Raw genomic sequence first — 115,343 nt, forward strand, 5'->3', positions numbered from 1 at the left:
GACCTAACAATGATTCTTAACGGCGCGTTAGCGGGCCTAGTAGCAATCACTGCAGACCCTCTATCACCATCACCTCTATTTGCTGTAGCGATTGGTTCGGTATCTGGTGCATTGGTTGTATTCAGCATCATCGCTCTAGACAAAGCTAAGATTGATGATCCAGTAGGTGCTATCTCTGTACACGGTGTATGTGGTTTCTTCGGTCTAATGGCTGTGCCACTAAGCAACGCTGATGCAACGTTTGGTGCTCAACTATTAGGTGCAGCAGTCATCTTTGCATGGGTATTCGGTGCTAGCTTAGCGGTATGGGCAGTGCTTAAAGCAACAATCGGTATCCGAGTAACGGAAGATGAAGAACTTGAAGGTATGGACATGCACGATTGTGGTGTCGGCGCTTACCCTGAGTTTGTATCAGTAAAATAATCAACAGTCGTCGCCTAATCTGAATGGGTTAGGTTGGACAAAGAAAGCCCCGTAACTCTTGTTGCGGGGCTTTGTTGTATTTACGGTTGCACAATATATAAACACGAGCGTTGAAGTTGGGCTCATTGTTTAAGGGGGATGACAAGACACAAAGTTGAAATGGTTTGTTACAAAAGTGAGAGTTTAAATGGTCTGAGTAGACGGATTTTTTGTTGGTCGTCATTGTAATTATGTTAATGATGAATATAATAACGCAACTGATAGACATTATCATTTCGATATAAAGGATTTTACAATGAAGAAACTGCTAACACTTTCAGCTCTAGCGTGTGGTGTAATTGCCCCGACAGCAATGGCTGCGGAAGAAGTAAACGTATACTCTTACCGTCAACCTTTCCTTGTTGAGCCAATGTTCAAAGAGTTCACAAAAGAGACTGGCATTAAAGTAAACGTTAAGTTTGCTAAAAAAGGTTTAGCAGAAAAGTTAGCTCAAGAGGGTGAATACAGCCCAGCTGACGTTGTCTTAACTGTAGATATCAGCCGTCTATCTGAACTAACTAAACAAGGTCTAGTTCAATCTGTAGAGAGCGATGTACTTGAAAAGAACATCCCTGCTCAATACCAAGATACAGATAACGAGTGGTTCGCTCTAACAACTCGTACACGTAGCGTTTATTCTTCACGTGACCGTGTTGGTCGTCTAGGTGAAGAGTTCACTTACGAAGATCTAACTAAGCCTGAGTTTAAAGGCAAAATCTGTACTCGTAGCGGTAAGCACCCATACAATGTTTCTCTAGTATCTTCGATGATTGCTCATAAAGGTGAAGCTGAAACGAAAGAATGGCTAGAAGGCGTAAAAGCAAACCTAGCACGTAAGCCTCAAGGTAACGACCGCGCGCAAGTTAAAGCGATTAAAGAAGGTCTATGTGATGTTGCTCTTGGTAACAGCTACTACCTAGGTAAGATGGTTAATGATAAAGAGCAAAAAGCTTGGGCTGACTCTGTTTACATTAACTTCCCTAACCAAGAGACTACAGGTACTCACGTAAACATCTCTGGTATGGCAATGGCTAAATACTCTCCAAATGAAGAGAATGCCGTTAAGCTGATGGAATTCCTATCTGGTAACACAGCACAAAGCATGTACGCAGAAGTGAACTACGAATACCCAGTGAAAGCAGACGTTAAACCTTCTGAGCTTGTTGCTTCATGGGGCGAGTTCAAAGCGGATACTATTTCTCTAGATGAAATTGCAAACCACCACGCGGCTGCAATCAAGCTATTAGACGAAGTTAAGTTCGATCTATAATTTATTACGGTAGGCTTCGGCCTAAGTAAAATGACAACCTCAAGTCGCCATTTTGGCTACTTGGGGTTGTTTGTTATTGGAAAATCACTTTTTGATACAAAGCACCCCGTTGATCCCTTGAGTTATTAGCATCTCACCTTGAAGTCATTAGAGTATATGGGTATAAATAACCCCACCATTAAAAGGATATGAGATGTATTTGCAAATGCATTTGTGTTTCATTAAGCCTCGTTGTAGTTAGGCGATGAAAGAAAAGAATTATTTATGGAACACCAGTAGCAGCATTATTGCTGTATTACTGGTTTTACCGATCTTAGCGATTTTTACGACGGCTGTTGGAGAAACGGATGAGCTATTTTCTCATCTGATGTCCACAGTGATGCCTACCTATGCCTACAATACGGTGGTTTTAGTCATAGGAACCATGTTCCTGTCTTTAGTTTTTGGTATTCCGTCGGCTTGGGTTATGGCAATGTGCCGTGTTCCGGGAGAGCGTGTTTTGCAGTGGGCACTCGTCCTGCCATTAGCAATGCCAGGCTATATCGTTGGCTATATCTTTACTGATTGGTTCGACTTTGCTGGCCCTGTTCAGGTTCTACTGCGAGATCTTACTGGGTGGGGACCCGGTGAGTATTGGTTCCCGGATATTAGAACCTTATCTGGCGCTATTATTGTTCTATCTCTCGTTCTCTATCCTTATGTTTATTTGCTGTGCCGCGCGGCATTTATGGAGCAAAACGTTTCCTTATTGCAATCCGCTCGTTTGCTTAAATGCTCACCTTGGGAAAGCTTCCGTCGTATCTCCTTACCACTTGTTCGTCCATCAATGGCGGTCGGTTTATCGCTTGTTGCTATGGAAACCATCGGTGACTTTGGTACCGTGAGTTACTTTGCAGTAAATACTTTAACGACTGCGGTTTATGATACTTGGCTTGGCTACTCAAGCTTAACGGCAGCAGCGAAAATATCGGCAATCATGCTGGTTATCGTGATCCTACTGTTGAGCTCAGAGCGATACAGTCGCCGTAAGCAGAAGCTATTCCAGAATCAGTTCAGTAGTCGCGAAGATTTTCGTTACGACCTTTCTGGTTGGAAAAAATGGCTGGCACTATTCTGGTGCTGGGGATTGGTTTGCGTTGCATTCCTGTTCCCTCTTGGCCAGCTCATCATTTACGCCTACAAATATTTTGCTCAAAGCTGGACCCCTGAATTCAGAGAATATGCCATCAACAGCCTTTACGTTTCGGTAGCTGCTGCGATTATTGGCGTGATTATCGCGATGATTGTTAACTTTAACCAACGCGTTAGTCCGAGTAAGAAAAATCAGGCTTATATGCGTCTCGCTTCGATGGGCTATGCCGTTCCAGGCACCGTGTTAGCGATTGGTGTAATGGTACCTGTTTTGTTCATGGATCACTTGGTCAATGACATTGCGAAGGTGATGGAGTGGGGGCGACCTGGTTTGATCTTCTCCGGTTCCATGTTCGCGCTAATTTTTGCCATGGTCGTACGTTTTTCAGCAGTGGCGATTGGCAGTATTGAAAGCAGCTTGAGTAAAGTATCCCCTTCATTGGATATGGCCTCGAAAACCATGGGTTGCAATACCAATCAGATGTTACGCCGTGTTCATTTACCTTTGATTAAACGTGGCGCATTGATCGCTGGTTTACTGGTGTTTATCGAATCAATGAAAGAGTTGAATGCGGCATTGCTGCTGCGTCCTTTCAACTTCGAAACATTGGCGACTTATGTTTATAACTATGCCTCAGATGAGCACCTAGAGTTGGCGGCGATGCCTGCTGTATTATTGGTGTTGGTGGGTTTAATTCCTCTGATCATCGTAAACCGTTCCTTGGAGCAGAAAAACTAATGAGTTGTGCATTATCAATTAAAGATCTGACCTGTAAGTATGAGTCGCAAACCATTTTGGAAGCGCTCTCGTTAGAAGTTGAGCATGGTGAAATTGTTTGTCTTCTTGGTGCGAGTGGCTGCGGTAAAACGACCTTACTTAAGGCGATTGCGGGCTTACTTCCATTAAGTAGCGGTGTGATGAGTTTGAACTGTCAAACCATTGATGATGGCGAGAATTGGTTGCCACCAGAGCAGCGTAACATTGGTATGATTTTCCAAGATTACGCCCTGTTTCCGCACCTGACGGTAAACCAGAATGTCGGCTTTGGCTTGAAAGACCTTTCTGAGCAGCAAAAGAAACAGAAGGTTCAAGAGATGCTGGAGCTGGTTCACTTAGATGAGTACGGTGACCGCTACCCACACCAACTTTCAGGTGGTCAACAGCAACGTGTCGCGATTGCTCGTTCTTTAGCTTACAAGCCAGACTTATTGTTATTGGATGAACCATTCTCAAACATCGATACTCAGGTTCGTCATGAGCTAATTTCTCAGATTCGTAAGATCTTTAAGAAGCAGGGTGTTACAGCTATCTTCGTAACTCACAGCCGTGAAGAAGCGTTCGCGTTTGCAGATAAGATGGCAGTAATGAACCATGGTGTGATTGAGCAGTATGGTTCGGCATCTGAGTTGTATTTCCATCCTTCGAGTAAGTTCGTTGCAGACTTCTTGGGCGGCGGTAGCTACCTTAATGCACAGCGTATTTCAGAGCATGAATTTGAAACCAGTTTGGGTATGGTTGAAGCCAAACCGCAAACGGAGATTGAGTTCGGTAATACGTGTGAACTTCTGTTAAGACCCCAGCATATACAAGCAAGTTACGAGCAAGATAGTGCTATTTCGGTGCTAGAACAGCAATTTATGGGTGATCATTGTCGTTATGTAATCGAAGCGCATGGTCAGAAGTTATTAGCAACCTCGTCAGAAGCACTTGAAGTGGGTATGCCGGTCAACGTAAAAGTGGATACCAAAGGTGTATTGGCTTTTTAAAGAGATATAACGCGATACTAATCGTACAATAATCGCGATAAAAAAGCCCAGCACTTTAATCAAAGTACTGGGCAAGAGTTCTTCACTTATAGGCTTTAACAAGGCAGTGATTTGTTAAGTCCCATACAAAACTGCTGCACTCTATAAGCCTATAGAGAGAGGAAGTCTTTCACTTTTTGAAGAACACGTTCTGCAGTGTCTTTATCTTCCATTTCTGCGAAGATTCGTAGTAACGGCTCTGTTCCTGAGAAGCGAGCAATGACCCAACCGCCATTCTTGAAGTACACCTTGGCACCATCTTCATAGCTGACTTTTTCAATTTCGTATTCAAATTCAGGCAGTTGCTTCTCGACGTAGATCTTAGTGTAGAGCGCTTCTTTCTCTGAAGGTTTAAACTTACAATCGCCTTCTGCGGTGTAGGCATAGCCGTATTTAGAGTAAATCTCATCAAGTAATTCAGACAGCTTCTTGCCTGTTACACTGATCATCTCAACCAGTAAGCTTGAAGCAAATACGCCATCCTTACCTTTGATGTGACCACGAATGGTTAAACCACCCGAACTTTCGCCGCCAATCAGAGAATCATCAGCTTCCATTTGCGAGCTGATATGCTTAAAGCCTACAGGAACCTCAAAGCTCTTCTCACCATGATCTGCCGCCACTTTATCCAGTAGATGTGTGGTTGCGATGTTACGAACGACAGAGCCCTTCCAGCCTTTGTATTCCAGCAAGTAGTAGTAAAGCAGGAGTAGTACTTCGTTAGGGTGAATGAAGTGACCTTTCTCATCGATGATTCCCAAACGGTCGGCATCGCCATCAGTACCAATACCAATGTCATAGCCTTCTGCTGCAACTAAGTGCTTCAAGCGATACAGCGTTGCAGCATTTGGAGATGGCATCAAACCACCAAAATCTGGGTTTTTGCCATCGTTGATGACGTCGACATCACAGCGACCGTTAATCAGCACGGTTTGCAGAGCATTTTTTGCCACGCCAAACATTGGATCAATCAGTACACGTAGGTTAGCTTTCTTGATTGACTCGATGTCGATGAAGTTGATGATCGAATCAACAAAGTCGTTCATAGGGTTGATGATCTCGATTTCTTTGTCGTTTAATGCTTGTTCGAAATCGACTCGGATAACATCTTCGTTAGTCAGTGTTGCGATTTGCTGTTCGATCTTCTCTGTGATGATCTCATCGGCATCGCGGCCGCCTTCAATGAACACCTTAATACCATTGTAATCAGCGGGGTTGTGAGAAGCGGTAATACACGCCGAGTAGGTGCATCCCATCTCTTTTGCTTGGAACATCACGATAGGTGTTGGAACGAACTTATCGATGAAGCTTACTTTGATGTTGTTCGCCGCAAGTACTTCTGCAAACCAACATGCGGCTTTATCTGAAAGGAAGCGGCGGTCATAGCCGATCACAAACCCATTCTTGGCTGCATCTTCGTTGTTAATGATGTTAGCGAGCGCTTGTGCTACTAAACGGACGTTTTCTCTAGTGAACTCTTCACCAATGAAAGCGCGCCAGCCACCTGTACCAAATTTAATCATTAGAAAATCCTTTTAGTCTCATTGTCTCAAGCCTGTAAAGACTTGAGACAAGAGCTGTTCGTTAAATTGCGTGACTAGCCTAGAACAACGACAACATCGTTCACGCTGCCTTCTGCTTGTACTGGGATTGCGCCTTCAACTGACTCACCATTGATAGTGATAGAGGCAACGCCTTTGCTTACTGCATTCGGGTTTTGCACTGTGATGTTGTAAGTCGCGCCACGCCATTGACGAGTAACCTCGAACTCTGGCCAATCAGTCGGGATACAAGGATCAACCGTTAAGCCTTCAAAGCCTGTACGAACACCAAGAATGAAGTTGGTTACCGCGAAGTAAGCCCAACCCGACGTACCCGTTAACCAAGGGTGGTTTGCACGGCCGTGGTCTTGGTGATCTTTACCCATGATGAACTGCACGTACGAGTATGGTTCTGCGTAACGTGTTTCAATCATGTCGTTTTGGTTGTACGGGTTCAGTGCGTCGTAGAACTTCATAGCACGGTCACCACGACCTAGTTTCGCTTCTGCTACCCAAGCCCATGGGTTAGGGTGAGAGAAGATTGCGCCGTTCTCTTTTACGCCTTGGTAAACGCGAGTTACGAAGCCGATGTCATCGTTTGGTGTTGCGAATGATGGAGAGTTTAGGTGTAGGCCGTATTCAGAGAAAAGGTTTTCATCAACAGCGTCCATCGCTTTCTCACCGCGTTCTTGAGATACCGCGCCAGATAGAACGGCTAGCGTGTTTGACTCAAGGTGTACACGACCTTCTGCTTGTTGAGCGGTACCGATCTTGTCGCCATTTTTAGTCAGACCACGGATGTACCAACCACCCTCGTCATCCCAAAGATGCGTTTCACATGCTTCGCGAACGTTAGCAGCCATTTCTGTGTATTTCGCAACGTCAGCATCGTTATTACGGAACTTAGCAAGATCTAGAAATTCTTGTAGCGCCCAGAAGTGTAGGAATGAAACCATTGAAGATTCACCGCCACCTAGATTCAAACAGTCATTCCAGTCAGCTCGAAGACCTTTACAGATACCCGTTTGACCCACGTATTCAGCAGAGAAGTTCAGTGCCGCTTTCATGTGTTCGTAAACTGTCGCCTCGCCACCGTCTGCGTATGGAATCACTTCATCAAAGAAGTCGTGCTCACCGGTTTCCATTACGTATTTGATGATGGTCGGAACGATCCATAGGTGATCATCAGAACATGTGTCTTCAATGCCGTGGATCTTGTCGTCATCTGACGGTGTGGGAACAACCGTTGGTGATTTTGATGGCTCAACGTCGGCTTTCTCTGGATCGAACCAGTCTGGATCGAACAAGTGTAGACCGTAGCCCGCCTTCACTTGGCCTCGTAGCAGGTCGATAATACGCTTCTTGGTCATTTGTGGGTTGGCATGAGGTACTGAGATAGCATCTTGCGCCGTATCACGGTAACCAAGACCAGTACGACCGCCAACTTCGATGAATGATGCAAAGCGAGACCAAACCACACAGGTTTCGGCTTGGTATAGCGTCCACGTGTTGATCATTGTGTCTAAGCCTTCGTTTGGCGACTTAACTTGGAATTTGTTGCAACGCTCATCCCAGTGATCTTTGATGCCTTGGAAAGCGGCGTCTACGTTTGCTGTGTCTTGGTACTTCTCACGTAGGCGTTCACCGTTGCCTTTACCGATACCGAGTACATACGCAAAGCGAACTTCTTCACCGGGTTGAATCGTAAATTGCTTGTGCAGAGAACCACAGTGGTTGTAACAAGTTTGAGCGCTGTTAGAACACTTACCGTTTTCAACCGCAATTGGATTTGCTTCATCACGGTACATACCAAGGAAGTTGTCACGTTGGCCATCGTAGCTGTCTGGTGAGAAAGTTGAAGCTAGGTAGTAGAAGCCTTCAAAGTCGTTAGTGTTGTAGTACAGGTCGTATTCCAGAACACCTTCTTGGTAAGACGTGCCCGCAGAGTACAAAGACATCTGATGGTTTTGATTGTCTGATTGAATATGGCTGAAAGAGAACTCAACAAACGAGAAAGTGCTGATAGTACGTGGCTTGTCAGTGTTGTTCTTTAATACAACGTCCCAAACTTCTGCATCTTCACCCTTAGGTACGAATAGCGTCTTTGTTGCGGTAATGCCGCTGTATTCACATTTGAATTTTGAGTATGACAGGCCGTGACGAACTTCGTAGTTCGCTTCATCTAGGCTCTTTGCCACTGGTTGCCAAGAGATAGACCAGTAATCACCCGTCTCATCATCACGCAGGTAAACATAGTGTCCTGGGCGGTCGAATGTGCCGTTTGGACGGAACTTAGTAACACGGTTGTATTCCGGAGAATTGTAGAACGAGTAACCGCCCGCATTGTGCGAAATCACGGTACAAAACTTTTCAGTACCTAGGTAGTTTGTCCAAGGTGCTGGTACATCAGGGCGAGTGATGACGTATTCGCGATTGTCGTTATCGAAATAGCCGTATTTCATTGTCATTTCCTTTTTAACAAACTGCATCTATGCAGCTAATTTTTAAATAGTGATGCTGAGTCGTATCTGACTGAGCACCTTAATTTGAGTCAGCAACCACTCGATATGAGTGTCGCTTTGGTTTGTTTTATTGAGCTTTCCAAGGGTTGCGATAATCAACATTGAGTCTGTCGAGTAATGGCAGATGCCCCTTTAGGCGAGATAGGTAATCTAGCCAGTTTCGGTTGTTTTTATGTGTCCAACATCCTTCAGCTAAAGCGCTAATTCTTGGGAATACCATGTAATCCATACGCTTTTGGTTGGTGACGATCTCACACCATAGAGCACACTGAATTCCGCGGATCCGCTTACGAATTGGGTCGGTGTCGGATATCTCAGCAAGTGCTTCGTAGGTGTAAGCTTGTTCTAATGGGATTACGGCAGCCCAATCTACGCCCGGTTCTTCCGGTGCATAATCTTGGGTCATGTCGAGATAGGTAAACTGTGCAGGTTGCAACACCACATCAAAGCCTTGGCGAGCGCAATTGACAGCCGCTTCTTCACTGAGCCATGAGTAGATGATGGTCTCTTTACTCACTTTGTCGCCGTGCTGTGCTTCTTCCCAGCCGACCATGCGTTTGCCGAGTTGCTTAAGCTTGTTTTCGGCATAGCGGAATAGGTGACCTTGCAAATCTTTGCTGTCTTGGTACTGGTGTTCTTTCATCAATGCTTGAGCAGCAGGGCTGTTGGTCCACACGCCTGGTGGCACTTCGTCTGCACCCATGTGAATTAATTCGCTAGGGAACAGCTCTGCGACTTCTTCAATAACTGCATCTAGAAATTGGTAAGTGCCGGGCAAGCCTGGGTTTAGTACATTGTCGTTGTAGTGCTGAATGCTCTTGTATTGAGTGGTATCCGCTTGCTCTACCAGCATCTCAGGCAGTGATTTGATTGCGGCGCGACAGTGTCCCGGAATATCGATCTCTGGGATCACCGTGATGCTGCGTTGCTCTGCGTATTCAATGACTTCACGAATCTGTTGTTGTGTGTAGAAGCCGCCATAGTTGTCCGCAATGTGGGTGTATTGCGGTTCTAGTGCATGATCAGGGCCACGCCAAGCGCCAATTTCTGTTAGCTGTGGTAGGCTCTTTATCTCAATTCTCCAGCCTTCATCATCGGTGAGGTGCCAGTGAAAAACGTTGAATTTGTACTGCGCCAATTGGTTGATTAAACGCTTCACTTGATCCACTGGGTGGAAGTGACGAGCGCAATCCAACATCATGCCGCGGTACTTAAAGCGCGGTTGGTCGGCTATCTTGCAACATGGTAGAGAGAAGTTCTCTGCGTCCAGTTGTTGTACTAATTGAATCAAGCTTGCCACAGCGTGTGTAAAGCCCGACTGGCTGCCTGATTCAGCAATAATCTGTTGTGCAGTGATGGTCAGCTTGTATTCGGCTTCATCTAACGTCGGGTTGCTGCGAAATAGAATGTCGCCGCTTTCGTTTTTTGAAAGTTCAGCTGAAAGCGCGTTCGAAAGAGACAACTCAAAGGTCGAGAGCAATTCTTGCTGGAACCAAGATACTGCCTTATCAGCAAGATGAGATTGAACTTCAATTCTGCAGTCGCTACTTAGTGCGAAGCTACCTTGCTGAAGTTCGATATGATTCGGTTGAGGAATCAATGCAATCTCAGCAGCGTTAACTTCAGGTATTTGATTGCGTTCACGGTATGGCGAAGCCAGTACAATGGGTGATACCGCGACAGGCAGTACCGATGTTTCTCCATCATGATGTGACTGGATAAAGGCATCGTTAAGGCCATCAGAATAGAAGCGGAATGGGGCGCTTTGAATACTGAATTCAAGGTAGTAATGGTTGTTCGCCTTTAACACGGTGGCACTTGGCTGGTAAGAACAAAAGCTTCCTACCTGAGTTAATTCACCTTGCGACAGACTCTCTGGAAGGATGAATCGATCAAATGCAAAATGCAGAGACCAATCTTTTACGTCGAGGTCACTTAAGTTATGTACCGTAAGGCCAAATCGGCAGTTATTTTTTTGTTCAGAAAGAACAGCTAAGTCGATGCGATAATTCATATAACTTCCCTGCTAAGCCTGTTGATACAAGTTGTGTTGTGGTTTTCCGGCAAACATCAATGCACCTTCGATAGCGTCAAATTGAGGTTTAACGATCCATTTTTGTACTGGTGGCGATAGCCAGTTGAGAATACGCTCAGCGATACTTCCCATTAAGCACACCTTGTCAGCGCCTTTTCGATGCAGCGCTAATACAAACATTTCGATATCAGCTGCGGTTTGCTTGAGCATATCGATAGCCAGTTCGTCACCTTCGTTAGCGAGTTGAAAAATAACTGGTGAGAATTGACCGTAATCCTTTGGAATAGCACCTTTTGACCATTCGACAATGGCATCCACATCATTATTAAAGTGATTCATCACATGTAGAGTCAGCGGGGTTTTGTTGCGAATACCGTCTTCTGCAAGCAAAACTTGTTGAATCAAACGTAAGCCCATAACCGCGCCGCCACCTTGATCTGAAATCGGAAATTCACGACCGCCAACCACATGTTGCTCACCGTCTTTTAGGTAGATACCGCAAGAACCCGTACCACCAATCATGATTGCGCCGTCTTGGCCATTGTGAGCACCAATGCAAGCGCCATAAGCGTCTGTATTTAGTGTCATGCTTGCGAAAGGGTGCGGTTGTGACATGAAGTCGAACCATGCTGATTTTTGCTCAGCGCCAGCCAGTGCTAGGCCAACATGCATATTTGAAAAATGGTCTGAGTTGAGTTGCCCTTGTTGTGCTGCTTTTGTGATGGCATCAATAATTGAGCTCATCGCCACATCCACACCCAAAAGGATGTTGGCACTGCCACTTTTCGCTTCACCAATCAGTTTGTCTTGATCGTCACGAATACGAGCTCGACAAGAAGTGCCTCCACCATCAATACCTACGTAGTAAAGAGTCATGACTATTGCTCCTTACGCTGAGCTAAGAAGTTGAACTGTGCAGCGGTGGCTAATAGGAACCACGCACCATGAGGGATCCATTGTTCACCCCAGCGCCAGTTTTGGAGCATGTCATCTTTTTGAGCGGGTGGATTGAACGCAATGTCTTGTTCATCTTCAAAACCAGCCGTGATGCCATTACAGATACCGCCTTTCGCATTGAAGAAACCAAGCTGAGGTAGGTAGTCTGGGTTGTTATGGCCATGACCATCGAGCATGCACATGTGATATGGGTTGAGGCCCAAGATCCAATCAAGGCTATTTTGTGAAAGCTGGATTAAGCGCTGCTGAAGGTCATTATCTTTAATGTGCGGTTGAACTAGGTAAGCCATCGTTGCGATCGAGCCAAGGCGTGCGTTCTCGCCTTGCCACCAGTAACCGGTTTCGTTCTGTTGAGCGACGAAGAAGGCATCACGTTTATCACCATCGACAGATTTAACGTATTGTCTTGGATAGCCAAATGGGTTGGTGACTTTGTCGGTGATGTTGATTTCGAACTGACAAGCTTGTTCAACAACTGTGCGAGCCTGTTCTTTTAGTTCAGCATCGGTTTCGTTGTTGATGTATTCGCATAGTGTAATCACCGGAAGGCCGGCTTCTGCTGCATGAAAATATGGGCGAGAGCCATCAGAGTTTGCAGACCAGAAGTGCTCAAATGAATCATCGGATTGCTGACGAGAGATTAAACGAGTCGCCCAAGTTCGGGCTTCTGTTAAGTATTGCTGATCTTGAGTTACGCGATACAGCTCATTGGCTGCGAGTAGGGCGCAATATTCATCGATGATGTTCTCTTCACCATCGTTTAGATACTGGAGGTTGTACTCTTTTAAGTGCCAGTAACCCTTAACCGCCGTTTCAAGGTAAGTGTGGCTCGAGTAGCTGCCAGAGATTTCAAGCTCAGAAGCTGCAGCTAATGCTGCGATAGCAACCCCTGCACCTTGTCGGTAGCCCGCTTGTAAGTCTGTTGACTTATGACCTTCTTGAGTCGCATAAGCGCAGATGTCGCGCTGGTTGATATCTTTGCTCCATTTATCGAATACCGTCATATAGAAGTATCCATCAGCGTCTTGCATACGCACTAAGAAGTCGGCACCGAACAGAGCCTCTTCCGTTAGACGAGTCATGGAGAATTTTGGGAAGTCTGGATTATGGTTAGTCAAGCGTACGCTTTTTAGCATGTTCCAAACGACCATTGGAATTTGTTGTGGGTTTAGGTAGTTACCATAAGACAGGTGGCTAAAATACTTACTGACATCACCTGATGCGTCATACCACCCACCGTGGACATCGACGTATCGGTCGGTACCTAGAATTTGTGCTTGTCGATCTTTTTTGTCGAAAATACCGCCACAGCGTTGTGACTTAAAGTAATGAAGCACATCAGAAAACGTGTGGTTCATTAATAGGTTGCTACCAATCTCAAACACTTCAGAGCGCAGATTGTCAAAGCGCAGATAGTAGCGACCAGATTCAGTGACTGAACCGAAATCGATAGTGAAGAATTGCCCTTGATGCCAATTTGCTACGCGGCCTTGTTTAACCACATCAAAACTTCCGACAGTCATATGGTTGTCTGCACAGACGAGCAGAGCCGTTGTGCTAGATAGGCGAGCTTTCTTCGTTTGTAGGATAGCTTGCTTCGGGCCTGTGGACTCATAGCCAATATGGTTGGTCAATAACAGCATCAATATTCTCCGACAGTCCTAGTTTCTATTGGCTAGGTACTTGAATGTTTTGGATATAAATAGTTAGGGCCCGCAGACCCTAACTTGGGTTTTATTGCTTAGCTTTCGTGTAGGTAACAGCGCACAAAGTGGTTATCAGCGAGCTGCGTAACCCCTGGTAGCTGCTCTTTACACTTATCCATTGCATGAGTACAACGACCTGCAAATGGGCAGCCTGCTGATACTGGTGTCCACAGAGGAATCTCCCCTTTATTGCCAGCAAGTTGTTCGTGGATCGATTTCTTAGGATCTGGAACAGCAGAAACAAGCAATTGCGTGTATGGGTGCTGAGGGTTAGCAATTACGTCATCGGTATCGCCCCATTCCACCATGTGTCCTACGTACATCACTGAAAGATCTTCAGCGATATAACGAGCGGTTGCGATATCGTGAGTGATGTAAAGCAGAGACATTTGCTTCTCAAACTTCATCTCTTCCATCAGGTTCAAAACGCCCGCACGAATCGATACATCAAGCATTGATGTTGGTTCATCGGCTAATACAACTTCTGCACCTACCGCGATGTTGCGCGCTAGGTTGACACGTTGACGCTGACCACCAGACAGTTGGTGAGGGTACTTTTTCGCCGTCTCTTTTGGCGGAATGAGACCGACTTGCTCTAAAAGATCGTAAACGCGTTCTTCTAGCTCTTTCTTGTTGCCCGGAGATACTTTCTTGTGGATCAACAGTGGTCGAGCAATGTGGTGGAAGATATTGTGCGTTGGGTTCAATGAACCAAACGGGTCTTGCCATACCATCTGCACGCCTTCACGGTAGTGCATAAGATCTTTTCTGCTTGAGATCTCTTGGATATCACGACCTTTGTATTCGATCGTGCCGCCTGAAGGTGCGTACATTTTGGCGATCATTTTTGCGGTTGTTGATTTGCCTGAACCAGACTCACCAACCACTGCTAGGCCGCGGCTTTTGTACATCTTGAATGACACGTCGTTAATCGCACGCATCATTGGGGTTTGAATGGTGGTACTGCTTATTGGGAAGTCTTTTACGACATTCTTGCCTTCTACCAATAATTGACCGAAATCTTTGCTCATAATTGTCTCCAGAATCCTTATTCGCTTTGCTTGTTTTTAGGCGGTCGAGCCGCCTTGTTCGTTATTCACGCTGAGTCAGCGTGCAAGCTATAGCTTCCTTTGTACTATTGGGTCACCGTACAGGTGACAGTTAGACAAATGTCCCGGGTCGATAGAACGCAGCTTGGTTGGCACCTTGGTACACGTTTCATGTACACGGTCACAACGAGCTTGGAAACGACACCCTTCAGGGATCTCTAACAGGTTCAGAGGGTTACCCGGAATACCTGCTAACTTTGTCTTTGGCCCTGTCAGTGGAGGGAAAGAACTTCCCAGCCCTTTGGTGTAAGGGTGGTAAGGGTTTTCTAGAATATCTTGAGAGTTAGCCACCTCGATTAGCTCACCTGAGTACATGATGCCGATGCGGTCAGAGAACTCGACCATCAATGACAAGTCATGGGTGATGAACAGAATCGAGAAGCCAAACTCTTCTTTCAGTGCATAGATCTTTTGTAGGATTTCGCGTTGCACAACCACATCAAGTGCGGTTGTCGGCTCATCCATAATGATCAGCTTTGGATTCAGTGCTAACGCGATAGCAATAACCAAGCGCTGACGCATGCCGCCAGAGAATTGGTGAGGGTAGTCACTCAATCGGCTCGGGTGAATATCGACGATTTCAAGTAGACCTTCAGCACGTTGTTTAGCTTGCTCACGAGTCATGTTGGTGTGACGCATAATTACGTCACAGAACTGCTCTTCCATCGGTAGTACTGGGTTGAGTGCGTTCATCGCGCTCTGGAATACCATCGACATCTCACTCCAACGGAACGACTGCATACGGTCATCACTGTATTCAAGGATGTTCTCACCGTTGAAGATAACCTCACCACCACTGATGTAAGCGGGCGGCTTATGAAGACGCATAAGGGAGAAAGCGACCGTTGATTTACCACAGCCAGATTCACCAGCTAGGCCGAATACTTCACCTGGAGCGATGTCGAAACTTACGTTGTTACACGCACGAACATCGCCTGACTCTGTGATGTAATCCACGCATAAGTTGCGGATAGAAATTAGTGGTTCAGACATGATTATTTATCTCCGCTCCAAAGTGCATTTTGTGGTGGTAGTTCTGGTTCACGTTCTTCTTTGTCTTGAGCTGCTAGTTTCTTCCAACGCTTCATGCCTTTGTGAGAACGCAGTTGCGGGTTAGCAATTTCATCGACAGCGAAGTTAAGTAGAGCAAGGCCAGTTACAAGTAGTGTCAGTGCGATACAAGGAGCCAACAGTTCCCACCAAGCGCCAATCAGCATTGATGAAGAGGTTTGAACGTTGTAAAGCATGATGCCCCAGCTGATTGTGTTCGGGTCACCAAGACCTAGGAACGAGATGGTTGCTTCCATCATGATTGCGTACATCACCGAACCGATGAAGCTTGCGCCAACGATAGAGATAAGGTTTGGCAGAATCTCTACGAAGATGATACGGAATGAAGATTCACCCAAAACTTCAGCGGCTTTTACAAACTCTTTTTCACGCAGTGCTAAGGTCTGGGAGCGAACAACACGGGCGCCCCAAGCCCAGGACATAAAGCCGATAACCAAGGTTATGGTGAGTGGCCCTGCCTCACCGATAAAGGCTGCTACTACGAACAGTAATGGGTATTGAGGGATTACCAGCATGATGTTCATTGCGGCTGTTAGTACGTCATCGACACGGCCACCGAAGTAACCTGCAGAAACACCAATAACAGTTGCGAGTAAACATACGGTTAAACCCGCACCAAAACCTACAGCAAGAGATACGCGTGCGCCGTATACCACTTGAGACCAAACGTCACGACCCATACGAGTTGTACCTAGTACGTGGTCTGCCTTTTTAGACATGATCAGTGTACGACGGTCGTCTGCTAGGTTTTGAGCAACCCAGCCATCAGGGTTAGTTTGTGCAGACTTCACTACGAAACCAGGGTATTCGTGTGGGTTACCTGTACGTTTGTCTGGTACATGTTTAGTGATCAATGGAGCTGCAATCGCGCCAAGAATAAAGATACTTAGGATGATGACGCCTGTTAGAGCCATCGGGTTACGCCAAATGAGTTTTAGAAAGTCTTTCATGATTATTTACCACCCTTACGAAGACGAGGGTCAAGAACAACGTAAAGCATGTCTGCAACTAGGTTAAAGAACAGCATGAATAGCGTCATGATAAGCAGCTGACCTTGCAGTACTTGGTAGTCACGAGCGTTAATTGCGTTGAAAAGTACGCTGCCAAGACCTGGGTAGTTAAAGATGATTTCGATAATTAACTGACCACCGATTGCCATACCTAGCGACATTGAAAGGGCTGTCACACTAGGTAGCATCGCGTTACGAGCTGCGTAGTTGAATACCACTCGGTTTTCGCTCAGGCCTTTGCCTTTCGCCATGGTGATGTAGTCTTCGGCTAGTAGGTTGATCATGTTGTTACGCATGTTTACTAGGAAGCCACCAATTTGAACAACAGAAGCACAGAACAGTGGTAAGAAGGCGTGGTAAGCGACATCTTTAATGAATGCCCAGCTTGTCCAGTCAGGCATAGTACCTGCGGTGTAGGCGTAACCTGTTGGGAACCACTTCAAGCCAATTGCAAAGGTAAATAGTGCAATCATTGCGATAACAACTTGAGGAACGGCTTGTAGAATCAGCATCCCTGGCGTTACGAAGGCATCGTACTTACTGCCGCGTTTCCACGCTGCGAAAATACCTAGGATTGAACCAATCGAGAAAGAAAGAATAACTGCGGTGCCGGCTAAGAAAAGCGACCAACCGAATGCTCCACCCAACAGTGTGTTTACAGAAAGTGGGTAGAATTGAATTGATGTACCAAGTTCCCAGCTAAGAATGTTCTTCATGTACGCTACGTATTGAACCAGTAGACCGCCATCAACGAAGCCTAATAGTTCTTTCATTGCAGCAATACGCTCTGGAGTAACTTGTACAGAAGCGTTCGCAAACATCATGGTAACTGGGTCACCAGGCATTGCTCTTGGAATAATAAAGTTTAACGTCGCAGCAACTAATAGCGCGACAAAATAAAATGACAAACGTCTTAAAAAATAACCCATAACTCACACCTTACTCACCCAGATTGTTTCCCTGTTTCTGGATTCAGGTCGCTCCTAGCGAAATTTGGAACGAAAAATCCCCTGACGACTAGCGCCATACTTTCAATTGAGAGTGTGGGGATTTTTATAAGCGGCGTAAGAGGTTACGCCGCAAGGATTGAACGATTACTTATTTAACTGGTTTTAGGTCCAGTACATGAAGTAGACGCTCTGGAATACCAGCCCAAATGTTTGGACGGCCTTTTGGATTTTCTTCGTTCCACCAACCAGTGAAGCGAGTTGTGTTGTATTGGTACATGTAAGCACCAGACATCACAGGGATTGTCACTTGGTCTGCAGCGATGATTTGCTGGATACCGTGTGCAATGTCTAGCTGCTCGTTCTTATCAGCTGTTTTGTAGAAGCTGTTTAGAAGACCATCTAGCTTGTCGTTTTTGTAGAAGTGCATTGCGAAACGAGGCATACCATCACCAGATTGTAGTGATGAGTTGTAAGCACTGTTCCAGTACGTGTATGGATCCGCACCGTGGAAGTAGTTTGTGTATGCTACGTCGTATGTACCTTCAAGCATTGCTTGGTTGTAAACAGAGAAGTCAGGTGTACGAGCTTTCGCTTTAATACCGATTTCGTTCAGCTGTTCTACCGCTAGTTGAACTGTGTTGTTGAAGTCAGTCCAGCCGTTTGGCGATTGAATCATTAGTTCGAAAGACTTGCCTGATGGAGTGTCAACAAAACCATCTTTGTTTACATCTTTGAAGCCAGCGTCAGCAAGAAGCTTCTTCGCGCCTTCAGCGTTGTAAGTGTTGAAGCCTTTGTACTTGTCGTGAGTTTTTTCATCAGACCAAGCTTCAAACGCGTAGCCAAGACCCGATGCGAAATCGTTCACAGTACCGCCACCGTAGAATGCGATGTCGATGATAGTTTGACGGTCAAGAGCCATAGAGAAAGCACGACGGAAGTCAACGTTGCTCAATGCTTCATGCTTCGCAGCATCAGGGTGCTTGAAGTTAACGATGAATGCCTGTGTACCTGCTGGCGGGTACCAGTAGTGGTGTTTAGGGCTAGCTGCTGCGTATGTACGATCGATATCTGGAACGAAAGAAGACGTCCAGTCCATTTCACTGTTTACAACTTTACCTAGGAATTGGTCGTTGTTCGCAATTTGTGGAACACGTAGACAGTCAACATCTAGGTTGTCTGCATCCCAGTAGTTCGGGTTTGCACACTGGATGTAAAGTTGCGCTGTAAACGTATCGATTTCTGTAAATGGACCAGAACCTACCGGGTTCTCATTGGTAAACGTTGATGGATCTTTAACGTCTTTCCAGATGTGCTTAGGTACTACAGGTACTTTAGCAATCTCGTAAGGTACGTTTGAGTTTGCTTCTGTTAGTGTGAACTTAACTTGGTTGTCGTTCAGTTTTTCTACAGAAGTTACCCAAGAGTTGATACCAGATTGGTCAAGCTCTGGCTTCTCTTTTACAAGGTTGAAAGAAAAAACAACATCATCAGCAGAGAAAGTTTCTCCGTCAGACCATTTAACACCCTTACGAATGTCGAAAACAACGCTCATCAGATCATCTGACATCTTGAAGTTTTCAGCTAGACGGAACACTGGAGTGTTACCGTGCATTTCGTTAAATACTACTAGCGGCTCATACATGAAGTCAGTTGTAGTATGTAGGTTAGTAGCACCAAGGTACGGGTTAAAGTTACGTACGAATGTAGTGTACTCTTTCGGGTGAACGGTCAGTTCACTGCGTTCTGCAGCGGTTGCTACTGATGCAAAACCTGTTGTAGCAGTTGCAATAATTGCTGTTGCTATTGCTGTTTTTTTTATATTGGCAAGCATAGCTGTTCCTTACTATTTGCTTTCATTTCACTAATGGATTGAATGTTATCTGTCGCTAAATTGTTTAGTAGATACACACTCTGGTTAAAGGCCTACCTCTTCTTCGTTGCTCCAGATTCGTCGTTGATTCTGAGAAGTGGTAAGAGTGGCCTGTAGGCCTTTGGCAGGAGTAAGAAAACACCTTATCGATGAATTAATCAAACTCGTTTCCCGTCAAAAACGTTAAAAACACACGGCCCCACGTCATTAACGTCAAAATAGGTTGCTTTGGTGGTTTTTTGTGCGCAATTGTTAAGGTGATGTGACTCGCATTTGGTTTTGTGGTTATTGTTGATCGTAAGTGGTCACTAACTTCAAAGGCTTTTTATTATAATGCTTTACCCTACTTTGGTATAATTGTAGATCTCGGTCACTTGCCAGTTTTACGTTAAATTTCCCTAGAAAATTAAATCTGCCGTTCTGTTGTGACTCGCTTCTCAAACTGCAACAAAGAGTCAGATAACGGTCAGATATGATTGAGAATAGAACGAAAAGTACTGACGGTTACGAGCACACACTGTGCGTAATTGGCGTGAACTCTTCCTTGTTTAAAGTCGTGAAAAAAGTGCGTTTCAAGCGTTGGGATTCTACTTTTTGTGATTATTAGGCGTACAAAAAAGCCCACGCTAGGTGGGCTAATAAGGTGATGTTGGTTCAGGGATTAACTGGTCAGTAGTTTCTGCAGTTTATCTCTTAGCATTTCAATATGGGTTCTTTCTGGCGTCTGTTCTTTACAGTGTTCCAGTATGAATTCGATTGAGCTCAGTACCGTTCGCCAGCGAGGCGTTTTCGGTAGGGTTTCGACGCGTAGGTATTTGTCTAGCGTTCGAGTTTGCAGCGTACTGCGGTCTAAGTAGACGCGCCACAAGCCACTCTTCTCGGCGAAAGCAAACTTGGTTTCCCCAGTAACCGATTCCCAGTAGATGATGGCATTCGTCATCGCATCGACCAGTACCTCACGCATCAACTCTTGTTTGTTTTTACCTTCACCGGTTGCCTTGTCAGCAAGACGAGTAAATTCTCCGCCAAGCTCTTTAAGCTGCTGTAACTTATCTTTGTCGCCTTCAAAGGCATAACTAGAAAGAGCCTCAACCGCCGTTTCAAGGTTATTGATTCGGTTTGAGTTAACACCACCACCTACATTAAAGATATACATGGTGTCGAGCCCTGAGCCTTCAGGTAGCTTAAGGATGTCACTCGGTATGCGCTGACGTGTGTCATCTATATAGATATCAATGTCACCGCAGTAGTGGGCTTGTTCCACTTTAAGGTATTTAGGCGCAATGATCTCGTCGGCCATTGAGCGTTTAAGTTGTTCTTGTCCGCGTCTGAATAGCTTCGCCGCAGCTTCGTTAGCAAAGCGAATACGTTGGTCATCACGAATACAGATGATGGCTTCAGGTGCCGATTCTAGTTGCTCTAATAAGCGCCCTTGAGTTTCTAACAAGTTAGCCTCAACCATCGCTCTATGTTTGAGCTCGAGTTGCAGTTGGTCGTTTTCAAGGCGTCTCTGTTCAGCTTTGCTTGCTGATAGATGCGCTGTTATTCGAGCCGCTAATTCTTGTTTGTTGAACGGTTTAGACAAATAGTCATTAGCGCCCGCTTCGAAACCTCGAACACGGTCTTCTGCTTGGTTGAGGGCTGTTAGCATGATGATTGGCAATTGAGCATGATCGTATTGCTTTCTCAGTGCTTCACAAACCTGATAGCCGCTCATTCCTGGCATCATGATGTCGAGTAGAAGCAGCTCTGGCTTCTCTTTTTCAATCAGTTCAATGGTTTCAGGGCCATCACATGCAGTACGTACTCGATAACCTTCTAATTTCAAGAAGCTGTCTAATACTCGCAGGTTAACCGGCTCATCATCGGCGATAACCAGTAACGGGCCATCTGGGTTTTCACTGATAACGCTGTTTTCTTGTTGGCTGTTATCAATTAAATCCGGCGCTTGGAAGTGCGAGTAATGACCTGATTCGTTGTAACTGTCCAGCTCATCTTGAGTCGCTAGGGGCAGGGTAAAGCTAAACGTAGTGCCAAGCATTGGCTGACTACTTACGTACAGTGAGCCGCCCATTAGCTCGATCAACTGACGACTGATCGATAATCCAAGTCCTGCACCTTGGCGGTAGTTACTCGCATCTTGGCCTGCTTGAATCAATGGCTCAAAGATGTGCTCAAGGTACTCGGCCGGTATACCTTGGCCAGTATCGACGACTTGTACACGAATGTTGTCATCGATAACGCTGGCAGAGATAACAATCTTGCCTTCTGAGGTGTACTTGATGGCATTGCCGACCAAGTTATACATCACTTGCTCAAGTCGTTGAGGATCCGATGAAACTAGCCCTAAATCACTTGGGACTTGGTTAATAATACGGATTGGCTTATTGCCCAATAGGTGATGAGACAACTCTAGGACCAAGCTGGTGGCAGCAGACAAATCAACGGCTGATTTCTTAATATCTAAGCTACCATAGCGCATCTTGTGATAATCAAGCAGGTCATCAACCAAGGTCGCCAATCGTTGGCCACTATTGATGATGATATCCAACTGATACTTCTGGTTAGCGGGAATAGGGCCGTTCGCTCCAGATATCAAGGCTTCAGCGATACCCACCATGCCATGCAGTGGTGTTCTCAACTCATGTGAAGTAGTCGCTAAGAACTCATCTTTGAGTTTGTTGGCCAGTTGCAACTCTTCGTTTTGCTTTTGAATAGTCTTAAGGTTGTCCTCAAGTTCATCGTTTTGGCTTTTGATGAGCTGCATTTTTTCACGAATAGAGCGCTGCATTCTTTCGAAGCTCACCGCGAGACGGCCGATCTCATCTTTTCGCTCGGTATTGATCATGGTTTCATCGAGATCACCCGCCGATACTTTTTCAGCTGCCCATGTCAGTTTAAGTAGTGGGGAGGTGATGAAGTTAGACAGATAGTGCGATGCAACGACTACGAGAATGATCGCCGTTAGCATAACGATCACGAAGATCTTTTCTAACTGATGAATACGGGCAAACGCCTCTTTTTCTGGCAGCTCTACGACAAGAGCCCATGTTGCGTATTTCAGCTCAATTGGCGTATATGCCGCGATGATCGCTTGGTCTAGGGTGTTGTCGAAGGTGCCAACCGCTGTTTCGCCAGCCAATGCTTTATCAACAACGTCTAAGCTCAAGTTGATAGATTCTTGTGAATGGGCAAGGCTACGCGGCAGGTGATCATCACCTACAAGCAGCGTTTGAATATTCGAACTCTTGTTGAGATCCGCAATCAGCTTAGTAATGCCGTTGATTGGCAGCCTAAACATCGCGTAGCTGTGTAGGTAGCCTTGTTGAACAATAGGTGCACCTAACCATGCGGTCTGTTTGCCATTCTCGTCTTTAAAGTCAGAAACGATAACCGGCGTGTAATCTTCGTTAGATTTGCGTCGGTCGGTTACGTCTTTGGCTAGTCGTTGAAAGGTAATACCTAGGTTGGAGTCCTTGTATTTTCCAGTCAGCAGATTGGTGCCGTAATCGTCATTTTTAAAGACGGAATAAGCAACGTTGCCGTTGATATCAACCAATAGAATATCGTCAAAATCAGAGCGTTTAAGCAGTTCTAGGTAAGCATTATGGTAGCGCTTGTGTAGTAGGCGATAACGTTCGCTGCCAATAAAGCTGCTGGACTCTGGAAGAATAGACGTTTTGATTTGATCGCCAGAGCCTTGAATATAGCGCTGCTGCGCATTACTGCGTGCCTCTTCAATATCTAACCCCAATCGTTGGAATGCATTGATCAAACCATAAAATCGCCCGCCACTGGCATTGGCCAATTCTGAGCGAACAAAGCCCATCACTTGGGATTCTTGAGCTTGTAGGTAATCGACAATTTGCTGCTGCTTAGTATCACGAACCGAAACAAGGTGTGAGGTGCTTTGTTCCTGGAGATCCTGACTGTGCGATTGGAGGAAAAATATCGCGATAAGTGTCACTGGGGTAATACTGAGGACAAGAAATGCCAGCATTAGGGTATTTTGAAGGCGCTTAAACTTCTGCTTACGATAGAATCTAAACATAAATTGGGTACTACTTTCCTTTGATGTACTGCTAAAAGGGGCGAAAACAAGTACAGAGAATAGAATTAACGGGTTCCAATTTAACGAAATTAACGAGTTTTTTTACTTTGACAAGTAAGTGGTATTTAAAGCGTGTGCAAAAGCTCATTTTTATAGAGTTTTGACAAAAATATGAACAGACAGCGCAGATAATGACCCTGCGCTGTGCTAGAGAGGTTATTTGTTTGCGTGATAGATCGCGAATTTGGTGGTCTTATTTAGAGTCGCGCATTTTCCAAACGCTTGTTCAATAATTGGAATGTATTTTAAGAAACTGTTCGCAACAATAATCATCTCACCAGAACGCTTCAAATGCTTAGGAGCCTGAGCAAGCAAGGTCTCAGTCGCGCTGTAGCTAGTGTCTAAACCTGAATGGAATGGCGGGTTACTGATGATGAACTGGTAGTCGTCTGCAGTATCAGAGTAGACATCGGATGCGAAGACTTTACCCGTTAAACCATTCGCTTCTAGCGTTGCTTGGCTTGATGCCACGGCAAATGCACTGATGTCGCACATTTCTAGCTCGATATCTGGGTTACGAGATGCCATTACCGCGCCTAAGACGCCTGCACCACAACCAAAATCCAGTACCTTGCCTTTTAGTTTTGGCAGGGTGTCCAACAGAAGTTGGCTACCAACATCGAATTGACCGTGACTGAAGACGCCAGGAAGGCTTTTTACCGTCAGAGGTTGTTCATCAATGTTAACCGTGTAGGTCTTAAACCAGTCTTGCAGGTTGAACGCTTGTGGTTGCTCGAAGCATTGACCCCAGTAGAAAGAGCAACGACGCGCTGAATCGTATTTAACAACTTTGCCGTAAGGAGCAAACATCTTCTCGATGCTTTTCACGCCTGAACGGTTTTCACCAACCACGACGATTTCGGTATCTTTGCCTAGTTTGGCAAATAGCATCGCCAACAAAAATTCCGCTTCCGCTTTGGCTTTTGGCCAGTACAGCATCACTAAGTCGGCTTTGGTCTCTTCGGTAAACTCAGCACCGTAAAAACGTTGGATGCTGCTATAACCTTCAAGCTGACGGTAGTAGCTGTAATTAGAGGTGAACACAGAGACAGATTCACAATGCTTGGCTAATTCAACAGGGAATAAGTCTTCAGCCTCACCGGCAACTAAAACATGTTTGCCTTCAAAGTAGGCAAGTTGGCGCTCAGCAATCTGGCTTGGGGCAATATAAGCTGACATAGGACACTCTATTGAATCGTTAGCAAAAAATGAGGGCGGATTTTCGCATAATCCGCCCAAAGCTTGAAGTGTTTAATACTCGTTCGGCAAGTAAGTGATTGAAGAGCGGTTTAACTCTTGTCTTGCTGGTTTAAAAAGTCCTTAAACTCTTCATCGTAGATGTTAAATAGAACAATGGTAATCGCAAAAATCAGTGGGCCGTAGATAAGACCAATTAGGCCAAACAGTTGAATACCACCCAATAGTGAGAAGAAGATCATCAGGGTATTCATGCCTGCACTGCCTTGCATCAGCAGCGGACGTAGCAGGTTATCAATTGAACCAACAATCGCTACACAGTAAACCGTTAGGAAAATCGCCCACGTGGTATCACCAGTTAGGAACAAGTAAGTTGCTGCTGGAATCCAGATTAATGCGGTACCCACAACTGGGATGAAAGAGGCAAAGCCCATCATGGTACCCCAGAATAGACCTGGGAAACCGGCAATCCACATACCTAAACCGCCGGCAAAACCTTGCGCGATGGCGGTTAAGAATGAGCCCATTACTGCTGATTTAGATACTTGTTCTATCTCTGTTAGAAGTTTGTCTTCTTGGCTACGAGACAGCGGAAGAATATGACGAACCACACTGATGATTTTGTCGTGATCTCTTAATAGGAAGAACAAAACGAACAGCATCAAGAAGAAATCCATCAAGAAATTGGTCGCGTCACCTAAGATTTTGGCACTGATACCAACTAGCTTAGAACCAAAGCTTGTCGCAAACTCACCGACTTTTTGTGCGATGGCTTGAGGCTCAATGTTGTCGAAAGGCAGGTAGTTATTCACAAATGACAACGCTTTGACCACTAACGGGTGAGCAAACAGAGTCTGAATGCCGCCGTGTGTCACCCATTGGTAAGTATTCTGAGAGAACAGAGAACCTTGCTGAACAATTGCTGCGAATACTGCCAATAAAGGGATAACAATAATGAAAGTCAGTATGATACAAGACAGCAGAGAGACGATGTTTTCTTTATTCGGGATCTTTTTTTCAAGCCACTCATGGATTGGGAACATCAATAGTGAAATGATAAAGGCCATCACGATAGAGTTAACGTATGGCTCGATAAGCAGGTAACAAGCATAAGCCGCCGCGAGTAGGGCAATGATGATCACCCAGTGGCTGGAATTGATTTTGAGTTTTTCTGACACGGTAATGGTCTCTATATTTGCGTTCTGAGTTTATAATGGCTGCAAAACAGAGAGTTAGCAATGAGGAGTTTTGATAATGGGATGCTGTAATAAAGATAAGAAATGCCAAGACGAAGAACAGCAAACAAAAAAAGAGATCCCTTGGTTCAGAATGTTCCTTGGTACCTTGATGCTGTTGGTTTTTCTTTTCTGGGAACGTTAATCGCTTTTGGTTCAGTTTTGGCCTTAATCGACGGCTAAATAAGCAGTCATATTTGTGGCTAATGAACGCGATATATAAAAAAGGGCTGCATTTAATGCAGCCCTAAATTCAATCGGTTAGCAACTTATAAAGTGCTTTCGATTATTTGCTTTCAGCAGCAATGATCGCAAGAGAGCGGTCAGCAGCTTCTAGTGTTGCATCAAGTTCTTTTGAACCATGAGCAAGAGAAGTAAAGCTTGCTTCGAATGCTGAAGGTGCAAGGTAAACACCGTGATCTAACATTAGGTGGAAGAAGCGCTTGAAGCGTTCTACATCACACTTAGTTACATCTTCGTAGCACGTCACAGTTTCTTGGTCAGTGAAGAAGAAACCAAACATACCGCCAACTTGGTGAACTAGCATTGGGATGCCGTGCTTGTCAGCAAGTTGCTTGAAGCCTTTTGCCAACTGCTTAGTTTTTGAAGCTAGACGCTTTTCGTTGCCTTCTTCTCGTAGAAGGTTCAAACATGCGTAGCCAGCAGCCATTGCAACAGGGTTACCTGAAAGTGTACCCGCTTGGTAAACAGGGCCAGTTGGTGCGATGTATTGCATCACGTCTTTACGACCACCGAAAGCGCCCACAGGCATGCCGCCGCCGATCACTTTACCAAGACACGTTAGGTCTGGCTTGATGTTGTAGTAAGCCTGAGCACAACCTTCAGCAACGCGGAAACCTGTCATTACTTCATCAAAGATTAGCAATGCACCTTCTTGGTCACAGATTTCACGTAGACCTTCGTGGAAGCCTTCTACAGGAGGGATACAGTTCATGTTGCCCGCTACTGGCTCAACGATGATACAAGCGATCTCGCCTTTGTTTGCTGCAAAGATTTCACGTACAGAATCTAGGTTGTTGAATGTTGCTGTTAGCGTTAGTTTCGCAAAATCAGCCGGTACGCCTGGAGAGCTTGGTTGACCCAAAGTCAGCGCGCCAGAACCTGCTTTTACAAGTAGGCTGTCTGCGTGGCCATGGTAGCAGCCTTCAAACTTAAGAATTTTGTCACGACCAGTGAAGCCACGAGCTAGACGAATCGCGCTCATTGTTGCTTCTGTACCTGAGCTCACCATACGTAGCTGTTCCATTGATGGAACCATCTCAGATACAAGTTCAGCCATTTTGATTTCAGTTTCGGTTGGAGCACCGAAGCTAAGGCCGCGTTGAGCTGCTGCAATAACAGCGTCACGAATAACCGCGTGGTTGTGACCAAGGATCATTGGACCCCAAGAGCCAACGTAATCGATATACGCTTTACCATCAGCATCAAAAATAAGTGGGCCATCAGCGCGTTCAACGAAGATTGGAGAACCACCTACGCCATTGAATGCACGAACTGGAGAGTTTACGCCACCAGGAATAGTTTGCTGTGCTTTTTCGTACAGCTCTGCTGATTTGGTCATTGATATATCCTCTTTTGACTGTCGGACCAATTGGCACGCATTGTACCTATCCCTAATCCAACTAGGAATGCTTTCGCCCAGATAATCACCCGAATCTGGTTGTTTTGTGTGGTTACACGTTTTAATTGTTAGATATTGGCGAGTTTATAGCAGTAAAAGGACCGATCCTGTGGTGAATACTTGAACGTTTCAGTCAGGTATTAGATAATCATCGGAATATAAGAAAATACTCAACAACTATGGTCTCGAATTAGATTTGTATCATGTTGTTTTTGACACAGGTAAGAGAGGTTGTCGTGAGCGAAGTAAATATACCATTGTCTTTTTCTGATGCAGCAGCTACCCGTGTACAAACGCTAATTGCTGAAGAAGAAAACCCAGAACTAAAACTACGTGTATACATTACAGGTGGTGGTTGTAGCGGTTTCCAATACGGCTTCACATTTGATGAAAAAGTAAATGATGGCGACACTACGATTGTAAACAGCGGTGTAACGCTGGTTGTTGACCCAATGAGCCTACAGTACTTAATGGGCGGCATGGTTGATTACACTGAAGGTCTAGAAGGCGCACGTTTCTTTGTGAACAACCCGAATGCGACAACAACATGTGGTTGTGGCGCATCATTTAGCGTCTAGCGTGAGCTGAAAAATAGCTTGAGCTCAAAGCTGTATTAGATACATTTCAAACGCCGAACTTATGTTCGGCGTTTTTGTTTTTACTTAGTAACTTATTACTTTTCAAGGCATTCCTCTCATTTTTAGTACACGGCATATTTTTTAAACTGTCGATAGCGTCCAACTTCGTTGAGGATTGGTCTGTTAAGGTTACCTTTGTGCATAAGGAAGTTGCACATCACGCTATTAAGCCAACTAGCGCGCCTGAATTACATCGGACAAAAGGATTTGTTATGCCCACTCTATTTTCTCATTCACCACTTTTTCAGAAATTGAAGCAGCCGTGGCTGGTTTCTCTGATTCTAGTCGTGTTGTTGTCGATTTGGCTTGGTTTAGGCGTAGGGCAAGCAGAAGAGTCACCTGAAAAAAAGGCGACAGAAATTCCGTTGGCTAAGGTTTCCTTTCAAACATTCACTTCATCACCGACCTTTAAAACGATTGATCTCTATGGAAGAACGGCGCCCGATAGGCATGCTCGTCTAGGTGCAGAAGTCGCGGGCAAGATTGTCAGATTGAATGTTGTTAAGGGGGATATGGTTAAAGCAGGACAAGCCATTGCCCAGATAGATAAGGGCGATTTAGAGATTCAACTAGAGAGAGCATCTGCGTTATATCGCTTGAAGCAGAAAGAGTTCAAAGCGGCGCAGTCACTGAAGAAAAGAGGGCTGCAAGGCGAAATCGCCTACACCACAGCAGAGGCTTCATTAACAGAAGCAAAAGCTATGATGCGCAATGCGGAATTGGCTTTAAAGAATACTGTCATTACTTCGCCTTTTTCGGGTGTGGTTCAAGACTTAATGGTTGAGCTTGGTGACTTTGTTGGGGTTGGCGATCCGGTCGCGGGCGTGATTGATCTCGATCCTCTGGTCATCGAAGCCGATGTCAGTGAACGTCATATCCAGCATTTGTTAGTCAATCAATCCGCTTTGGTTCGCTTGCTGGGAAGAGAAGAAGCGGAAGGCCGCTTGCGTTATGTTTCTCGAATCTCTTCGGCCTCTACCAATACTTTCCCAATCGAGATTGAAATCGATAACTCCAAAGGCCTATTACCTGCAGGTGTCAGTGCCGAAGTAAAACTCAACCTAGAAACAAGAGACGCAATCAAGATAACACCGGCGATGCTGGCATTGGATGACGCGGGTAACCTCGGGGTCAAAACCTTGGTCTCTGCTAGTGACTCACCAACGGTGAAGTTTGTAGGCATTCAGATAGTAAAGGCCGAACAAGATGGAGTGTGGCTCACTGGGCTAGGTCAACGCGTTGACATCATCACCGTAGGTCAAGGCTTTGTGCGTGATGGTGATTCCGTGATTGCTGTTGAGCAAGGTGCTGAACCCTCAAATGTAACCGCAGAGTAGGAGATTGCCGATGTATTCAATTATTGATGCAGCCTTGTCCCGTGCTCGAACAATGCTTTCTCTTTTGGCGCTTATCTTGGTCGCTGGTGTTGTCACCTATATCACGATCCCCAAAGAATCGAGCCCCGATATTACTATCCCGATTATTTACGTCTCTGTTGGGCACCAAGGTATTTCGCCAACCGATGCCGAACGCTTATTGGTTAGGCCGATTGAGCAAGAGCTGAGGTCGATTGAAGGCGTAAAAGAGATGACAGCAACCGCAGCAGAAGGCCACGCCTCTGTGGTGTTGGAGTTTAATGTTGGCGTCGATCTCACCAAAGCAATGGCCGATGTGCGTGACGCGGTTGATCTGGCTAAACCAAAACTGCCAGAAGACAGTGATGAACCGACCGTAAATGAGGTGACGCTGGCTTCTGAACAGCCTGTTCTGTCTGTTGTGCTATTCGGTACCGTTCCTGAGCGGACTATCGTACAAATAGCACGAGAAGTAGGAGACAAATTAGAAAGCTATCGCCAAATCCTTGAAGTGGATATTGCGGGCGATCGCGATGACATCGTTGAGATCATTGTCGATCCGTTATTAATGGAGAGCTACAGCTTAGATCAAGCGGATATCTATAATCTGATCGCTCTGAACAATCGAGTGGTTGCCGCTGGTTTTGTTGATACGGGGTATGGGCGTTTCTCTGTCAAAGTCCCTTCGGTGTTTAACTCTTTAAAAGACGTGCTCGAGTTGCCTATTAAAGTGGATGGCAAGCAGGTGGTCACTTTCGGCGATGTCGCTACGGTTCGTCGAGCGTTTCGAGATCCTGAAAGCTTTGCTCGTTTAGATGGCAAATCTGCGGTGGTGTTGGATATCAAGAAGCGTGCAGGTGAGAACATCATCGAAACGGTTGAGCTAGTCAAAGCGGTAATGGCTGGTGCTCAGCAGCAAGCTGAATGGCCAAATAACCTATTGGTCAAATACACCTGGGATGAATCTAAAGATGTGAAGATCATGCTTAATGATCTGCAAAACAATATCTTATCCGCCATTATTCTGGTGGTGATCGTTATCATCGCGATTCTTGGTGTGCGTACCGCTTTGTTAGTGGGTATTTCCATTCCAGGCTCATTCCTAACCGGGTTATTGGTTCTTTCTGTGTTTGGCTTAACCGTCAATATCGTAGTGTTGTTTTCTCTGATCATGGCGGTGGGTATGTTGGTTGACGGTGCGATTGTGGTGACCGAATTTGCAGACAGGCGAATGCAAGAGGGTGAAGGGCGCAAAGCCGCTTACCGAGATGCTGCGAAACGGATGGCGTGGCCGATAACCGCATCCACAGCCACAACCTTAGCCGCATTTGCTCCGTTACTGTTTTGGCCGGATGTGACTGGCGAATTCATGAAGTTCCTGCCATTAACACTGATCGCGACATTAACTGCCTCATTGATCATGGCGCTGTTGTTTGTCCCTGTATTAGGCGGTTTGATTGGCAAACCTCAATACGTATCTTCTCAGAGCCAAGCTCGAATGGTCGCACTGCACAACGGTGATTTCTCACAGGCGACAGGCTTAACCAAGGCGTATTACCACACACTTTCTTTAGCGATTAAACACCCCTTTAAGATTTTGTTCAGTGCGATACTGCTCGCGGTTGCAGTTGGTTTTACTTATTCAAAAGCGGGTCTAGGAGCAGAGTTCTTCCCAGAAGTTGATCCGCCATTCTTTAATGTCAAAGTTCGCTCGCATGGGGATCTGTCTATCCAAGAAAAGGATGACATCATGCGTGATATTGAACTGATGATGCTCAATCATGATGAGTTCGATACCGTTTACACGCGTACTGGTGGTGACGACCAGATTGGTTTGATCTCAATTACGCCTGTTGACTGGCAATATCGCCGCAGTGTTAAGGCGATTATTGATGAGTTGAAGGTACAGAGCGATCAATACGCTGGTGTTGAGATTGAATATAAGTTTCCTGATGCTGGGCCTCCGGTTGAGAATGACTTAGTGATTGAGTTGTCGGCAAGAACGCCAGAGCAACTTAATCAGGCTGCAAAAATCGTGAGAGGTTGGGCGGATGGCAATCAGGCACTGACCAATATCAGTGATACCGCGAGTAAAGACGGCATCGATTGGAAGGTGGATATTCGCCGCGATGATGCTGCGCGTTTTGCTGCTGATGCAACCTTGGTGGGTAATACCGTTCAATTCGTGACTAATGGTCTCAAGATTGGTGATTACCTGCCCGATGACTCTTCAGAAGAGGTCGATATCTTGGTGCGTTACCCGAATGATAAAAGGGATATTGGACGCTTCGACCAGCTGAGAGTCAAAACACCTGCAGGCTTGGTGCCGATCACCAACTTTGCTCAGATTGTTCCTGACCACAAGCAAGATACGATTAAACGCCTTGATGGCAAGCGTGTGGTGAACATCATGGCGGATATGGAAGAGGGTTATAACCTTGCGCTCGAGCTGCCAAAGATTGAGCAAGCGTTGAGTGAATTGGGGCTACCGAGTAGTGTCGAATTTCGTATCCGTGGTCAAAATGAAGAACAAGAAAACTCTTCCGCCTTCCTACAAAGTGCTTTCTTGGTTGCTTTGGCGGTAATGGCTTTGATTCTGATTACTCAGTTTAATAGCTTCTATCAAGCATTCCTGATTCTGAGTGCGGTGCTGTTCTCGACGGTTGGGGTCTTTGTTGGTCTGCTTATCTTCCAGCGCCCGTTTGGCATCGTGATGTCTGGTATCGGGGTGATCGCACTGGCAGGAATAGTGGTGAATAACAACATCGTGCTGATCGACACCTATAACCAGTTGATTAAAAGAGGCTTGGATAAGCGAGATGCGATTCTAAGAACCGGTGTGCAACGTTTAAGACCTGTAATGCTGACTACGGTCACCACCATTTTAGGCTTAATGCCGATGGTGTTAGAGATGAACATCGACCTGATTAATCAAAAGATAGAATTCGGCGCGCCGAGCACGCAATGGTGGTCGCAACTCGCTACGGCAATTGCGGGAGGTTTGGCGTTTGCAACGGTACTTACCCTGGTGCTGACGCCTTGTTTGCTGATGTTAGGGCGAGATAAGAAGCCCGATGTGATCCCAAGCAACGACGGTGAAAGATAAGTCCTAGTTCGACGGAAATAAAAAGAGCGCCTTAGTGGGCGCTCTTTTCGTTGGTTTATATGGCTCTTAATCTAATTGGTCGCCAGTAACTGGCCGTATCGCTCTAGGTTATTCAGTCGAATCTCTGAGTTGGCAATAAAGGTTGCTTTTGCTTTACCCGTTAACGACTTAGATTGAGGCAATTTCACGGTACGCGCATTCTTATGTACGCCATTAACCAAGAATTCATAGTGTAAGTGCGGGCCAGTTACACGACCTGTGCCACCCAAAGTACCAATGGTTTGGCCTTGTTTTACGCGCTGACCTGTTTTCACCATACGTCGCTTCATGTGCAGGTACTTGGTGATGTAGGTGTTGCTGTGGCGGATAAACACGTAGTTACCATTGAATTGGTTGTAACCCGACTTCTGAACAATACCGTCACCGGCTGCCCAGATAGGCGTGCCAACAGGAGCTGCGTAGTCAGTACCGCGGTGAGCTCGAACCTTACCGGTTACTGGGTGTCTCCTGGTAGGATTAAAGTTCGATGTTACGCGACGAAAATCAATCGGTGAGCGCAAGAACGCCTTCTTCATTGCTCGACCATTTTCATCGAAGTAGTTGCCGCTCTTATCATCCAATACCGCGGTAAATGAGTCGCCTTGGTTTTTGAATACGGCTGCCATGATCTTACCGCGACCAACCACTTCACCTTCAACCACTTTCTCTTGGTATAAGATTTTGAAGCTGTCGTTCTTACGAATATCTAACGCAAAGTCGATATCCCAACCGAAGATGCCCGCCAGTTCCATAATTTGATTTGCGGTTAAACCTGCGCTTACGCCAGCGTTCCAGAAATTAGAGGTGATGTTGGCTTCGGCATAATTGTATTGGTATGCCACTTCTTTTTTGTCGAAACTTGATGAGAAAGAATCGCCAGATTTAGTGATCTTGAAGCTTTCAAACGCACTAAGTTGTCGTTTTAACTGAATAAGGTCGTTGTTTTCATCAAAGCCGAACTGCAAGACATCACCAGGTCTTAGATTAGACAGCTGCTTCTTAATATCATTATTGGTATTGAGTAGCGTGATCAGCAGACGGTATGAGAGGCCAATACGTTCAAATAAAACAGAGGTGCTTTCGCCAGAGCGAACGGTGTATTTCTCCCAACTGAGCACTGCCGTCGGTGGAGCGTCACTTGAGCTAATAAGCGCATCGGCATTGATAGTCAGTGGGTAATGTTTTCCCACAACTAAAGCGCCCGAATCGTCACGCAAACTGTTGACGTCGGGGAGTAAGAAAATCGCGACGAAAATTATGGCACTAAAAAATGCGATAAAAGCCCGGTGCAAAATAGGAAGGCGTGCAAAAATAGACAACATGTTCCGGTTCGTTCTGTAAATATTATGAAAATCGACGACGGAATAGTGTAACTGGTTTCAAAATACATCGCTATTCAAGTAAGATGTCTAATTAATGTATTTTTGCCAAATCTGTGGGAGTGAACAAGAATGGCGAGTATTGAAGCTGCACTAGCCGAGATCAAACGTGGCGTAGAAGAACTGATTCCAGAAGACGAACTGATTGCAAAACTAAAAGAAGGTCGTCCTTTACGCATTAAGCTGGGTGCCGATCCAACAGCTCCAGATATCCACCTAGGCCATACGGTTATCTTTAACAAGCTTCGCGCTTTCCAAGAGCTTGGTCATGAAGTGACATTCCTTATCGGTGATTTCACTGCAATGGTTGGTGACCCATCAGGTAAAAACTCAACACGTCCACCGCTAAGCCGCGAAGACGTATTGAAGAATGCTGAAACTTACAAAGAACAAGTATTCAAAATTCTAGATCCTGCGAAAACGCAAATTCGCTTCAACTCTGAATGGCTATCTGAGCTTGGCGCTGAAGGCATGATTCGTCTTGCTTCTAACCAAACAGTTGCTCGTATGCTTGAGCGTGATGACTTCAAAAAGCGTTATGCTGGTGGTCAACCGATCGCAATCCACGAATTCATGTACCCACTTCTACAAGGTCACGACTCTGTTGCACTAGAGAGCGACGTTGAGCTTGGCGGTACTGACCAGAAGTTTAACCTTCTAATGGGTCGTGAACTGCAAAAAGCAGCAGGTCAAAAACCACAAGCGGTACTGATGATGCCACTACTTGTTGGTCTAGACGGCGTTAAGAAGATGTCTAAGTCTGCGCATAACTACATCGGTATTAGTGAAGCACCAAGCGAGATGTTTGGTAAGATCATGTCTATCTCTGACGATCTAATGTGGAGCTACTACGAGCTACTGTCTTTCCGTCCTCTTGAAGAAGTTGCGGAACTGAAAGCTGGCGTTGATGCAGGTAAGAACCCGCGTGACGTTAAAGTGCTTCTTGCTAAAGAGATCATTGCTCGTTTCCACAGTGAAGCTGATGCTGAAGTGGCTGAGCAAGAGTTCGTTAACCGTTTTGCTAAGAACCAAGTTCCTGATGAGATGCCTGAATTTGAATTCGAAGCTGGTCTGCCAATTGCGAATGTTCTAAAAGAAGCGGGTCTTGTAAACTCGACTTCTGATGCGATGCGTATGATCAAGCAAGGCGCGGCTAAGCTTGAAGGCGAGAAGATTGAAGACAGCAAATTCGTACCTGAAGCAGGTACTGCGGTTTACCAAGTAGGTAAGCGTAAGTTTGCTCGTATTACTATTAAGTAATAATGCACATCAATAATTGAACCAAAGGCATCCACGGATGCCTTTTTTATTGACTTAAAATTGACGAAACTTTGAAACGCCTATTGCTACACTATGCGCGCTGTCAAATTGACAGTAATTCTGGAGATTTTTATGAACAATACCGACCATCCTCCTAGTTTGAATGGAGAAGAATAACCTGTCTCGGTATTGATCTATTGTCCTGCCGTTCAGGTAGGGTATCTTTGTTTTTCCCCCTCATTCTTTTCCACACACTAGATTCTAACAAGTAGACACACCATTAGTTTTCAGCTCTTGGTGCGCATAAATCTATAAATCTATAAATCTATAAATCTATGCTATTTGTTTTGATGGTCGTTACCTTTGCCAATCGGGAGATTCGCCATGACGGTAATGAACAACACTTTTTTATCTATTGAAGCTCTGTACTCAGAGCAAGACATCCAAGCTGTATCGAATGCATTTCAACAGTACGGACGTGAACAACAAATTAACCTTTTGAACCGAATGCCGCTTGAAGATGCGGTGCTAGTGCTGGGGCAATGCTCTCTTAGTACGATTCAGACTTTACTTAGTGAGCTAGAAGAGCAGGGCTTTGAGAAGCGTTCTCGACACCTAGCTCACCAACTAGGGCTGATCTACTCAGAGGTAGAACCTCAGCAGGGCTACCTTTCTACTGGTGTCATGAGCCACGTTAGGCAGCGTATCGGTTGGATTATTGCGTTAGCACTATTGGGAATTGTCTCAGGGCTTATCATTGCTCAGTATGAAGACATTCTCAGTCAATTGGTACTTTTGGCTATCTACATGCCGGTAATTGCTGCTGCTGGTGGTAACACCGGAACACAAGCCGCGACTTTGGTTATCAGAGCCTTAGCCACAGGTGAGTTGAAAAAACGCCAATGGGCTAACGTTCTGTGGAAAGAGTTTAGAGTTGCTATTTGTTTAGCTCTAGCGATTGCCGTAGTGATGATTGGGCGTATTCTGCTATTCAGTGAAAACCAATCGACAGGTGGTTATGACATCAACATGATTGCGTTAGCGATTGCGGTAGCGCTGTTTATTCAGGTGACCATATCAACTGTACTCGGCGGAGGGTTACCGATAGTTGCTAGGCTATTTAAGCTTGATCCAGCGGTGTTAGTAAGCCCCGTGCTTGCTTCGATAGTGGATATCTCAGGAATGTGGATCTACTTCACTGTCGTGAATTCATTTCTAGGAATCGCTTAAAAGCTGATAAAAATAGCTAAATACATCTGAGAAATAAAAATGGCGCTGAAGATAGAAGGTCTTCAGCGCCATTTTTATTGTTTAAGTAAAAGCTTACACAGAACCAAGCATTACTTAGATTTGCTTTGTGTTTGACTGAACTCGACCACATCTTTGTAGAAAGCTCGCTCAAACTGGGTGATTGGTGCTTCCACTGGTTTATCTGGATCTTGTTCTTCAGGGAAGTAATCACGGACAAATTGCACAAACAGAGAGTTTGGTTTTCCCTCCTTATCTAATCCGTATCCCGCCATGTTGTAACTGCCGTATAGAGAACCACTTTTGGCGATAATGTTGCCTTGAATCGGTGCTTTTCTCATGCTTTGACGGTATTTGAGCGTTCCATCAGTGCCAGATGTAGGCATAGCCTCAATCAGGTTGAGCTGTTGATCGTTTTCCCAGATATAACGAAGCACCTGTGCCATGGTCTGCGACCTCATTCGGTTATTTCTGGATAGCCCTGAACCATCGACGAGCTGCGCTTTACTGAGGTCAATATTAGCCTTGGTCAGCAATACCTGCTTAATCGCTTCAGTACCGTTATTGAAGCTACCCGGTTGAACATAAAATGTCGCACCCAGCGTTTTGGTTAGGTTGTCTGCGATAAGGTTATCCGATTTCTTGAGCATGATATCGAGCAGTTCAGGAAGTTTCTCTGAGTTGTGACTAGCGACTAACGTGGTTTTGTCCGCTTTAGCTTTTTTACCAATAATCACATCACCTTTTACTTCGATTTTCAGTTCATTGAGAAGCGATGTAACGACTTGATAAGTGTAAAGCTCAGGATTTTGAATCGCGAACTTGAGTGGCAGTGGCTTTTTACGCTCAACCAAGCAACCAGAGAGCTTGTAAGTGTTATCTGGTGTCGTGATGAGCTCCAAGTCGCATTGTGTTGCCTTCTGCCCAGAGCGAGTTACCGTGGAAGCGGTGGTCGTCACATCTATCGGATAGTGAGCGGGAATATAAACGCGTGTCGCACCATTATCTTTTGTATAAATAGAGGCTTGTGCGCAGTTGCTGTCTAAAGTCATTGCGCTAGAAGGCGCGCTGTAACAAACCCCTAGAATGTCCCAAGGCCAACCAATAGCTCGCTGATAGCCCGTAAAAGTAGAGTTATCTAGGTATAAGTTGCCTTTGATGGTTCTGGATTGAGATTTTGCGTATTGAGTTAAAAGGCTTTTTAGCTGTTCTCGTTGTAGGGTCGGGTCGCCACTAAATGAAATGATTGAGTCATTCCCAGAACGGGCAATGCTGGTCGTGTAGTGAAAGTCATCCCCTAATTCCAACTTAGCCGCCAAAGCTGTCACCAGCTTTAAAGTACTGGCGGGTGGATAGAAGCCATCACTGTTGGAATTCATTTTATTTGAGACGCCACTCAGGGATTCCAAAATCACACTGGTGCTACTGCCATCAGGCAGTTTATCTAAAGGGGCGTAAGCGTTAACTGAGAAAGCGCTAATGGAAAAACTACATACAAGTAGTGTGGATAGAAGGCGCATAGAAGATTTCTTGGATGGCTGATGTTTTCAGTATACAGATATAAAAAACGCCCGCTAGATAGCGGGCGTTTTGATTCTCAATTAACTAATTAATCAATTAGATAATCAGAATTAGAAGTCGTAACGTAGACCTAGAGCGATTTCGTCTTCAGCTTGAGCAGAAGTTGCTTTGCCATTAGAAGCTAGGTTTGTTGTACCGATCGTATCATTTTCAGAGATTAGGTTGAAATTGTACGAGATGTAAGTACGGAAGTTAGGCTTGAAGTAGTAAGTTGCATCGATTGCAATGTTATCTGCAGAAGTTTCACCGTCAGTTTCTGCATTGTTGTACGTTAGCGTGAATGCAGTTTTATCTAGTGTGTACGCAGTTGCGAATTCGTAACCTGTGTAGTCTACAGAATCGTTCTTGATTACACCTGTAGTCTGTTTTTCGCCATCAGTGAATACACCAGCGAAGTAGAAATCGCTCATGCGGTAAGATGCAGAAAGCATGTATTCGTTAGATTGATCTTGGTCTGCGTAACCAGCACCTAGCTTAACGCCAGAATCGCCGATTGCGTAGATAGCAGATAGAGAGTAGCCATCTTTACCGTTGTCGCTGAACTCATCGTTAGCGTCAACATCACGGTCAGCGAAGCGGTAGCTTGCTTTTAAGCCTAGGTCTTGGAATTGACCTTTGTAAGAAAGCATGTTGTCTGAACGGTCAGCTACTGCGATTTTGTCTGCCGCTGAGTTACCGTGGTAAGACATGATATCGGTAAAGTCAGTGATAACGCCTAGCGCACCGTCGTTTTTACCGTATGTAACTTCACCGAATGTACCGCCAATACCAGCGTATGTGTAACGGTTTGTGATGCTGTCGCTGTTGCTGTCTGTAGCACCACCGTTTTCAGCAGTTGTGAATTCGCCTTCGTAGAAACCAACGCCGTATAGGCCGTCTTGGATTTCAACTTTACCTAGGAAGTTAAGACGTACACGTGTTTTGTCTTCAGCTTTGCCATCTTTTAGAGATAGACGAGCTTCCGCACGACCACCGATCTCTAGAGAAGTGCCGTTTGAGCTGTATACAGAAGTACCGTCAATACCACCAGCTTGTTTACCGTCCGCTGCCACTGCGTTAGTAGCAAGAGCTGCAGCAGATACAGCAAGCGCGATCATAGTCTTGTTCATGTTATTATTTCCTAATTACTGTCCATAGAAGTTTTATCAAGGATTTGAACCCTTTTGTGTATTGCCTGTATTAATCAGGCTTCATAATCATGATTAGAACAGAAGTCTGAAAAATGCCAGTGCAATCCATGGGTTACTTTTTACCTCTAAAGTTCCATGGTCAGTTAGTAAAATGATATAAAACTAAAAAATGAACACTGTTTTATTATATCTATTGTTGTTTAAGTATTTGTTTTAAGGTGATTTTTATAAAAGTGTGATCTGTGTTTATTTTGTTTGTTTTTTGTTTTTTTAGGTATTTAACTCTTCACTTATTGATGGGGGAGTTATTATTCATTTTTGTGATGTCTGTAATTTAGACCTAGATAAAGCTTTTATAACGCAAAGTGGAATAAAGGTGATTTAGCCATAAAGTTTGTTTACACTAAGCCAAATCGTTTTGTTTCTATCACCCAATAAATGCGTTGGGTGTATTTATGTTGGCCAAAGAAAGCTTTGGCATAGAGGTAAAAAATGGAAAAGGTTCCAATGACAGTACGTGGCGCTCAGCAGCTACGTGACGAATTAGATCGCCTACTTAAGCTACGCCCTGTTATCTCAGCAGCTATTGGTGAAGCACGTGAACTAGGTGACCTGAAAGAGAATGCTGAATACCACGCCGCTCGTGAAGAGCAGGGTATTTGTGAAGCTCAGATCCGTGATATTGAATATAAGCTATCACTGGCTCAGATCATCGATGTAACGCAAATGGATAATACGGGCAAGATTATCTTCGGCACGACAGTGACACTGATTGATGTGGATACCGATGATGAGTTCCGCTACCAAATCGTTTCAGAAGACGAAGCAGACATCAAAACGGGTCGCATTTCTGTGAAATCGCCAATTGCTCGTGGCCTTATCGGTAAAATGGAAGGCGACGAAGTCATGATCTCTACCCCTGGTGGTGACAAAGACTTCGAAATAGACAAAGTAGAATATATCTAATTGAATTTTCTTTGTTTCTGATAAGTAAAAAGGTCGCTAAATGCGACCTTTTTCGTTTCTCACGCTACACTAAAAGATAAGCGCTGTGGCTTCCCATTAGTGAAGTTAGCTTATATTAAGCTCGCTTATTTACGTGGAATCTCGATTTTACGTGCTTCTGACTGACGGAACAGTACTAGAACTTTACCGATAGTCTGTACTTTCTCAGCTTTAGTTTCACGTACAATTGCATCGATAATCAGTTGCTTAGTCTCACGGTCTTCTGATGCAACTTTAATCTTGATCAGTTCGTGGTGGTCTAGAGCTAATTCGATTTCCGCTAGAACAGCTTCAGTAAGTCCATTTGCGCCCATTAGCACAACAGGTTTTAAACTGTGAGCTAGGCCCTTTAGATGCTGCTTTTGTTTGGTACTTAGGTTCATTACGCGGCCAATTTTCTTTACTATTAGGGTTGAAAAAACCTATTTTAACGCCATCTAAAGCTGAAGACTATAATTTATTCAGCAATTAGTACTTTCCTCCAATTTAGGTATCCAATGAGCAAACAGAAACACTCGGCCAGTTCAGGCCGTTGGTTGAAGGAACACTTCGACGACAAGTACGCAAATGAAGCAAGAAAGAAAGGCTATCGTTCACGTGCTTATTTCAAAATGGAAGAGATTCAAACGAAAGATAAATTGCTGTCTCCTGGGATGACCATTGTGGATTTGGGTGCAGCACCTGGCGGTTGGTCTCAATATGCTGCTAAGATTGTTGGAGACAACGGACAAATCATTGCGTGTGACTTGTTACCAATGGATCCGATTGCTGGTGTTAGCTTTTTACAAGGCGATTTCCGCGAAGAAGCTGTGCTAGATGCCTTGTTGGAACGTATACAACCAAACATGGTTGATGTCGTGATGTCAGATATGGCACCTAATATAGCAGGCAACAATTCTGTGGATCAGCCAAGAGCTATGTATTTAGTTGAATTAGCTTTGGATATGTGTCGACAAGTTCTAGCTACCAATGGTAGTTTTGTTGTAAAAGTATTCCAAGGCGAAGGGTTTGACCAATACGTTAAGGACGTCCGCGAGATGTTTAAAACAGTAAAAGTTAGAAAACCCGACTCTTCTCGAGCTCGATCTCGTGAAGTGTTTATCGTAGCCACTGGTTACAAAGGTTAACGATTCTCTTCCAAGAGTGAGAGTTAACAACATGGCTACAGGTTACAAACTGTAGTACCCTACCTTTAATTACAATTAGTTATCGAGAGGCTTACACCTTGAGTGACATGGCAAAAAATTTAATTCTGTGGCTTGTTATCGCGGTAGTGTTGATGTCGGTATTCCAGAGCTTCGGCCCTGGGGAAAGTAACGGCAGAGCAGTAGATTACACCACGTTTGTACAGGAAGTTGGCCAAGGCCAGATTCAAGACGCACAGTTCAATAACAGCGAAATCACTTTCACACGTCGTGGTGGTGGTTCTAAGTATGTAACTTACATGCCTGTTTATGATCAAAAGCTACTTGATGACTTAATTAATCAAAACGTAAAAGTTCAGGGTACACCACCTGAAGAGCAGAGCCTGCTTGGCACTATCTTCATCTCATGGTTCCCAATGATCTTACTGATTGGTGTATGGATTTTCTTCATGCGTCAAATGCAAGGCGGCGGCGGCGGTAAAGGCGCGATGTCTTTCGGTAAGAGTAAAGCTCGAATGATGAGCGAAGAACAAATCAAAACGATGTTTGCTGATGTTGCTGGTTGTGACGAAGCAAAAGAAGACGTGAAAGAGCTTGTGGATTACCTTCGTGACCCAAGCCGCTTCCAAAAGCTAGGTGGTAAGATCCCGACAGGTATCCTGTTGGTTGGTCCTCCTGGTACGGGTAAAACATTGCTTGCAAAAGCGATTGCCGGTGAAGCGAAAGTACCGTTCTTTACTATCTCTGGTTCTGACTTCGTTGAAATGTTTGTTGGTGTTGGTGCATCTCGTGTGCGTGACATGTTCGAACAAGCGAAGAAAGCAGCACCTTGTATCATCTTTATCGATGAAATCGATGCTGTAGGTCGTCAACGTGGCGCTGGTGTTGGTGGTGGTCACGATGAACGTGAACAAACACTGAACCAAATGCTGGTTGAGATGGATGGTTTCGAAGGTAACGAAGGTATTATCGTTATCGCTGCGACTAACCGTCCAGACGTACTAGACCCTGCATTACTTCGTCCTGGTCGTTTTGACCGTCAAGTTGTGGTTGGTCTACCGGATGTACGTGGTCGTGAGCAGATTCTTAAAGTACACATGCGTAAAGTGCCACTATCTGGTGATGTTGAACCATCGCTGATTGCTCGTGGTACTCCAGGCTTCTCTGGTGCAGATCTTGCGAACCTTGTGAACGAAGCAGCGCTATTTGCTGCTCGTGGTAACAAGCGCAATGTATCTATGGTTGAGTTTGAACTTGCGAAAGACAAAATTATGATGGGTGCAGAGCGCCGTTCAATGGTTATGTCTGAAGAAGTGAAAGAGTCAACGGCTTACCACGAAGCGGGTCACGCAATTGTTGGTCGTTTGGTGCCTGAACACGATCCTGTGTACAAGGTGTCAATCATTCCACGTGGTCGTGCGCTTGGTGTAACTATGTACCTTCCAGAGCAAGATCGCGTAAGCATGTCTCGCCAACATCTAGAATCAATGATCTCTAGCTTGTACGGTGGTCGTCTTGCTGAAGAACTTATCTACGGTAAAGACAAAGTTTCGACTGGTGCGTCTAACGATATCGAACGTGCAACTGATATTGCTCGTAAGATGGTAACGCAGTGGGGCTTCTCTGAAAAACTGGGTCCTCTTCTATATGCTGAAGAAGAAGGCGAAGTTTTCCTAGGTCGCGGTATGAGCCAAGCGAAACATGTTTCTGACGATACGACTAAGCTGATCGATGAAGAAATTCGTATTCTAATCGACCGCAACTATGCTCGTGCGAAGCAAATTCTTGAAGAGAACATGGATATCATGCACTCGATGAAAGACGCGCTAATGAAGTTTGAAACGATTGATGCAGGTCAGATTGATGACTTGATGGAACGTAAAGACGACATTCGTGAGCCAGCTGGTTGGGGTGATCAGGCGAAAGCAGAACCTGCAAAGGAAGAAGCTAAACCTGAAGCGAAATCAGACGAAGCAACAGCTGAACCAAAAGCTGAAGAGTCGAAAGTTGAAGAAGTTAAATCTGAAACAGATGATGCTCAAAACAAAGATTCTTAATTGCTAAGCTTTAAATTAAAACCCTGAGTACGCTCAGGGTTTTTCTGTTTCTAGCCCAAGATGTTTTTACCTTTAAGACCCGCCTTCCATGATATTAAAAGCACATAATAAAACGCTCGTTTTAGACCGCCCACATGTGATGGGTATCCTCAATGTTACGCCTGACTCTTTCTCTGATGGCGGAAAATTCAATTCATTAGATAATGCTCTACTGCAAGCAGAGCGTATGATTCAAGCTGGTGTTAGCATTATTGACATAGGTGGTGAATCAACTCGCCCGGGAGCGCCTGACGTTCCTTTAGAAGAAGAGCTCGCTCGCGTTATTCCTGCCATAAAAGCAATTCGCGCCAAGTTTGATGTGTGGATCTCCATTGATACCAGTAAAGCGGAAGTGATGCGCCAAGCCGTTGAAGCGGGGGCTGATTTGATCAATGATGTGCGCGCACTGCAAGAGCCCGGAGCTTTAGAGGCGGCGGCCGATGCTAATGTGCCAGTTTGCCTGATGCACATGAAAGGTCAGCCAAGAACCATGCAAGCCAACCCTAGTTACGATGATGTCCTAACCGATGTTGAAGCGTTCTTAAAAGAAAGGGTGGAGGCTTGTGAGGCTGTTGGTATATCAAAAGATCAGCTGATCCTGGACCCAGGTTTTGGTTTTGGTAAAACCATTGAGCATAATTACCACCTATTAGCGCACCTTGAAAAATTTCACACGCTTGGGTTGCCCGTCTTAGCGGGGATGTCGAGAAAATCGATGATCTTTAAGCTACTAGACAAAGCCCCAGCAGATTGCATGGTCGCTAGCGTCACCTGCTCTACCATCGCTGCAATCAAAGGTGCACAAATTATTCGCGTTCACGATGTTGAAGATACGTTGGAAGCGATGAAGATAATCGAAGTGATGAATAACAATCACTAATCATAATTAAGGAAAATCAATATGTCTGATAAGAGACGTTACTTCGGCACAGATGGTGTACGTGGCAAAGTTGGCCAGTACCCAATTACACCTGATTTTGTTCTGAAGCTTGGCTGGGCTGCGGGTCGTGTTCTTGCGAAGCAAGGCACGAAGAAAGTCATTATTGGTAAAGATACTCGTATCTCTGGCTACATGCTTGAGTCTGCGCTAGAAGCTGGCCTTGCTGCTGCAGGTCTTCAGGCTACGTTTACTGGCCCAATGCCAACACCTGCTGTTGCTTACCTAACTCAAACCTTCCGCGCTGAAGCGGGTATTGTTATCTCGGCATCGCACAACCCATACTACGATAACGGTATCAAGTTCTTCTCTTCTGAGGGAACAAAACTGCCGGACGATATCGAGTTGGCAATTGAAGCTGAATTGGATAAAGACATCGAATGTGTTGACTCATTCGAACTTGGTAAAGCGGTACGTTTGAACGATGCGGCTGGCCGTTACATTGAATTCTGTAAGAGCACATTCCCAAATCATATGACGCTTGCAGGAATGAAGATTGTTGTCGATTGTGCACATGGTGCGACTTACCATATTGCTCCTGCTGTATTTAAAGAGCTGGGTGCAGAAGTTATTGCGATTGGTGTTGAGCCAAACGGTACTAACATTAACCACGAAGTAGGTGCGACGGATGTACGTGCTCTGCAAGCAAAAGTGCTTGAAGAGAAAGCGGCATTGGGCCTTGGCTTTGATGGTGATGGCGACCGTATCATCATGGTTGACGAGCTAGGCAACAAAGTGGATGGTGACCAAATTGCTTACATCATTGCTCGTGATGCACTGCGTCGCGGTGAGTTGAAAGGCGGCGTTGTTGGTACACTAATGACCAACCTTGGTATGGAAAACGGCCTTAAGCAGTTAGGTATTCCGTTTGTTCGTGCTGCTGTTGGTGACCGTTACGTGATGGAACAGCTTCTTGCTAAAGGCTGGAAGATCGGCGCTGAAAACTCGGGGCACGTTATCCTACTAGATAAAGTGACGACGGGTGATGCTATCGTTGCTGCTCTGCAAGTGTTGGCTTCAGTTGTTGATAGCGAAATGACACTGAATGAGCTGTCTCAGGGCATGACGTTATACCCTCAAGTTCTAGAAAACGTTCGTTTCAGCGGAGATTCAAACCCACTAGAAGCCGAAGCGGTAAAAGCGGCGGTTGTAGAAGTAGAAGCTGAGCTTGGCGAGAAAGGTCGTGTGCTATTACGTAAGTCTGGTACCGAGCCACTACTGCGTGTCATGGTTGAAGGCGAAGATGCAGAGCTTGTTCAAGCGTCTGCGCTTAAGATTGCAGATGCAGTAAAAGCAAACTGCTAATTTAACCTTTTACTTAACGGGCGCAACGAATAGCGCCTGTGATTAGAAGTGATTGACTTATATCACGGTCAAAAGAGACGTAAATGAGTTTTGTGTCGCTTTTGACCTTTTTTTAACCATTCGCTTGGTAAAGGCTTATTTTTTAGCAAATTCCCCTTGTCAGCCATCGTCGCATTCGCTAGTATTGCTCGGCCTTCAGTTAGGAGGTCGCTAGCCTTGTTCTTAAAAATAGTTTTTTGAACGGCGCTGGCTCAACAATTAGGAACATAGGTGGAAAAATGTTTACAGTTCTACTTGTGATTTACCTGTTGGCAGCGCTTGGTGTAATTGGCCTAGTGTTGATTCAACAAGGTAAAGGCGCAGATATGGGAGCCTCTTTCGGTGCTGGCGCTTCAAACACTGTGTTTGGTGCTGGTGGCTCAGGAAATTTCCTTACCCGAATGACTGCAATTTTTGCAACTACATTTTTTATCCTTAGCTTAGTGCTTGGTAATATGTCTACACATAAAACTGAGTCACAATGGATTGACCCGACCCAAGGTCAGGTAATTCAACAAGCTGATGATGCAGTGAGTGAAGTTCCGGCGCAAGGCGACGAAATTCCACAATAATCTGTAAAGATTTGATGCCGAGATGGTGAAATTGGTAGACACGCTAGCATGAGGTGCTAGTGCCTTAGGGTGTGAGGGTTCGAGTCCCTCTCTCGGCACCATGTTTACAAACTTGTAAAACATCTTGTTGGGCGTATAATGCTCGCAAGTCGGACGCGGGATGGAGCAGTTTGGTAGCTCGTCGGGCTCATAACCCGAAGGTCGTCGGTTCAAATCCGGCTCCCGCAACCAATTTCAATGCTATTATATAGCTTGTATTGGTAGCAAGTTTGCACAGTGTGAACCTCACTGTGAGTTAAGTGCGATATCGAATGTGATGGCACTTAACATATAAGGGTCCAGCAACAAAAACCCCGGCTTATACGGGGTTTTTTGTTATCTAAGCATTTGTAAATGTATTTAGATAATGTTTGCTTGGAATTTAAATTGGGCTTTGAGCCCTTTTTTTGTTTCTGGAGTGGTTAAATGACTGGTTTAGAAAGACAACTTACTGAAATGCTTGACGCTCCAGTAGCAGCATCAGGTTATGAGTTAGTTGGATTAGAATTTATTCGTGCTGGTGAGCACTCAACGCTACGTATTTACATCGATTCACCAAACGGTATCAATGTAGATGATTGCGCTGAAGTTAGTCACCAAGTAAGTGCCGTAATGGACGTTGAAGATCCAATTTCAGTGGCTTATAACCTTGAAGTGTCTTCACCAGGTTTAGAGAGACCACTGTTCAAAGCAGAGCATTACCAACAATTTATTGGTCACGAGGTAAGCATCGTTTTGAAAATGGCTGTCGGCAACCGTCGTAAATGGAAAGGTGATATCCAATCTATCGAAGGCGAGACAGTGAAAGTATTGGTTGAAGGACAAGAAGAAGAATTCGTCCTGAGCAATATTGCGAAAGCTAACCTGATCCCTAAATTTTAGTTCTCCTAGAGAGAAGAGCTTAAGAGGCTAGATTAATGAACAAAGAAATTTTGGCGGTAGTAGAAGCTGTTTCAAATGAGAAAGCAGTTCCTCGTGAGCGTATTTTTGAAGCGCTTGAAATCGCGCTTGCAACGGCAACAAAAAAGAAAAGCGAACTAGAAATTGAAGTTCGTGTTGAAATTGACCGTAAAACGGGTGATTTCGAAACTTTCCGTCGTTGGGAAGCTGTTGAGGAAGTTGAATTCCCAACAAAAGAAATCTCTATTGAAGCTGCAAAGTACGATGACCCAGAGATCGAACTTGGCGGTTTCATTGAAGATGATATCGAATCAGTAACGTTTGACCGTATTACGACTCAAACGGCTAAGCAAGTTATCGTACAGAAAGTACGTGAAGCTGAGCGCGCTCAAATCGTTGAGCAGTTCATCGATAACGAAGGCGAGCTAGTCACTGGCGCAGTTAAGAAAGTTAACCGTGACACTATTATCCTAGACCTAGGTAACAACGCTGAAGCGGTAATCCTTCGTGATGACCAACTTCCTCGTGAAAACTTCCGTCCAGGTGACCGTGTTCGTGGCCTTCTTTACGCAGTTAAACCAGAAGCTCGTGGTTTCCAGCTTTTCGTTACTCGTTCGAAGCCAGAAATGCTAGCTGAACTATTCCGTGTTGAAGTACCTGAGATTGGTGAAGAGCTAATTGAACTTAAAGGTGCTGCACGTGACGCTGGTTCTCGTGCTAAAATCGCTGTGAAAACAAACGACAAACGTATTGACCCAGTTGGTGCGTGTGTTGGTATGCGTGGCGCACGTGTACAAGCTGTTTCTAACGATCTTGGCGGTGAGCGTATTGATATCGTTCTTTGGGACGATAACCCGGCTCAATTCGTAATCAACGCAATGGCTCCTGCTGATGTTGCTTCAATCATCGTTGATGAAGACGCACACTCTATGGATATCGCTGTTGAAGCGGATAACCTAGCACAAGCGATTGGCCGTAGCGGTCAAAACGTACGTCTAGCTTCTCAACTTACTGGTTGGGAACTGAACGTAATGACTGTTGCTGATCTTGAGAAGAAGCACCAAGAAGAAGCAGTTGCTTCTATTGAAAACTTCATGAAGCACCTAGACATTGAAGAAGACTTTGCTCAAATGCTTGTTGAAGAAGGCTTCTCTACGCTTGAAGAAGTAGCATACGTTCCTGTGAACGAGCTTCTTGAAGTAGACGGTCTAGACGAAGGTATCGTTGAAGAACTACGTAACCGCGCAAAAGACGCACTGACTACTCTAGCGCTAGCGAAAGAAGAAACTTTCGACGGTGTTGAGCCTGCTGAAGACTTACTTGCACTTGAAGGTCTTGAGCGTGAAATGGCTTACAAGCTAGCAGCAAAAGGCGTTGCGACATTGGAAGACCTAGCTGACCAAGGCGTTGATGAACTAGAAGGCATCGAAGACCTAACTGCAGAACGTGCAGGCGAGCTAATTATGGCTGCGCGTAACATCTGTTGGTTCGGCGACGAAGAATAATTCAGCAAGGAGAGAAAGCGGTATGACACAATTAACAGTTAAAGCACTGAGTGAAGAGATTGGTACGCCAGTTGACCGCTTAATTGAACAACTTGCTGATGCAGGCATGAAGAAAGCAGGGTCGGATCAAGTGACTGATTCAGAGAAGCAAACATTGCTAACGCACCTTAAAAAGGAGCACGGCGATACTTCAGGCGAAACAGAACCGACTCGTTTAACTCTTCAACGCAAGACCCGCAGCACGCTAAGTGTTGCCGCTGGAGGCGGTAAGAGTAAGGATGTTCAAGTAGAGGTACGTAAAAAGCGTACTTACGTGAAGCGCAGCACTATTGAAGATGAAGCGAAACGTGAAGCTGAGGAAGTAGCTAATCGTGAAGCGGAAGAGAAAGCACAACGCGATGCTGAAGAGCAAGCGAAACGTGATGCTGCAGAGAAAGCACAGCGCGAAGCCGAAGAAAAAGTAACACGTGAAGCGGATGCAAAACGTGAAGCTGAAGAGAAGGCTCAACGCGCACAAGCTGAAAAGGCTAAAAAAGACATGAATTCAAAAAATGCAGACGCTAACGCACAAGCGAAAAAAGAAGCGGATGAACTTAAAGCTCGTCAAGAGCTAGAAGCAACTCGTAAAGCAGAAGCTGAAGCAGCTAAGCTTGTTGAAGAAGCTCGTAAGTTAGCAGAAGAGAACCAAGAACGTTGGTCTGAAGAAGAGAAGAAGAAGAAAGAGCAAGAGAAATCTGCGGATTACCATGTGACGACTTCTACTTACGCTCGTGAAGCTGAAGATGCGGCAGATAAGAAAGATGAGAAAGCACCTCGTCGTCGCAAGAAGAAAGCAGCTCCTGCTAACCAACCTGCAAACAACCGTGGTGGTCGTAACCAACGTGGTCGTGGCGGTAAAGGTAAGCTTGCTAAACCAACTTCAATGCAGCAAGGCTTCGATAAGTCAGCAACTGTTGCTAAATCTGACGTTGCTATCGGCGAAACTATCGTTGTTTCTGAACTGGCTAGCAAAATGTCAGTTAAAGCAACTGAAGTTATCAAAGTAATGATGAAGATGGGCGCTATGGCGACTATCAACCAAGTGATCGACCAAGAAACAGCACAACTTGTTGCTGAAGAAATGGGTCACAAGGTAATCCTACGTAAAGAAAACGAACTTGAAGAAGCAGTACTAGCTGACCGTGATAGCGATGCTATCGCTGAAGGTCGTGCTCCTGTTGTTACTATCATGGGTCACGTTGACCACGGTAAAACTTCAACACTTGATTACATTCGTAAAGCACACGTTGCTTCTGGCGAAGCTGGCGGTATCACGCAGCACATTGGTGCTTACCACGTAGATACTGACAACGGCATGATCACTTTCCTTGATACTCCTGGACACGCGGCGTTTACAGCTATGCGTGCTCGTGGTGCTCAAGCGACAGATATCGTTGTACTTGTAGTTGCAGCAGACGATGGCGTAATGCCACAAACAATCGAAGCAATCCAGCACGCGAAAGCGGCAGGCGTTCCTCTGATTGTTGCTGTGAACAAGATCGATAAAGAGGGTGCAAACCCAGACAACGTTAAGAATGAGCTAGCTCAATACGACGTTATCCCTGAAGAATGGGGCGGTGAGAACATCTTCGTTCACATCTCTGCTAAACAGGGTACAAACATCGATGGTCTTCTAGAAGCAATCCTTCTTCAGTCTGAAGTTCTTGAGCTTACAGCGGTTAAAGAAGGCATGGCGTCTGGTGTTGTTGTTGAATCTCGTCTTGATAAAGGTCGCGGTCCAGTTGCAACAGTACTAGTACAGTCTGGTACTCTAAACAAAGGCGACATCGTTCTTTGTGGTCAAGAGTACGGCCGTGTTCGTGCAATGCGCGATGAGAACGGCAGAGACATCGAAACTGCAGGTCCATCTATCCCTGTAGAAATTCTAGGTCTTTCTGGCGTACCTGCATCAGGTGACGAAGCGACTGTTGTACGTGATGAGCGTAAAGCACGTGAAGTTGCGAACTACCGTCAAGGTAAATTCCGTGATGTTAAACTAGCTCGCCAACAAAAAGCGAAACTAGAGAACATGTTCGCGAACATGACGGCTGGCGAAGTTGCTGAGCTTAACGTTGTACTTAAAGCTGACGTTCAAGGTTCTGTAGAAGCGATTGCTGACTCTCTACTGAAACTGTCTACTGACGAAGTTAAAGTGAACATCGTAGGTTCTGGTGTTGGTGGTATTACTGAAACTGATGCAACTCTTGCTGCAGCTTCTAACGCTATCATCCTTGGTTTCAACGTTCGTGCTGACGCAACTGCGCGTAACACGGTTCAGAACGAAAACCTAGATCTACGTTACTACTCAATCATTTACCAACTGATTGACGAAGTTAAACAGGCGATGGGCGGTATGCTTGCTCCTGAATTCCGTCAAGAGATCATTGGTCTTGCACAAGTTCGTGACGTATTTAAGTCGCCTAAACTTGGTGCAATCGCTGGTTGTATCGTTACTGAAGGTACGATTAAGCGTAGCAACCCAATCCGTGTACTTCGTGAAAACGTTGTTATCTACGAAGGTGAACTAGAGTCACTTCGTCGCTTTAAAGATGACGTACAAGAAGTTAAGAACGGTTACGAGTGTGGTGTCGGCGTTAAGAACTACAACGACGTTCGCGTTGGTGACCAGATCGAAGTATTCGAAATCGTTGAGGTTAAACGTACTCTAGACTAATCAGTCTGTACGACTCGACATATTGACTAAGGTTACTAACATTACTAGTAAAGGTAATAAGTAATCGGTTGTTGAATACACCATGGGGGGCTGGTAATTACCAAGCCCCCCATCTTTCTAAGTGAGAAAAGAAAATGTCAAAAGAATTTAGCCGCACACAACGTGTGTCTCAGCAGCTTCAAAAAGAGCTTGCGCTTATCCTACAACGTGAAGTTCGTGACTCACGTATTGGTATGGTAACTATCTCAGACGTAGAAGTGTCTCGTGACCTTGCTTACGCAAAAGTGTTCGTGACTTTCCTGTGTGTTGGTGAGCAAACTCCTGAATCATGCCTTAAAGCTCTTAAAGAGCATGAAGTGCCAGTTCGTATGGCTCTTGGTAAGCGTATTCGCCACCGGCTAACGCCTGAAGTTCGTTTTACTTACGACAACACACTAGTAGAAGGCATGCGTATGTCTAACCTAGTAAGTGAAGTTCTGAACGACGACAAACGTAAGCAAGAAGAAGCTGGCCGCACTGACGAAACTCAGTCTAAGGGCGAAGAGTAATGGCTCGCCGTCGTAAAGGTCGCCCTATCAACGGGGTAATTCTATTAGATAAGCCGACTGGCATTTCGTCTAATGATGCACTGCAAAAAGTAAAGCGTATTTACTTTGCAGAGAAGGCAGGGCACACCGGTGCTCTGGATCCTCTTGCGACTGGCATGCTGCCAATTTGTCTTGGTGAAGCGACGAAGTTCTCTCAGTTTCTTCTAGATTCTGATAAGCGCTACGTTGTTATCGCTAAGCTTGGTGAGCGTACCAATACCTCTGACTCTGATGGTGAAGTGGTAGAGACACGTGATGTTAACGTGACTCAAGAACAGCTTGAGCGTTGCATTGCGAGCTTCAAGGGTGAAACCGATCAGATACCATCAATGTTTTCTGCATTGAAGTATCAAGGTAAGCCTTTGTACGAATACGCACGTGCAGGTATCGAGGTTCCTCGTGAGTCTCGTAAGATCACTGTGTACTCTATTGAACTGCTTCGCTTTGAAGGTGATGAAGTTGAAATGGAAGTGCATTGTTCGAAAGGCACATACATCCGCACAATTACCGACGATCTTGGTGAGATGCTAGGTTGTGGTGCTCACGTGACCATGCTTCGTCGTACAGGTGTCGCGAAGTACCCATACGAGCGTATGGTGACTTTGGAGCAGTTAAACGAGATCTTAGAGCAAGCACAGGCGCAAGAAATTGCACCGAAAGAGCTGCTTGATCCTCTGCTGATGCCAATGGACACTGCCGTTGAAGACTTACCAGAAGTAAACCTGAACGCGGAACTGACTGACCTAGTTCAGCACGGTATGCCAGTTCAGGTTGCTGGTGCGCCAACTGAAGGCACGGTTCGTATGACAAGTGGCGAAGAGAAGCTGTTTGTTGGCGTAGCTCAGATTGGCGAAGATGGCCGAGTTGCACCGAAGCGTTTGGTTGTTTTCAGAGATGAAGAACCACAAGCTTAGCGCTTACATCGAGTCAGATCTTAGCGGTTCGCCTTGAAATGCGAGCAAATAAGACAGAAAGCGAACGCCTAATTTAGGTGGTTCGCTTTTTTCGTTTTTAATGGGTTCGATTGTTATTGCACCAACTGACAAACTTCCCTATAATCCTCGGCTCGCGTAGCGGCTGAATCAGAGATTGGCTGCTACAAATATAAACTTACTCTTATCAGGAGAGAATTATGTCTCTGAATGCAGAAACTAAAGCAGCAATCGTTGCAGAATACGCACAATCTGAAGGCGACACAGGTTCACCAGAAGTACAAGTAGCACTACTTACTGCTTCTATCAACCACCTACAAGGTCACTTCAAAGCGCACAAACACGATCACCACAGCCGTCGTGGTCTACTACGTATGGTTTCTAGCCGTCGTAAGCTTCTTGATTACTTGAAAGGCAAAAACCTTGCTCGTTACCAAGACCTAATCAAGCGTCTAGGCCTACGTCGCTAATAGCGATGTCTGCAAAGACAGTTTGAAGAAAAGGAGCATTTATGCTCCTTTTTTTGTGCCTGTAAGAAAATGCTAGGCTGGATGCTCAGAATATCATCTGGCTTTTTCTGATAGGAAATATATCTCCTAATAAAAATAGTTTATACTACGCCCGCCTATAGCGTTTTCAGCGTTTGGCAATCAACCTCTCAAGAGATTACAGTCACAGATGTCGGCCAATAGGTCGCGACTATTCAAAGGCGGATTTGGTCCTAATTCGGCGTATGAACTCATACAAAGAGTCACCATCCTAAGTCCCTTTTCACTAGTCGCGATTGGTAATGTCTTGAGTCATTATTCACTTAATCTAAAGTCTGACTTTAGAGCTAAGGATATACAATGTTTGAAAAACCAGTTGTAAAATCGTTCCAGTACGGTAACCACACCGTTACTCTAGAAACGGGCGTAATTGCACGTCAAGCTACTGCTGCTGTAATGGCGACTATGGACGATACATCAGTATTCGTTTCTGTTGTTGCTAAGAAAGAAGCAGTTGCAGGTCAAGACTTCTTCCCACTAACAGTAAACTACCAAGAGCGTACATACGCTGCGGGTAAAATCCCTGGTGGTTTCTTCAAGCGTGAAGGTCGTCCATCTGAAGGCGAAACACTAACAGCTCGTCTGATTGACCGTCCAATTCGTCCACTTTTCCCAAGTGCGTTTAAAAACGAAGTTCAAGTTATCGCTACGGTTGTTTCTATCAACCCTGACGTAAACCCAGACATGATCACTATGATCGCAACGTCTGCTGCACTTGCTATCTCTGGTGCTCCATTCAATGGTCCTATCGGTGCTGCACGTGTTGGTCACATCGACGGCGAATTAGTTCTTAACCCATCAAATACTGAGCTTGAAAACTCTAAACTAGACCTAGTTGTGTCTGGTACAGAAGGCGCAGTACTTATGGTTGAATCTGAAGCAGATAACCTATCTGAAGAAGAAATGCTTTCAGCTGTTGTTTACGGTCACGACCAACAACAAGTTGTAATCAAAGCAATCAACGAGTTTGCTGCTGAAGTTGCAACTCCATCTTGGAACTGGGAAGCACCAGCAGTTAACACTGAGCTTAAAGCTCAAGTTGCTGAACTTGCTGAAACTCGTCTATCTGACGCGTACCAGATCACTGAGAAAATGGCTCGTTACGAGCAAGTTGGCGCAATCAAGAACGACGTTGTTGAAGCTCTAATTGCACAAGACGAAAACCTAGATGAGCGCGAAATCCGCGGCATGCTTGGTTCTCTAGAGAAAAACGTAGTACGTAGCCGCATCATCGCTGGCAACCCACGTATCGATGGCCGTGAAAAAGACATGGTTCGTGCGCTAGACGTACGTACTGGTGTTCTTCCACGTACACACGGTTCTTCTCTATTCACTCGTGGTGAAACTCAAGCACTTGTTACTGCAACGCTTGGCACACAACGTGATGCTCAAATCATCGACAGCCTAATGGGTGAGAAGAAAGACAACTTCCTTCTACACTACAACTTCCCTCCATACTGTGTAGGTGAAACTGGTTTCGTTGGTTCTCCTAAGCGTCGTGAAATTGGTCACGGTAAGCTTGCTAAACGTGGTATCCAAGCAGTAATGCCTTCTGTTGAAGAATTCCCATACACAGTTCGTGTTGTATCGGAAATCACAGAATCTAACGGTTCTTCTTCAATGGCTTCTGTATGTGGTACATCTCTAGCTCTTATGGATGCTGGTGTTCCAATCAAAGCTTCTGTTGCGGGTATCGCAATGGGTCTTGTTAAAGAAGGCGACGATTTCGTTGTTCTTTCTGACATCCTTGGCGACGAAGATCACCTAGGTGACATGGACTTTAAAGTAGCAGGTACTAACGCTGGTATCACTGCACTTCAAATGGACATCAAGATCGAAGGTATCACTAAAGAGATCATGCAAATTGCACTTAACCAAGCGCAAGGTGCACGTAAGCACATCCTTTCTGTAATGGATGAAGCTATCTCTGGTGCTCGTGAAGATATCTCTGAATTCGCTCCACGTATCCACACAATGAAAATCAGCTCTGATAAGATCAAAGATGTTATCGGTAAAGGCGGCGCAGTTATCCGTGCTCTTTGTGAAGAAACGGGTACTACAATCGAAATCGAAGACGATGGCACAATCAAGATTGCTGCTACTGAAGGCGCAGCTGCTAAAGAAGCTATCCGTCGTATCGAAGAGATCACAGCTGAAGTTGAAGTTGGCCGCATTTACCAAGGTAAAGTTGCTCGTCTAGCTGACTTCGGTGCATTCGTTACTATCCTTCCAGGTAAAGATGGTCTAGTACACATCTCTCAAATCGCTGACAAGCGCGTTGAGAAAGTGTCTGACTACCTAACTGAAGGTCAAGAAGTTCCTGTTAAGGTTCTTGAAATTGACCGTCAAGGCCGTGTACGTCTAAGCATGAAAGAAGCAGTTGAAACGCCAGCTGAAGGCGAAGCACCTGCTGCTGAGTAATTCTCAGTGTGTCGATGGTGATATCGCTTTTTAGTGATTTCTAACCTATCGTCAACAAAGCATGTTATAAAGGGGAGCATATCGCTCCCCTTTTTTATTGCGGTCATAACAGGAGTAATTATTTGTGAAATGGTTTCAAACCGCGAGTATGTGTTTACTGCTTGTACTAACAGGTTGTGCGACAACATCAGATAACACCTCACGTTGGGTTTATCCACCGATGGCTGTACCACTGCAACCAAGCGTTCAGCAAGAAGTTCAAATTGCACGTCTTAGTCAGTTATTACAGCGCCCAGATTTGAACGATGAAGTTCGAGCTAAGATGCTGTTTGAACGTGGTAACTACTACGACAGTGTTGGCCTGCGTGATCTCGCGCGTCTCGACTTCAACCAATCTCTTTCATTAAACCCTGCTCAACCTGATATCTTTAATCTTTTGGGTGTTTACTTTACGCAGGTAGGGGAGTTTGATGCGGCTTATGAATCTTTTGATTCTACGTTAGAGCTTGATCCTGCAAACTCTTACGCAGAAAGAAACCGCTCTATCGCGCTTTATTATGGCGAGCGTTACGACTTAGCCAATGAAGAGATGATGAAGCACTATGCCGATGATCCTAGCGATCCGTTTCGTGCTCTTTGGTTGTACATCATTCAGCATGAGCTAACGCCAGAGCAAGCTAAGCTTGATTTACAAAAACGTTACGAGAGCCGTGATGAGCAGTGGGGCTGGGTATTAGTCGCGATTATGCTTGATGACATTACTGAAGAGCAGGCTTTCAAGGCGATCTTAACCGGTACTCGTGACAACACGCTACTTGCGCAGCGCCTAACAGAGACGTACTTCTATCTTGCTAAGCGTTACCATATGAATGGTGACTACGCGAATGCTATCTCGTTGTACAAGTTAGCGGTTTCTTTTAACGTGTATGAATACGTAGAACACCGTTACTCTTTCTTAGAGTTAAGCCGTATTTTCACCACGCTTAAAGCCGAGCACTTAGCACAAGTTAAGCTGGCTGAGGCCGAAGAAGAAGCCAACGCTAAGTAAGCAACACATTTTGATTCCGAAAAGCCGCTGCCTGTCAGCGGTTTTTTTATGCTCCTTTTTTATGATCTTCATCTCGTTTTGATTGCTTTTTATTTAAACAACATTAAAATAGTTAGCCTTGCTAACTAAATGCTATTCTTTGATTAGGTGAGTATGCTGAACCAGAATTTAGAAAAGATTGAGCGCTTCGCCTCTAAGATATGGCGCACTCAGGTAAATGAAGATCCTATTTGCCAATTGAGCTTCAATGAGTATGACTATTTAAAGGTCATTCAAGCCTCTCCTGAACCGATTCGATTGACTGATCTTGCGATTGAAATGCAAGTAACCAAACCTTCAGCAACCACTATGGTTCAAAGGCTTGAGAGAAAGGGGCTTGTGGAGCGTAAAGCTTCGCTCGAAGATGCTAGGTCTAAGTTGGTCGTATTGACCAGCAAAGCTGAAGTGGGCTTGGAAGAAGAAAGTAAGATCTATCAGGTCATGGCACAGATACTGGAAAGTCGTTTGTCTGAGCAAGAATCTCAGCAGCTAAACCTATTATTAAATAAAGCTTTGAAGTAAATATTTAGATATTTAGTTAGCCTTGTTAACTAATTTTTCGAGTCATATCTTGTTGATATGCGACTCACAAATGAAAGTAGAGTAAGAAATGAGTAACTCAATTAGTCGCCAGTTTTGGCGATACACAATCCCTACTGTGGCAGCCATGTTGGTTAATGGCCTGTACCAAGTGGTGGATGGCATCTTCATCGGCCGCTATGTGGGGGCTGATGGACTTGCAGGTATCAATGTTGCGTGGCCTGTGATTGGTTCGATTCTCGGTATTGGTATGTTGGTGGGTGTGGGTACAGGTGCGCTTGTCTCAATTCGCCAAGGTGAAAAAGATACTCAAGGCGCTAAACAAATCTTAGCAACGGGCTTAACCTTGTTGTTAGCGATAACGCCTATTGTCTCTGCATTGTTGTTCTTGTTTGCTGATAACTTCTTGCTTTGGCAGGGCGCTGAAGGGCGAGTGTATGAACTTGGCCTGCAGTACTTACACATTCTGATTGGTGCCAGTGTCTTCACGTTAGGTTCGATCGCGATGCCGTTTTTACTGCGTAACGATGACAGCCCGAACTTAGCGACGATACTGATGATTGTTGGTGCAGTAATTAACATCGTGCTCGATTACCTGTTTATCGCTCTCTATGGCTGGGAGTTGATGGGCGCAGCATTAGCAACAGCGATTGCCCAGTTTGTGGTAACAGCTCTCGGCTTGGCTTACTTCTTCTCACGTCGAGCAAACCTACGTTTACGTTGGAATGAGTTGAGACTGAAGCTGGATGTGATTCCACAAATCTTTGCGATTGGTACATCAAGCTTCTTTATGTACGCTTATGGTTCGATGATGGTGGCGCTGCACAATGCGTTGTTCTCTCAATATGGCGACCAGTTGATGATTGGCGCTTACGCAATTTTGGGCTACATCGTGACGGTTTATTACCTCACGGCTGAAGGTATCGCCAACGGTATGCAACCATTGGTGAGCTACAACCATGGTGCGCGTAACCAAGCGAACATCCGTAAGTTACTTAAGATTGCGATGATGAGTTCGGTATTGATTGGTGTGGCGTTCGTGCTGCTTCTGAACGCGTTCCCACGTGAGTTTGTATCAGTATTTAACTCAGACGAACCTCAGCTAGTTGAGTACACCGTGCTGGGTATTCGACTTCACATGTTTGCACTGGCGCTAGATGGCTTCTTGGTAGTCGCAGGTGCTTACTATCAAGCAGTGAACAAGGGCAGCAAGGCGATGTTTGTGACGATAGGTAACATGCTTATCCAACTGCCGTTCTTGTACATTATGCCTAAGTTGTATGGTGTGCCGGGGATCTGGATTGCGTACCCACTGTCTAACATCGCACTAAGTGTGGTGGTGATGGTAATGCTCTACAAAGATATAAAGAAGCTCGATGCCTCACCGATGGAAACCGCGACGGCATAGGTCGTGTTTCTTAAGTCGAATTAAAAAGGTCTAGCGAATGCTAGACCTTTTTTGTATCTGTTGCTGGTTAGTTCGATGCGAGGAACTAGATGTTCTTAACGTCTAAACCTGCAAGCTGATGCCAGTAACCATTACATTGGCGGCTTTCAATCTTCATCGGTTTTTGACCTTGCTCGTTAGCTCTGAAGTTATTGATTTCAGAGAAGGTATCGATGCCGAGTGGGCTTAAACGAACCACATCAACCAAGTCGTGCATGTTTGGCAAATCATTGACTAGGTTGTAGCAGTAGCCTGATTGCGTCTGGATACCGTTAAGGTTGAATACCGATTGGCCTTCTTGGCTTTCTACTTGTAGCCCTGTTGGGTACTTGATACAGCAGGTTTCGCAATCGTCTTTAGCTTTGTTTTCCGCGCGAGCGGTAAAGCAGCGTGCCGAGTAAGCAAGCGGCAGGTAGCCGTGGCTAAACACTTCAACTTCGAACTTGTTACGAATGTTTAGCTCTTCGCACTGGGTCATTACGTTGCTTAGCCATTCGCGAGAAAGCTCAACCGGCATACACCAACGCGTCATGCCTTGTTTCAAGAACAGGTTCAGGGTGCGTGCGTTGTAGGTGTTTACTGCCGGGCCAACCACGAAAGGTACTTTGCTTTCGCTGGCCAGTTGAATGGCAGATACATCATTGGCTTCAATCGCAAAGTCACCGTTATCAATGTACTTCTTCATGATGTTGACTTCGCTTGGTGCTTCGAGCAAAGCCATGGTCGAGAGGACTACTTGCTTACCTGAAGCAGACAGCTCTTTGGCAATGTCCATCCAGTGTTTCGCTTTCATCTCACGACGTTTTGAACACACAGCTTCACCTAAGTAGATGATGTCAGCAGAGCTTGATTTCGCTTGCTCATAGAAGCTTTCAACGTCTTGTTTTGGCCAAAAATAAAGTAGAGGGCCTAATGCGTATTTCATTGAGTTCTCCATTTGGCTCTATTGCCATTTACGGTGATAAGCGCCAAGCGTGGTTTGTGTACCTTCCGATACATTCGCCAGTGTCGCGTTCCAAGCTTGTTCCACTTGGTATTGTTCTGGGTTCGCTAAGTAGCGATCGATAGCTGCGCGCCAAGTGCGAGTGACTTGTTCAACATAAGCAGGGCTGCGTTGGCGACCTTCAATCTTCACTGAGGCAACGTTCGCCGCGAAAAGCTCAGGCAACATGGATAGCGTGTTGAGGCTAGTTGGCTCTTCAAGTGCGTGATAGCGCTTACGTTCACCATCGATATCTGCTTCAAAGCGGCCTTTACACAGCGTTGGGTAACCTGCGTTTTCACCTGCTTCATATTTATCGATAAGGATTTCGTTCAAGCGAGATTCGAGGCCTGTTTCTGTTTCTTGCCAGCGAACGTATTTCGCCGGAGAACAAGCACCAACGGTGTTTGGTGATTCGCCTGTCATGTATGAAGAGAGGTAACAACGGCCTTCTGCCATAATACACAAGCTACCAAAAGCGAATACTTCAAGGTCAACGTCAGAAGTGATATTACGAGAAAGCTGTTTGACCTGATGAATCGACAACACACGCGGTAGTACGACACGCTTAACGTTGAAGTTTTTATGGTAGAAGTCGATAGCTGCCGCATTGGTTGCAGATGCTTGCACTGATAGGTGCAGTTCTAGATCTGGATACTTATTTGCTGCGTACTCAAGCACCGCGATGTCTGCGATGATCAGCGCATCAACACCCAGTGCAGCGGCGTTGTCTACGGCATTGGTCCAACGGTCGAAGCCATTTGGGTGAGCAAATGTGTTTAGGGCAACATGAATTTTCTTGTTGTGGTCATGCACATACTGCACAGCACGATCGAGCTTTTTACCCGCAAAGTTTAGGCCTGCAAAGTGTCGGGCATTGGTATCGTCTTTGAATCCGATATAGACAGCATCCGCACCACAATCAATAGCGGTTTTCAAAGCAGGTAAGTTACCCGCTGGGCATAAGAGTTCCATTTGCTCACTACCAGTAGAATTAAGTTGAAGCGAGCATTTTATGAAGAATTGTGAATGACGGAATTGATGTAAGGCAGGTTTAGATGGATAAATCTGCTTTTACTCCGTTTGAGGTACTGACGAGTGACCGTTTTACATGTTGGCTTGGTTTAAATATGAGGTACTTGATTAGTTCTTATGACGGCGGTTTTGGGCAAACAACTCTTCGACATCTTGTTTTGGTTGCGGACGGTAAAAGTGGAAGCCTTGAATCGAACTACAGTTGAGGTTAGACAGCAGAGTCGCTTGCTCACTGGTTTCGACACCTTCAGCAACCACAGTTAAATCGAGAGATTTACCTAGGTTGATGATGTTTTCAATTACGGTGATTTGCTTTGGCAGGGTATCGATATCAGAGATGAAAGCTCGGTCTATTTTAAGCTCATCAATTGGGAAGCGAGCAAGGTAAGACAGTGAAGAGTAACCTGTACCAAAATCATCAATGGAGAGAGCAAAGCCAAGTTTCTTGATGGCGTTAAGCATTTGAAGTGTGTGTTCACTATCACTCATTACCGCGCTTTCCGTTAGCTCAAACGTAATCGCACTTGGATCAAGCTCGGTCGAACGCAGTAATTTTTCCATGTAATCAATCAGCTTTGGATTACCAAACTGTTCTGGTGAAAGGTTGATCGCGACACGACCTGGAAGGATACCTTGCATCTTCCAGCGCTTAACCGTAGCAAATACTTCACGCATTACCACTCGGCCAAGTTGTTCGATAAGACCAGCTCGCTCCGCCACAGGAATGAACGCAGCAGGACTGATATAACCTTCGACAGGATGCTTCCAACGTACCAGAGCTTCAGCGCCGTTGATGGTGAAATCACGCGCATTTACCTTAGGTTGATACCAAACCTCAAGTCCATTTTGTTGCAGCGCTTTTTGTAGCTCTATCTCAAGCCACAGTCGCATGCGCGCTTCTTTGTTCATCTGTTCGTTGAACTTGATTAGGCGGTTGCGACCACGATCTTTCGCTTCATACATTGCTGTGTCTGCATTCTGTAGCAAGATACGAGCATCAGTACCATCTTGAGGAAAGCTCACGCTACCAATCGAGCAGGCTAAGCGCTTACTAAAGTGGTGAAGATCGAAGGGTTGGTTGATCAGGGAGATGATCTTTTCAGCGAGCATTTCAGGTGTTCGCTGATGTTCAGGTTCTGGCAGGATAATACCAAACTCATCCCCGCCTAAATGTCCAATCACGGCCTTACGAGGCAGTAAGCGTTTAAGACGCGAAGCGACCTCTTTAATCACCTTGTCACCGATGTGATGACCAAGTGAGTCATTGATATTCTTAAAGTTATCAATATCTAAGTAGAGCATCACCACCGGCGTATCGTTGTGAATGAACTGCTCAAGACGCTTAGTAAACCCAACTCGGTTGTAGAGCTTGGTCAGTGCATCGATGTAGGCATCTTCACTGTTTGCCGGTGTGTATTGTTTTGCGGTTTCTTGTGCGTCTTGGATAAGCACTAATTGAGTGTTGCTTCCAAGAACAGTGGTGGAGTCGATGTTGAGCTGAACCTTACGTTCAAAGCCGCATCGTGCACCCGTTAAGCAAACCAAACCAGACTCAGAAATAATTGAGCTGAGGTTATTATTGAAGACTGTTTTGGTTTGTTCATCGATAAATAGGCGCCCCAACTCTTCGCCAATTAACTCTGTGGTAGAGTTAAAGCCTAGCAAGCGTGCTGCTGCTGGGTTGGATGACAAAATGTAGTCACTTTCAACGAGCAGTAATCCATCTGGAAGTAGTTGAGATAGCTTGTGGAATTTGGCTTCGGACTCTTCTAAAGAACGGACAAGTACTTGGTTTTCTGAAGTGTCGAAGGCGTGAAAGACGATGTAGTCGGTTTTGTTGCCATTGGTAAGCGGAGATAGGCTGAAATGAAGGCTGGTATCGAGGTCAGTTTCGTTGAGGGTGACTTCGGCCTCAATCGTTTCTCCACTGAATGCACGCTCATAGTAAGGCTTGAGATGTTGGTAGAACTGTTCGCCCAATGTTTGGCGGTCATTCATGCCTGCAAGCTCTGTTTGACTTAAACCAGCAATATCGCAGTAACGCTCATTCACCATAAAATAGTTATGTTGAGCATCAAGTACTGCAAAAAAGAACGGACTATTTGCAGTTAGCTGGGTAAACCAATGTTGTAGTTGCTGGGGAGGCATCAAAGTACTACCAATTCTCCAAGAGCTTGAATATTCACTATCGATAAATACTTATTACTTTTTGTGTGGTTATCGATATTTACCTGTGAGTGCAGCGATCCGCTGTAATTCTCATTACCTGAGTTACTATAACTGTGATTTTCAGGATATTAAAGGTCGAGTATCAAACAGAAGTTAATTTGATACATAACAGTAACTGAGATCTCAACATCATCTATGATGCATTCCATATTATTGACAAAGTTACGGATAAGTCACGTGATAAACAAGATTCGCACTCAACTAGTTCAAAATGCCGCATCAATTTTGCGATCTCCAGTCCAGTTATTGCCTAAAACAGTACAAAAAAGAGCCTTATTGGAGGCGCTTAAGAATGTCTTCAAGGAAGCTTTAGAGGACGGTGACTTTGAGTTTTTAGAAGACAAATGGCTGAAAGTCTCAATAAAAGACATGGGGTTAAGTTGGTGTATTAGCTACGAAAATGAGCAACTGGTTGTAGCTGATGAAGAGGTGGCTGAAGATGTAAGCTTTAGCGGCAATCTTAACGATCTTGTGTTGATTGCGGGGCGTAAAGAAGACCCAGATACGCTTTTCTTTCAACGTAGACTGTCTATTGAAGGCGATACTGAGCTCGGTTTAGAAGTTAAAAACTTGATGGATAGCGTAGATTTGGACTTATTGCCGACTCCTATGAAAACTTTGTTAAATCAATTAGCTGATTTTGTGCAGAAGGGAGTACAATCCCCAGATACACAAAGTGAGGTAATGAATGCTTATTCGAACTGAAGCACCGGCAGATATACTTGTCATTGATCGTTTATTGAAATCTGTTTTTGAAACAGATGCAGAAGCTAACTTGGTTATGAGCTTGCGTGAGAATAGCCATTTAACGCTATCGCTGGTGGCTTGTTCTGATGAAGGTGAGGTGGTTGGTCACCTGATGTTTAGCCCTATCACTCTTGATGGCGACGATCATAACTGGCAAGGGCTTGCGCCTCTCGCTGTGAAAGAAGAGTTCCGCAACCAAGGCATTGCAAAATCTCTAGTTGAAGATGCGTTTTCCACTTTGGCTGATTTTGGTTACCCCGCTTGCGTTGTGTTGGGTGATCCTGCTTATTACAGCCGCTTTGGTTTCAAGGCTGCGAGCGAGTTTGGCCTGAGTTGTGTTTGGGATGTGCCTGAAGGTGCTTTTCAAGCGATTGAATTGGTAGATGGTGCGTTTGCAGGATATGCTGGTGAGATAGCTTACAGCCCAGAGTTCAACGACTTATAAGCTGATTTATTACGCAATAAGATACAAACTGATTTAGTCTAAATAAAGGAGCTTGATGCTCCTTTATTTTTTGTTAGTATCAGCCCAGTTCTAATAAGCTTCGGCTCTAATCAACTTAAGGTTACTACCGCTAGATATGTCACAAACACACGCGCAATACCTACAAGAGATGGGCATTAGCCAATGGGAGCTGAGTCACCCAGAGCGTTTAGCGGGTTATGAATCTGAATTGACTCCGCTCTCTAACGATTGCAAGTTACTGTTGGTTTCGCCTGAAAAACCCCAGGAAGATCTCGCCGTGATGTTTGAGCGAGTACTCAAAAGTATCAAGCTCGACTTATCTCAGGCTTTACACCTTCAGCCACAACACTTGTCTACTGTGGATTTAGGTTCGGTTGAGTGGGTATGGTTTGCTGGTTGCGAGTCGCCTCAAGAGCTGAAGGCTAAAACACTTCAATCGCCATTACTGTCTGACATTAACGGTAACAACCAACACCGCCGCGACTTATGGCAACAAATTTGTGCTTATGACTAATCAATTTTTACCGACTTCACAACAACACCTAGACGCCATTTGGAAGATAGAGCAGGCCGCGCACTCTCACCCTTGGTCTGAAAACATGATCCGAGATCTTGATAGCCGAGGCGCTTGTCATCATGTGCTTGAAGTCGATGGGCAAGTGGTCGGGTACTTCTTCGCGCAAAACATCGTTGGCGAAGTCACATTGCTTAATATCGCGGTAGACCCAAGCCAGCAGGGTAAAGGGTATGGAAAAGCGTTAACGGAACATTTCCTTGATATGTGCGAACAAGCTGGTGCGGAAAGCGCTTGGCTAGAAGTTCGCGAAAGTAATGTGAATGCGTTTAATCTTTATGAAAAGGCCGGCTTCAATGAAGTTGATCGCCGTCGTAACTATTATCCAACTAAGCAAGGCAACGAAGACGCCATCATTATGAGCTATCTTTTTATGTCGTTTAGCTAAGCAGAGAGTACGCGAAAAATAGGGTGTAAACTGACCCTTTAGAAAGTGACACGCTTTCTGTATAATCCGCACACAGAATTCAAGGGCAAGTATCATCTACTTGCCCTTTTTACGCTTTAGATCAGCAAAGGGCGACTATGTCTTTCCAACAAGAAGTGAGCAAACGTAGAACGTTTGCGATTATCTCTCACCCGGATGCGGGTAAAACCACGATTACTGAAAAAGTTCTTTTATTCGGAAACGCGATTCAAAAAGCGGGTACCGTAAAAGGCCGTGGCTCTAACCAGCACGCTAAATCTGACTGGATGGAGATGGAAAAAGAACGTGGTATCTCGGTAACTACGTCGGTAATGCAATTCCCATACAATGATTGCCTAGTAAACCTACTAGATACTCCAGGACACGAAGATTTCTCGGAAGATACGTACCGTACGCTAACAGCGGTTGACTCATGTTTGATGGTTATCGATGCTGCGAAAGGTGTCGAGGATCGTACTCGTAAACTAATGGAAGTAACGCGTCTACGTGATACGCCAATCGTAACGTTTATGAACAAACTTGACCGTGACGTTCGTGACCCAATGGAAGTGCTTGATGAAGTTGAGAGCGAGCTAGGTATGGCTTGTGCTCCAATCTCATGGCCAATTGGTTGTGGTAAAGAGTTTAAAGGTGTTTACCACATTCACCGTGATGAAACGATCTTGTATGAATCTGGCCACGGCCACGAGATCCAAGAAGTTCGCATCATCAAAGGTCTAGATAACCCTGAGCTAGATGAAGCGGTAGGTGCTGATCTTGCGGAAAGCGTACGTGAAGAGCTAGAGCTTGTTATCGGTGCTTGCCCTGAGTTTGATCACGAACTGTTTCTTGCGGGTGAATTAACGCCGGTTTACTTCGGTACTGCATTAGGTAACTTTGGTGTTGACCACATGCTTGATGGTCTAACGAAATGGGCTCCAGCTCCTCAAACGCGTCAAGCGAACGAGCGTGATGTTGAAGCGACAGAAGAGAAGTTTTCTGGTTTCGTCTTTAAGATCCAAGCAAACATGGACCCTAAACACCGTGACCGTATCGCATTCATGCGTATCGTGTCGGGTACTTACAACCAAGGTATGAAGATGAACCATGTTCGTACTGGTAAGAGTGTAAGTATCTCTGATGCGGTAACCTTCATGGCGGGCGACCGTGCACGTGCTGAAAAAGCATACGCGGGTGATATTATCGGCCTACATAACCACGGTACTATCCAGATTGGTGATACCTTTACTCAAGGTGAGAGCCTTAAGTTCGCTGGTATTCCTAACTTCGCACCTGAGCTATTCCGTCGTATCCGTCTACGCGATCCACTTAAGCAGAAGCAACTTCTAAAAGGCTTAGTTCAGCTTTCAGAAGAGGGCGCAGTACAAGTATTCCGTCCTATGCAGAACAACGATCTGATCGTTGGTGCGGTTGGTGTACTTCAGTTCGACGTGGTTGTAGCGCGCTTGAAAGCGGAATACAACGTAGAAGCTATCTACGAAGGTGTTAACGTTGCAACAGCTCGCTGGGTTGAATGTGATGACGCTAAGAAACTAGAAGAATTCAAACGTAAGAACCAATCTAACCTTGCGCTAGATGGCGGTGACAACCTGTCTTACATCGCACCAACTATGGTGAACTTGAACCTAGCTTCTGAGCGTTTCCCTGAAGTTCAATTCCGAGCGACGCGCGAGCACTAATAACTTCCGCGCTCTATTCGAGTTAAACAAAAACGTCTATTGTTCTGCAATAGGCGTTTTTTAATGCGTTTTATTTAAGGTTTAGAGGCTGAGGTTAGAGGCAGTTATGTTCAGTTGGATAAAAGCTTGGATTAAGAAATACGATAAGTGGTGTGAAGAGCTTGGCTTAACGCCTGAGAACAAGCGCAGTTGTGTTGCTTATCGTCGTGATCCTCAAGGGAAACAAATGGAGAGTAGGGAAGATGACACAGCAAATAAGTGACTTTCCGCTGTTTGATACTCATTGCCATGCGGATTTTGAGGCGTTTGAGCAAGGTTTTACACCTGATCAAGCTATTGATGGCTATCTTAAAGAAGCGAAACAAGCCCAAGTTGAGAAGCTGCTGATTCCTTCTATTGGCCAAAGTAACTGGAGGAAGCTCGATGAAATCGCTCAATCTCACCCCAATATTTACTATGCATTAGGCTTCCATCCTTACTTTTTAGAGCAGGCCAATGACGAACAATTTTCGGAACTTCGCCAATTACTCGCTTCCAAAAACAGCCAATGTGTCGCGATAGGTGAGTGCGGGCTCGACTTTTTTGTGGACGTTGAACGAGAGAAACAAGAGCGTTTTTTCATCCAACAAATGGAACTTGCCAAGGCGTTTGACCTGCCTTTAATCATCCATGAGAGGAAGTCTTATAACCGACTTATTGAGTTGTTAAAGCAACACAAGTTTACTTTTGGAGGGGTGATTCACGGTTTTTCAGGGAGTGAACAGCAAGCTTTAGCGTGGATCAAGCTCGGTTTCTATATTGGCGTCGGTGGAACGATAACTTACCCAAGAGCGCAAAAAACACGCACAACCATCGCAAAACTGCCCCTTGAATGTCTGGTATTGGAAACGGATGCTCCGGACATGCCCATGTATGGAAACCAAGGAAATGTTAATCATTCCAAATATTTAGTTACGATCTTAAATGAACTTTTTTTGCTTAGAAAAGAGCCAAAGCAATCGATTGCAGCGCAAATTTGGCAAAATAGCCATCGCGCATTCGGTATATGTGAATAAAATCGAAGGTTTTTGTTTATCGTTTGCGTAAATTGCACTGAGCTTGTGATTTGGGTCACATTTGCGTGTGAATGGTACATGAATCTTCTACGAAAGTGTGAGGACGGCATTACTTTATTAGTGGTCGCATGAGTATAATTGCCTCCGCTTTATAGCCCCATTTTGTAACACGCCAATAAATAACTAATAAGGAAGTCATAAACTATGAGCCTGTTTATGAGCCTAGTCGGAATGGTTGCACTGATCGCAATCGCAGTACTACTATCTGACAACCGCAAAGCTATTAATCTAAGAACAGTGGGTGGCGCTTTCGCTATCCAATTCGCACTTGGTGCATTCGTACTTTACATCCCTTGGGGTCGTGATCTACTTGCAGGTTTCTCTGCTGGTGTAGCAAACGTGATCGACTACGGTAAAGACGGTACTGGTTTCCTATTCGGCAGCCTAGTTAACTTCTCAGTTGACGGTATCGGTTTCATCTTTGCTTTCCAAGTACTACCAACTCTGATTTTCTTCTCTGCACTTATCTCTGTACTTTACTACATTGGTGTTATGCAAATTGTAATCAAAGTTCTTGGTGGTGGTCTTCAGAAAGCTCTAGGTACTTCTCGCGCCGAGTCTATGTCTGCAGCAGCAAACATTTTCGTTGGTCAAACTGAAGCACCTCTAGTTGTTCGTCCATTTGTTCCTAAAATGACTAACTCTGAACTATTCGCAGTAATGTGTGGTGGTTTGGCTTCTGTAGCTGGTGGTGTACTAGCAGGTTACGCATCTATGGGTGTACCTCTAGAGTACCTAGTTGCAGCGTCATTCATGGCAGCACCTGGTGGTCTACTATTCGCTAAAATCATCAAGCCTGAAACAGATACGCCAGACGACAACATCGCTGACGAAATGGACGGTGGCGATGACAAACCAGCTAACGTTATCGACGCAGCAGCAGGTGGCGCATCAGTTGGTCTACAACTAGCACTTAACGTTGGTGCAATGCTACTAGCATTCATCGGTCTAATTGCTCTAATCAACGGTATCCTAGGTGGCATCGGTGGTTGGTTCGGTATGGAAAACCTAACTCTAGAACTTCTTCTAGGTTGGATCTTCGCACCGCTAGCATTCATCATTGGTGTTCCATGGGAAGAAGCAACTATCGCTGGTTCTTTCATTGGTCAGAAGACAGTTGTTAACGAATTCGTTGCATACCTAAACTTCGTACCATACGTTGGTGAGAACGCTCAAGTTGTTGCAGCAACGGGCCAAGTGATGTCTGAGAAGACTCAAGCTATCATCGCATTCGCACTATGTGGTTTCGCAAACCTTTCTTCTATTGCGATTCTTCTAGGTGGTCTAGGTGGTATTGCACCAAGCCGTCGCCACGACATCGCACGTATGGGTGTTAAAGCGGTAATTGCTGGTACTCTATCTAACCTGATGGCAGCAACAATTGCTGGCTTCTTCCTGTCTTTCTAATTAGTTAGAAATCGATATATAGACGCCATAATAATATCGCCCCGTAGCAAGAAATTGCTGCGGGGCTTTTTTGTTTTTAGGCCTAGTGATTCTTTGAGATGAGCATAAGCATCAGCTTGAAGTCGATAATGGGTCTAGAATGTTTTTTTGAGATACAAACCGTTTGCGTTCTAAGGAGCACTACAATTTATTGATGGATACCTATAATGTATAAGCTAAAGGGATAGGATGTCTCTGTTGGCAAGAAAGTAACCTCGAAATCAACTCGAACGTTATTCTTCTGGGATTAAGCCAAAATTAGCGATACGCTATAGATGTTAGACACAACATGACTGATTTGTTGTGCCATAGACCAAACTGGTACTGTGCGGTGACAAGGATTGCAATTGGTAGCGAAAGTTATCAAGTCTTCAGGGAACCAAGTCCGTTCATTTGTGGCTACTGAGCATTACTAAAATATCCATCTATACTGGATGGAGGGCGAAGTAGTTAACTATTTGAATATATTGATCGGAGATAGAAATGAGCGATTTAAAAGCAGCAGCTCTACGTGCACTTAAACTTATGGACCTAACTACGCTAAATGACGACGACACTACTGAAAAAGTAGTGGCACTTTGTCATGACGCGAAGACTGCAGTAGGCAACACCGCTGCAATCTGTATTTACCCTCGCTTTATCCCAGCAGCTAAGAAAGCGTTGCGTGAGCAAGGTACTCCAGAAGTACGCATTGCGACTGTAACTAACTTCCCTCATGGTAATGACGACATCGAAATTGCTGTTGCAGAAACAAAAGCAGCGGTAGCGTACGGCGCAGACGAAGTTGACGTAGTATTCCCATACCGTGCTCTTATTGCTGGCAACGAAGAAGTTGGCTTTGAGCTAGTTAAACAGTGTAAAGCAGCTTGTGGTGACATCACGCTTAAAGTGATCATCGAAACAGGTGAACTGAAAGAAGAAGCACTGATCAAGAAAGCTTCTCAAATCTGTATCGAAGCAGGTGCAGACTTCATCAAAACTTCAACAGGTAAAGTGCCAGTAAACGCGACTCCAGAGTACGCGCGCATGATGCTTGAAGTTATTCGTGACATGGGCGTTGCTAAAACAGTTGGTTTCAAACCAGCTGGTGGCGTACGTACTGCTGAAGATGCAGCACTATACCTAGCAATGGCTGATGAGCTACTAGGCGCTGAGTGGGCAGACAACATGCACTACCGTTTTGGTGCTTCAAGCCTACTAACTAACCTTCTTAATACATTAGAAGTGACAGACCAAACTGCTGATCCAGCAGCATACTAATATCCCAATCGGGTGTAACAAGATTTAGTCTGTTTGATGGAGTGGCGTTAAGTCACTCCACATTACCTCTTTCCCTACAAACCATACTCACTAGAGTTTGGGAGGAACTAATGTATCTACCTCAAGAAATTATTCGCAGAAAACGTGATGGCGAAGTCCTAACAGCTGAAGAAATTAACTTCTTCATTCAAGGCGTAGCTAAGAACACGGTTTCTGAAGGTCAAATTGCAGCATTTGCAATGGCTATCTTTTTTAATGAAATGACGATGCCAGAACGTATCGCACTAACGTGTGCAATGCGTGATTCAGGCATGGTGATTGACTGGAGCCACATGAACTTTGATGGCCCAATCGTTGATAAACACTCTACTGGTGGTGTTGGCGACGTTACTTCTCTGATGCTTGGCCCTATGGTGGCAGCATGTGGCGGTTTCGTTCCAATGATCTCTGGTCGTGGTTTAGGCCACACTGGCGGTACGCTAGACAAGCTGGAATCTATTCCGGGTTACAACATTACACCAACCAACGATGTGTTCGGTGAAGTAACGAAAGATGCTGGCGTGGCTATCATCGGTCAAACAGGTGATCTAGCTCCTGCTGACAAGCGTGTTTACGCAACTCGTGATATCACAGCAACAGTCGATAACATCTCGCTGATCACGGCTTCAATCCTATCTAAGAAACTGGCCGCTGGCCTTGATTCTCTAGTGATGGACGTAAAAGTAGGTTCAGGCGCATTCATGCCGACTTATGAAGCCTCTGAAGAGCTAGCGAAATCTATCGTTGCAGTAGCAAACGGTGCGGGCACTAAAACAACGGCAATCCTAACGGACATGAACCAAGTACTGGCTTCTTCAGCGGGTAACGCAGTAGAAGTTCGTGAAGCGGTTCAGTTCCTAACGGGTGAATACCGTAACCCTCGCTTGTTAGAGATCACTCTAGCATCGTGTGCTGAAATGCTGGTGCTGGGTAACCTTGCAAAAGATTCAGACGAAGCGCGCGAAAAACTGATGGCAGTACTGGATAACGGTAAGGCAGCAGAGTGCTTCGGTAAAATGGTAGCGGGCCTTGGTGGTCCAGCTGATTTCGTAACGAACTACGATAACTACCTAGAAAAAGCAGACATTATTAAGCCAGTGTACGCGTTAGAAAGCGGTGTGGTATCAGCAATGGATACTCGTGCAATTGGTATGGCTGTGGTTGGTATGGGTGGCGGTCGTCGCGTAGCAACTGACAGCATTGATTACGCAGTCGGTTTTGATCACTTCATTCGCCTAGGTGAAGTAGCAAGTGAAGATAAGCCATTAGCAATGATTCATGCTCGCAACGAACAACAGTGGCAAGAAGCTGCAACGGCATTACAAAATGCAATCACTGTGGGCGGAGAATATACAGCAACGCCAGACGTTTACCGTCAGATTCGTTCTGAAGACGTGTAAATAACAGATATCGGCATGCCTAGTGTATGCCGATAAACAGAGTTCTGGTGCAAAGAGCAATAAGTTGGTGAAGAAAATGAAAAGAGCATTTATTTTAGTTTTAGATTCATTCGGTATCGGTGAAACAGCGGATGCGGACAAATTTGGTGATGTAGGTTCTGACACTATGGGCCACATCGCAGATCATTGTGACCAAGGTCTTGCAGACAATGCAGATCGTAAAGGTTCACTGACACTGCCAAACCTGTCTAAGCTAGGTCTAGCGATGGCTCACAAAGAGTCTACAGGTCGTTTTGCTCCTGGTATGGATGCAGACGCTGAGATCATTGGCGCTTACGGTCACGCTGCTGAGCTGTCTTCTGGTAAAGACACGCCATCAGGTCACTGGGAAATCGCGGGTGTTCCTGTACTGTTTGACTGGGGCTACTTCACCGACAAAGAGAACAGCTTTCCAAAAGAACTGACTGACCGCATCCTTGAGCGTGCAGGCCTGTCTGGTTTCTTGGGTAACTGCCACTCATCTGGTACGGAAATCCTAGATAACCTAGGTGAAAAGCACATGAAGACTGGCTTGCCTATCTTCTATACTTCTGCAGACTCTGTTTTCCAGATCGCTTGTCACGAAGAGACATTCGGCCTGCAAAACCTATTAGACCTGTGTCAGATTGCTCGTGAAGAGCTAGAAGATTACAACATTGGTCGTGTTATCGCTCGTCCGTTCATTGGCCCAGGTAAAGGTCAATTCGAACGTACTGGTAACCGTCGTGACCTTTCTGTTGAGCCACCTGCAGCCACCATTCTTCAGAAGTTGGTTGATGAGAAGGGCGGTAACGTTCACTCAATCGGTAAGATCTCTGATATCTACGCGGGTTGTGGCATCACTCAGAAAACCAAAGCAACAGGTATCCCTGCGCTATTTGAAGCAACCAAAGAAGCGATCAATGAAGCGGGCGACAACACCATCGTGTTCACTAACTTCGTTGATTTCGACTCAGCTTACGGCCACCGCCGTGATGTTGCTGGTTACGCAGCGGCACTTGAGTACTTCGATGGTCGCATCAATGAAATCATCGATATGATGAAAGAAGATGATGTGCTTATCCTAACCGCTGATCACGGCTGTGATCCTACATGGCCAGGTACAGACCATACTCGTGAGCACATCCCTGTGATTGCTTACGGTCAGAAGGTTCCAGCCGGTTCTTTAGGCCGTCGCGATACATTTGCTGATATTGGTCAAAGCTTAGCGTCATACTTTGGTACATCGCCAATGGGACACGGTACAAGCTTTCTATAATAGTTAACGAAGAGAGAGGGAAACCTCTCTCTTCTTTTTTTGTTTTGAGATTAAGGATATTTTCAATGGCTACTCCACATATTAATGCTGAAATGGGTGATTTCGCTGACGTAGTTTTAATGCCAGGCGATCCGCTACGTGCGAAATACATTGCTGAAACCTTCTTAGAAGAAGTGGTTCAAGTGTGCGACGTTCGCAACATGTTTGGTTACACCGGTACTTACAAAGGTCGTAAGGTTTCGGTAATGGGACACGGTATGGGCATTCCATCTTGTTCTATTTACGCGACTGAGCTGATCAAAGACTTTGGTGTGAAGAAGATCATTCGTGTGGGTAGTTGTGGTGCAGTGAGCGAAGATATCAAAGTGCGTGATGTGGTGATCGGCATGGGCGCATGTACTGACTCTAAAGTGAACCGTATTCGCTTTAAAGATCATGACTTTGCAGCGATTGCGGATTACAAAATGGTGCGCGCGGCAGAAGATGCAGCCAAAGCTCTCGGTGTCGGCGTAAAAGTCGGTAACCTGTTCTCGGCTGAGTTGTTCTACACGCCAGATCCAGAGATGTTCGAAGTAATGGACAAATACGGCATTGTTGGCGTAGAGATGGAAGCAGCTGGCATCTATGGTGTATGTGCTGAATACGGCGCAAAAGCTCTAACGATTTGTACTGTTTCTGACCACATCAAGACTGGTGAGCAAACGACATCAGATGAACGTCAAACGACTTTCAACGACATGATGGTTATCGCACTAGACTCAGTGTTGCTTGGTGACCAAGAATAATCTTGATTTGTTTTAGCTTGATAAGTTAACAGATAACAAAAAGCCCCGTTGCTGCCTGAGCGTCGGGGCTTTTTATTGGATTGCGATATTTATTCTCAATCTAGTGTCTTTATTGTCAGCCTAGTGTGTTTATGAGCTTACATTCTTCAACAGTAAGTTCTCACCAGACTTAGTCGGTCTTCTGCGAATCAGCATGATGAACAACACGCCACTCACAAACCCCATCAACACCATACCGATCATGTAGCGATCACTTTTTCGGTAGTGGTGATCAGAAATCGCCGTCATCTTCCCGGTTTCAAAAGTCACTCGAATAAAGCCGATGATCGTCTTCTCTGGTGAATAAATAGGTTCAACTAATTGTTGTCTGCCGATACTTGCTGTTGAAAGTGGCGTATCTAAGCCAAGAACCTCACGTACCGAGAGGGCTTTTTCACTCGAAGCCAGTCGAATACCCTCTGCATCATAGATGGTGGTATCGAACACCAGTCGGTCTTGAGATAGCTGGTTAGTCAGATCAAGTAATCGCTCTTGGTCTTGTTGCGTGATCATCTTGCTGGCTGAAAGTGATGCCTGAGAGATAAGCAGCTTGGTAAGAGTTTCCAACTGTTTTGCTTGGATCTTCTCGTTACCTTTACTGATCACGACCGTATTTTTAATCGTTACAACGAACATGGTAGCCAACAAAATGAGGGCTAGCATTCGTAAAGCGTTACGTATTGAGAACAATGATTCATTCATGTTTCACGAAGCCTGAAATAAACAAATGTTATGATTAAGACATATTGAGACTTGCGTTTTCAAATTGCAATAGGTTAACGTTTAGCATAGTTAATTAGGAATCATACACATGGACGCTCAGAAATATCTGCCGATAAAAAGGCATACCACATTATTAACTCGACTCCCCGAGACTCGTTTCGCTTCTCAACTCGCTAAATCCAAGGCCAATTGGATTGTGTTTGGTGAGTACTTATCTCCACAATCTTTCGATGACATCGACTTTTTCACTGGCACTTACAACACCATCCTCGATACGTGGAAGGTTGGGCATTATGAAGTGGCTTTGATGTCAGGCAATCTAACGCCAGCACACGAAGAAATCCTCCAAGCGCTAAAGCTTGATTATGCTTGCCTTAGCGAGGTCCCAGACTTATCTAAGCCAGGTTTGATCGTGATGGATATGGATTCTACAGCGATTCAAATTGAATGCATTGATGAGATTGCTAAGCTAGCTGGAGTGGGTGAGTTAGTCTCTGAAATCACAGAACGAGCGATGCAAGGCGAGCTCGACTTTGAACAGAGCCTGCGCCAACGAGTAGGAGCACTGAAAGGTGCGGATGAGTCGATATTAGAGCAAGTGCGTCAGTCATTGCCATTCATGCCAGATTTGGTCGGGCTGGTGAATACTCTGAATAAGCTTGGCTGGAAAACAGCGATTGCATCAGGCGGTTTTACTTACTTCTCTGACTACCTGAAAGATACCCTTGATCTTGACCACGCTCAGTCAAACACGCTTGAGATCGTCAATGGTAAGTTGACGGGTGAAGTCTTAGGTGATGTTGTTTCGGCGCAGACTAAAGCGGATATCTTGGTAGAGTTGGCTGAAGAGTACGAATTGGAACTGCACAATACCGTTGCCGTTGGTGATGGTGCCAATGACTTGGTGATGATGGGTTCTGCAGGGTTAGGCATTGCCTACCACGCAAAACCAAAAGTAGAGCAGCAAGCTCAAACCGCTGTGCGTTACGCAGGTTTAGGCGGGGTGCTGTGTATCTTGTCGGGTGTATTGGCTAAGCAGCAGAAGATCAGCTGGCAAGCGAAACCTTAGGGGTTCTACCTGAGTGCTATTGGCTATGTATCTTATTTAGCAATAGTGGCTCAGATACAAAAAAAGCAGGCTATCAGCCTGCTTTTTCTATTTTCATGCTTAAGTTAAGACGCCACTCGAAGCTAGCGTGTTAGCTCCAATCGAATCAGCACTTCATCGGTAATGTCTTCTATCTCGCCATAACCGATAAACGCCGTCACTTCATTCTCTAGTTTCTTAGCTTGATGCATACTGATGCGTGAAAGCTCTTCTAAATCAGACTGGAATAAACTCGTTAGCGGATTAAAGATAGGTGCCGTCGTGACTCTCAATACATACACGTCACCTAAGTGCTGCGCTTTCTTAATGAATAAGATGCGTTCTTTTGCTGAGGCGAAGTCTTTAACCAATTTGGTGTGTACCGATTGGATCTTGTCGCCAAACTTTACCGCAGCAATGTACACGTCATGATGCTTCGGTTCTGCACCTTCAATTCTTTTTAGTGGCTCAGCCAACAGTGAGTTGGTGTGACCCTTGAAGATTGGCTCCAGTGAGAACTTTTGGTTGTGACCAAGTTTAGCGAGTAACGCTAGATGTTTATTCAGTGGGAAATTTACACCAATGATCTTACAGCGCAGCGTTGAACTTGGCTTATCAATGAATATTGGGTTACTGACCATCTTGCTCAACAAAATGTTGTGCAGTGATTCGAGTAGTGAATGCGTTGGCAGTATCTCTTGCTTCTTAATCAGCTTACTTTGGTTTTGATCGATAAGCCCATTAAGGAAGGCGATGGTACGCATTGTCTTGGCGTTCTCGGCAATAACCAACTGCACGTTGCGGCCATTCGGACTCACTCGAATCACGTGGTAAGGTACAGTGCTCAGTGGCAGGTTCTTGTCATAGAGCTGCAGTTCATTGAAGTTCACTAATACCGGATCATTAATCTTGAGTACCATTGGGTGTTCAAGGCTAATGCTCAGTCCACGTTTCGAGATATCTAAGGTGTGTCCGTTCGCCGCTGCGCCATCTTGTGATGTAAGTTGCAACGGTGACTTAAATTGGTATCTCGGCTCTTTACGACGAGTCTGAGAGTCAAAGTAGATGCTTTGAATATTACCGACGACAGTACGCGGGTGACGGAAGCGGTTCAATTCACTGCTTGGAATGCGTGGTTTTTCACTCAGAAGATAATCTGCCGCACTTTCGTGATCGCCGATCTCTTGCAAGATTCCACAATGCGTCAGTTGAGCTGAGCTTTGAGCCAGCGTATCCGAGTGCTTAGCTAACGCTTGTCGCTCAGTGTCTGAAAGTTCGAAAACCGAGAACTTGAACGCCTTCCAACTTTTACGTTTACCACCGATGTGCCAGAACAGCTGTCTTTGTTCACGAGAGGCTTCAGGCAGCATCATTGAATAGAACAAGGTCTTGTTTTGGTGTTCATGGGTAAAAGAGTAGATAACGTTACTGGTTCCCTTCACTCCTGGTTTCGCCAGCAGGTTCATACGTTGCTCGTTGAACAGGGTGCCCAGCGCTTGTTGATTTCGCTCGTCGTGCCAATATTGCCATAACGGATGGTTGTTATCCGTCAGTAGGGCAAGCTTGAGTTCGCTGCCGCTGAAGAACAGGGGAAGGTTACAAGTGTGCTTTAGATAGGTGTGTTCGATTCCTCGAGTACGAGTTCGAATGACCCTATCTTGATTTTCATGGCTGGTTTTCTTACTGGTGCTATTTAAAGACTCATCGAGTAAGCGAGCCACAATATTGTTGTCGCTTACCTTGATGGTTCTTAGAAATTTGACCGCGTTGTTCTCATAAGATTCGTCGATACCCAAAACACGAAACTCAACCGCTTGGTTAACATCGTTTTCTTGGGACTTTTCGATAAGCTCTGAAAACTTAACGCTGATGATCTCGCCGAGGTTGTATCGAAAGGCACTCGGTACTTTGAACTTTGCACCTGACGGGGATATATCAACCGTTACACCATGTAGGCTTTGACCTTTCGATGTGGTGATCTCGACCTGCGAGCTAATCTTGAGTCTGTTCTCTTGGCGCTTTAAGTCGTAACCTAGGTTAATAGCTTCCGCTTCGTACGGGCTATTGGCGCTAGTAATGTCGTGGTTACCTTGAGAAGATGTTTTAACAACGCTCAGAGGCTGAGTTCGCGGAGTCATTACTAACTCCCATGCGCCTTCTGTGTAACCTTTAAACTTTTTAGTACCACGTTGGTATGCGTTTAACGCGATGTCATCGAGCCAGTGCTTACGGCCGTCTAACGTGAACTGACGACATTCATTATCAATGCGCCCACGTAAATCAATGCTCTTTGTACACGGAGCCATGATACGATTCAGTTCCATTTTAACCAGCAGTTTTAGAGACGGAGATTCGCCTTCTGTCATTTGAGAAAGAAGGAATTCGAAATCTTCGGCGTGGTAGGCCGGGATAAGACGTTCTGCTACAGATAGAATTTCAGATTGCTGCATACTTTTCTTGTTAGAATGGACGGTGCATTTATGTTATCGACTAGTTTAAATCGATCTTTAAGTATAAGTGGTATGACTGCAACGTTTATTTTCACCCGTACGGTCAAATAAGTCACAAATTGACAACATCATTGTGTAACTGAGTAAATTATTGAGGTTTTATGGCTAAGGCAAAACGAGCTTATGTGTGTAATGACTGTGGTGCTGACTTTCCACGTTGGCAGGGGCAGTGCAACGCATGTGGTGCTTGGAACACGATTACAGAAGTTAGGTTAGCCGCTTCACCTCAAGTAGCGCGCAATGAAAGATTATCTGGTTATGCAGGTGCAGTAACAGAATCGAGCGTTCAGACATTATCTGAAATTAATCTACAAGAAGTACCACGCTTTAGTAGTGGCTTCAAAGAACTCGACCGCGTACTCGGTGGTGGTGTTGTCCCTGGTGCTGCGATCCTGATTGGTGGTAACCCAGGCGCGGGTAAATCAACACTATTATTGCAGACCATGTGTCAGCTCTCTTCTCAACTGCCGACTCTTTATGTAACAGGTGAAGAATCCTTACAGCAGGTTGCAATGCGCGCCTCTCGACTTGGATTACCAAAAGAGCACCTAAAGATGCTCTCTGAAACCAACGTAGATAAGATCTGTCAGGTTGCTGAAAAAGAACAGCCAAAGATCATGGTTATCGACTCCATCCAAGTTATGCACGTTGCTGATGTTCAGTCTTCACCGGGCAGTGTTGCTCAGGTTCGTGAATCGGCAACCGCATTAACGCGCTACGCAAAACAGAATAACGTTGCTGTGTTCTTAGTTGGACACGTAACTAAAGACGGCACCTTAGCCGGGCCAAAAGTGCTTGAACACATTATTGACTGTTCTGTTCTATTGGATGGCGGAACCGATAGCCGCTTTAGAACACTGCGCAGCCACAAAAACCGTTTTGGTGCAGTCAATGAGCTTGGCGTGTTTGCCATGACAGGCCAAGGACTAAAAGAAGTCAGCAACCCATCGGCGATCTTCTTATCTCGTGGCGAAGAAGAAACCTCGGGCAGTTCGGTGATGGTTGTGTGGGAAGGTACTCGTCCATTGCTTGTTGAAATCCAAGCGCTGGTGGATTATTCCCAACTGGCTAACCCGCGTCGTGTCGCTGTCGGCCTAGAGCAAAACAGGCTTTCGTTGTTATTAGCGGTGCTGCATAAACACGGCGGCTTACAAATGGCTGATCAAGATGTGTTTGTGAATGTCGTCGGTGGTGTTAAAGTAACCGAAACCAGTGCTGATCTTGCGTTGGTAATGGCTCTACTTTCAAGTTTCAGAGATCGCGCATTGCCAAAAGATGTGGTGGTATTTGGAGAAGTAGGCCTAGCGGGTGAGATTCGACCTGTACCAAGTGGGCAAGAGCGTCTTAATGAGGCATTTAAACACGGCTTCAAGAAAGCGATTGTACCGGCGGCTAACATGCCTAAAGGTGGTATTCCTGGAATGCAGATTCATGGCGTAAAAAAATTATCAGAAGCAATTAATGCTTTTGATGAGTTGTAATTGAGCTCACTTCAGCTACTCTATACAGCAGAAATTCAGTCTAACTTAAACGCCAATTGCGCTTTAGATTAGCACTAAACTAAACAATCATTTAGATTGTTTCTACAGATTGCCTTTTTCTATATGTTAGAAAAAGGCAAAGTTTTTTAGTCCCAAATGCATGCAAAGCTATCAGTCTTCACAGATTGTGATATACTCTGCGCGCATTTTATATCCTATTAACAGAGTAAGACAATGGCAGATTTATCGAAATACAGAAACATTGGTATTTTCGCGCACGTTGATGCGGGTAAAACAACTACCACTGAGCGTATCCTTAAGCTAACTGGTCAAATCCACAAGACTGGTGAAGTACATGATGGCGAATCAACTACTGACTTCATGGAACAGGAAGCTGAGCGCGGTATTACTATCCAATCAGCAGCTGTAAGCTGTTTCTGGAACGGTCACCGTCTAAACGTTATCGATACTCCTGGACACGTTGACTTCACAGTTGAAGTATACCGTTCTCTTAAAGTACTTGATGGCGGTATCGGTGTATTCTGTGGTTCTGGTGGTGTTGAACCTCAATCAGAAACTAACTGGCGCTACGCTAACGAATCAGAAGTATCTCGTCTGATCTTCGTTAACAAACTAGACCGTATGGGTGCAGATTTCTACAACGTTGTTGACCAAGTTAAAAACGTTCTAGGTGCTACTCCTCTAGTTATGGTTCTACCAATCGGCCGCGAAGATGAATTCGTGGGTGTTGTAGACCTTCTAAGCCGTAAAGCATACGTTTGGGATGACACTGGTCTTCCTGAAAACTACGAAATTCTAGATGTTCCTGCGGACATGGTAGATGACGTAGAGCAATACCGTGAAGAGCTAATCGAAACTGCTGTAGAGCAAGACGATGACCTAATGGAAGCTTACATGGAAGGTGAAGAGCCTTCTATCGAAGACGTTAAGCGTTGTATCCGTAAAGGTACTCGTGACCTAGCATTCTTCCCAACTTTCTGTGGTTCTGCATTCAAGAACAAGGGCGTACAAATCGTTCTTGACGCTGTTGTAGATTACCTACCTTCTCCAACTGAAGTTGATCCTCAACCTCTAATGGACGAAGCTGGCGAAGAAACTGGCGAACACGCTATCGTTTCTACAGATGAAACTTTCAAAGCGCTTGCATTCAAAATTATGGATGACCGTTTTGGTGCTCTAACTTTCGTTCGTATTTACTCTGGTAAACTGAACAAAGGTGACACGATTCTTAACTCATTCACTGGCAAAACAGAACGTGTTGGCCGTATGGTTGAGATGCAAGCTGATGACCGTAACGAACTAACTAGCGCACAAGCTGGTGACATCATTGCGATCGTTGGTATGAAGAACGTGCAAACTGGTCACACTCTATGTGATCCTAAGCACCAAGTAACGCTTGAGCCAATGGTATTCCCAACTCCAGTAATCTCAATCGCTGTATCTCCAAAAGATAAAGGCGGTTCTGAGAAAATGGGTATCGCGATCGGTAAAATGGTTGCAGAAGATCCATCTTTCCAGGTTGAGACTGACGAAGAGACTGGCGAAACTATCCTGAAAGGTATGGGTGAACTTCACCTAGACATCAAGGTAGATATCCTTAAGCGTACATACGGCGTTGACCTAACTGTAGGTGCTCCTCAAGTTGCTTACCGTGAAACTATCACTCAAGCAATTGAAGATAGCTACACGCACAAGAAGCAATCTGGTGGTTCTGGTCAATTCGGTAAGATCGATTACCGTATCAAACCAGGCGAAGCAGGTTCTGGCTTCAAGTTCAACTCTGTAGTTGTGGGCGGTAACGTTCCTAAAGAATTCTGGCCTGCAGTTGAGAAAGGCTTCGCATCTATGATGGAAAACGGCGTACTAGCTGGCTTCCCAACTCTAGACGTTGAAGTTGAACTTTTCGATGGTGGTTTCCACGCAGTCGATTCATCTGCAATCGCATTTGAAATCGCAGCGAAAGGTGCATTCCGTCAATCTATGCCTAAAGCTGGCGCGCAACTTCTTGAGCCTATCATGAACGTTGACGTGTTCACTCCAGACGATCACGTTGGTGATGTTATCGGTGACCTTAACCGTCGTCGTGGCATGATCAAAGATCAACAAGCTGGCGTTACTGGTGTTCGTATTAAAGCTGACGTACCTCTTTCTGAGATGTTCGGCTACATCGGTCACCTACGTACTATCACTTCTGGTCGTGGCCAATTCTCTATGGAATTCGCACAATACGCACCATGTCCAACTAACGTTGCTGACGAAGTGATTGCAAAAGTTAAAGCAGAAAAAGAAGCTGGTAAGTAATTAGCCCTTTTCTCAATTAGCTAAAAAAGCCCCGCAAGTGAAAGCTTGCGGGGCTTTTTATTGCTTGTAACATACTGCGAGATGCGAGATGCGAGATGCGAGATGCGAGATGCGAGATGCGAGATGCGAGATGCGAGATGCGAGATGCGAGATTGATATGGCCCCTAAAAAGTAGACACAGGGGTTGTCCCGTATTTAATCAACACGGGACTGATAAAGCAGGGAGAGACTAACGCTTTAAGTCGATGTAAATTTGCTCTACCTTGGTACGAGCCCAATCTGTTTTACGCAAAAACTTTAAGCTCGATTTAATGCTCGGGTCTTTTTTAAAGCAGTTGATGTTCACCATGTAACTCAACTCTTCCCAACCGTAATGTTCAACCAATTCAGTCAGTAGCTTCTGTAGCGTGATACCGTGAAGTGGATTATTGTCTTGTGTCATGAGATGTTCTCGCCATTTATTTGATCTAAGTATACCAGTTTCGCCTTATGAATTATCCGACCATTTGAGTTCGTAATCGGTGTGGATAATCGAAAGCTCTTCTCTACCTGTATCACCAAATAATTTAACCTGAGCCTGCATCCATTCTTCGAAACGTTTTATCTTTGCTCGATGAAAGTAACCCGGAGGCGCACACAAAAAGTAATTGTATTTAGGCTTCAGCGCGATGTTTCCGATTCGCACCAATTTCTTTTCTTGTAAATAGCGGTATACCAAGCTGTGCTTAACAAGCGCGACACCTTGAACGGATAGTGCACCTTCTAACACAAAATGAGAGCCATCAAATTGCAATGATGTGCGGCCAGCTTTTACTCCTGCGACTTGTAACCAGAGATTCCAATCCATATCAGGCCAACGGTCTTCAATCAGTTCCGCTTTATGCAGATCGTCGATGTCATAGATACCGTGTTTCTCTTGATAGATAGGGTGACAAACCGGGTAAATGACCTCGTCCATCAACCAACGTGATTCGATGTTTGGGTAATCTCCATGACCATATCGAACGCAGATATCGACATTAGAATCTTCAAATGTGACTAGCTTATTGGTCGGCTCAATTAGCATGGATAGATCAGGGTGGCGATCGCGAAAGTCGCCTATTCTCGGTACGAGCCAATGCTGAGCAAAGGAAGGCACGGTAGAGATCGACAGCTGAGTGGGGTTTGGATCTTGGTTGATGCGTCTCACCCCATCTTGAATATGGGCAAAGCCTTTCTTCGCTTGCAGGTACAGTACTTCGCCTTCATGGGTTAATACTATTTTTCGGTGTTGGCGAATAAACAGATCTGCGCCTAACCACTCTTCAAGTTGGCGAATTTGTTGGCTGACTGCTGCTGCCGTGACAAATAGCTTTTGTGCGGCGAGTTTAAAACTGCCTGTTTCTGCCGCCATGTAAAAGTAATAGATCCCTTGGAATGGTGGGGTGCGTTCTCTCACATTAGTTTTCCTTAACTGAATGCCAGTATCTATCGTTTGTCGACGTTGTTCTGTTGGTTGATTATTAACCACAACAAAGCAAAAGAACAACAGGAGAAAGGCTATGAATACGATCACAGCAAATACCAACCATTCATTTTTGTCATCATTATCAATTAAGAAATTCTATTCTAAATTAGGCATGTACTTTCAAAATCGTAGAACCAGAAAGCAGCTGTCTGAGCTACCCGATTATTTACTGAGAGATATTGGGATTACGTCGGAACAAGTCGAGAAAGAACTGAAGAAGTCATTTTGGGAGTGATTCAAGGCAACGTAGCTTTTAACTCGATGTTGCTTTAACTCAACATAGTTTTGTCGGTGTCGGGAGGTTTACGTTACCGTTCTATGTTGAGTTAGGTTTATGATTTATATAAAGAAGTGGGAGATGAGATTTAACTCTCCAATAGTTCGTTTACTTCTTCGTGCAACCAATTGGTGAACGCGGTAATACGCTCTTCTCTCGGGGAGTTAGGATCAAAGCACAGGTTTACTTGAACACCAGGTGTCATACCAATATCAAAGGGCTTCACTAGCAAGCCGCGTTCGATGAAGTCACCAGCCAAGCTGTCTGTTGCCAAGCAAACCCCATGTCCCGCCATGACCGTGGTTAGCCCCATATCAAAGGTACCGACTTCCATCCACTGAATGGTGCTGCTTTGAGTCGATATGTTTGCTTGCCTAAACCATTCCTCCCACGGGAAACAACCGCTATCAAACTGAATCAGCCAACATTTGAGGAGTTGTTCAGGTGATGTGAAGTTCAAAGAGTTTGCAAGTTCAGGGGAACAAAAAGGGTAAACCGGTTCGTTGATTAGCATCTCTAGAGTCAAGCCTTCTTCAACACACAGATCTTCGCCCTGCAGAATAGCCACATCAATCTCACCATGTTTTAAATTTGGGGTATCAGACCCTGTGAGCACCTTAATTGGGATTTCTGGGTGCTTTACCGAGAACTTCCACAGCCTAGGCAGTAACCAACGAGAAGCAAAAGAGGGGGGACTTCTAACAACAAGCAGCCCTTGAATAGGTTCTGATTGGATCTTGTTTAACCCCAGTAGAACCTCTTGAAATCCATCAGAGACATGTCTAAAAAGTGTTTGCCCTTCATGCGTCAAAGTCATTGCACGCCCCTTACGAATAAAGAGCTTACATCCAACCTGTTCTTCTAACTGTCGAATCTTCTGGCTGACGGCTGCTTGAGTGACGAATAGCTCTTCAGCAGCTTTGCTGTAATTGCTCAAGCGAGCCGCAACTTCAAAGTAACGGAGACCTGAAAGGTGACGCAGTCTATTATCCATAATCTCAGCTTATAGTTCTTGTTAATAATAGTTGTTCGATTATCGAACAGGTTGTTTTCATAATAGCGATAAATAAACAGGGAATACAAGAGAGAGAACATGAAAGCAATAACCTGTTGGGTCGGAAGATTTATTACTCAGGTACTTAAAATCAATGATAATACTAAGATGAAGAAGGCGACTAAATCGAGACAAGTTATCTGCTCGAAATCGTTAAGTCATCGAATGAGAAAGGATGTCGGTTTAGATTGCGAGAGTAGTGATGCTGCGGATTATACTAAGTACTTATAATTTGAGCTTACAAAAAAGGAGCCATAATGGCTCCCTCTCGATTTTGATTATTCTTCCCAAACCACCAATTTATCTTTCGGCCAGTTATGACCGACTTCGTGGTATTTCTGCTCAAGGATATGTCGCTTGATTTTGAGAGTCGGGGTTAACACGCCATTCTCAATGCTCCATGGTTCCTTAATCATCAATACGCCCTTGATCTTCTCGTGTGAACCGAGCTGCTCGTTCATTTTCTCGATAACGCGCTTTGTCGTTTTCTCATAGCGATCTCTATCGAAATTAGGGAAGTCATGCGGTACCACAAGTAGGATAGGTCCTGGTAGGCCTAGACCTATCAAACACATCATTTCTACGCGGCTGTACTCAAACAGTTTGTTTTCGATTGGTACAGGGGCAACAAACTTACCTTTAGCGGTTTTAAAGGTATCTTTCTTACGCCCACGAATCGTTAGGTAACCTTCATTATCGATATCACCGATATCACCGGTATGAAGCCAACCATCGGAGTTAAAAGATTCTTGGGTTGCAATATCATTCTTGTAGTAACCAGAGAACAAGCCTTTGCCTCGAACTAGAATCTCTTCATCTTCAGCTATTTTGAGTTCGATCCCTGGACCTGCATTACCAACCGTACCAATTTTATCGGCTCTGAATGGGTAGTTGAGTGTGCTGTAGGCGAAAGACTCTGTCATGCCCCATGCCTCGGTAATGTGCAGACCAACGCTCTCATACCATGCGAGTAGAGCGGGTGATACAGGTGCAGAACCACATCCGAGAACGCGAGCTTGGTCTAACCCTAAACCATCAGCAAGCTTCTTCTTAATGATGTTGTTGATAAACGGAATCTTCAATAAGAAGTTCAGTTTCTTCTGTGGCAATTTGTCTTGGATTCGCTGCTGGAACAGAGTCCATAAGCGAGGAACTGAAATAAACAGAGTAGGGCGATGCATTTTCACATCATCAATAAAGGTGTCTAAAGATTCAGGGAAAGCCGTAACCACGCCCCCCATTACTGAAGAACCAAAGATGTAAACGCGTTCTGTAATATGAGCAAGAGGTAGGTAAGAAAACAGGCGATCGCCAGGTTGGATCCCAATATGGTCAATCAACCTTTGAACAGACCAAGTAAACGCGCCGTAGGTGAGCATTGCGCCTTTTGGTAGCCCTGATGTACCCGATGTATAAACAAGTGACATCAGCTTGTCGTCGTGATGCTGAGGGCGTTTGGTTGATGGTTCATGTGTCTCAATGAGCTGTTCGAAAGTGTGTTGGCACTTCGCTGCACTGTCGTATGGCAGTGAAATACTCACCAAGCTCGGATTGTCATCAAGTACTTTTTGAGTGGCTTTAGGATCGTCTAGCTTACCGGCAATCACAATTTTACTTTCACTGTGTTCAATACAGTACTGAATGGTATCTGCACCTGCTGTTGGAAAGATTGGGACGCTGACAAAATCTCCTAACATCATGGCAAGATCGCAGATGAACCACTCTGCACAGTTTTTCGATACGAGAGCGACTCGATCGCCAGGTTGGGCTCCGAGTCCTTCTAGTGCTGACGCCAGTTTCAGTGCTTTGTCGGCTACTTCTTTATAAGTAAATTCGACAAATTGGCGGTTAATAATCTGTTTCAAATAGACTTCATCTGGGCGTTCTTCTGCCCATTTTAAAATCATATCATTGGGTGTAGGGAGAGCTGTTGCTTGTTCTTGGCTAAACTCGTTAGGCTGAATCATTGTCTAACTCCATGTTTTTCGCTAAGTTATTTTTGTTAAAATCATGTTAAATGTACCATGATTTTTTCTTTTAGGGAGTAAAATTAGCGTTTTCTGTTATCTGTGCAGGCACGCCTGTAACTTGCTGGGGTTACACCTGTCCTTTTCTTAAAAATTCTCGAAAAATACGACACATCCTTGTATCCACATTGATAGGCAATTACAGCAATTTTTGACTTGGTATCCGCCTCAATCAATTTTTTAGCTAGTAGAACTCTTTTATCACAAACAAAGTCTCTAAAGCTTACCCCAAAGTGTAGATGAAACTTTTTCGAAAAGTAGGTTGTTGAACAATGGCACTTCTCGGCGATCTCCGTTTCTCTGATTTCTTTGTTTATGTTATCCATCACATAGTTAACAACCTCAGAAGTAAACAATTTGGTAGGCAGTTGATTGTTGTTATTTATGTCTCTGTCGAAATCGAAGTGAGGTTCGAGGATATGCTGTGTTTTACGCTTAAGTTCTTCGAATGTACTGGTCAGATGATTACTGTTTGTTTCGATAATGAAAAATATATTCTTATGATTTCGAACGATATTAGGTAACTGGTCCGAGCAAATAATGACTATTCGCTTGTTCAAGTTTTCACAAATAGATAATGCCATGGTAAGTAGTTGAAGTTTATCCGGTCTATTCAAGATAAAAAATACCAGTCTGACGTCTAAGTTACTGATTATAGATATATCTTGCTTATAATTTTCAATGGGGAAGTAGTGGTTTATTTTATTGATAATAACAGCATTAAATTCACTGTCTTTATCTGATAATAAAGGTGTTACTACTTTCATATAAATACCAACTCTATTTCATATTCAACTTCGAGTTTAAAAATAGATAAATTAAGATGCATAATAATTAGATTAGAAGTACCACAAAAAAGTGCAAGTAAATGGCAAGAAAATCCTAACCTAATATATCTCTCACCTCTAGATTTAGTTTACAGGTAAACAAAGCCTGATACACAAATCAAGGAGAGGTTATCATGGATAAGTTTTTGAATAATTGTAAAGAATTCATGAAAGATGAAGAAGGGTTGACTGTAATCGAGTATGTAATCGGTGCAGCTTTATTGGTATTAGGTTTGACAACCGTATTTTCTGGTTTAGGGACTACACTAGCAGCTAAACTGAATACAATCGTCAATGGTTTATGATCGAAAAGGAGTGAGACAGCAAAGAGGGTTGACTTCGGTTGCCTACATTATCGCTGCTGCCTTACTTGTTATTGCAATAGGATTGGTTTTTTCTGGGATGGCAACAGCCTTACTAAGTAAAATCCAGAGCATTTTTTCGAGTGTATGAATTGAATATATGATTAATGAGCCTTCAGTTTTTTGGGCATTGCTAATTGCAGTTTCGGTATACGATGTTGAGAAACATCGTATACCAAACAAAATATTGATGTTGTTTTTGTTTGTGTATTTATTATCAATGTTTAACCGCAATTACACCTTTGATGTGTTTTTAATGTCCTTCGTTGGATTCTTGGTGTTTTTTTGTTTTGGGTTACTCTTATATTTCGTAAGAGCTATGTCAGCAGGAGATGTGAAGCTATTAGGTATTGTGGGAATGTATCTCGGATGGGGACAATTACTTGATGCATCGTACTTTATCTTACTTTCTTCTGGAGTGATCGGGACTTTCTACCTGCTATATAACTTTTCCAACTCGAACAGTCTTAGTATCAAAGGCTATTTTGAAAACAAGCTAATTATGCTTGGTGGGGTAGCACCAGTATTAAATGAAAGTGCTAGCTTGCACGCTAGGTATTCAAATAAGGTGACGATGCCTTTTGCACCCTCTGTTGTTATGGGATTAGCGATGTATAGCTACTTTACTTAAACCTGTTGTTGGTTAGCTTTGTGGAGAGGAATAATATATGGATATTATAGGGCGTACTGCTCCAACAACTTTGAAGCCTCAAATTTCAGCCCCTACCGTTCCGACATCTCTTGATATGTTGGGTGTTCCTGAAGTTGTTATTGAAAACCTCGTACTTAAGCATTTGTCTGCTTATCCTAAATCGGATGTGTTAGAGCTTTCTAATTATTTGTGTGTTGTTACCCATATAGTGGAAAGTGCTCTAGCCGTTTTGAGGAAGAAGTCATTAATTGAGGTGTTTCAACCTACCTCAGACCTTTCTCTTTCATCAGTCTCCCATAGTCATGTCCGTTACTCCCTTTCTGAGAAAGGACTTGAAGAAGCTGATCTTGCCTTTAAACGTGATGCTTATTTAGGGCCCGCGCCAGTTTCGCTTGACCAATACAGTGATGTGGTCAAACAGCAAGACCTGAGAGTAGAGCTAGTCACTAGACCACATGTCGAAGCTGCTCTGGATGATGTATATGGTGTCGACAAAATGATTTCAGTGCTAGGGCCTGCAATCAATTCTGGACGTGCTTTGTTGTTATATGGGCACGCTGGTACTGGTAAAACCTTTGTCGCGAGCCGTATTGTGAATGCTTTGCACACCTCTGTATTTATTCCTTATGCAGTCTATGCATTAGGTAACATTATCAAGGTGTTCTCGGCGCAACATCATAAACCGTTGGATAGTAACGGCAGCGATCAAAGCATTTCCCTCAAAGATCAGTACGACAAGCGTTGGCTTAATTGTGAAAGGCCTAATATTCAGGTGGGTGGTGAGCTTACCATGGATATGCTTGAAGTTAATCATTCAGAGAATAGTCGTGTCTGGTTAGCCCCAGTTCAAATGATGGCAAATAATGGGATCTTTATCATTGATGACCTTGGTCGTCAGCCCATGCCGGTGGATGCGCTTCTTAACCGTTGGATTGTACCGATGGAGTATTCCTTCGACTATTTGTCGCTGCCTAATGGTCAGCAGATAACGATGCCATTTGTATTAACTCTTGCCTTTTCTACCAATCTAAACCCCAAGAAAATAAGCGATCCTGCCTTTTTACGTCGTTTGGGTTACAAGATTGAATTCAAGCCACTTAATCAGCGAGATTATGAAGCTTTATGGATGAGTGTCGTTGCTGATAAAGAGGTAGAGCTTCAAGACGGGTTTTTTGAGCGTTTGTCTCAAATGCACACGCTTCTAAAAGTGCCACTTTTCCCATGTTTACCGAAAGATCTCGTTGGTATAAGCAAAGACATTCTTTCGTTTGAGCAACTCCCACCTGTTATCACATTCGATATTCTTTCCATGGCATGGGAAGTTTATTTTACCTCTGATGGACACGAGGAAGAGAATAATGAATAAGAGTCAAGTTTTCCTACTGTTTTTACTGTCCGTAGTATTCGGCTTAGCGGCTGTATTTTTTGCTAAGCAGTGGATGGATGATCAAGTTCAGCCAACCGTTGAAGTTGAAACGGTCGAGCGTCACCCCGTTGTTGTCGCATCACAAGAAATTGAAGCCGGAACTATTATCGAGGATCAGTTTTTAACCACCAGATTGATGGAAGTTGATTGGATTAATGAAAATAACTATTCGGATAAAGCAGAGCTGATTGGCAAGGTTGTTGCGAATACTGTCTATGCGGGAGAGGTGCTTCACAAGTTACGATTTACTGTACCAGGAGAAGGGTCAACGCTTGCAGCTCTTATCCCTGAAAATAAACGTGCGGTAACGATACGTGTTGATGATGTTATTGGTGTGGCGGGTTTCTTATTACCGGGTAACAAGGTTGATATTCTTAATACGGTTTCTTACGGGAAAAATTCTGCAGCGACTCAAACAGTATTAAAAGACATTAAGGTTTTGGCTGTCGACCAAACGGCTAAAACGAAAGAAAACAGTCCGATTATTGTACGAGCGGTAACACTTGAGATGACGCCGAAAGAGGCAGAGAAACTTCTCACGGCTAAAAGCAAAGGCGATATTCAGCTGACTTTGAGAAACCCACATGAAGTTGAGAAAAAAGTGGTTCGTCGATATGTGCCTAGACCGAGTGTCACCATTATCAAAGGTACAGAAACATCTAATGTGCGCGTCAAGGATTGAGGTGAAATATGAGAATATTAATTGCGTGTGTTTTGAGCCTGATTTGTATTTCGACGGCCAGTGTGGCGGCGTTACAAACGGGAAAAACAGTCACGGTTCCACATCATAAATCTACGCATGTCGTGCTGTCGGGAAAAGCGGCGAAGGTTTCTCTTGGTGATCCTGAAGTTTTAGATATTGTAATTTTAAAATCAAATGAAGTGTTTTTAATTGGTAAAAAATTAGGTGCGACAAACCTAATGGCTTGGGACTCTCGAGGTCGGTTAATTGAGTCTATTAACATTGAGGTTACTCATGATCTTAATAGCCTTAAAGCTAAATTATATGAGTTCCTTCCTGATGAAACTATCGAAGTGCACAGTGCTCAAAATCGTCTGTTGTTAAGTGGACAGGTGAGTAATCAACAGCAGATGAATGTGGCGATGCGAATCGCAGAAACCTATTCGTCAGGGCAGGCTGCTGACGCATCAAAAGAAAGTGGAAGTGAACAAGCTGCAGCGACAGGTGTTATTAATTTGATGTCGATCGGAGGGGCTCAGCAGGTGATGTTAGAGGTGACGGTTGCTGAGGTTCAAAGAAGCTTGGTAAGAAAGTTTGATGCGAACTTCCATTTCTTCCAAACCAGTGGATCTGACTTCTCTTGGGGGGCGTCTTCAGTCCCTGCTGGTGTGTTAGGTGCGACCCCTATTTTCAATATTCCAACCTCTACTGATTACGGCATTTTAGGTTCTTTCATTGATAGTAATACATTGTTTACTTTCGCACTGGACGTAGCAAAACAAAACGGGGTTGCTAAGGTGTTGGCTGAACCGAACTTAACTGCATTAAGTGGTTCTAAGGCTGAGTTTTTAGCGGGGGGTGAGTTTCCCATTCCGGTGCCTGATGAAGATGGTATTACCATTGAATATAAAGAATATGGTGTAGGTTTAAAGTTCATCCCCACGGTACTCAGTGACAAAAAAATCAACCTAAACTTAGCGGTTGATGTGAGTGAGATTGCCAATAGTAGCTCGTTAACGATTGATCCTGGTACCACCAATGCGACTTACTTTATCCCTCCAATTACCCGAAGAAGTGCATCGTCGACGCTTGAGTTAGCCGACGGTCAAACCATAGGTATTGCGGGGTTGTTGAGTGAGAATGTTAGGGACATCAGTAACAAGATGCCAGGTTTTGGCGATGTGCCGATTTTAGGTCAGCTTTTCAATAGCCAAGAGTACGTATCTGGTGAAACAGAGCTCGTTATTCTTGTTACTCCTCGACTCGCTAAACCTATTGACCGAACGAAAGTGACGTTACCAACTGATGCCTTTGTTGATCCTAATGATTTGGAATATTACTTGTTAGGCCGAAGCGCTTACATCGCTGAACCGTCTGAATCTGATTCAGAACAATCTCAAGCTTCACAGGATATATCACCGACCGATGGTGGTAGCGAAGGCTCATTTGGGCATGATTTATAAGGGGATAGATATGACTAAAATAATGATGATCTTTCTCACAATGTTATTGGTTGGCTGTGCGAACGATGCTCGTTTAGGGCACTCGGTAGCACTCGTGAAAACAGAGCAAACGTATAACCCTAATGCGACCCAAGAGAATTTACTCGAAGTACCTGATGGTACAGGGGAGCGGATGCAGACTGGTTACGACAGATATGTAGGCAGAGGTGAAAATGATCTGTCCGGAAGTAGTAGCCAGATCTTAGAAGATTTTAACTAAATCTGGAGGTACTCATATGTTGTATCGAGTATCACAAAGCCCTAAAAAACAACAAGGCTTAGTTGCGGTGATGATTACCGCTGCCTTGCTGGTTTTTCTAGCTGTCTCAGCGCTAGCTGTAGACATAAACCATATGGTTGTAAATAAAACGCGCTTACAAAATGCAGTCGATTCTGCAGCGTTGGCTGCCGCAACCATATTAGACAATAGTAAAGATAAAGATGCTGTAGACGCAGAAGTGGGTACGGCACTCAATGCCATGGCGGCTTCAACTGGGAATCAAGAAATTGATTTCTCTACTGCTTCTATAAACATTGATTATTCCAATGATCCACAGGACTTCACTGGCAGTGCAACTTTTGGTGCAAATAATGATGTTTATGTGCGTGTTCGTGTAGATGCACTAGAGATGGATGAATTCTTTATTCAACTGTTTGGTCTTGAAAAAGTGGTATCGGCAAGTGCTGTTGCAGGTCCGAGTTCAGGCCTAGCTTATAATAATGTTGTACCCATTGGGGTGTGTATTGGTGATGGCACCTCAGATAACGACATTTCTCCAGAAGACGGCTTTCATGATGAGACCGGTGAAGAGATAACCAATGTATTTGGCTATGAGGTAGGGACGGTTCATGCCTTGAAGGTGGGAGATAATAGCTTATCTGAAATGGGCAATGGTAATTACCACCTGTTGGACTTTGGTTCCGGTGGTAAAACAATCAAAGAAGGCTTAGGTGGTAGTTATGATCAGCCAGTTAAAATTGGTGAAGATATCACAACCAAACCAGGTGGCACGGTTGGCCCGACAGGTGATGGTTTGAATACTCGTTTTGGTGATTATGGCGGTGGCTTATCAGCATCCGATTACCCTTCTGATTATGTGACCACAGAACCTACCAATGAAATAACGATTGACGCCAATACCGGAGAGATAACTTTCGATGAGAGCTACGATTACGCTCAATATAAGTTAGATACTAATGCTTGTATAGCAAGTGGCGGTTCTGGGTGCGCATCTAATGGTGTTGCTTGGCGCAGAATTTTACCTATACCTATGGTGGATTGCTCAGGTAAAAGTGGCGGTGCTACGGAATTTACAGTGAATAAAATTGGCTGCTTTTTCTTGCTGCAAAAAGCACCGACCAGTAACGCAGGTACACCCGCCGTTTTTGGTGAGTTTATACATTCTTGCAGTGTCACTGGTGGCTCTGGTAGTAATCAGTCGACAACCGAAGGGGCTTACAGGATTGTTTTGTATAAGGATCCTGATAGCGGGGAGTCGTAATTATGACACTATCTAATAAACATCAACGTGGTTTTGCTGCTGTAGAGATGGTCATTGCGACCCCCGTGTTACTGTTTTTTTTGGGTTTGGTGATCGAGCTTGGCAATGTTCTGATTCACTACAATGTTATCTCTAAATCTGTGCAAAATGGCGCACGATATGCTGTTAGTGAGGTTTACGATACTAAAGGTGGCACTATTGCACCAACATTGGAGATTCAAAATGTGGTGGTTTACGGTCAGAGCAGCGTGGGGACGGCAGTACTATCTACATTGACGACATCAGATGTAACGGTAACACCACCCTCTATTGACAGCTATGTGCGAGTCAGCGTGACATATGACTATGTGCCGCTGTTTTTGTCTATTCCTTTATCCGCCACAAGTTTTTCTATTCCGTTAAGTGTGACTTCAGTGATGAGGGTATTGTGATGAAAAGGCTTAAAAGACGAACCAAAGGGCTTGCCATTATTGAGTTCACTTTAGTCTCATCGTTAATTTTTCTACTGCTCTTTCTCATTTTAGCGTTGGGTGCCTATATATTTTCGCTGCAAATGGTCAGTGAGGCGACTAGGAAGGCCGCTAGGTTAGCGACGGTATGCTACGTCCTTGATAGAGATAATATTGCGGGAATGGTGGTGAATGATATTCCTCTTGTTGGGTTTACTAATGCGAATTTAGAAGTGGCGTACTTAGATGCGAGCGGGGGAGAGATTGCTTCTGATTTTGAAGCGAACTTTGGTGATATTAAATTTGTGCGTGCTAGGGCTACGGGCTATGGCATTCAGTTAATCAGTAACCTAAGCTTTCTAGGAAATAATGGATTCCTTGCAGCCCCTGCGTTTGAAACAATACTGCCAGCAGAAAGTTTGGGAGTGGTGAGGCCTCAAACTGAAACCAGCCCTAACATATGGAATAGATGCCCATAAGCGGTTATTTAAAAGGAGATAAATGTATGGGGGAAGCGATCAAAATAACGCCGAATGAAAACGATAAGGGTATGCCGCGTTTAAAAACAAACCTAAAGGTTTGGTTAGTCTACAGCACTGACGCCTTTCATTCGCATATGTCCCAAGAGTTAAAAAAATGCCGAAATGTGCACGTGACGTCGTTTTCACTTGCGGCAATGAGTGAGGAGTACCTAAAAAGTGCAGATGTCCCAGAGCTTATTTTCGTTGAAGCTAATGGGAATTGGGCGCAAAAAATGGTTGAGTTGCAAGGGTATGATTTGTCTTTAGAAGACAAGGACCTGTCTTTAGTTGTGCTCGGTGATGAAAGTGATAATGGGTCACTAAAAATCGCACTGCGTTTAGGAGCTTCAGATTTTTTGTCTCACAATGTGACCCTATCAGACCTACTGCCACTCTTGAAGAAAACGGCCTCTGAAAAGCTTGAGAACTCCAGTTACGGAGAGTTTATCTTGTTTTTGAACACCAAAGGAGGGATGGGAGCAACCACCTTAGCGTTAAATACTGCGATTGAGATGGCCACGCAACATCCTAACGAAGTACTTTTACTCGATATCGATCTTCAATTTGGCGTGATACCTGATTATTTGAACATAACCCCCACTTATAGTGTTTCGGATGCGATCAACAGTTCTAATGATTTGGATGAAATGTCTTTGGGGTCATTGGTAAATAAACACGAATCGGGTCTCCATGTTCTAAGCTTTAAGCATGAAAATAACGCAGATGATTTCGAACAGGCTCAGAAAATTGGCAGATTACTTCCAATTCTGCGTCGTTTTTACCCTTATGTGATCATTGACCTGTCTAGAGGCTTAGACCACGTGTTTGCATCAGCAATATCACCTGCGACGAAAGTACTTTTGGTTTTGCAACAAAGTTTAGTCTCAGTCAAAAACACCAGTCGATTAATTAAGTCTTTGAAGTTTGAATATGGCCTACAAAGCGACTCAATAGAGGTCATTCTCAACCGTTATGAAAAGCGACATTCAATTAAGTTAAAAGATGTAGAGCAGGCGGTGGGTAATCACAATATACATCTTATGCCTAACGATTTTAAAGTTGCGCTGGAGAGTGCCAACTTGGGGCAGCCGTTAGTTCAGTCGAGAAAGAAAAGCTCTATTACTCGCTCTATCATCGATTTGTCTCATGTTCTATCACCACCAGAACAAGAAGAGAAAGGGTGGCTGAAAAAGTTGTTTTCATAATGGGTTGATGAAAAGTAAACACGAGGGATTGTGATGTTCTTTAAACGAAAAAATGTAAATCCAGAGTTTGAAAAAAAAGTAGAACAGATTTCGCATGATTCAGAAGATGCCAATCCTGTTGACCGTTTATCCAATGTTGAGGTGTCTAGTCACTCTAGGAATACTGAAGCGAGCGTTGAAAAGGAAAAGGCGATTGATGAGGCTCGAAAGATTTTAGAGCAGGAACTGTCAATCAAACACTTCTTTCATAAGCAGTTGCTTGAGACATTGGATTTAGGATTACTTTCGAGCTTGGAGAAAGAGCGTGCGAAGTTAGATTTGCACGAAGCTATCGTACAGCTAATGGCTGAAGATGGTAGCCATGCTCTGAGTGCAGAAGGTCGAAAAAGGGTCATCAAACAGATAGAAGATGAGGTTTTTGGCCTTGGTCCGTTGGAGCCCTTATTAGCCGATCAAACCGTGTCAGATATATTGGTCAACGGCCCTAAAAGTGTTTACGTGGAGCGAAGAGGTAAACTTGAAAAAACGCCCTATACTTTTCTTGATGATCGCCATTTAAGAAACATTATTGACCGTATCGTCAGTCAGGTTGGCCGCCGCATAGATGAAGCGTCACCTATGGTAGATGCCCGTTTAGTTGATGGTTCACGTGTTAATGCGATTATCCCACCTCTCGCACTTGATGGTCCTTCCGTTTCTATCCGTCGTTTTGCTGTCGATCGTTTGACTATGGATAACTTGATTGACTATAACTCAGTGTCTCCTCAGATGGCTAAGTTTGTCGAAGCTGCGGTTAAAGGTGAATTAAATATCTTAATCTCTGGAGGGACTGGCTCTGGTAAAACGACAACACTTAACATCTTTTCTGGCTTTATTCCTAGAGATCAACGAATTATTACCATAGAAGACTCGGCGGAATTACAACTTCAACAACCTCATGTCATTCGTTTAGAAACTCGCCCTGCAAACCTAGAAGGTAAAGGCGAAATCAGCCAGCGAGAGCTCGTAAAAAATACCCTGCGTATGCGCCCCGACCGAATCGTGGTTGGTGAGGTTCGTGGTAGCGAAGCCGTTGATATGCTGGCTGCGATGAACACGGGCCATGACGGCTCACTTGCTACCATTCATGCGAATACCCCTCGTGATGCCTTGAGTCGTGTCGAAAACATGTTCTCGATGGCTGGGTGGAACATATCAACCAAAAACTTACGAGCTCAAATAGCTTCGGCTATCCACCTTGTTGTTCAAATGGAACGCCAAGAAGATGGTAAGCGTCGCATGGTGAGTATCCAAGAGATCAACGGCATGGAAGGTGAAGTGATTACGATGTCTGAAATATTCCGTTTTCAGCGTAAAGGTATTGATGAAGACGGCAATATTATCGGTTATTTCACTGCAACGGGGGTTGTGCCTCAATACCACGACCAGTTAGTCAAACGTGGACTCGATCTGCCTTTCGAGCTCTTTAGTGAGACCAAAGGTTAAGGAGAGATTATGGACAATGTAAGCGTTTCATTAGGTCTATTGTTTATCGCAGTACTTTTTATTTCCCAAGCGTTGTTGTTACCTGCTGCAGGTAAGAAAGCGAAGCATAAAGAGCTGTCTCGCCGCTTGAAAGAGACGCAACGTAATATCGATGCAGAGAGTTTGTCATTACTCAAAGAACACTATAACAAAGAACTTTCCCCGCTGGACCGTAAGCTCATCGTCATCTCTTTTTTCGCGGGCTTGAAAAAAATGTTGGAACTTGCAGGTATGAAAGTGGCATTAAGCCGATTCTTACTGATTATTTCTCTTTGCGCTGTGCTGCTCTCATTAATATCGATAATGACCAACCAAGTATGGTTCATCAGTCTGGGGGCGTTCATTTTTGTTTGGGTTATCGCCTATCTATTTGTACAAAATCGAGTGACTTACCGAATGGCTCGATTTGAAGAACAACTTCCTGAGGCGTTGGATATTATTCGACGTGCCTTACAAGCAGGGCAACCGCTCGTTCAATCATTTAATGAGGTTGGCGAAGAGCTACCTGACCCAATAGGTACCGAATTTAAGAACACCTATAACTTACTGAATTATGGTTATGACTTACGTTTAGCGATTTTACAGATGACAGAGAGAGTACCCACCGTATCAATGTTGGCTTTTTCTAGTGCCGTAATGTTGCAAAAAGAGACCGGGGGTAACTTATCTGAGAACCTGCAAAAGGTATCAGAAGTACTTAGAGCGCGTTTCAAACTGGAAAGGAAGGTAAAAACACTCTCTGCTGAAAGTCGTTTATCAGCATGGATATTAACGTTATCGCCTTTTGGTTTGTTTTTCGCATTGAGGGTAGCTAGCCCAGAGTATATCGAGCCACTTTATAAAGACCCACGCGGTTTATCGATGGTCAGTGTCGGTATTGTTCTTTTGGCCATCGGGGCCTTGTGGATTAAAAAGATCATCAGCATAGAGATTTAACTTATGGAACTACTCAATATTGAAGTCTGGAAGCAGATGTTAGAAGAGTTTGGGATCAGCTCTCAAGTAGTTATTTATGCGATGATTTTGCTCACTACTGTCTTGTTAACATTGACTGTTGGGTTTCTGTTTTTAGGTGCTCGATCTCCTTTAGACAAGAAGCTAAGACAAATATCTGAAGAGGGAAGTGTCGGTGGCCGAAAACCCTATGATTTCTCAAATACGCTTGAATCATTAAGCCCTTTTTTAAGTAAAGGTAACAAAAAGGATAATGAAACTTACTCAGAAAAGCTGATGCATGCTGGGTTCCATGAGAAGAGTTCATTATCAGTTTTCTATGCGTTGAAGGTTTTATCTAGCTTAATAGGCATCGTCGCTGCTTTTATGGTCTATTACATATCGTTGGGCGGAGATTACAATAATTTGCTCATCATGACCTGTGTTTTTCTCGGAACATTCACGCCAAATATTGTTCTGAACAAGTTACAAAAAGAGCGTCAGAAAAAAATAAGAAATGGTGTCCCTGATGCGCTTGATCTTCTTGTTGTGTGTACTGAGTCTGGGCTTGGTTTTAATGCAGCCCTTGGCCGTGTCGCATCTGAGCTCTATGTCTCTCAGCCGGAGCTTGCGGATGAACTAGAGACTGTGTTTGCTAAAATCCAAGCGGGTGTCACCATGCCTGATGCGCTTAGGCAGCTTATCGAACGAACCGGTTTAGTCGAGTTGGAAGGTTTGGTTTCTTTGCTTTCTCATGCATCGAGAATGGGCGGAAGCTTAGCTCAAACGCTCCGTGACTATACTGAAGACTTTAGAGATAAGCGTCAGCAAGCCGCTGAAGAAATCGCGGCGAAAATACCGACTAAAATGTTATTCCCCATGTTGATATTTATTTGGCCTTGTTTTTTCATTGTCGCACTTGGCCCTGGACTCTTGATCGTAATGGACGCATTAACTGCGCCGGGAGCAAGTTTATGATGCTATACAACAAGTTTATTCTTCTACTATTGCCAATTTTGCTACTTGGTTGTGCTTCTTCGGATGAGCCGACCAATCAATTTGATGCAGAATTGTATTCTGGTAAACCAATCGATTCTTTAACTAGTGATGATCCACCGCTAAATGAAAAAGAAGCAATTATGCGCGGTGACATTGCTCTGCGAGACAACAATATAGACTTGGCCTTATATGAATATATACGCTCTTTGTCCTTCCCTGAAAAAGAGTTTCACGATAAAACCTTATTCACTATTGGCCAAATACATTCGTCTCGCGGTAATTATGCGTTGGCCGAGAAAGCTTACCTAGCAGCGCTAGATTTTAACCCTGCCCACACTGAAGTGCTGGAACAGTTAGGCGTTCTATACACCAAACAACGTCGTACAGATGAAGGTCGAAGCTATTTCTTTAAAGCGATAAATTCAGACCAAGTTCGTTTAAAAAGCAGTGAAACTATCCAAAACTACCAAGCGTTGAGCCAAAGTGAAGTGGCCAGTTTGAAGGTAGACAGCATGTCCCCAGCATTGGCTTACATGGGAATTGGTGTATTGGAAGATGTTGACGGAAAGCATCAGATCGCACAAGAGTACTTTAAAAAATCGCTGACGATAGACAAAAGTTCAGTCAAAGCTTTGTTGAATATGGGCTACTCTCATTACATGTACGGTAATTATAAGGAAGCGTATCAGTACACGCGCTCAGCTTTAGAGTTAGAGCCGAATAATGAAAAAGCTCAGAATAATCTGGCGCTTATTTATTTAGCCTCTGGCGATATTAAGAAGGCAACCAACGTGTTCATGAGGCACATGGACACACCGGAAGCGTTGAATAATGTTGGCTACTTCCTGATCTTACAAGGAAAACCTGATCAGGCGGTTCCATATTTACAACAAGCTATCGATAAAAAATCATCTTACTACAAAGTAGCAAATGAAAACTTAAACAGAGCACTAGCGGAAGTGAGAGAGATGGAACAATAGTGATTTGATTTTGGCTTAATGAAAAGGATATTCATATTGCCTAAAAGTGATAATTTTAACAAAGACATCATAGCTATTTGTGCAACTTGGCTCGTATGTGCCATTTTCATATTTGTTTATAAGTGGGAAAGCATTTCAATGCTCAACCTGAATGACAATGACGATTATATGCGTTTTGTTCAGTTTCAGGAGTGGATGAGGAATGGTCATTGGTACCTAGAGCCAATGAGTAACTTCAATGCCGATGATGGTATTATTATTCATTGGTCTCGATTTCCTGATCTAATGCTCTCTTTGATCGCTTTCCCATTGCTATTTATGGTTGGTGATAGTCTTGCTTATGCTATCTCGATTTCTATTGTCCCTTTGCTTTATTTATTGTTCTTCGCGTTATCATGCTTTTATTTGTGTGAGCGTTTCTTAGGCGCTAAGTACCGCTTTATCAGCACTATGTTTGCTATTTTTTCTCCTGCAATAATACACTTCTTACCTGGTTCTATTGACCATCATAATATTCAACTTATTTTAGCAACGCTCTTCTTATCAGTAACACCGACTTCTATCGACAACCTCAGGCAATCATGGCGAGTGTATACTCAGGCCGTTTTCCTGTCTCTATCTCTATGGACTGGGATGGATAATGTTTTGTTGTTTATGATTTTCTTAATTATTTATACGGTGTATTACTGCTTCATTCGTGACGAGTGGTTTAGTTATGTCTCTAAGTTATACGTAACTTGTTCGATTTTTGGAGCTTGTGCTGTTTTATTAAATAGGCCTTATGATGAGTTCTTTACTTTTAAATATGATGAAATCTCATTTATTATCATCATTCTTTTTTTTAGTGGTTGGGTGTTTGTCAATGCTTACAACCGATTGACTAATAATAGAAAAAACTTAACTCAAAGATTTTTATTGTTTGTTTTTCTTGGTTTGTTGTGTTTACTTCCGGTTGTTATTCTTTACCCCTCACTGACCAGTGCTTTGTTTATTGATTACCCACCGACACTAAAGCTGTATTGGCTTGATCAAGTTGCCGAAGCTAAATCTGTCGCAACATACATCGCAATGAATGGCTTTTTTTCAGTGGATAATTATGTGTTGCTATTAGTTCCTGCAATGTTGTATCCATTCTTTCGAAATAAAAACCCGCACTGTGCAATCTTGTATCTCATTTTTATGTTTAATTTAGCCCTTGCGATGTTTTGGCAGATTAGAATGATGAGGTTGTGTTTTGTTTTGGCGGCACCTTTTCAAGCATATTTTGTAATTAAAGTGTCTGACTACGTTAGGTATTCACTACTGAAAGTGCTGATTATTTTCTCAGGTACTCCATTGGCGTTAGCGTTTGTTATTCTCGCTTTTTCTCCAGTAGAGGAAGTGACTACCAAACTTGATGAGACCGATAAGTTACCAGTCATCTTAAAGGTGCTAAAAGATAACGGTATCAACTCTCATACAATTCTTTCAGGAATAGAAACGGGTGCACCTGTATTGGCCAAAACGAACAACAGTATAATCGCCGCGCCTTATCATAGAAATATTGTGGGTAACCAATTTTTAATCGAAGTGATGTTAGAAGAGGACATGCTTCTAGCAAGAAACAAAATAGTCGATAAAAAGGTTGATTATATATTGATCGGTAATGACCCTCATTTAACTCTCCTAAAGGATTCTGGGAGCGAGGGCTCTTTAGTTAGAAGACTTCATGGGGATAATATTCCGGCTTGGTTAGACGTTACATATGATGGAATTGAGGATGGTTATCGAGTTTTTAAAGTAAGGAGTGAGCATGAATAAACAGAAAGTCGCAGTATTACTCCCATGTTATAACGAAGCCGGAGCCATTGGTGAAACCGTGACGTCTTTTCAACAAGCCTTACCTGATGCATCAATTTATGTTTACGACAACAATTCAACCGATAACACGGTCAACGAGGCGTTACAAGCAGGGGCGATTGTGCGACATGAGCCGCGCCAAGGTAAAGGGGAGGTTGTGAGGCGGATGTTTTCTGATATCGACGCCGATATCTATGTGATGGCTGATGGTGATGATACCTATGACGCCTCAATATGCCCCGAGCTGATCGACCTACTAAATAATGAAAAGCTCGATATGATCATTGGCAGTCGCGAGCGAACTTCAATGGCTTATCCCAAGGGACATATCCTTGGGAACAAGATGTTTTCATCTCTGATTAACTTAGCATTCAATGCGCAATTGAATGATGTGTTTTCTGGCTATCGAATTATGAGCCATAGATTTGTCAAAACCGCACCTATCTTCAGCGATGGTTTCCAGATAGAAACAGAACTTACCGTGCATGCGTTACACCATAATATGTCAATCAAAGAAGTCTCGACTCAATACCAATCTAGACCTGAAGGGACTACCAGCAAACTGAACACCTTGAGCGATGGTCTCAAGATTCTAAATTTTATCTTGTTCTTATTGAGAGATGTAAAGCCGATGTTTTTCTTTGGTTCTCTCTCGATATTGCTTGGTTTTATTTCACTGATCTTGGGTATCCCCGTCATTGTTGACTTTGTTGATACAGGGTTAGTTGAAAGGTTACCTACAGCTGTTTTGTCTAGCTCAATAGCTTTGATCGCGGTGATGTCTTTTTTCTGCGGTTTGATACTCGATAACGTATCACGAGGTAGGCGAGAGATGAGAATACTCTCTATTTTAAGATTTAAGGACGATGAATGACTTGGCTGAGATATTTGACTAAGAAGTCAATACTCGAGAGCATGAGCTTTGAGATTGAATTACCAATTATATAGCGGGTGCTAGGTAGATTAAATTATGAAAGACGAAAGTAAGAAGCAAGCGACTCGCTCACTTCTTACAATAAATCTTTTAGACTGCTAAACCGGTCATTGCGCCAAAGACCATGAATAATCCGACAAGCCCTACAATAGGTAACTTCACGGTTTTCAATAACCACACACCAACAATGATCAAAGCGAAGTCTAAACCACTACTCACTGCGCTTGTGAAAATCGGTTGATATAGCGCTGCCAGTAACAAACCTACAACCGCCGCATTCACACCTGTAAGTGCACCAGCCACTAAAGGTTTACTTGCAATCGCCTGCCAGTTCTTCAGTACACCTAGTAGCAATAAGAAGCCCGGCAAGAACACAGCAATCGTTGCGAGCAGTGCGCCTGTGATCGGTGCCGATGGCATCAACACATAACCTAAGTAAGTCGCAAGTGTAAACATAGGCCCTGGTACTGCCTGTGCTGCAGCATAACCTGTTAGGAAGGCATCTTGAGACAGTTGGTCACCAATACCATTTTGTAGCAATGGAAGTACCACATGGCCGCCACCGAATACTAAGCTGCCTGCTTGGTAGAATAGGCCAAACACTTCAATACCTTGAGAGTAAGCACTGAATAGAGGCAGACCAACCAGCAAAGCAACAAAAATCACCAGAGGCGTTACCGATATTTTTTGCGTTGAAGGTATCGTTTTGAGCTCTTGAGACGTCAAGAACTTACTGCCAACCATCGCTGCAAACAGAAGCACTAAAACTTGAGGCCAGATGCCTGGAATCAGTAGCAGAACAATCGCGGTAATCACACATAAGGCGGTTGCTATCTTCGATTGGCAAAAGTTCTTGTACATACCAAAGGTTGCATCAGCCACAACCACTACCGCTAATAACTTAAGCCCGTGAATGATTGAATTGAAAAGTGGTGCTTCCAATAGCTGGTTGCTGACTAACGCCAATATCAGCATCAGAATCACAGATGGGGAAGTGAAGCCGACAAATGCAGCAATAGCACCTGTTAGTCCACCTTTCTTGTAGCCAACCGCAAAGCCAACCTGACTTGAACCTGGGCCCGGTAGAAATTGACTAAGAGCGACAATCTGCCCGTACTCTTCGTCGGACAACCAGTTCAGTTTCTCAACAAAGGTTTTACGGAAGTAGCCAATATGTGCTGCTGGTCCACCAAAGCTAATCCAGCCAAGCCAGAAAAAGGTTTTAAAAATTGAAAGCATGATCGATTCCAGATAAATGTTTAGCGTAATTTAGGTGGAGTTGAACTATGATTCAAATTAATTATTTTAATTATAACTATGAATGAAACGGGTTAACTGGCATGGCTGATTTTAATTGGAAAGGGATCGACCTTAACTTGTTGATTGCACTGCAGGCTTTGTATAAAACGAATAGCGTGAGTAAGGCTGCTGAGCGTTGTTATGTCAGCCAATCTGCGATGAGCCATAGCTTACAAAGGCTACGAAAGTTGTTTGATGACCCTTTGTTTGAGCGTGTGGGCAGCAAGATGGAGGCAACCGACCGAGCCATTGAGCTATCAAGTACCGTGGACGCGCTACTGAATACCATCCAGTCTGAAGTTCTGTTATCTAAATCGTTTGATGCAGAGACTTATAAAGGGACTTGGAAGATTGGTCTCACTGATTATGCCGAGCAGATGTTCGCTCCAATATTGTTTGACCTGATTAAGCAATCCTCTCCTTATTCCCAAGTAGCGTTGTTCAATGTAAACCGGAGTAACTACCAGCAAGTCTTTGACGATGCCAAGCTTGATATGACGATAGGCAGCTTTGGTGAGGTACCAAAGCAATATCGAACAAAGCATTTGTACACGGAGCAACATGTTTGTTTACTTGATCAATCGGTTCTAACTATTGAGGAGCCGATGTCGCTAGAACAATTTGTTGCTGTCGAGCACGCGCTCGTTTCCCCTGCAGGGTCTTTAAAGACGGGAGTGGACACTCGTTTAGGTGAACTCGGTTTAAGCCGGAAAGTGGCGATATCTTCCAGTAACTTTTTAACTGTTAAGCGGCTCATTCGTGGCAGAGAACTATTGTGTATTGTCCCCAAGCTAGTCGCGCGCAAGGATATGGATAGTGAAGAAACCTTACTAGCTGTGAAGCCACCAATTGATGTTCCAGATTTTGATATCCAGCTTGTTTATCGAAAGGCAAAGCATTTAGATGATAAAAATAAACTACTTAGAAAGCTGATTACTAATGCGATCTCATCTGTGATTTCCGAATAGTTTATTGTGTCGGTTAATCGTCAAATTCATATGAATTAATTTTAAAAAATACGGTTTATTATAAGAACCCGACTATACTTAATTTACGACTCAAAGCAGTCGTAAAGAATAGGCTTTTTGATTTACCTAAGTAAAAAAATTGGTTATATCTTCATGATATAGCTTAAAAATCTACCAGGCTAAACGGACTTAGTTGGTCTTAAAAGCGCTAGCTCCCCCTAGCGCTTTTTTCTTTCAGTTGGATTCCGGTAATAGGCTCTGAATCCTCTTCAGCAGTGTTTCGATCTCTTGTTTTTCATAATTGGCAGTCACCTTAGATTGGCTACTTTCTCTCGCAAGCAGTGTGGTTTCGATATGATGTTGTAACAAGGCATCTTGCGAGTTGGCGTTGAGCTTCTCTGCAAGTCTCACTGCTTGCTGGCCTATTTTTGTGAAATCTTGTTTGATGGTTGTAAGAGGCGGATTGAAGAATGCGCTGTCTTCTATGCCATCAAAGCCGACGACCGCAACCTTGTCAGGGACTGGAATCTGCAGTTCTTGCAGAGCGCGTAAAACTCCTAATGCCATTTGATCACTGGCGACCAACACTGCATCAAACTGGATTTGTTTCGCGACGGCGTCTCGAATGCCAAGGTAGCCACTTTCTGCTTGCCAGTTTCCTTGATGTTGAAACTGTACCTGACAGTTTGCATCTGATAGCACACCCAACCAACTTTGAAGACGGATTTGTGAGGCACTGGACTCATTAGGCCCGCTGATCAACAAGTATTCACTGCGACCATTTTCAATAAGATGTTGAGCCGCCAGCTTTGCGCCCTCGGCATGATCGCCGCATATATAGTTAACTTGGCTGTTGGAAGGGACATCAATGAAGATGAGGTTTAAGTGTTGATATTGTTCTACCAGCAATTCGGCATCAGTACTCTTTAACGGCACATTGAGAATGATGCTGTCGACCTGTTGGGCGATCAGTTCACGAATGGCTTCGCGGGTGTTGGCGAGGTTTGGTTCTAATACCACAGAAAAAGCGGTGCCATACCCCATATCGTGAGCCTGCATTCGCACACCATTGGCGATCATTGCGGCGCCGTGTAAGGCCATATCGAGAGTCACTAACCCTATGCTGGTGGACTTGGAACGGCTGAGCATTTGAGCCCCTTTATTGGGCACATATCCAAGCTTCTTTATTGCGGCATTCACTTTGTTTCGAGTGGATTCTGCGACATCCTGCGAACCGTTCGTCACCCTTGATACTGTTTGAGTCGATACGCCAGCCAGCTTCGCCACATCTTTAAAAGTTACACTCATCACACCGTCCATCGAATATTCCTGTCGTTCGATGAGCTTATCCAATTTAGCGAAATGAAACTCTGCTCCCTTTCAAGAAAATGTCATTTAAAACATTAAATATGTTTCCGAAAACAGTCGATCTTGTGCAAATTTCAGCAACGATTAAGTGTTTTTGGATCACGTTATTTAGCCATTTTAGTACTAATTTCAGTCTTCAAGTTCACTATTAATCTTAGTTTATGTTTACGAAAACAATATGAGATTGGCTATGAGCGAATTTATTCATCTAACAAGTAAAAACCACAGTTTGATCATCAAATCGGGCCGTACTCCAGAGGTTCTTCATTGGGGCGCTAAGATCGCCAGTATTGATGAAGATCTTTTGTTATCAACCGAGAGACCGATTTCTCAAGCACGCCTTGATGTCGATGTACCGCTTTCTCTTTGTCCTGAATTGGGTAGCGGTCATTTTAATGCGCCGGGAATTGAAGGGCATCGTGATGGTTTTGATTGGGCTCCCGTTTTTAACACCGTCCGCGTAGAAGCTCAGGATCAGCAAGCCACTTTTGTTCTAGAAGACACCGTGTCTAAGCTTGAATTGACGGTCGAAATTAAACTGGATTACGAATCGGATGTGGTTCAAAAGCGCGTCACAGTAACCAACAAAGGGGAGAGTAAATACTATTTGAATAAGCTGTCATCAACGTTGCCGCTGCCAAACCACGCCAATGAATTGATGACGTTCCATGGTCGTTGGTGTCATGAGTTCCAAACGCAACGTCAGCGTTTTGAGCATGGTGGCTTCATGCAAGAGAACCGTCGCGGCCGTACTTCACATGAAAACTTCCCTGGCATGTTTGCAGGAACGCAAGGTTTCTCAGAGCAGAACGGTTTGGTGTGGGGCTTCCATTTAGGTTGGAGTGGTAACCACCAAATGCGTGCTGATGTCCGCAGTGATGGCCGTCGTTTTGTTCAAGCGGGAGAGTTATTGCTAGCGGGTGAATCGATTCTAGAACCAGAGGTAGCTTACCAGACACCTTGGCTCTACGGCTGTTACAGCAATTCTGGTTTGAACGGTATTGCTCAGCGTTTTCAGCAGTTTGTTCGAGACAACATTATTCAATTCCCTACCGATAAACCTCGCCCAGTGCACTTGAATACTTGGGAGGGTATCTACTTCGACCATAAACCGGAATACATCATGCAGATGGCAACCGAAGCCGGTGCGATGGGCGTTGAACGATTCATAATTGATGATGGTTGGTTTATTGGTCGTGATGGTGAACGAACGGCATTAGGCGATTGGTATCTCGATGAAGTGAAATACCCAAATGGCTTAGAACCTGTGATTGAACACGTTAATCAACAGGGTATGGAGTTTGGCCTTTGGGTTGAACCTGAGATGGTCAGCCAAGACTCAAACCTATACCGTAACCACCCTGATTGGGTTCTAGGTTTACAAGGTTATCATCAACCCTCTGGTCGTTGGCAGTATGTTTTAGACTTGCAGAATGAAGCGTGTTTTGACTACTTGTTCTCTCGCCTTGATGCGCTTCTGACTACGTACAATATCGGCTACTTAAAGTGGGATATGAATCGTGAATTAGTTCAGCCGGGCCACCAAGGTAAGGCGGCGGTGCATGGTCAAACTCAAGCCTTGTATCGTCTTGTTGATCAACTGAATCAAGCACACCCTAAGGTCGAGATTGAATCTTGTTCATCAGGCGGTGGTCGTATTGATTTTGAAATCCTCAAGAGAACACATCGATTCTGGGCATCCGATTGTAACGATGCATTGGAACGCCAAGCCATTCAAAAAGGCATGAGTTACTTCTTCCCACCAGAAGTTATGGGTGCGCACATTGGCCCTGCTGAGTGTCACTCAACCAATCGTCGTCACAGTATCAATATGCGTGGTGTCACCGCTTTGATGGGGCATATGGGCGTTGAGCTTGACCCGGTTAAAGAGTCGCAACAAGAGAAACAAGCTTTCTCTCACTACATCTCTCTGCATAAGCAGTTCCGTCATATTTTGCACTCAGGCCGCAGCTTCCGCATGGATCCTGCGGACAAAAACCAGAACATCTATGGGGTGCAGAATGATGATGAAATGCTGATCACCGTGTGTCAGTTGGCCATGCCTGAATACGCTCTGCCATCACCACTTCGTATTAGCTGCGTGGAAGACAGTGCGCTGTACCAAGTGAAGTTAGTGGAGATGCCACAAACCAGTTTCCAACTCATGAAGCAACGCCCTCAATGGTTAGATAAAACGCTGACTTTAAGCGGCGATAACCTCAAAGAGATTGGATTGACCTTACCTATTCTCGACCCAGAGTCAGCCTTGATTGTGCATCTAAAAAAGATGTGAATCTCTGACTCTGAGTGCTCCTACAAATAAAAATCTAAATATAAAAATTATAGTCGGCAGCGAGGTATTGCTGCCGCAATAACTCAACTTAAGGAAAACAAAATGTCTATTACAGTTCTGCTGTCATTTTTGTTATTTACTGGGTTTGTAGTCGCGTTTACCTACAACAAAGTAAAAAATGACAAAAACACCTCACAAGATGGCTTCTTTCTTGGCGGAAGAAGCTTAACCGGTGGCTTAATTGCTAGCTCACTTATCTTAACGAACTTGAGCGCAACCAGTTTCGTGGGCATGAGCGCACAATCTTATACCCACAACATGAGTGTCATGGGGTGGGAAGTGGCCTCTGGTGTCACCTTGGTGATCATCGCTTTGATGTTGGTACCTCGTTATTTGAAACAAGGCATCACCACCATTCCCGACTTCTTAGAGAGCCGCTACGACATGTCGGTGAAGAAGTTTGTGACGTTACTTTTCTTGTGCCAATACGTGATCAACATTTTACCTACCACACTTTACGCGGGCGCCGTTGTTTTGGGTGAAATCTTCGATGTTCAGGCTCTGCTGAATATTTCAGAGTTTAGCTCAATCGCGCTTATTTCGGCGACGATTGGTTTACTTGGCTTCTTTTACGCGATTTATGGTGGCCTAAAGGCGGTTGTGATTGCAGATACCATTAATGGTGTAGGCTTGATTGTCGGCGGCATGATGATTCCAGTATTTGGTTTGATGGTACTGGGCGAAGGTAGCTTTGGTGCTGGCTTAGATATTCTGCTTTATGCCGCGCCAGAGAAGCTTCAATCTGTGGGTACAGAAACCGATCCACTGCCGTTCTCAACATTGTTCACAGGTCTGCTTTTGGTGAACTTGTATTATTGGGGTACTGACCAATCCATCATTCAACGCGCATTAGGTGCTAAGAACCTAAAAGAAGGTCAGAAAGGGGTCATCCTTGCGGGTGCGATTAAGGTTATCTCTCCGCTGTTTTTGATCATTCCGGGTATCATTGCTTTCCACATGTTTGGTGCTGATGCGGGTAATCCAGACACCATGTACACCCGTTTAGTGAATGAAGTTTTGCCTAAGCCGCTGGTGGGTTTCTTCGTTGCGGTCATGTTTGGTGCGATTTTGAGTACCTTTAATGGTGTGTTGAACAGCTCAACGACTCTGTTTGCATTGAACGTGTATAAGCCATTATTCGGGCATGGTAAAACGGACGAAGAGCTAGTGGGTAAAGGGCGTATTTTTGGTGTCGTGATTGCGATTATCTCGGTATGTATCGCACCGTTCATCATGTATGCGCCAGAAGGTCTGTTCCAATATCTACAAATGGTGGCTGGTTTCTTCAGTGTGCCAATCTTCACTATCGTGTTTGTTGGCTATGTATCTAAACGAGTACCAGCTGTAGCGGCGAAAGTGGCGTTGGTGGTGTTTGTAAGTTCATACGCAGCAATGCAGCTAGTATTTAAAACACCGATTCACTTCCTACATCAATTAGCGATTCTGTTCGTGGTATGTACCGCGTTGATGTTCATCATTGGTTACTTTATGCCGCGTGAGTCTGAGTACGTGATGCCAGTCAATGAGAATATTGATGTGACACCTTGGGCGTTCCGTTTCGAGGCTTCGGCTATCATTCTCTACATGGTATTAGGTGCTTACGTGATGTTCTCTGATGTGGGCTTTGTCTCTGATGATCCAACCATCATGCAGGTTTACGGTGTGTGTGGCATCGTGATGTTAGTCGGTATTTTTGGCCGATTAGCAAAGCGTAAGAAAGCACTTGCGACCGCGTAGATGAGTTCGGGCAATTAAAAACAAAAACGCCGTTCTTTGGAAATAGGAGCGGCGTTTTTCGATCTTGTGAAGATAAATGGAAGGCTAAAAAGTCTAAAAAGAGAATCGAGTCCATTTCTTAGCTCGCCAGCGATAGGCCATGATGATTCCACGGAACCACTCGTCCATCGCGATTGCCATCCAAGCCCCCAATACGCCATAACCCCAATGCACGCCAAGCAAATAGCTCATGGCAACCCCAATGCCCCACATGCTGAGAATACCCATTTTGATCGGGAATTTAATGTCGCCAGCAGCCTTTAGACAAGAGATAAAGATCAGGTTAAATACTCGGCCAGCTTCAAGAATGATGGAACCTGCAATCAGCGCAGCAGTTAGCGCAACGATCTCTGGATCTTGCGTGAACAGATCGAGAATTTCGAAACGGAACACATAAACCATGCAGGTAATCGCAGTTGAGGCGATAAAGCCAACCACAAAGTAACGTTGCACGCGCTTGGTGATCTCGTCGATCCAACCCTTGCCAATGTAATAGCCTGTTTGGATTTGGCTGCCTTGACCAATCGCCAGTGCAAATGCAAAAGAGAGGCGAGCGATGTTTTGTGCGTAAGTAAACGCAGCCAGTGAAGAGGTGCCCATCTGCACGACAAAGAAGGTAATGCTGATCTGAGCCATGTTGTACGAGAGCACTTCTCCTGCATTCATCGAGCCGATCTTAATGATTTTTTGATAGATGGCTTTCGGCACAGATTTAAACTGCTTCACTGGTAGATCTATCCCTTTGCTTCTGACCACACCAATTAAGATCAACATCCCGATCACTTGGCTGATTACAGTCGCGGTCGCAACCCCTTGCACGCCGTATACAGGCAAACCAAAAGGTTGATATAAGGCACAGTAGTTGCCGAATACGTTGATGACGCCAGCAATCATGTTGATCACCATTGGTGACTTTGAATAGCCATGACTGCGCAGAATAGTAGTGAGAACCACACCAATGGTTACATTGAAGGTGAGAGCACCACTGATGAATAGGTACTCTTGTGCGTATTGCTCGACTTGAGGCTCGAGTTGATAGAGCGGGATAAAATATTCAGCAACAAGAACGGCAATAACACTCAGTAGCACACCGGCAATAATGGCCAGGATGATGCTCGCTACGCCCACGTGAGCGCTCTCTTGAGTGCGGGAGGCACCATTGTATTGCGCGATTAAAATACCCGTACCACTGCTGACCATGGTCGAGACAATGATCAGGAAAAAGGATATCTGAGAAATAACACCAACGGCAGACACGGCTTTGTCCGAGTATCCCGATAACATGAATACATCACTGGTGTTGAGTGCGGTTCTTAAAAGAACTTCGATAAAAATTGGCCAGGTGAGCGCAACGATTCCCATACGTTTATTTAGGGTGGAATCAGCATTAGGCATTTAGGTTTTCTCAAAAAAGGGGTAGGCGACACTATAGTTTAGCGATTATTTAGTAAACGACTATCAAATTAATGTCCGGAAGGCTAATAAGGATAAATAAAATTCGAATAAGTCTTCAGAACCCAATATTTCAGTGAGAGTGATGAAATTTTTGAGTGGGATTTCATAAGCCATTAAGAGGAGCTGAATGGAAGCAAGTGATTGCTTGAAATGAACGGAAAGTGAGTTTGAAAAGTGGCAAAGCTAGCGACATCGAGCTAGCTCTACCGTTTAAAGTCTAGTTAATTCGTTGCCCTTGATCATCGAATAGGTGGCAATCTTTTGAGGAGAAACTCAGTTCAAGTGATTGGTATCGAGTCACCTCTTGGTCTCCTGGTAGGTGCACCTTAAAGCTATCCACGCCACAAGATTGGCCAAACATATAAGTGCTGTTCCCTAGTCGCTCTACCACTTCACTTTGAAATTCAATGGTGATATCGGAGCCACTGTTAATCTCTAAATGTTCAGGTCGAATGCCCAGCGTGATGTTTTGTCCCTCTTTTAATCCATCACTTGGTAAGGGGAGGGTGATTTGGCTGACACCGTTAACGGCGAGTTGGGCGTGCGTTTCTGAGGTGCTGTTAACAACACACGGTAAGAAATTCATTTTCGGTGAGCCAATAAAGCCAGCCACAAATTCATTTTGTGGAGAGTGGTATAGATCGAGTGGAGAGCCGACTTGTTCAACACGACCATCTCTTAATACCACGATCTTGTCTGCAAGCGTCATGGCTTCGACTTGATCGTGCGTGACATAAATCATGGTATTTTGCAGATCTTGGTGCAATTTGGCGATTTGTAAGCGCATATCGACACGAAGTTCAGCATCTAGATTCGAGAGCGGTTCATCGAATAAGAATACGCGAGGGTTACGAACTATTGCTCGACCGATAGCGACACGTTGACGCTGCCCACCTGACAGTTCTTTCGGTTTACGCTTCAATAAAGGCTCTAGTTGGAGCGTCTTTGCCGCACTGGTGACTTGCTTTTCAACGACTTCCTTCGCTACGCCATTCATTTTGAGGCCAAAGCCCATGTTTTCTTCCACGGTCATGTGTGGGTAGAGTGCGTAGGATTGAAATACCATTGCGACACCACGCTCAGCAGGATCGACATCGTTAACAAGATCGTCTCCAATATGAATCTCGCCTTCAGTGATTTCTTCTAAGCCAGCAACTAAGCGTAAGAGGGTTGATTTTCCGCAACCTGATGGTCCAACGAATACGACGAATTCGCCATTATTTATTTCTAGATCAACACCATGGATGGTCTGTATATCACCATATCGTTTGATGACCTTTTTTAAGCTGATATCAGCCATGCTCTCTCCTTGCTTCGTTGGGCTACATCTCTTTGCCTTTAAAACATACGCTTTCATCAGAAATTTGTTAGGTGCCTCGCATGATTTATTGATCATTGTCATATAAATCCCGCGATCTATACTGATTTTTGTGAAAACGTTTACATAAATAAAACATAACTGTGCGTAATGTTATCAATAAGCCTAATATTTGAACGTAATCATTATAAATGCTGAGCTACTGATTGGGATTTATAAATTCAGATGGAAGTTAACCAAGTAGTAAACCAAGCTTTTAATACAAGGAATTTTGGGAAATGGAGCAATCTGTGAAAACGATATACCCAGAAAATCGCACCCCATCAGCGAAGAAGAAAAGGCGCATCAGTTCCAAGGTCTCGCCTTGGCTGTTCTTGGCACCAGCCATCGCTATATTCTCTCTCTATGTTATCTATCCCATCTTAGACAGTATTTGGCTGAGTTTTTTTGAGTGGGATGGATTAGGTGAAAAGGAGTGGGTGGGGCTTGAGAACTATCGTGAGCTTTTTGACTCAGATGCTTTTTATACTTCGTTAACGAATAACTTTCTTTGGTTGATCTTCTTTATGCTTGCGCCACCATGTGGCTTGGCGATTGCCCTTTTCCTCAACCAACAAGTGAAAGGCATTCGTGTCGTAAAATCTCTGTTTTTCTTCCCATTCGTTATTTCTCAAGTGGTGGTAGGCCTCGTATTTGCTTGGTTCTATGACCCCTCTTTTGGACTTTTCAATATTGCACTCGGGTCGCTTGGCTTCGAGCCAATTTCGATACTTGCTGACGAA

At 44.5% G+C, this 115,343-nt stretch carries 93 protein-coding genes and 2 tRNA genes (2 of these 95 cut by a window edge); 63 read left to right on the forward strand and 32 right to left on the reverse strand.

Translation table 11 applies throughout. The annotated features are described in order from the left end of the window. From MSG38_RS16520 to MSG38_RS16535, 4 genes are all read left to right on the forward strand, one after another. Positions 1 to 423, forward strand: the end of a protein-coding gene (locus tag MSG38_RS16520; RefSeq protein WP_048605711.1) for an ammonium transporter. It extends 807 nt beyond the left edge of the window; 423 of the gene's 1,230 nt are visible here — the last part of the coding sequence; the start codon falls outside the window, past its left edge; its stop codon occupies positions 421 to 423. A gap of 295 nt (positions 424 to 718) precedes the next feature. After that, a complete protein-coding gene (locus MSG38_RS16525; RefSeq protein ID WP_016790767.1) occupies positions 719 to 1,732 on the forward strand; it encodes a Fe(3+) ABC transporter substrate-binding protein in 1,014 nt (337 codons plus the stop codon). Positions 1,733 to 1,976: 244 nt separating this feature from the next. Continuing rightward, positions 1,977 to 3,602 (forward strand): iron ABC transporter permease, encoded by a 1,626-nt coding sequence (locus tag MSG38_RS16530; RefSeq protein WP_050620019.1) that lies wholly within the window; start codon positions 1,977 to 1,979, stop codon positions 3,600 to 3,602. Further along, positions 3,602 to 4,630, forward strand: coding sequence for an ABC transporter ATP-binding protein (locus MSG38_RS16535; protein ID WP_248402238.1), 1,029 nt, complete (start codon positions 3,602 to 3,604; stop codon positions 4,628 to 4,630). Before MSG38_RS16530 ends, MSG38_RS16535 begins: the two co-directional genes overlap by 1 nt. A 149-nt stretch (positions 4,631 to 4,779) precedes the next feature. On the opposite strand, the gene MSG38_RS16540 is transcribed toward MSG38_RS16535, so the two are convergent. From MSG38_RS16540 to hemL, 14 genes are all read right to left on the reverse strand, one after another. Then, the gene (locus MSG38_RS16540; RefSeq protein WP_048612323.1) at positions 4,780 to 6,192 is read right to left on the reverse strand and encodes a phosphoglucomutase/phosphomannomutase family protein; all 1,413 of its coding nucleotides are present in this window, start codon (positions 6,190 to 6,192) and stop codon (positions 4,780 to 4,782) included. A 74-nt stretch (positions 6,193 to 6,266) separates the two neighbouring features. Then, a complete protein-coding gene (locus MSG38_RS16545; RefSeq protein WP_017066806.1) occupies positions 6,267 to 8,672 on the reverse strand; it encodes a N,N'-diacetylchitobiose phosphorylase in 2,406 nt (801 codons plus the stop codon). 127 nt (positions 8,673 to 8,799) lie between these two features. Continuing rightward, the gene (locus MSG38_RS16550) at positions 8,800 to 10,746 is read right to left on the reverse strand and encodes a family 20 glycosylhydrolase (RefSeq protein ID WP_248402240.1); all 1,947 of its coding nucleotides are present in this window, start codon (positions 10,744 to 10,746) and stop codon (positions 8,800 to 8,802) included. 12 nt (positions 10,747 to 10,758) lie between these two features. Beyond that, the gene (locus MSG38_RS16555) at positions 10,759 to 11,643 is read right to left on the reverse strand and encodes an N-acetylglucosamine kinase (protein ID WP_248402241.1); all 885 of its coding nucleotides are present in this window, start codon (positions 11,641 to 11,643) and stop codon (positions 10,759 to 10,761) included. Positions 11,644 to 11,645: 2 nt separating this feature from the next. Beyond that, positions 11,646 to 13,367 carry a glycoside hydrolase family 9 protein gene (locus MSG38_RS16560; protein WP_248402242.1) on the reverse strand — a complete coding sequence of 574 codons (1,722 nt, stop codon included), beginning with the start codon at positions 13,365 to 13,367 and terminating at the stop codon, positions 11,646 to 11,648. Between the two features lie 98 nt (positions 13,368 to 13,465). Beyond that, entirely contained in the window at positions 13,466 to 14,461 is a 996-nt protein-coding gene (locus tag MSG38_RS16565) for an ABC transporter ATP-binding protein (protein WP_017059411.1), read from the reverse strand. Positions 14,462 to 14,548: 87 nt separating this feature from the next. Continuing rightward, positions 14,549 to 15,532 carry an ABC transporter ATP-binding protein gene (locus MSG38_RS16570; RefSeq protein ID WP_048605693.1) on the reverse strand — a complete coding sequence of 328 codons (984 nt, stop codon included), beginning with the start codon at positions 15,530 to 15,532 and terminating at the stop codon, positions 14,549 to 14,551. Positions 15,533 to 15,534: 2 nt separating this feature from the next. Then, complete coding sequence (locus MSG38_RS16575) at positions 15,535 to 16,560, reverse strand: ABC transporter permease (protein ID WP_017056648.1); 1,026 nt, start codon at positions 16,558 to 16,560, stop codon at positions 15,535 to 15,537. Positions 16,561 to 16,562: 2 nt separating this feature from the next. Beyond that, positions 16,563 to 17,549 (reverse strand): ABC transporter permease, encoded by a 987-nt coding sequence (locus MSG38_RS16580; protein ID WP_017633262.1) that lies wholly within the window; start codon positions 17,547 to 17,549, stop codon positions 16,563 to 16,565. 169 nt (positions 17,550 to 17,718) lie between these two features. Then, a complete protein-coding gene (locus MSG38_RS16585; RefSeq protein ID WP_017056650.1) occupies positions 17,719 to 19,401 on the reverse strand; it encodes an ABC transporter substrate-binding protein in 1,683 nt (560 codons plus the stop codon). Positions 19,402 to 20,101: 700 nt separating this feature from the next. Further along, positions 20,102 to 23,491, reverse strand: a complete 3,390-nt coding sequence (locus tag MSG38_RS16590) for a response regulator (protein WP_248402243.1) — start codon at positions 23,489 to 23,491, stop codon at positions 20,102 to 20,104. 216 nt (positions 23,492 to 23,707) lie between these two features. Further along, entirely contained in the window at positions 23,708 to 24,730 is a 1,023-nt protein-coding gene (gene rsmC, locus MSG38_RS16595; protein WP_248402244.1) for a 16S rRNA (guanine(1207)-N(2))-methyltransferase RsmC, read from the reverse strand. Positions 24,731 to 24,840: 110 nt separating this feature from the next. Next, positions 24,841 to 25,926, reverse strand: a complete 1,086-nt coding sequence (locus tag MSG38_RS16600; protein WP_048612315.1) for an AI-2E family transporter — start codon at positions 25,924 to 25,926, stop codon at positions 24,841 to 24,843. Positions 25,927 to 26,269: 343 nt separating this feature from the next. After that, positions 26,270 to 27,565: a glutamate-1-semialdehyde 2,1-aminomutase gene (hemL, locus tag MSG38_RS16605; protein WP_010436060.1), complete on the reverse strand. Its 1,296-nt coding sequence runs from the start codon at positions 27,563 to 27,565 to the stop codon at positions 26,270 to 26,272. Positions 27,566 to 27,861: 296 nt separating this feature from the next. Between hemL and erpA the strand changes: the two genes are divergently transcribed. The 3 genes from erpA (at position 27,862) to MSG38_RS16620 (ending at position 32,724) form a co-directional block, all read left to right on the forward strand. After that, positions 27,862 to 28,203, forward strand: a complete 342-nt coding sequence (gene erpA / locus MSG38_RS16610; RefSeq protein WP_004734539.1) for an iron-sulfur cluster insertion protein ErpA — start codon at positions 27,862 to 27,864, stop codon at positions 28,201 to 28,203. Between the two features lie 272 nt (positions 28,204 to 28,475). After that, complete coding sequence (locus tag MSG38_RS16615; RefSeq protein ID WP_248402245.1) at positions 28,476 to 29,600, forward strand: efflux RND transporter periplasmic adaptor subunit; 1,125 nt, start codon at positions 28,476 to 28,478, stop codon at positions 29,598 to 29,600. A gap of 10 nt (positions 29,601 to 29,610) precedes the next feature. Beyond that, entirely contained in the window at positions 29,611 to 32,724 is a 3,114-nt protein-coding gene (locus MSG38_RS16620) for an efflux RND transporter permease subunit (RefSeq protein WP_248402246.1), read from the forward strand. Between the two features lie 71 nt (positions 32,725 to 32,795). Here MSG38_RS16620 and MSG38_RS16625 read toward each other — a convergent pair whose 3' ends face one another. Continuing rightward, positions 32,796 to 34,085, reverse strand: coding sequence for a peptidoglycan DD-metalloendopeptidase family protein (locus MSG38_RS16625; protein ID WP_248402247.1), 1,290 nt, complete (start codon positions 34,083 to 34,085; stop codon positions 32,796 to 32,798). Between the two features lie 129 nt (positions 34,086 to 34,214). Here MSG38_RS16625 and tyrS point away from each other — a divergent pair, with 129 nt between their 5' ends. Then, positions 34,215 to 35,402 (forward strand): tyrosine--tRNA ligase, encoded by a 1,188-nt coding sequence (gene tyrS / locus MSG38_RS16630; protein WP_248402248.1) that lies wholly within the window; start codon positions 34,215 to 34,217, stop codon positions 35,400 to 35,402. A 384-nt stretch (positions 35,403 to 35,786) separates the two neighbouring features. Then, positions 35,787 to 36,632 (forward strand): magnesium transporter, encoded by an 846-nt coding sequence (locus tag MSG38_RS16635; RefSeq protein ID WP_017068902.1) that lies wholly within the window; start codon positions 35,787 to 35,789, stop codon positions 36,630 to 36,632. Positions 36,633 to 36,742: 110 nt separating this feature from the next. Here the strand turns inward: MSG38_RS16635 and dacB are convergent, their stop codons facing one another. Together dacB and MSG38_RS16645 are read right to left on the reverse strand one after the other, a co-directional pair. Next, a complete protein-coding gene (gene dacB / locus MSG38_RS16640; protein WP_248402249.1) occupies positions 36,743 to 38,170 on the reverse strand; it encodes a serine-type D-Ala-D-Ala carboxypeptidase in 1,428 nt (475 codons plus the stop codon). A gap of 111 nt (positions 38,171 to 38,281) precedes the next feature. Further along, positions 38,282 to 39,340, reverse strand: a complete 1,059-nt coding sequence (locus MSG38_RS16645; protein ID WP_248402250.1) for a porin — start codon at positions 39,338 to 39,340, stop codon at positions 38,282 to 38,284. A 513-nt stretch (positions 39,341 to 39,853) separates the two neighbouring features. On the opposite strand from MSG38_RS16645, the gene greA reads away from it, so the two are divergent. Then, positions 39,854 to 40,327 (forward strand): transcription elongation factor GreA, encoded by a 474-nt coding sequence (greA, locus tag MSG38_RS16650; RefSeq protein WP_017059397.1) that lies wholly within the window; start codon positions 39,854 to 39,856, stop codon positions 40,325 to 40,327. Positions 40,328 to 40,452: 125 nt separating this feature from the next. Here greA and yhbY read toward each other — a convergent pair whose 3' ends face one another. Further along, positions 40,453 to 40,749 carry a ribosome assembly RNA-binding protein YhbY gene (yhbY, locus tag MSG38_RS16655; RefSeq protein ID WP_004738252.1) on the reverse strand — a complete coding sequence of 99 codons (297 nt, stop codon included), beginning with the start codon at positions 40,747 to 40,749 and terminating at the stop codon, positions 40,453 to 40,455. A 114-nt stretch (positions 40,750 to 40,863) separates the two neighbouring features. Here yhbY and rlmE point away from each other — a divergent pair, with 114 nt between their 5' ends. The 17 genes from rlmE to MSG38_RS16740 all read left to right on the forward strand — a co-directional run bounded on the left by rlmE (position 40,864) and on the right by MSG38_RS16740 (position 59,140). Then, positions 40,864 to 41,493, forward strand: coding sequence for a 23S rRNA (uridine(2552)-2'-O)-methyltransferase RlmE (gene rlmE, locus MSG38_RS16660; RefSeq protein ID WP_017059396.1), 630 nt, complete (start codon positions 40,864 to 40,866; stop codon positions 41,491 to 41,493). A gap of 107 nt (positions 41,494 to 41,600) precedes the next feature. Beyond that, entirely contained in the window at positions 41,601 to 43,568 is a 1,968-nt protein-coding gene (gene ftsH, locus MSG38_RS16665; protein ID WP_048605671.1) for an ATP-dependent zinc metalloprotease FtsH, read from the forward strand. Between the two features lie 88 nt (positions 43,569 to 43,656). Next, positions 43,657 to 44,487: a dihydropteroate synthase gene (gene folP, locus MSG38_RS16670; RefSeq protein WP_248402251.1), complete on the forward strand. Its 831-nt coding sequence runs from the start codon at positions 43,657 to 43,659 to the stop codon at positions 44,485 to 44,487. 21 nt (positions 44,488 to 44,508) lie between these two features. Then, positions 44,509 to 45,849: a phosphoglucosamine mutase gene (gene glmM, locus MSG38_RS16675; RefSeq protein ID WP_019824349.1), complete on the forward strand. Its 1,341-nt coding sequence runs from the start codon at positions 44,509 to 44,511 to the stop codon at positions 45,847 to 45,849. A gap of 278 nt (positions 45,850 to 46,127) precedes the next feature. Further along, positions 46,128 to 46,460, forward strand: coding sequence for a preprotein translocase subunit SecG (gene secG / locus MSG38_RS16680; RefSeq protein WP_017059392.1), 333 nt, complete (start codon positions 46,128 to 46,130; stop codon positions 46,458 to 46,460). 16 nt (positions 46,461 to 46,476) lie between these two features. Further along, a tRNA-Leu gene (locus MSG38_RS16685) sits at positions 46,477 to 46,561 on the forward strand. A 53-nt stretch (positions 46,562 to 46,614) separates the two neighbouring features. Beyond that, positions 46,615 to 46,691 (forward strand) — tRNA-Met (locus tag MSG38_RS16690). 234 nt (positions 46,692 to 46,925) lie between these two features. Continuing rightward, positions 46,926 to 47,381 (forward strand): ribosome maturation factor RimP, encoded by a 456-nt coding sequence (gene rimP / locus MSG38_RS16695; protein WP_004738265.1) that lies wholly within the window; start codon positions 46,926 to 46,928, stop codon positions 47,379 to 47,381. A gap of 35 nt (positions 47,382 to 47,416) precedes the next feature. Next, complete coding sequence (gene nusA, locus MSG38_RS16700) at positions 47,417 to 48,904, forward strand: transcription termination factor NusA (RefSeq protein ID WP_017059230.1); 1,488 nt, start codon at positions 47,417 to 47,419, stop codon at positions 48,902 to 48,904. Between the two features lie 22 nt (positions 48,905 to 48,926). Then, positions 48,927 to 51,617 (forward strand): translation initiation factor IF-2, encoded by a 2,691-nt coding sequence (gene infB / locus MSG38_RS16705; RefSeq protein ID WP_048605664.1) that lies wholly within the window; start codon positions 48,927 to 48,929, stop codon positions 51,615 to 51,617. 134 nt (positions 51,618 to 51,751) lie between these two features. Then, positions 51,752 to 52,165, forward strand: coding sequence for a 30S ribosome-binding factor RbfA (gene rbfA / locus MSG38_RS16710; protein ID WP_017065964.1), 414 nt, complete (start codon positions 51,752 to 51,754; stop codon positions 52,163 to 52,165). Beyond that, a complete protein-coding gene (gene truB / locus MSG38_RS16715) occupies positions 52,165 to 53,118 on the forward strand; it encodes a tRNA pseudouridine(55) synthase TruB (protein WP_050620004.1) in 954 nt (317 codons plus the stop codon). The genes rbfA and truB overlap by 1 nt, the downstream gene beginning before the upstream one ends. Positions 53,119 to 53,336: 218 nt before the next feature. Beyond that, positions 53,337 to 53,606 carry a 30S ribosomal protein S15 gene (gene rpsO, locus MSG38_RS16720; protein WP_010436144.1) on the forward strand — a complete coding sequence of 90 codons (270 nt, stop codon included), beginning with the start codon at positions 53,337 to 53,339 and terminating at the stop codon, positions 53,604 to 53,606. A 378-nt stretch (positions 53,607 to 53,984) separates the two neighbouring features. Then, on the forward strand, positions 53,985 to 56,105 hold the full coding sequence (gene pnp / locus MSG38_RS16725) for a polyribonucleotide nucleotidyltransferase (protein ID WP_019819855.1): 2,121 nt from the start codon (positions 53,985 to 53,987) through the stop codon (positions 56,103 to 56,105). A 124-nt stretch (positions 56,106 to 56,229) separates the two neighbouring features. After that, positions 56,230 to 57,153: a lipoprotein NlpI gene (gene nlpI / locus MSG38_RS16730; protein ID WP_048605659.1), complete on the forward strand. Its 924-nt coding sequence runs from the start codon at positions 56,230 to 56,232 to the stop codon at positions 57,151 to 57,153. Positions 57,154 to 57,306: 153 nt separating this feature from the next. Next, positions 57,307 to 57,714: a MarR family transcriptional regulator gene (locus tag MSG38_RS16735; RefSeq protein ID WP_017056675.1), complete on the forward strand. Its 408-nt coding sequence runs from the start codon at positions 57,307 to 57,309 to the stop codon at positions 57,712 to 57,714. Positions 57,715 to 57,802: 88 nt separating this feature from the next. Further along, positions 57,803 to 59,140: an MATE family efflux transporter gene (locus MSG38_RS16740; protein ID WP_137001811.1), complete on the forward strand. Its 1,338-nt coding sequence runs from the start codon at positions 57,803 to 57,805 to the stop codon at positions 59,138 to 59,140. 85 nt (positions 59,141 to 59,225) lie between these two features. On the opposite strand, the gene MSG38_RS16745 is transcribed toward MSG38_RS16740, so the two are convergent. The 3 genes from MSG38_RS16745 to MSG38_RS16755 form a co-directional block, all read right to left on the reverse strand. Continuing rightward, entirely contained in the window at positions 59,226 to 60,104 is an 879-nt protein-coding gene (locus MSG38_RS16745; protein ID WP_017059237.1) for a U32 family peptidase, read from the reverse strand. An 18-nt stretch (positions 60,105 to 60,122) separates the two neighbouring features. Next, on the reverse strand, positions 60,123 to 61,136 hold the full coding sequence (locus MSG38_RS16750; RefSeq protein WP_017059238.1) for a peptidase U32 family protein: 1,014 nt from the start codon (positions 61,134 to 61,136) through the stop codon (positions 60,123 to 60,125). Between the two features lie 168 nt (positions 61,137 to 61,304). Beyond that, positions 61,305 to 63,344, reverse strand: coding sequence for a bifunctional diguanylate cyclase/phosphodiesterase (locus MSG38_RS16755; protein ID WP_017068226.1), 2,040 nt, complete (start codon positions 63,342 to 63,344; stop codon positions 61,305 to 61,307). A gap of 216 nt (positions 63,345 to 63,560) precedes the next feature. Between MSG38_RS16755 and MSG38_RS16760 the strand changes: the two genes are divergently transcribed. The 12 genes from MSG38_RS16760 to deoD all read left to right on the forward strand — a co-directional run bounded on the left by MSG38_RS16760 (position 63,561) and on the right by deoD (position 74,660). Next, positions 63,561 to 64,130, forward strand: coding sequence for an SCP2 domain-containing protein (locus MSG38_RS16760; protein ID WP_157372743.1), 570 nt, complete (start codon positions 63,561 to 63,563; stop codon positions 64,128 to 64,130). Then, positions 64,114 to 64,617: an N-acetyltransferase gene (locus tag MSG38_RS16765; protein ID WP_248402252.1), complete on the forward strand. Its 504-nt coding sequence runs from the start codon at positions 64,114 to 64,116 to the stop codon at positions 64,615 to 64,617. The genes MSG38_RS16760 and MSG38_RS16765 overlap by 17 nt, the downstream gene beginning before the upstream one ends. Before the next feature lie 136 nt (positions 64,618 to 64,753). After that, positions 64,754 to 65,152 carry a DNA polymerase III subunit psi gene (locus MSG38_RS16770; protein ID WP_050633587.1) on the forward strand — a complete coding sequence of 133 codons (399 nt, stop codon included), beginning with the start codon at positions 64,754 to 64,756 and terminating at the stop codon, positions 65,150 to 65,152. Further along, the gene (rimI, locus tag MSG38_RS16775; RefSeq protein ID WP_048605649.1) at positions 65,145 to 65,600 is read left to right on the forward strand and encodes a ribosomal protein S18-alanine N-acetyltransferase; all 456 of its coding nucleotides are present in this window, start codon (positions 65,145 to 65,147) and stop codon (positions 65,598 to 65,600) included. The genes MSG38_RS16770 and rimI overlap by 8 nt, the downstream gene beginning before the upstream one ends. Before the next feature lie 137 nt (positions 65,601 to 65,737). Next, positions 65,738 to 67,318 carry a peptide chain release factor 3 gene (gene prfC / locus MSG38_RS16780; RefSeq protein WP_017059244.1) on the forward strand — a complete coding sequence of 527 codons (1,581 nt, stop codon included), beginning with the start codon at positions 65,738 to 65,740 and terminating at the stop codon, positions 67,316 to 67,318. Between the two features lie 106 nt (positions 67,319 to 67,424). Continuing rightward, positions 67,425 to 67,580 carry a DUF5363 family protein gene (locus MSG38_RS16785; protein WP_248402253.1) on the forward strand — a complete coding sequence of 52 codons (156 nt, stop codon included), beginning with the start codon at positions 67,425 to 67,427 and terminating at the stop codon, positions 67,578 to 67,580. Next, complete coding sequence (locus MSG38_RS16790; RefSeq protein ID WP_248402254.1) at positions 67,561 to 68,373, forward strand: TatD family hydrolase; 813 nt, start codon at positions 67,561 to 67,563, stop codon at positions 68,371 to 68,373. The genes MSG38_RS16785 and MSG38_RS16790 overlap by 20 nt, the downstream gene beginning before the upstream one ends. 204 nt (positions 68,374 to 68,577) lie before the next feature. Further along, entirely contained in the window at positions 68,578 to 69,840 is a 1,263-nt protein-coding gene (locus MSG38_RS16795; protein WP_017058833.1) for a NupC/NupG family nucleoside CNT transporter, read from the forward strand. Positions 69,841 to 70,362: 522 nt separating this feature from the next. Then, a complete protein-coding gene (gene deoC, locus MSG38_RS16800) occupies positions 70,363 to 71,139 on the forward strand; it encodes a deoxyribose-phosphate aldolase (RefSeq protein ID WP_010436196.1) in 777 nt (258 codons plus the stop codon). A 110-nt stretch (positions 71,140 to 71,249) separates the two neighbouring features. After that, entirely contained in the window at positions 71,250 to 72,578 is a 1,329-nt protein-coding gene (gene deoA / locus MSG38_RS16805; protein ID WP_048615578.1) for a thymidine phosphorylase, read from the forward strand. Positions 72,579 to 72,654: 76 nt separating this feature from the next. Further along, the gene (locus MSG38_RS16810) at positions 72,655 to 73,875 is read left to right on the forward strand and encodes a phosphopentomutase (RefSeq protein WP_248402255.1); all 1,221 of its coding nucleotides are present in this window, start codon (positions 72,655 to 72,657) and stop codon (positions 73,873 to 73,875) included. Positions 73,876 to 73,940: 65 nt separating this feature from the next. After that, the gene (deoD, locus tag MSG38_RS16815; RefSeq protein WP_017063285.1) at positions 73,941 to 74,660 is read left to right on the forward strand and encodes a purine-nucleoside phosphorylase; all 720 of its coding nucleotides are present in this window, start codon (positions 73,941 to 73,943) and stop codon (positions 74,658 to 74,660) included. Positions 74,661 to 74,789: 129 nt separating this feature from the next. On the opposite strand, the gene MSG38_RS16820 is transcribed toward deoD, so the two are convergent. Further along, positions 74,790 to 75,401: a YtjB family periplasmic protein gene (locus tag MSG38_RS16820; RefSeq protein ID WP_076655999.1), complete on the reverse strand. Its 612-nt coding sequence runs from the start codon at positions 75,399 to 75,401 to the stop codon at positions 74,790 to 74,792. A 109-nt stretch (positions 75,402 to 75,510) separates the two neighbouring features. Between MSG38_RS16820 and serB the strand changes: the two genes are divergently transcribed. Beyond that, positions 75,511 to 76,491 carry a phosphoserine phosphatase gene (gene serB, locus MSG38_RS16825; protein WP_017058828.1) on the forward strand — a complete coding sequence of 327 codons (981 nt, stop codon included), beginning with the start codon at positions 75,511 to 75,513 and terminating at the stop codon, positions 76,489 to 76,491. 122 nt (positions 76,492 to 76,613) lie between these two features. On the opposite strand, the gene MSG38_RS16830 is transcribed toward serB, so the two are convergent. Continuing rightward, on the reverse strand, positions 76,614 to 78,959 hold the full coding sequence (locus tag MSG38_RS16830; protein WP_048605639.1) for a PilZ domain-containing protein: 2,346 nt from the start codon (positions 78,957 to 78,959) through the stop codon (positions 76,614 to 76,616). A 161-nt stretch (positions 78,960 to 79,120) separates the two neighbouring features. On the opposite strand from MSG38_RS16830, the gene radA reads away from it, so the two are divergent. Together radA and fusA are read left to right on the forward strand one after the other, a co-directional pair. Further along, positions 79,121 to 80,500: a DNA repair protein RadA gene (gene radA, locus MSG38_RS16835; RefSeq protein ID WP_017058826.1), complete on the forward strand. Its 1,380-nt coding sequence runs from the start codon at positions 79,121 to 79,123 to the stop codon at positions 80,498 to 80,500. A 234-nt stretch (positions 80,501 to 80,734) separates the two neighbouring features. Beyond that, a complete protein-coding gene (gene fusA, locus MSG38_RS16840; protein ID WP_048605637.1) occupies positions 80,735 to 82,822 on the forward strand; it encodes an elongation factor G in 2,088 nt (695 codons plus the stop codon). 229 nt (positions 82,823 to 83,051) lie between these two features. Here the strand turns inward: fusA and MSG38_RS16845 are convergent, their stop codons facing one another. Then, entirely contained in the window at positions 83,052 to 83,264 is a 213-nt protein-coding gene (locus MSG38_RS16845) for a VF530 family protein (RefSeq protein ID WP_012604684.1), read from the reverse strand. Between the two features lie 45 nt (positions 83,265 to 83,309). Then, positions 83,310 to 84,260 (reverse strand): LysR substrate-binding domain-containing protein, encoded by a 951-nt coding sequence (locus tag MSG38_RS16850; protein ID WP_248402256.1) that lies wholly within the window; start codon positions 84,258 to 84,260, stop codon positions 83,310 to 83,312. A 103-nt stretch (positions 84,261 to 84,363) separates the two neighbouring features. Between MSG38_RS16850 and MSG38_RS16855 the strand changes: the two genes are divergently transcribed. Then, positions 84,364 to 84,564 carry a DUF1127 domain-containing protein gene (locus MSG38_RS16855; RefSeq protein ID WP_059020101.1) on the forward strand — a complete coding sequence of 67 codons (201 nt, stop codon included), beginning with the start codon at positions 84,364 to 84,366 and terminating at the stop codon, positions 84,562 to 84,564. 130 nt (positions 84,565 to 84,694) lie between these two features. On the opposite strand, the gene MSG38_RS16860 is transcribed toward MSG38_RS16855, so the two are convergent. From MSG38_RS16860 to MSG38_RS16870, 3 genes are all read right to left on the reverse strand, one after another. After that, positions 84,695 to 85,600 (reverse strand): LysR substrate-binding domain-containing protein, encoded by a 906-nt coding sequence (locus MSG38_RS16860; protein ID WP_248402257.1) that lies wholly within the window; start codon positions 85,598 to 85,600, stop codon positions 84,695 to 84,697. A gap of 338 nt (positions 85,601 to 85,938) precedes the next feature. Then, positions 85,939 to 87,627, reverse strand: a complete 1,689-nt coding sequence (locus MSG38_RS16865) for an AMP-binding protein (protein WP_248402258.1) — start codon at positions 87,625 to 87,627, stop codon at positions 85,939 to 85,941. 83 nt (positions 87,628 to 87,710) lie between these two features. Further along, entirely contained in the window at positions 87,711 to 88,454 is a 744-nt protein-coding gene (locus MSG38_RS16870) for an AraC family transcriptional regulator (protein ID WP_048605627.1), read from the reverse strand. Between the two features lie 194 nt (positions 88,455 to 88,648). On the opposite strand from MSG38_RS16870, the gene MSG38_RS16875 reads away from it, so the two are divergent. From MSG38_RS16875 to MSG38_RS16950, 16 genes are all read left to right on the forward strand, one after another. Then, positions 88,649 to 88,819: a hypothetical protein gene (locus MSG38_RS16875; protein WP_004734461.1), complete on the forward strand. Its 171-nt coding sequence runs from the start codon at positions 88,649 to 88,651 to the stop codon at positions 88,817 to 88,819. A 157-nt stretch (positions 88,820 to 88,976) separates the two neighbouring features. After that, positions 88,977 to 89,507: an A24 family peptidase gene (locus MSG38_RS16880; protein WP_048615568.1), complete on the forward strand. Its 531-nt coding sequence runs from the start codon at positions 88,977 to 88,979 to the stop codon at positions 89,505 to 89,507. 37 nt (positions 89,508 to 89,544) lie between these two features. Continuing rightward, on the forward strand, positions 89,545 to 90,894 hold the full coding sequence (locus MSG38_RS16885; RefSeq protein ID WP_048605625.1) for an ATPase AAA: 1,350 nt from the start codon (positions 89,545 to 89,547) through the stop codon (positions 90,892 to 90,894). Further along, positions 90,887 to 91,636: a Flp pilus assembly protein CpaB gene (gene cpaB, locus MSG38_RS16890; protein WP_048605624.1), complete on the forward strand. Its 750-nt coding sequence runs from the start codon at positions 90,887 to 90,889 to the stop codon at positions 91,634 to 91,636. Before MSG38_RS16885 ends, cpaB begins: the two co-directional genes overlap by 8 nt. 8 nt (positions 91,637 to 91,644) lie before the next feature. Continuing rightward, the gene (locus MSG38_RS16895) at positions 91,645 to 93,099 is read left to right on the forward strand and encodes a type II and III secretion system protein family protein (protein WP_048605622.1); all 1,455 of its coding nucleotides are present in this window, start codon (positions 91,645 to 91,647) and stop codon (positions 93,097 to 93,099) included. After that, positions 93,062 to 93,358 carry a hypothetical protein gene (locus MSG38_RS16900; RefSeq protein WP_170930205.1) on the forward strand — a complete coding sequence of 99 codons (297 nt, stop codon included), beginning with the start codon at positions 93,062 to 93,064 and terminating at the stop codon, positions 93,356 to 93,358. The genes MSG38_RS16895 and MSG38_RS16900 overlap by 38 nt, the downstream gene beginning before the upstream one ends. Positions 93,359 to 93,374: 16 nt before the next feature. After that, entirely contained in the window at positions 93,375 to 94,640 is a 1,266-nt protein-coding gene (locus MSG38_RS16905) for a pilus assembly protein TadG-related protein (protein WP_048615567.1), read from the forward strand. 2 nt (positions 94,641 to 94,642) lie between these two features. Next, entirely contained in the window at positions 94,643 to 95,071 is a 429-nt protein-coding gene (locus tag MSG38_RS16910; RefSeq protein ID WP_048615566.1) for a TadE/TadG family type IV pilus assembly protein, read from the forward strand. Further along, a complete protein-coding gene (locus MSG38_RS16915; RefSeq protein ID WP_050619990.1) occupies positions 95,068 to 95,568 on the forward strand; it encodes a TadE/TadG family type IV pilus assembly protein in 501 nt (166 codons plus the stop codon). Before MSG38_RS16910 ends, MSG38_RS16915 begins: the two co-directional genes overlap by 4 nt. 26 nt (positions 95,569 to 95,594) lie before the next feature. Then, positions 95,595 to 96,815 (forward strand): AAA family ATPase, encoded by a 1,221-nt coding sequence (locus tag MSG38_RS16920; protein ID WP_248402259.1) that lies wholly within the window; start codon positions 95,595 to 95,597, stop codon positions 96,813 to 96,815. A 33-nt stretch (positions 96,816 to 96,848) separates the two neighbouring features. Beyond that, positions 96,849 to 98,300 carry a CpaF family protein gene (locus MSG38_RS16925; protein WP_050644903.1) on the forward strand — a complete coding sequence of 484 codons (1,452 nt, stop codon included), beginning with the start codon at positions 96,849 to 96,851 and terminating at the stop codon, positions 98,298 to 98,300. 9 nt (positions 98,301 to 98,309) lie between these two features. Further along, complete coding sequence (locus MSG38_RS16930) at positions 98,310 to 99,275, forward strand: type II secretion system F family protein (RefSeq protein ID WP_048605607.1); 966 nt, start codon at positions 98,310 to 98,312, stop codon at positions 99,273 to 99,275. A gap of 3 nt (positions 99,276 to 99,278) precedes the next feature. Beyond that, a complete protein-coding gene (locus MSG38_RS16935) occupies positions 99,279 to 100,250 on the forward strand; it encodes a type II secretion system F family protein (RefSeq protein ID WP_048605605.1) in 972 nt (323 codons plus the stop codon). Then, positions 100,247 to 101,251: a tetratricopeptide repeat protein gene (locus MSG38_RS16940; RefSeq protein ID WP_048605604.1), complete on the forward strand. Its 1,005-nt coding sequence runs from the start codon at positions 100,247 to 100,249 to the stop codon at positions 101,249 to 101,251. The genes MSG38_RS16935 and MSG38_RS16940 overlap by 4 nt, the downstream gene beginning before the upstream one ends. Positions 101,252 to 101,269: 18 nt before the next feature. After that, positions 101,270 to 103,051: a hypothetical protein gene (locus tag MSG38_RS16945; RefSeq protein ID WP_248402260.1), complete on the forward strand. Its 1,782-nt coding sequence runs from the start codon at positions 101,270 to 101,272 to the stop codon at positions 103,049 to 103,051. Beyond that, positions 103,044 to 103,964, forward strand: coding sequence for a glycosyltransferase family 2 protein (locus MSG38_RS16950; RefSeq protein ID WP_086970761.1), 921 nt, complete (start codon positions 103,044 to 103,046; stop codon positions 103,962 to 103,964). The genes MSG38_RS16945 and MSG38_RS16950 overlap by 8 nt, the downstream gene beginning before the upstream one ends. A gap of 150 nt (positions 103,965 to 104,114) precedes the next feature. Here the strand turns inward: MSG38_RS16950 and chrA are convergent, their stop codons facing one another. Beyond that, positions 104,115 to 105,263, reverse strand: a complete 1,149-nt coding sequence (gene chrA / locus MSG38_RS16955) for a chromate efflux transporter (protein ID WP_048612273.1) — start codon at positions 105,261 to 105,263, stop codon at positions 104,115 to 104,117. A 101-nt stretch (positions 105,264 to 105,364) separates the two neighbouring features. Here chrA and MSG38_RS16960 point away from each other — a divergent pair, with 101 nt between their 5' ends. After that, a complete protein-coding gene (locus MSG38_RS16960) occupies positions 105,365 to 106,291 on the forward strand; it encodes a LysR family transcriptional regulator (RefSeq protein WP_248402261.1) in 927 nt (308 codons plus the stop codon). 234 nt (positions 106,292 to 106,525) lie between these two features. Here MSG38_RS16960 and MSG38_RS16965 read toward each other — a convergent pair whose 3' ends face one another. Continuing rightward, on the reverse strand, positions 106,526 to 107,599 hold the full coding sequence (locus tag MSG38_RS16965; protein ID WP_248402262.1) for a LacI family DNA-binding transcriptional regulator: 1,074 nt from the start codon (positions 107,597 to 107,599) through the stop codon (positions 106,526 to 106,528). Between the two features lie 250 nt (positions 107,600 to 107,849). On the opposite strand from MSG38_RS16965, the gene MSG38_RS16970 reads away from it, so the two are divergent. Both MSG38_RS16970 and MSG38_RS16975 read left to right on the forward strand, forming a co-directional pair. After that, the gene (locus MSG38_RS16970) at positions 107,850 to 109,952 is read left to right on the forward strand and encodes an alpha-galactosidase (protein WP_248402263.1); all 2,103 of its coding nucleotides are present in this window, start codon (positions 107,850 to 107,852) and stop codon (positions 109,950 to 109,952) included. Between the two features lie 102 nt (positions 109,953 to 110,054). Then, the gene (locus MSG38_RS16975) at positions 110,055 to 111,749 is read left to right on the forward strand and encodes a solute:sodium symporter family transporter (protein WP_248402264.1); all 1,695 of its coding nucleotides are present in this window, start codon (positions 110,055 to 110,057) and stop codon (positions 111,747 to 111,749) included. 93 nt (positions 111,750 to 111,842) lie between these two features. On the opposite strand, the gene MSG38_RS16980 is transcribed toward MSG38_RS16975, so the two are convergent. Together MSG38_RS16980 and ugpC are read right to left on the reverse strand one after the other, a co-directional pair. After that, positions 111,843 to 113,183 carry an MATE family efflux transporter gene (locus tag MSG38_RS16980; protein WP_019824874.1) on the reverse strand — a complete coding sequence of 447 codons (1,341 nt, stop codon included), beginning with the start codon at positions 113,181 to 113,183 and terminating at the stop codon, positions 111,843 to 111,845. Positions 113,184 to 113,460: 277 nt separating this feature from the next. Beyond that, positions 113,461 to 114,543, reverse strand: a complete 1,083-nt coding sequence (gene ugpC, locus MSG38_RS16985; RefSeq protein ID WP_052878872.1) for a sn-glycerol-3-phosphate ABC transporter ATP-binding protein UgpC — start codon at positions 114,541 to 114,543, stop codon at positions 113,461 to 113,463. A 296-nt stretch (positions 114,544 to 114,839) separates the two neighbouring features. On the opposite strand from ugpC, the gene MSG38_RS16990 reads away from it, so the two are divergent. After that, on the forward strand, positions 114,840 to 115,343 hold the 5' portion of the coding sequence (locus tag MSG38_RS16990) for a sugar ABC transporter permease (protein WP_050619981.1). 417 nt of this gene lie beyond the right edge of the window; the window shows 504 of its 921 coding nt (coding positions 1–504); it begins with the start codon at positions 114,840 to 114,842; the stop codon falls past the right edge of the window.

It is taken from the genome of Vibrio sp. 1CM24A, assembly GCF_023161725.1.
GTDB lineage: Bacteria > Pseudomonadota > Gammaproteobacteria > Enterobacterales > Vibrionaceae > Vibrio > Vibrio coralliirubri.

Coding starts and splice junctions, on each gene's coding strand:
- MSG38_RS16525 (WP_016790767.1), top strand. CDS start 719: ATGAAGAAACTGCTAACACTTTCAGCTCTAGCGTGTGGTGTAATTGCC.
- MSG38_RS16530 (WP_050620019.1), top strand. CDS start 1,977: ATGAAAGAAAAGAATTATTTATGGAACACCAGTAGCAGCATTATTGCT.
- MSG38_RS16535 (WP_248402238.1), top strand. CDS start 3,602: ATGAGTTGTGCATTATCAATTAAAGATCTGACCTGTAAGTATGAGTCG.
- MSG38_RS16540 (WP_048612323.1), bottom strand. CDS start 6,192: ATGATTAAATTTGGTACAGGTGGCTGGCGCGCTTTCATTGGTGAAGAG.
- MSG38_RS16545 (WP_017066806.1), bottom strand. CDS start 8,672: ATGAAATACGGCTATTTCGATAACGACAATCGCGAATACGTCATCACT.
- MSG38_RS16550 (WP_248402240.1), bottom strand. CDS start 10,746: ATGAATTATCGCATCGACTTAGCTGTTCTTTCTGAACAAAAAAATAAC.
- MSG38_RS16555 (WP_248402241.1), bottom strand. CDS start 11,643: ATGACTCTTTACTACGTAGGTATTGATGGTGGAGGCACTTCTTGTCGA.
- MSG38_RS16560 (WP_248402242.1), bottom strand. CDS start 13,367: ATGCTGTTATTGACCAACCATATTGGCTATGAGTCCACAGGCCCGAAG.
- MSG38_RS16565 (WP_017059411.1), bottom strand. CDS start 14,461: ATGAGCAAAGATTTCGGTCAATTATTGGTAGAAGGCAAGAATGTCGTA.
- MSG38_RS16570 (WP_048605693.1), bottom strand. CDS start 15,532: ATGTCTGAACCACTAATTTCTATCCGCAACTTATGCGTGGATTACATC.
- MSG38_RS16575 (WP_017056648.1), bottom strand. CDS start 16,560: ATGAAAGACTTTCTAAAACTCATTTGGCGTAACCCGATGGCTCTAACA.
- MSG38_RS16580 (WP_017633262.1), bottom strand. CDS start 17,549: ATGGGTTATTTTTTAAGACGTTTGTCATTTTATTTTGTCGCGCTATTA.
- MSG38_RS16585 (WP_017056650.1), bottom strand. CDS start 19,401: ATGCTTGCCAATATAAAAAAAACAGCAATAGCAACAGCAATTATTGCA.
- MSG38_RS16590 (WP_248402243.1), bottom strand. CDS start 23,491: ATGTTTAGATTCTATCGTAAGCAGAAGTTTAAGCGCCTTCAAAATACC.
- rsmC (WP_248402244.1), bottom strand. CDS start 24,730: ATGTCAGCTTATATTGCCCCAAGCCAGATTGCTGAGCGCCAACTTGCC.
- hemL (WP_010436060.1), bottom strand. CDS start 27,565: ATGACCAAATCAGCAGAGCTGTACGAAAAAGCACAGCAAACTATTCCT.
- MSG38_RS16615 (WP_248402245.1), top strand. CDS start 28,476: ATGCCCACTCTATTTTCTCATTCACCACTTTTTCAGAAATTGAAGCAG.
- MSG38_RS16620 (WP_248402246.1), top strand. CDS start 29,611: ATGTATTCAATTATTGATGCAGCCTTGTCCCGTGCTCGAACAATGCTT.
- MSG38_RS16625 (WP_248402247.1), bottom strand. CDS start 34,085: ATGTTGTCTATTTTTGCACGCCTTCCTATTTTGCACCGGGCTTTTATC.
- tyrS (WP_248402248.1), top strand. CDS start 34,215: ATGGCGAGTATTGAAGCTGCACTAGCCGAGATCAAACGTGGCGTAGAA.
- MSG38_RS16635 (WP_017068902.1), top strand. CDS start 35,787: ATGACGGTAATGAACAACACTTTTTTATCTATTGAAGCTCTGTACTCA.
- dacB (WP_248402249.1), bottom strand. CDS start 38,170: ATGCGCCTTCTATCCACACTACTTGTATGTAGTTTTTCCATTAGCGCT.
- MSG38_RS16645 (WP_248402250.1), bottom strand. CDS start 39,340: ATGAACAAGACTATGATCGCGCTTGCTGTATCTGCTGCAGCTCTTGCT.
- greA (WP_017059397.1), top strand. CDS start 39,854: ATGGAAAAGGTTCCAATGACAGTACGTGGCGCTCAGCAGCTACGTGAC.
- yhbY (WP_004738252.1), bottom strand. CDS start 40,749: ATGAACCTAAGTACCAAACAAAAGCAGCATCTAAAGGGCCTAGCTCAC.
- rlmE (WP_017059396.1), top strand. CDS start 40,864: ATGAGCAAACAGAAACACTCGGCCAGTTCAGGCCGTTGGTTGAAGGAA.
- ftsH (WP_048605671.1), top strand. CDS start 41,601: ATGGCAAAAAATTTAATTCTGTGGCTTGTTATCGCGGTAGTGTTGATG.
- folP (WP_248402251.1), top strand. CDS start 43,657: ATGATATTAAAAGCACATAATAAAACGCTCGTTTTAGACCGCCCACAT.
- glmM (WP_019824349.1), top strand. CDS start 44,509: ATGTCTGATAAGAGACGTTACTTCGGCACAGATGGTGTACGTGGCAAA.
- secG (WP_017059392.1), top strand. CDS start 46,128: ATGTTTACAGTTCTACTTGTGATTTACCTGTTGGCAGCGCTTGGTGTA.
- rimP (WP_004738265.1), top strand. CDS start 46,926: ATGACTGGTTTAGAAAGACAACTTACTGAAATGCTTGACGCTCCAGTA.
- nusA (WP_017059230.1), top strand. CDS start 47,417: ATGAACAAAGAAATTTTGGCGGTAGTAGAAGCTGTTTCAAATGAGAAA.
- infB (WP_048605664.1), top strand. CDS start 48,927: ATGACACAATTAACAGTTAAAGCACTGAGTGAAGAGATTGGTACGCCA.
- rbfA (WP_017065964.1), top strand. CDS start 51,752: ATGTCAAAAGAATTTAGCCGCACACAACGTGTGTCTCAGCAGCTTCAA.
- truB (WP_050620004.1), top strand. CDS start 52,165: ATGGCTCGCCGTCGTAAAGGTCGCCCTATCAACGGGGTAATTCTATTA.
- rpsO (WP_010436144.1), top strand. CDS start 53,337: ATGTCTCTGAATGCAGAAACTAAAGCAGCAATCGTTGCAGAATACGCA.
- pnp (WP_019819855.1), top strand. CDS start 53,985: ATGTTTGAAAAACCAGTTGTAAAATCGTTCCAGTACGGTAACCACACC.
- MSG38_RS16735 (WP_017056675.1), top strand. CDS start 57,307: ATGCTGAACCAGAATTTAGAAAAGATTGAGCGCTTCGCCTCTAAGATA.
- MSG38_RS16740 (WP_137001811.1), top strand. CDS start 57,803: ATGAGTAACTCAATTAGTCGCCAGTTTTGGCGATACACAATCCCTACT.
- MSG38_RS16745 (WP_017059237.1), bottom strand. CDS start 60,104: ATGAAATACGCATTAGGCCCTCTACTTTATTTTTGGCCAAAACAAGAC.
- MSG38_RS16750 (WP_017059238.1), bottom strand. CDS start 61,136: ATGGAACTCTTATGCCCAGCGGGTAACTTACCTGCTTTGAAAACCGCT.
- MSG38_RS16755 (WP_017068226.1), bottom strand. CDS start 63,344: ATGCCTCCCCAGCAACTACAACATTGGTTTACCCAGCTAACTGCAAAT.
- MSG38_RS16760 (WP_157372743.1), top strand. CDS start 63,561: ATGATGCATTCCATATTATTGACAAAGTTACGGATAAGTCACGTGATA.
- MSG38_RS16765 (WP_248402252.1), top strand. CDS start 64,114: ATGCTTATTCGAACTGAAGCACCGGCAGATATACTTGTCATTGATCGT.
- MSG38_RS16770 (WP_050633587.1), top strand. CDS start 64,754: ATGTCACAAACACACGCGCAATACCTACAAGAGATGGGCATTAGCCAA.
- rimI (WP_048605649.1), top strand. CDS start 65,145: ATGACTAATCAATTTTTACCGACTTCACAACAACACCTAGACGCCATT.
- prfC (WP_017059244.1), top strand. CDS start 65,738: ATGTCTTTCCAACAAGAAGTGAGCAAACGTAGAACGTTTGCGATTATC.
- MSG38_RS16785 (WP_248402253.1), top strand. CDS start 67,425: ATGTTCAGTTGGATAAAAGCTTGGATTAAGAAATACGATAAGTGGTGT.
- MSG38_RS16790 (WP_248402254.1), top strand. CDS start 67,561: ATGACACAGCAAATAAGTGACTTTCCGCTGTTTGATACTCATTGCCAT.
- MSG38_RS16795 (WP_017058833.1), top strand. CDS start 68,578: ATGAGCCTGTTTATGAGCCTAGTCGGAATGGTTGCACTGATCGCAATC.
- deoC (WP_010436196.1), top strand. CDS start 70,363: ATGAGCGATTTAAAAGCAGCAGCTCTACGTGCACTTAAACTTATGGAC.
- deoA (WP_048615578.1), top strand. CDS start 71,250: ATGTATCTACCTCAAGAAATTATTCGCAGAAAACGTGATGGCGAAGTC.
- MSG38_RS16810 (WP_248402255.1), top strand. CDS start 72,655: ATGAAAAGAGCATTTATTTTAGTTTTAGATTCATTCGGTATCGGTGAA.
- deoD (WP_017063285.1), top strand. CDS start 73,941: ATGGCTACTCCACATATTAATGCTGAAATGGGTGATTTCGCTGACGTA.
- MSG38_RS16820 (WP_076655999.1), bottom strand. CDS start 75,401: ATGAATGAATCATTGTTCTCAATACGTAACGCTTTACGAATGCTAGCC.
- serB (WP_017058828.1), top strand. CDS start 75,511: ATGGACGCTCAGAAATATCTGCCGATAAAAAGGCATACCACATTATTA.
- MSG38_RS16830 (WP_048605639.1), bottom strand. CDS start 78,959: ATGCAGCAATCTGAAATTCTATCTGTAGCAGAACGTCTTATCCCGGCC.
- radA (WP_017058826.1), top strand. CDS start 79,121: ATGGCTAAGGCAAAACGAGCTTATGTGTGTAATGACTGTGGTGCTGAC.
- fusA (WP_048605637.1), top strand. CDS start 80,735: ATGGCAGATTTATCGAAATACAGAAACATTGGTATTTTCGCGCACGTT.
- MSG38_RS16845 (WP_012604684.1), bottom strand. CDS start 83,264: ATGACACAAGACAATAATCCACTTCACGGTATCACGCTACAGAAGCTA.
- MSG38_RS16855 (WP_059020101.1), top strand. CDS start 84,364: ATGAATACGATCACAGCAAATACCAACCATTCATTTTTGTCATCATTA.
- MSG38_RS16860 (WP_248402257.1), bottom strand. CDS start 85,600: ATGGATAATAGACTGCGTCACCTTTCAGGTCTCCGTTACTTTGAAGTT.
- MSG38_RS16865 (WP_248402258.1), bottom strand. CDS start 87,627: ATGATTCAGCCTAACGAGTTTAGCCAAGAACAAGCAACAGCTCTCCCT.
- MSG38_RS16870 (WP_048605627.1), bottom strand. CDS start 88,454: ATGAAAGTAGTAACACCTTTATTATCAGATAAAGACAGTGAATTTAAT.
- MSG38_RS16875 (WP_004734461.1), top strand. CDS start 88,649: ATGGATAAGTTTTTGAATAATTGTAAAGAATTCATGAAAGATGAAGAA.
- MSG38_RS16880 (WP_048615568.1), top strand. CDS start 88,977: ATGATTAATGAGCCTTCAGTTTTTTGGGCATTGCTAATTGCAGTTTCG.
- MSG38_RS16885 (WP_048605625.1), top strand. CDS start 89,545: ATGGATATTATAGGGCGTACTGCTCCAACAACTTTGAAGCCTCAAATT.
- cpaB (WP_048605624.1), top strand. CDS start 90,887: ATGAATAAGAGTCAAGTTTTCCTACTGTTTTTACTGTCCGTAGTATTC.
- MSG38_RS16895 (WP_048605622.1), top strand. CDS start 91,645: ATGAGAATATTAATTGCGTGTGTTTTGAGCCTGATTTGTATTTCGACG.
- MSG38_RS16900 (WP_170930205.1), top strand. CDS start 93,062: ATGGTGGTAGCGAAGGCTCATTTGGGCATGATTTATAAGGGGATAGAT.
- MSG38_RS16905 (WP_048615567.1), top strand. CDS start 93,375: ATGTTGTATCGAGTATCACAAAGCCCTAAAAAACAACAAGGCTTAGTT.
- MSG38_RS16910 (WP_048615566.1), top strand. CDS start 94,643: ATGACACTATCTAATAAACATCAACGTGGTTTTGCTGCTGTAGAGATG.
- MSG38_RS16920 (WP_248402259.1), top strand. CDS start 95,595: ATGGGGGAAGCGATCAAAATAACGCCGAATGAAAACGATAAGGGTATG.
- MSG38_RS16925 (WP_050644903.1), top strand. CDS start 96,849: ATGTTCTTTAAACGAAAAAATGTAAATCCAGAGTTTGAAAAAAAAGTA.
- MSG38_RS16930 (WP_048605607.1), top strand. CDS start 98,310: ATGGACAATGTAAGCGTTTCATTAGGTCTATTGTTTATCGCAGTACTT.
- MSG38_RS16935 (WP_048605605.1), top strand. CDS start 99,279: ATGGAACTACTCAATATTGAAGTCTGGAAGCAGATGTTAGAAGAGTTT.
- MSG38_RS16940 (WP_048605604.1), top strand. CDS start 100,247: ATGATGCTATACAACAAGTTTATTCTTCTACTATTGCCAATTTTGCTA.
- MSG38_RS16945 (WP_248402260.1), top strand. CDS start 101,270: ATGAAAAGGATATTCATATTGCCTAAAAGTGATAATTTTAACAAAGAC.
- MSG38_RS16950 (WP_086970761.1), top strand. CDS start 103,044: ATGAATAAACAGAAAGTCGCAGTATTACTCCCATGTTATAACGAAGCC.
- chrA (WP_048612273.1), bottom strand. CDS start 105,263: ATGCTTTCAATTTTTAAAACCTTTTTCTGGCTTGGCTGGATTAGCTTT.
- MSG38_RS16960 (WP_248402261.1), top strand. CDS start 105,365: ATGGCTGATTTTAATTGGAAAGGGATCGACCTTAACTTGTTGATTGCA.
- MSG38_RS16965 (WP_248402262.1), bottom strand. CDS start 107,599: ATGAGTGTAACTTTTAAAGATGTGGCGAAGCTGGCTGGCGTATCGACT.
- MSG38_RS16970 (WP_248402263.1), top strand. CDS start 107,850: ATGAGCGAATTTATTCATCTAACAAGTAAAAACCACAGTTTGATCATC.
- MSG38_RS16975 (WP_248402264.1), top strand. CDS start 110,055: ATGTCTATTACAGTTCTGCTGTCATTTTTGTTATTTACTGGGTTTGTA.
- MSG38_RS16980 (WP_019824874.1), bottom strand. CDS start 113,183: ATGCCTAATGCTGATTCCACCCTAAATAAACGTATGGGAATCGTTGCG.
- ugpC (WP_052878872.1), bottom strand. CDS start 114,543: ATGGCTGATATCAGCTTAAAAAAGGTCATCAAACGATATGGTGATATA.